This window comes from Rufibacter roseus (genome assembly GCF_001647285.1).
Lineage (GTDB): Bacteria > Bacteroidota > Bacteroidia > Cytophagales > Hymenobacteraceae > Nibribacter > Nibribacter roseus.
The window spans coordinates 1-115343 of the sequence record NZ_LRML01000010.1 but is presented as its reverse complement, the minus strand read 5'-3'; the positions used below and the strand labels follow the sequence as shown (position 1 = coordinate 115343).

94 protein-coding genes (1 of these 94 running past the window's edge) are annotated in these 115343 nt (G+C 47.6%); 56 read left to right on the top strand and 38 right to left on the bottom strand.

What is annotated here, in order from left to right; all coding sequences use genetic code 11:
• The 9 genes from A8O23_RS15385 to A8O23_RS15345 all read left to right on the top strand — a co-directional run.
• Positions 1-223 carry the 3' portion of a pirin family protein gene (locus A8O23_RS15385; RefSeq protein ID WP_066622910.1) on the top strand. 668 nt of this gene lie to the left of the window's left edge, so 223 of the gene's 891 nt are visible here — the last part of the coding sequence; its start codon lies off the left edge, out of view; the stop codon is at positions 221-223.
• 265 nt (positions 224-488) lie between these two features.
• Positions 489-1181 (top strand): helix-turn-helix transcriptional regulator, encoded by a 693-nt coding sequence (locus tag A8O23_RS15380; protein ID WP_066622907.1) that lies wholly within the window; start codon positions 489-491, stop codon positions 1179-1181.
• 78 nt (positions 1182-1259) lie between these two features.
• The gene (locus A8O23_RS15375) at positions 1260-1652 is read left to right on the top strand and encodes a RidA family protein (protein WP_066622897.1); all 393 of its coding nucleotides are present in this window, start codon (positions 1260-1262) and stop codon (positions 1650-1652) included.
• On the top strand, positions 1653-2228 hold the full coding sequence (locus A8O23_RS15370; RefSeq protein ID WP_066622894.1) for a YdeI/OmpD-associated family protein: 576 nt from the start codon (positions 1653-1655) through the stop codon (positions 2226-2228). It begins immediately after the preceding gene.
• Positions 2229-2367: 139 nt separating this feature from the next.
• The gene (locus A8O23_RS15365; RefSeq protein WP_066622891.1) at positions 2368-2604 is read left to right on the top strand and encodes a TM2 domain-containing protein; all 237 of its coding nucleotides are present in this window, start codon (positions 2368-2370) and stop codon (positions 2602-2604) included.
• An 846-nt stretch (positions 2605-3450) separates the two neighbouring features.
• Entirely contained in the window at positions 3451-5742 is a 2292-nt protein-coding gene (locus A8O23_RS15360; RefSeq protein ID WP_066622888.1) for a pectate lyase family protein, read from the top strand.
• Between the two features lie 265 nt (positions 5743-6007).
• Complete coding sequence (locus A8O23_RS15355; RefSeq protein WP_066622885.1) at positions 6008-6424, top strand: hypothetical protein; 417 nt, start codon at positions 6008-6010, stop codon at positions 6422-6424.
• Positions 6425-6580: 156 nt separating this feature from the next.
• Positions 6581-6904 (top strand): hypothetical protein, encoded by a 324-nt coding sequence (locus tag A8O23_RS15350; protein ID WP_066622882.1) that lies wholly within the window; start codon positions 6581-6583, stop codon positions 6902-6904.
• Between the two features lie 11 nt (positions 6905-6915).
• On the top strand, positions 6916-7296 hold the full coding sequence (locus A8O23_RS15345) for a hypothetical protein (RefSeq protein ID WP_153042231.1): 381 nt from the start codon (positions 6916-6918) through the stop codon (positions 7294-7296).
• A 111-nt stretch (positions 7297-7407) separates the two neighbouring features.
• Here A8O23_RS15345 and A8O23_RS15340 read toward each other — a convergent pair whose 3' ends face one another.
• Positions 7408-8211: an SDR family oxidoreductase gene (locus A8O23_RS15340; protein ID WP_066622876.1), complete on the bottom strand. Its 804-nt coding sequence runs from the start codon at positions 8209-8211 to the stop codon at positions 7408-7410.
• A 333-nt stretch (positions 8212-8544) separates the two neighbouring features.
• Between A8O23_RS15340 and A8O23_RS15335 the strand changes: the two genes are divergently transcribed.
• Complete coding sequence (locus A8O23_RS15335) at positions 8545-9234, top strand: energy transducer TonB (RefSeq protein WP_066622866.1); 690 nt, start codon at positions 8545-8547, stop codon at positions 9232-9234.
• A 341-nt stretch (positions 9235-9575) separates the two neighbouring features.
• Complete coding sequence (locus tag A8O23_RS15325) at positions 9576-10970, top strand: MATE family efflux transporter (RefSeq protein ID WP_066622862.1); 1395 nt, start codon at positions 9576-9578, stop codon at positions 10968-10970.
• Here A8O23_RS15325 and A8O23_RS15320 read toward each other — a convergent pair.
• Positions 10967-11887, bottom strand: coding sequence for a zinc-dependent peptidase (locus A8O23_RS15320; protein ID WP_066622860.1), 921 nt, complete (start codon positions 11885-11887; stop codon positions 10967-10969). The two genes, A8O23_RS15325 and A8O23_RS15320, sit on opposite strands and share 4 nt — an antisense overlap.
• 484 nt (positions 11888-12371) lie before the next feature.
• Here A8O23_RS15320 and A8O23_RS15315 point away from each other — a divergent pair, with 484 nt between their 5' ends.
• The 3 genes from A8O23_RS15315 to map all read left to right on the top strand — a co-directional run bounded on the left by A8O23_RS15315 (position 12372) and on the right by map (position 17553).
• Positions 12372-15785, top strand: a complete 3414-nt coding sequence (locus tag A8O23_RS15315; protein WP_066622858.1) for a DEAD/DEAH box helicase — start codon at positions 12372-12374, stop codon at positions 15783-15785.
• Between the two features lie 402 nt (positions 15786-16187).
• A complete protein-coding gene (locus A8O23_RS15310) occupies positions 16188-16721 on the top strand; it encodes a dihydrofolate reductase family protein (RefSeq protein WP_066622855.1) in 534 nt (177 codons plus the stop codon).
• Positions 16722-16788: 67 nt separating this feature from the next.
• Positions 16789-17553 (top strand): type I methionyl aminopeptidase, encoded by a 765-nt coding sequence (map, locus tag A8O23_RS15305; RefSeq protein WP_066622852.1) that lies wholly within the window; start codon positions 16789-16791, stop codon positions 17551-17553.
• 116 nt (positions 17554-17669) lie between these two features.
• On the opposite strand, the gene A8O23_RS15300 is transcribed toward map, so the two are convergent.
• From A8O23_RS15300 to A8O23_RS15290, 3 genes are all read right to left on the bottom strand, one after another.
• Positions 17670-18065: a hypothetical protein gene (locus A8O23_RS15300; RefSeq protein WP_066622849.1), complete on the bottom strand. Its 396-nt coding sequence runs from the start codon at positions 18063-18065 to the stop codon at positions 17670-17672.
• A gap of 1095 nt (positions 18066-19160) precedes the next feature.
• Positions 19161-21281, bottom strand: a complete 2121-nt coding sequence (locus tag A8O23_RS15295; protein ID WP_239693423.1) for an ATP-binding protein — start codon at positions 21279-21281, stop codon at positions 19161-19163.
• Positions 21282-21482: 201 nt separating this feature from the next.
• Positions 21483-24275 (bottom strand): outer membrane beta-barrel protein, encoded by a 2793-nt coding sequence (locus A8O23_RS15290; protein WP_066622843.1) that lies wholly within the window; start codon positions 24273-24275, stop codon positions 21483-21485.
• Positions 24276-24644: 369 nt separating this feature from the next.
• Here A8O23_RS15290 and A8O23_RS15285 point away from each other — a divergent pair, with 369 nt between their 5' ends.
• From A8O23_RS15285 to A8O23_RS15275, 3 genes are all read left to right on the top strand, one after another.
• Positions 24645-27647 carry a M16 family metallopeptidase gene (locus A8O23_RS15285; protein ID WP_082883097.1) on the top strand — a complete coding sequence of 1001 codons (3003 nt, stop codon included), beginning with the start codon at positions 24645-24647 and terminating at the stop codon, positions 27645-27647.
• Between the two features lie 309 nt (positions 27648-27956).
• Positions 27957-28715, top strand: coding sequence for a hypothetical protein (locus A8O23_RS15280; protein WP_161486750.1), 759 nt, complete (start codon positions 27957-27959; stop codon positions 28713-28715).
• A gap of 200 nt (positions 28716-28915) precedes the next feature.
• Positions 28916-29590: a YceI family protein gene (locus A8O23_RS15275; RefSeq protein ID WP_066622836.1), complete on the top strand. Its 675-nt coding sequence runs from the start codon at positions 28916-28918 to the stop codon at positions 29588-29590.
• A gap of 145 nt (positions 29591-29735) precedes the next feature.
• Here the strand turns inward: A8O23_RS15275 and A8O23_RS15270 are convergent, their stop codons facing one another.
• The 3 genes from A8O23_RS15270 to ettA form a co-directional block, all read right to left on the bottom strand.
• Positions 29736-30386, bottom strand: a complete 651-nt coding sequence (locus tag A8O23_RS15270; RefSeq protein WP_082883099.1) for a DUF4136 domain-containing protein — start codon at positions 30384-30386, stop codon at positions 29736-29738.
• 147 nt (positions 30387-30533) lie between these two features.
• Positions 30534-31427 (bottom strand): alpha/beta hydrolase family protein, encoded by an 894-nt coding sequence (locus tag A8O23_RS15265; protein WP_082883096.1) that lies wholly within the window; start codon positions 31425-31427, stop codon positions 30534-30536.
• A 258-nt stretch (positions 31428-31685) separates the two neighbouring features.
• On the bottom strand, positions 31686-33353 hold the full coding sequence (gene ettA, locus A8O23_RS15260; protein WP_066622834.1) for an energy-dependent translational throttle protein EttA: 1668 nt from the start codon (positions 33351-33353) through the stop codon (positions 31686-31688).
• A 260-nt stretch (positions 33354-33613) separates the two neighbouring features.
• Between ettA and A8O23_RS15255 the strand changes: the two genes are divergently transcribed.
• The 4 genes from A8O23_RS15255 (at position 33614) to A8O23_RS15240 (ending at position 37168) form a co-directional block, all read left to right on the top strand.
• A complete protein-coding gene (locus tag A8O23_RS15255) occupies positions 33614-34924 on the top strand; it encodes a DUF349 domain-containing protein (RefSeq protein WP_066622832.1) in 1311 nt (436 codons plus the stop codon).
• Positions 34925-35165: 241 nt separating this feature from the next.
• On the top strand, positions 35166-35963 hold the full coding sequence (locus tag A8O23_RS15250) for a porin family protein (RefSeq protein ID WP_074988405.1): 798 nt from the start codon (positions 35166-35168) through the stop codon (positions 35961-35963).
• Positions 35964-36145: 182 nt separating this feature from the next.
• Positions 36146-36367, top strand: coding sequence for a DUF2795 domain-containing protein (locus A8O23_RS15245; RefSeq protein ID WP_022821757.1), 222 nt, complete (start codon positions 36146-36148; stop codon positions 36365-36367).
• 78 nt (positions 36368-36445) lie between these two features.
• Positions 36446-37168 (top strand): ABC transporter ATP-binding protein, encoded by a 723-nt coding sequence (locus A8O23_RS15240; RefSeq protein WP_082883095.1) that lies wholly within the window; start codon positions 36446-36448, stop codon positions 37166-37168.
• 581 nt (positions 37169-37749) lie between these two features.
• Here A8O23_RS15240 and A8O23_RS15235 read toward each other — a convergent pair.
• The 4 genes from A8O23_RS15235 to queA all read right to left on the bottom strand — a co-directional run bounded on the left by A8O23_RS15235 (position 37750) and on the right by queA (position 43298).
• Positions 37750-38451: a 2-C-methyl-D-erythritol 4-phosphate cytidylyltransferase gene (locus tag A8O23_RS15235; RefSeq protein ID WP_066622826.1), complete on the bottom strand. Its 702-nt coding sequence runs from the start codon at positions 38449-38451 to the stop codon at positions 37750-37752.
• A 104-nt stretch (positions 38452-38555) separates the two neighbouring features.
• Complete coding sequence (locus tag A8O23_RS15230; RefSeq protein ID WP_066622823.1) at positions 38556-41204, bottom strand: PAS domain S-box protein; 2649 nt, start codon at positions 41202-41204, stop codon at positions 38556-38558.
• A gap of 210 nt (positions 41205-41414) precedes the next feature.
• Positions 41415-42065, bottom strand: coding sequence for a CatB-related O-acetyltransferase (locus tag A8O23_RS15225; protein WP_066622816.1), 651 nt, complete (start codon positions 42063-42065; stop codon positions 41415-41417).
• A 186-nt stretch (positions 42066-42251) separates the two neighbouring features.
• Positions 42252-43298 (bottom strand): tRNA preQ1(34) S-adenosylmethionine ribosyltransferase-isomerase QueA, encoded by a 1047-nt coding sequence (gene queA, locus A8O23_RS15220; protein ID WP_066622814.1) that lies wholly within the window; start codon positions 43296-43298, stop codon positions 42252-42254.
• Between the two features lie 236 nt (positions 43299-43534).
• On the opposite strand from queA, the gene A8O23_RS15215 reads away from it, so the two are divergent.
• From A8O23_RS15215 to uvrA, 11 genes are all read left to right on the top strand, one after another.
• Positions 43535-44791, top strand: a complete 1257-nt coding sequence (locus A8O23_RS15215) for an ABC transporter permease (protein ID WP_066622812.1) — start codon at positions 43535-43537, stop codon at positions 44789-44791.
• Between the two features lie 217 nt (positions 44792-45008).
• Entirely contained in the window at positions 45009-45872 is an 864-nt protein-coding gene (locus tag A8O23_RS15210; protein ID WP_082883094.1) for an LOG family protein, read from the top strand.
• A 184-nt stretch (positions 45873-46056) separates the two neighbouring features.
• Positions 46057-46683, top strand: coding sequence for a PepSY-associated TM helix domain-containing protein (locus A8O23_RS15205; protein WP_066622809.1), 627 nt, complete (start codon positions 46057-46059; stop codon positions 46681-46683).
• A gap of 51 nt (positions 46684-46734) precedes the next feature.
• A complete protein-coding gene (locus A8O23_RS15200; RefSeq protein WP_066622806.1) occupies positions 46735-47478 on the top strand; it encodes a hypothetical protein in 744 nt (247 codons plus the stop codon).
• Positions 47479-47615: 137 nt separating this feature from the next.
• Positions 47616-48497: an AraC family transcriptional regulator gene (locus tag A8O23_RS15195; RefSeq protein ID WP_066622804.1), complete on the top strand. Its 882-nt coding sequence runs from the start codon at positions 47616-47618 to the stop codon at positions 48495-48497.
• A 77-nt stretch (positions 48498-48574) separates the two neighbouring features.
• A complete protein-coding gene (locus A8O23_RS15190) occupies positions 48575-49717 on the top strand; it encodes a family 16 glycoside hydrolase (protein WP_066622802.1) in 1143 nt (380 codons plus the stop codon).
• 157 nt (positions 49718-49874) lie between these two features.
• A complete protein-coding gene (locus tag A8O23_RS15185; RefSeq protein WP_153042230.1) occupies positions 49875-52595 on the top strand; it encodes a T9SS type B sorting domain-containing protein in 2721 nt (906 codons plus the stop codon).
• A gap of 477 nt (positions 52596-53072) precedes the next feature.
• On the top strand, positions 53073-55763 hold the full coding sequence (locus A8O23_RS15180; RefSeq protein ID WP_066622792.1) for a PKD domain-containing protein: 2691 nt from the start codon (positions 53073-53075) through the stop codon (positions 55761-55763).
• A gap of 129 nt (positions 55764-55892) precedes the next feature.
• Positions 55893-56327 carry an energy transducer TonB gene (locus tag A8O23_RS15175; RefSeq protein WP_066622791.1) on the top strand — a complete coding sequence of 145 codons (435 nt, stop codon included), beginning with the start codon at positions 55893-55895 and terminating at the stop codon, positions 56325-56327.
• Between the two features lie 74 nt (positions 56328-56401).
• Positions 56402-56983, top strand: a complete 582-nt coding sequence (locus A8O23_RS15170; RefSeq protein WP_066622789.1) for a hypothetical protein — start codon at positions 56402-56404, stop codon at positions 56981-56983.
• 363 nt (positions 56984-57346) lie between these two features.
• The gene (uvrA, locus tag A8O23_RS15165; protein ID WP_082883093.1) at positions 57347-60364 is read left to right on the top strand and encodes an excinuclease ABC subunit UvrA; all 3018 of its coding nucleotides are present in this window, start codon (positions 57347-57349) and stop codon (positions 60362-60364) included.
• A 123-nt stretch (positions 60365-60487) separates the two neighbouring features.
• Here the strand turns inward: uvrA and A8O23_RS15160 are convergent, their stop codons facing one another.
• From A8O23_RS15160 to A8O23_RS15120, 9 genes are all read right to left on the bottom strand, one after another.
• Positions 60488-60784, bottom strand: a complete 297-nt coding sequence (locus tag A8O23_RS15160; protein ID WP_066622786.1) for a hypothetical protein — start codon at positions 60782-60784, stop codon at positions 60488-60490.
• A 189-nt stretch (positions 60785-60973) separates the two neighbouring features.
• Complete coding sequence (locus A8O23_RS15155; protein ID WP_161486749.1) at positions 60974-61633, bottom strand: DUF4142 domain-containing protein; 660 nt, start codon at positions 61631-61633, stop codon at positions 60974-60976.
• Between the two features lie 109 nt (positions 61634-61742).
• Positions 61743-62336 carry a DUF4142 domain-containing protein gene (locus A8O23_RS15150; RefSeq protein WP_066622781.1) on the bottom strand — a complete coding sequence of 198 codons (594 nt, stop codon included), beginning with the start codon at positions 62334-62336 and terminating at the stop codon, positions 61743-61745.
• A 73-nt stretch (positions 62337-62409) separates the two neighbouring features.
• The gene (locus A8O23_RS15145; RefSeq protein ID WP_082883091.1) at positions 62410-62976 is read right to left on the bottom strand and encodes a DUF4142 domain-containing protein; all 567 of its coding nucleotides are present in this window, start codon (positions 62974-62976) and stop codon (positions 62410-62412) included.
• 203 nt (positions 62977-63179) lie between these two features.
• Positions 63180-63647, bottom strand: coding sequence for a hypothetical protein (locus A8O23_RS15140; RefSeq protein WP_066622774.1), 468 nt, complete (start codon positions 63645-63647; stop codon positions 63180-63182).
• A 50-nt stretch (positions 63648-63697) separates the two neighbouring features.
• Entirely contained in the window at positions 63698-63883 is a 186-nt protein-coding gene (locus tag A8O23_RS15135; RefSeq protein WP_066622771.1) for a hypothetical protein, read from the bottom strand.
• 139 nt (positions 63884-64022) lie between these two features.
• A complete protein-coding gene (locus A8O23_RS15130; RefSeq protein WP_066622768.1) occupies positions 64023-65678 on the bottom strand; it encodes a beta-N-acetylhexosaminidase in 1656 nt (551 codons plus the stop codon).
• A 395-nt stretch (positions 65679-66073) separates the two neighbouring features.
• Positions 66074-67633 (bottom strand): M28 family metallopeptidase, encoded by a 1560-nt coding sequence (locus A8O23_RS15125; RefSeq protein ID WP_066622765.1) that lies wholly within the window; start codon positions 67631-67633, stop codon positions 66074-66076.
• 89 nt (positions 67634-67722) lie between these two features.
• Positions 67723-68328, bottom strand: coding sequence for a hypothetical protein (locus tag A8O23_RS15120; RefSeq protein ID WP_153042228.1), 606 nt, complete (start codon positions 68326-68328; stop codon positions 67723-67725).
• A gap of 159 nt (positions 68329-68487) precedes the next feature.
• On the opposite strand from A8O23_RS15120, the gene A8O23_RS15115 reads away from it, so the two are divergent.
• Complete coding sequence (locus A8O23_RS15115; protein ID WP_066622759.1) at positions 68488-69270, top strand: enoyl-CoA hydratase-related protein; 783 nt, start codon at positions 68488-68490, stop codon at positions 69268-69270.
• Between the two features lie 247 nt (positions 69271-69517).
• On the opposite strand, the gene A8O23_RS15110 is transcribed toward A8O23_RS15115, so the two are convergent.
• Both A8O23_RS15110 and rpoN read right to left on the bottom strand, forming a co-directional pair.
• Positions 69518-70138, bottom strand: a complete 621-nt coding sequence (locus tag A8O23_RS15110) for a hypothetical protein (protein WP_066622750.1) — start codon at positions 70136-70138, stop codon at positions 69518-69520.
• A 134-nt stretch (positions 70139-70272) separates the two neighbouring features.
• Positions 70273-71745: an RNA polymerase factor sigma-54 gene (gene rpoN, locus A8O23_RS15105; RefSeq protein WP_066622747.1), complete on the bottom strand. Its 1473-nt coding sequence runs from the start codon at positions 71743-71745 to the stop codon at positions 70273-70275.
• A gap of 390 nt (positions 71746-72135) precedes the next feature.
• Here rpoN and asnS point away from each other — a divergent pair, with 390 nt between their 5' ends.
• The 5 genes from asnS to A8O23_RS15080 all read left to right on the top strand — a co-directional run bounded on the left by asnS (position 72136) and on the right by A8O23_RS15080 (position 76591).
• The gene (asnS, locus tag A8O23_RS15100) at positions 72136-73524 is read left to right on the top strand and encodes an asparagine--tRNA ligase (protein ID WP_066623010.1); all 1389 of its coding nucleotides are present in this window, start codon (positions 72136-72138) and stop codon (positions 73522-73524) included.
• Positions 73525-73807: 283 nt separating this feature from the next.
• Positions 73808-74299, top strand: a complete 492-nt coding sequence (locus A8O23_RS15095) for a hypothetical protein (protein WP_066622741.1) — start codon at positions 73808-73810, stop codon at positions 74297-74299.
• Positions 74300-74464: 165 nt separating this feature from the next.
• The gene (locus A8O23_RS15090) at positions 74465-75364 is read left to right on the top strand and encodes a LysR substrate-binding domain-containing protein (RefSeq protein ID WP_066622733.1); all 900 of its coding nucleotides are present in this window, start codon (positions 74465-74467) and stop codon (positions 75362-75364) included.
• A gap of 100 nt (positions 75365-75464) precedes the next feature.
• Positions 75465-75926: a GNAT family N-acetyltransferase gene (locus A8O23_RS15085; RefSeq protein ID WP_066622732.1), complete on the top strand. Its 462-nt coding sequence runs from the start codon at positions 75465-75467 to the stop codon at positions 75924-75926.
• 203 nt (positions 75927-76129) lie between these two features.
• The gene (locus A8O23_RS15080; RefSeq protein ID WP_239693422.1) at positions 76130-76591 is read left to right on the top strand and encodes a DUF4252 domain-containing protein; all 462 of its coding nucleotides are present in this window, start codon (positions 76130-76132) and stop codon (positions 76589-76591) included.
• A gap of 184 nt (positions 76592-76775) precedes the next feature.
• On the opposite strand, the gene A8O23_RS15075 is transcribed toward A8O23_RS15080, so the two are convergent.
• Together A8O23_RS15075 and A8O23_RS15070 are read right to left on the bottom strand one after the other, a co-directional pair.
• Positions 76776-79643, bottom strand: coding sequence for a CHASE domain-containing protein (locus tag A8O23_RS15075; protein ID WP_066622728.1), 2868 nt, complete (start codon positions 79641-79643; stop codon positions 76776-76778).
• A 93-nt stretch (positions 79644-79736) separates the two neighbouring features.
• Positions 79737-81098: an FAD-dependent oxidoreductase gene (locus A8O23_RS15070; protein ID WP_066622726.1), complete on the bottom strand. Its 1362-nt coding sequence runs from the start codon at positions 81096-81098 to the stop codon at positions 79737-79739.
• A gap of 159 nt (positions 81099-81257) precedes the next feature.
• Between A8O23_RS15070 and A8O23_RS15065 the strand changes: the two genes are divergently transcribed.
• Positions 81258-81767: a methylated-DNA--[protein]-cysteine S-methyltransferase gene (locus tag A8O23_RS15065; RefSeq protein ID WP_066622719.1), complete on the top strand. Its 510-nt coding sequence runs from the start codon at positions 81258-81260 to the stop codon at positions 81765-81767.
• 318 nt (positions 81768-82085) lie between these two features.
• On the opposite strand, the gene A8O23_RS15060 is transcribed toward A8O23_RS15065, so the two are convergent.
• Positions 82086-82721, bottom strand: a complete 636-nt coding sequence (locus tag A8O23_RS15060) for an alpha-ketoglutarate-dependent dioxygenase AlkB family protein (protein WP_239693421.1) — start codon at positions 82719-82721, stop codon at positions 82086-82088.
• A gap of 9 nt (positions 82722-82730) precedes the next feature.
• Complete coding sequence (locus tag A8O23_RS15055; protein WP_066622717.1) at positions 82731-83972, bottom strand: cation:proton antiporter; 1242 nt, start codon at positions 83970-83972, stop codon at positions 82731-82733.
• Positions 83973-84201: 229 nt separating this feature from the next.
• Between A8O23_RS15055 and A8O23_RS15050 the strand changes: the two genes are divergently transcribed.
• From A8O23_RS15050 to A8O23_RS15035, 3 genes are all read left to right on the top strand, one after another.
• Positions 84202-84594, top strand: coding sequence for a hypothetical protein (locus A8O23_RS15050; protein WP_066622716.1), 393 nt, complete (start codon positions 84202-84204; stop codon positions 84592-84594).
• Positions 84595-85130: 536 nt separating this feature from the next.
• On the top strand, positions 85131-87377 hold the full coding sequence (locus tag A8O23_RS15040; RefSeq protein ID WP_066622712.1) for a cation:proton antiporter domain-containing protein: 2247 nt from the start codon (positions 85131-85133) through the stop codon (positions 87375-87377).
• Between the two features lie 236 nt (positions 87378-87613).
• Entirely contained in the window at positions 87614-88501 is an 888-nt protein-coding gene (locus tag A8O23_RS15035) for a mechanosensitive ion channel family protein (protein ID WP_239693420.1), read from the top strand.
• Between the two features lie 58 nt (positions 88502-88559).
• Here the strand turns inward: A8O23_RS15035 and kynU are convergent, their stop codons facing one another.
• Positions 88560-89831 (bottom strand): kynureninase, encoded by a 1272-nt coding sequence (kynU, locus tag A8O23_RS15030; RefSeq protein WP_066622708.1) that lies wholly within the window; start codon positions 89829-89831, stop codon positions 88560-88562.
• A gap of 48 nt (positions 89832-89879) precedes the next feature.
• On the bottom strand, positions 89880-90935 hold the full coding sequence (locus tag A8O23_RS15025) for an amidohydrolase family protein (RefSeq protein ID WP_066622707.1): 1056 nt from the start codon (positions 90933-90935) through the stop codon (positions 89880-89882).
• 264 nt (positions 90936-91199) lie between these two features.
• Between A8O23_RS15025 and A8O23_RS15020 the strand changes: the two genes are divergently transcribed.
• From A8O23_RS15020 to A8O23_RS15005, 4 genes are all read left to right on the top strand, one after another.
• On the top strand, positions 91200-91592 hold the full coding sequence (locus tag A8O23_RS15020; protein WP_066622706.1) for a RidA family protein: 393 nt from the start codon (positions 91200-91202) through the stop codon (positions 91590-91592).
• Between the two features lie 204 nt (positions 91593-91796).
• A complete protein-coding gene (locus A8O23_RS15015; protein ID WP_317039551.1) occupies positions 91797-93080 on the top strand; it encodes a dicarboxylate/amino acid:cation symporter in 1284 nt (427 codons plus the stop codon).
• Positions 93081-93384: 304 nt separating this feature from the next.
• Entirely contained in the window at positions 93385-94242 is an 858-nt protein-coding gene (locus A8O23_RS15010) for an SDR family oxidoreductase (protein WP_066622702.1), read from the top strand.
• 545 nt (positions 94243-94787) lie between these two features.
• On the top strand, positions 94788-95519 hold the full coding sequence (locus A8O23_RS15005; RefSeq protein ID WP_066622701.1) for a YebC/PmpR family DNA-binding transcriptional regulator: 732 nt from the start codon (positions 94788-94790) through the stop codon (positions 95517-95519).
• Positions 95520-95647: 128 nt separating this feature from the next.
• Here A8O23_RS15005 and A8O23_RS15000 read toward each other — a convergent pair whose 3' ends face one another.
• The 5 genes from A8O23_RS15000 to A8O23_RS14980 form a co-directional block, all read right to left on the bottom strand.
• Positions 95648-96043 carry an STAS/SEC14 domain-containing protein gene (locus A8O23_RS15000; RefSeq protein ID WP_066622699.1) on the bottom strand — a complete coding sequence of 132 codons (396 nt, stop codon included), beginning with the start codon at positions 96041-96043 and terminating at the stop codon, positions 95648-95650.
• 418 nt (positions 96044-96461) lie between these two features.
• Complete coding sequence (locus A8O23_RS14995; RefSeq protein WP_066622697.1) at positions 96462-96854, bottom strand: hypothetical protein; 393 nt, start codon at positions 96852-96854, stop codon at positions 96462-96464.
• A gap of 43 nt (positions 96855-96897) precedes the next feature.
• Positions 96898-97305 (bottom strand): aldo-keto reductase family protein, encoded by a 408-nt coding sequence (locus A8O23_RS14990; RefSeq protein ID WP_066622694.1) that lies wholly within the window; start codon positions 97303-97305, stop codon positions 96898-96900.
• Positions 97306-97376: 71 nt separating this feature from the next.
• Entirely contained in the window at positions 97377-97769 is a 393-nt protein-coding gene (locus tag A8O23_RS14985) for a hypothetical protein (RefSeq protein WP_066622692.1), read from the bottom strand.
• Between the two features lie 69 nt (positions 97770-97838).
• A complete protein-coding gene (locus A8O23_RS14980; RefSeq protein WP_066622690.1) occupies positions 97839-98366 on the bottom strand; it encodes a 3-hydroxyanthranilate 3,4-dioxygenase in 528 nt (175 codons plus the stop codon).
• A 293-nt stretch (positions 98367-98659) separates the two neighbouring features.
• Between A8O23_RS14980 and A8O23_RS14975 the strand changes: the two genes are divergently transcribed.
• From A8O23_RS14975 to A8O23_RS14960, 3 genes are all read left to right on the top strand, one after another.
• Positions 98660-99448 (top strand): SDR family oxidoreductase, encoded by a 789-nt coding sequence (locus tag A8O23_RS14975; RefSeq protein WP_066622688.1) that lies wholly within the window; start codon positions 98660-98662, stop codon positions 99446-99448.
• Between the two features lie 74 nt (positions 99449-99522).
• The gene (locus A8O23_RS14970; protein WP_066622686.1) at positions 99523-100965 is read left to right on the top strand and encodes an aldehyde dehydrogenase; all 1443 of its coding nucleotides are present in this window, start codon (positions 99523-99525) and stop codon (positions 100963-100965) included.
• Positions 100966-101545: 580 nt separating this feature from the next.
• Positions 101546-103744, top strand: coding sequence for a S9 family peptidase (locus A8O23_RS14960; protein WP_066622681.1), 2199 nt, complete (start codon positions 101546-101548; stop codon positions 103742-103744).
• A gap of 262 nt (positions 103745-104006) precedes the next feature.
• Here A8O23_RS14960 and A8O23_RS14955 read toward each other — a convergent pair whose 3' ends face one another.
• From A8O23_RS14955 to glmM, 4 genes are all read right to left on the bottom strand, one after another.
• A complete protein-coding gene (locus tag A8O23_RS14955; protein WP_066622678.1) occupies positions 104007-104975 on the bottom strand; it encodes an L-threonylcarbamoyladenylate synthase in 969 nt (322 codons plus the stop codon).
• 139 nt (positions 104976-105114) lie between these two features.
• The gene (locus A8O23_RS21765; RefSeq protein WP_066622676.1) at positions 105115-105582 is read right to left on the bottom strand and encodes a hypothetical protein; all 468 of its coding nucleotides are present in this window, start codon (positions 105580-105582) and stop codon (positions 105115-105117) included.
• 18 nt (positions 105583-105600) lie between these two features.
• Positions 105601-106743: a cysteine desulfurase family protein gene (locus A8O23_RS14945; protein WP_066622673.1), complete on the bottom strand. Its 1143-nt coding sequence runs from the start codon at positions 106741-106743 to the stop codon at positions 105601-105603.
• Positions 106744-106949: 206 nt separating this feature from the next.
• Positions 106950-108344 carry a phosphoglucosamine mutase gene (gene glmM / locus A8O23_RS14940; protein WP_066622671.1) on the bottom strand — a complete coding sequence of 465 codons (1395 nt, stop codon included), beginning with the start codon at positions 108342-108344 and terminating at the stop codon, positions 106950-106952.
• 202 nt (positions 108345-108546) lie between these two features.
• Between glmM and mazG the strand changes: the two genes are divergently transcribed.
• From mazG to A8O23_RS14905, 7 genes are all read left to right on the top strand, one after another.
• Complete coding sequence (mazG, locus tag A8O23_RS14935; RefSeq protein WP_066622669.1) at positions 108547-109356, top strand: nucleoside triphosphate pyrophosphohydrolase; 810 nt, start codon at positions 108547-108549, stop codon at positions 109354-109356.
• Between the two features lie 239 nt (positions 109357-109595).
• Positions 109596-110450 carry a MotA/TolQ/ExbB proton channel family protein gene (locus tag A8O23_RS14930; RefSeq protein ID WP_066622665.1) on the top strand — a complete coding sequence of 285 codons (855 nt, stop codon included), beginning with the start codon at positions 109596-109598 and terminating at the stop codon, positions 110448-110450.
• Between the two features lie 26 nt (positions 110451-110476).
• Positions 110477-111082 (top strand): ExbD/TolR family protein, encoded by a 606-nt coding sequence (locus tag A8O23_RS14925; RefSeq protein WP_066622663.1) that lies wholly within the window; start codon positions 110477-110479, stop codon positions 111080-111082.
• 15 nt (positions 111083-111097) lie between these two features.
• Positions 111098-111628 carry an ExbD/TolR family protein gene (locus A8O23_RS14920; RefSeq protein WP_066622661.1) on the top strand — a complete coding sequence of 177 codons (531 nt, stop codon included), beginning with the start codon at positions 111098-111100 and terminating at the stop codon, positions 111626-111628.
• A 3-nt stretch (positions 111629-111631) separates the two neighbouring features.
• Positions 111632-112459, top strand: coding sequence for an energy transducer TonB (locus A8O23_RS14915; RefSeq protein WP_066622659.1), 828 nt, complete (start codon positions 111632-111634; stop codon positions 112457-112459).
• A 373-nt stretch (positions 112460-112832) separates the two neighbouring features.
• A complete protein-coding gene (locus A8O23_RS14910; protein ID WP_066622657.1) occupies positions 112833-113783 on the top strand; it encodes a PstS family phosphate ABC transporter substrate-binding protein in 951 nt (316 codons plus the stop codon).
• Positions 113784-113822: 39 nt separating this feature from the next.
• Positions 113823-115313 carry a tetratricopeptide repeat protein gene (locus A8O23_RS14905; protein ID WP_066622655.1) on the top strand — a complete coding sequence of 497 codons (1491 nt, stop codon included), beginning with the start codon at positions 113823-113825 and terminating at the stop codon, positions 115311-115313.
• The last annotated feature ends 30 nt before the right edge of the window (positions 115314-115343 follow it).

Here is a 115343-nt window from a genome sequence, read left to right as displayed (position 1 = left end):
GTTTGTGGAGTTTGACCGCTCTGAGGGCTCCGTAGAAATCACAAATCCGCAGGAGACCGCCATTGATGTGATTCTCTTCGGGGGCGAACGTTACGCAGAACCAATTGTAGCCGAAGGTCCTTTTGTGATGAACAGCAAAGCTGAAATTGCTCTGGCCTACCGTGATTTCTTCAACGGCAAGTACGGGCAGATTGAGTACAATAAACCGGTTCTAGTGAAGTAAACTGTTTTTTCTAAAAGAATTCGTTTATAACAGCAGACACTACACTTCTTACCAAGGGATCAGGGAAGACTTACCTTCAGGTTGATAAATATAAACTATCCCAAATACGAGTTGTTTTTAGCCTGTTTTTCTTAAAACAGGCTAAAAACAACTTTTCGTTTCTAATGCTTTTCTATGGAGAAGAAATTAACCAAAGCACTAATCCCTTCTTTTCTACCAGACATTCAACCATCTTGCATTCCTGAAAAATAGGGCAGACAGACAAATGAACGACAAGGACACCACCCGGCTCTCTCGCCTGACGGCTATTCTGACGCAGCTGCAAACCAAGCGGCTCACCACGGCGCCTGATCTGGCAGAGAAGTTCAGGGTAAGCGTCAGAACCATTTACCGCGACATGCGGGCTTTGGAGCAGGCAGGTGTGCCAATTGTCACCGAAAACGGCAAAGGCTATACCTTGTTGGAAGGGTACAGAATTCCGCCGGTCATGTTTTCCGAAAGCCAGGCCAACGCCTTGATTTTGGCCGAGCAACTGGTGCTGAAGAATAAAGACTCCTCATTCATTAAAGATTACACTGAGGCCATTGACAAAATAAAAGCCGTGCTCCGGCCCGCCGAAAAAGACAAAGCTAACCTGCTAGCCGACCGGACTCGCTTTGAGCAGAACCTTACCCGAGACCGGAACAGCAACCACCTCTCGCAGCTGCAGAATGCCCTTACCAACTTTTACCTGGCACACATAGAGTACACCAACGAGCAAGGCACCGCCACCAGCCGCACCATAGAGCCCTTTGCTTTGGTGAGCACCACTGAGAATTGGCTGCTCATTGCCTGGTGCCGGTTACGCACCCAGTTCAGATATTTCCGGTTAGACAGAATCACGCTACTGAAGGTGCTTCCAGAGAAGTTCACTCCTCACCACATGACCCTGCAGGAATATTTTGATCAATACCATTAAGCGCTTATTGTACCCCTGACATACCGCTGTCACCAGGCCGCTCCACCTTTGCAGAGTAAACTTTAAAACCACAAAGAAATGGAAAAGCACACAGTAGACCCCTGGGCCTGGGGCAGGAACACCAACTCGGCACAAGCGGTGGAAGTAAAAAACGTAACCGGCACGCTGTACTGTTCGGGACAGGTAGCCCTGGACGCTAACGGCATCCCCAGCACCTCTGACATGCGGTCGCAGCTCCTGCAGACCATCGCCAACCTGGAGCTCCTGATCAGCGAATCGGGCTATGAATGCAAGAACATTGTACGGCTGAACGTGTACACCACCTCTACCCAGGAATTTTTCATGACCTGCATGGATGTGTACGTGCCGTTCCTGCAGAAGCACGGCATTCAGCAGGCCACTACCCTGCTGGAGATAAAAGGACTTTTCGCTACCTTGACCGTAGAACTGGAAGCCACCGTAGTCAAATAAATGCAGCAAAAAGAAGTAGAAATCTTTTATCCGGCAAACCGTGCCGCCTGGCGAAAGTGGTTAGAAACAAACCACCTTTCCAGCCAGGCGGTATGGCTTATTTTCTACACCAAAAAATCAGGCAAAAGCACCATCACCTGGGCCGAGGCCGTGGAGGAAGCCCTCTGCTATGGGTGGATAGACAGCAAGAAAGTAAAGATAGACGAAGAAAAAGCGCACCAATTTTTCAGCAAACGCAAACCTAAGAGCACCTGGTCCAAAATTAACAAAGCCAAGGTGCAACAGCTTATAGCAGACGGCCGCATGACCGCCGCCGGCCTACAAATCATAGAAACTGCCCAGCAAAACGGCTCCTGGAATCTCTTAGACAGCGTGGAAGAATTAGTCATTCCGGAAGATCTGGAGGCGGCCTTTGCCACGCACCCAACGGCGAAAGACTTTTTCCTGCGCCTAAGCAAATCCGCCAGAAAAGTTCTGTTGCAGGGGCTGGTGCTGGCCAAACGCCCCGAAACCCGGCAAAAACGAATTACGGAAATAGTGGATCTCGCTAATCAGAAACAAAAACCTCGGCCTTAAGAAACACACTTAACTTCTCCCCACTCACGCTCACCGTTTCAGAACATGAGTGAGTGTACTACACTAGCAGAAATCAGAGAAAAACGGATTGTAATGCTCCAATGTATTATCTGATAGACAATTACTACACCCAATCCATATGAAATCAAAACTGGCAGCGTATCTCTTGTGGTTCTTTCTGGGTTGGTTGTCTATGCACCGGTTCTACCTGGGCAAGATAGGCTCAGGTATACTGTACCTGCTCACAGGGCAGTTGCTGGGCGTTGGTTGGCTCGTAGACTTATTCCTGACCAGCAGCATGGTTGATAACTACAACAACAAGGTGGAAATCCAGAATTTGCGCCGCGAAGTTCACGGGCACCGGCCTCGGCAGTAATTAATAAATCATACTGCCTCTGCTTATTCCCTATTTTCGGCCTATTTTCCGAAAAGGAGCCTTAAAACAGTATTATATTTTACGCAAAGCTTCAAGCAAAAGCGCCCCGCTGGCTAAACCAATGGGGCGCTTTTTATTTCCCTTGAAAAACTGCCACCGCAATAACTATCAGTTACACTTTAAGCTGCGCAAACGATTGCCATATTTCTCTTTTAGGTCTTCTTTTCCCAAAAGTGCTAAAAACTATATTTTAGCACCATTAGGCGTAACATTCAAATTAAATTTACTTCCTGAGCGCCTAGCCTTCTATCTTGGTTTAACATCAGCAAACCCTCTATTCAAAGTGAACGCACAGGAGGATCACATCTATACTAAGTTGGCTCGCTATCGCTTGGTAAAATATTCATAGCAAACTCATTGCATCCTTAGGGCTACATCAAGAAAGGAACCATCGCGTCCTAAATAAGGCACAGGCCAGTAGTCAACATGCCTACTTTTAAAACGGCTCGCTCAAATGCTTGAACTGAAAAATTATCTGAGCCTCGAGCCCAAACTTAATTTCTAACCTGAGTAGGCCTTTTCCCTCATCCCTCTTTTCATCCTGCTCCTTCCCAAGCTTTGTTGATACCTCTCTAAGCAAAGAGCAAAGTCCCCTTTTTGGCATCTAACAGTAGAAATTTGATATTTTAGGTAAAGTGCTAGCAGATGACATTAAAATATTTTCATAAAAATGTGAGCTAAATTGGAAATAATAAAACTATATTTACTTGTACAATCGATTGCGCAAATGAATTAGCAAAGCAATTGACTGTACCCTCGCCTGCCATCCTAACTTACTTTATAAAAATGAAACACATCTTTACGCTTCTCTTACTACTGTCCCCCGTGTTTGTGTGGGCGCAGTCTCTTACCATTACAGAATCTGCCGGCTGGCTGGAGTCGGCGTACGTGAAGTGGGAACCCGCCGCCAATGCCGATAGCTACAACGTGTACTACAGCGGCGAGGGCATTACTGATAAGAAAATTGACAACCAGCTTATCCGGAACTATGGCTCGTATCTCCGGGCCGATGTGTTGGGTCTAAAAGCTGGCACCTACACCCTTTCCATCAAGCCTGTGATCTCAGGAACTGAGGGTGCCGCCACAGCCACAAATCCGCTTACCGTGTTGCCGCATGATCGCACAGGCTTTGCTTTCAGCAACGGACGGGTACCAGGCGCTTACAAAGCAGATGGCACCGTAAAAGACAATGCCGTTATCCTGTACATTACTGAAAATACCAAGAACACTATTTCTCTTGATGTTACCGGGGCAAACGCAAACCCTTGCGTGGGCCTGCAGACGATTCTGGATGGTTTCAAAAAGGGAAGAGATGCGCGCCCATTGATCATCCGTCTGGTTGGGCAGATCACTGACCTAGACGTGATGCACAACGGAGATATAGTGATTGAGAACAACAACTCTGCCGCTAGCTACATCACTCTGGAGGGCGTGGGAGACGATGCCGTAGCCGATGGCTGGGGAATCCGGATCAAGAATGCCTCTAACGTGGAGGTTCGCAACCTAGGCTCTATGAACTGTAACAGCTCAGAAGGAGATAACATAGGCCTGCAGCAAGACAATGAGTACATTTGGATACACCACATTGATTTCTTTTACGGTGATGCCGGAGGCGACGCAGACCAAGCCAAAGGAGACGGGGCTTTGGACGCTAAAAGGTCTACTTACATCACGTTCTCCTATAACCATTTCTGGGATGCCGGGAAAAGCAACTTGGTTGGTTTAAGCGAGAGTACCACCGATGGCTTGTTCATCACGTTCCACCATAACTGGTACGACCATTCAGATTCCCGCCACCCACGCGTCCGTTTCTACTCGGCGCACGTGTACAACAACTACTATGACGGCAATTCAAAGTATGGCGTAGGTTCAACCATGGGTTCGTCTGTGTTTGTAGAGGGCAACTACTTCCGGAACTGCAAATATCCTATGCTTACTTCCATGCAGGGGTCAGATGTGTACAGCGAGAGCAAAAAGACAAACGACTATAACAACATGGCCACCTTTTCCAAGGAAGACGGAGGCACCATCAAGGCGTTCAACAACTACATGACCGGGCAGCAGCGTTTTGTGCCTTATGGCGCAGAGGGTTTCCCCAACTCCACCATAGATTTTGATGCCTACGTAGCCGCCACGAGAGATGAAACCATCAGCAGCTCTATTGTATCGGCTTACGGAAGTAACACCTACAACAACTTTGACACCAATGCCAATGTCATGTATTCCTACACCCCAGACAGCCCTGAGGAAGCCAGAGACAAGGTTAAACAATATGCAGGACGCGTGAACGGCGGCGACTTTAAATGGACGTTTAACAATGCGGTAGATGATGCCTCCTCGGCGGTGAACCCAGGCTTGAAAGCGGCGCTGGTGAATTACAGAACCAGCCTAGTTTCTGTGCAAGGAGACACCGTCCCTTCTACTGGCGGTAACGGAGACGGAGAGGACAATGGTGACGGAAACGGCGACGGCAGTGGCGTTTCTGAAGGCGACATGGTGCATAATTTCACCTTGGCTGGTAAAACAAGTACGTTCTACACCATCAACGGCAACCTGTCAGACTCAAAAGGCACAGTCAATTACAACGGCTTAACCCTGACGCAGTGCCTGAAAATTGAATCTTCCACGTCTATTTCCTTTACCACCACAAAAGAGGCCACTCTCACGCTGGTATTTAACACCGGCTTTAGCGGAACCATAAAAGTGAATGGAACTGACCAGACCATAAGCGCAGGCAAACTGACAATGACGCTTCCGGCTGGCTCGCACCAGATTACCAAAGGCTCCACGACGAACCTCTATTTTATGAGTGTGGTCTACAATGGGGAAGGCCCTTTAGGGGTGAAGGACACGGATGAGCTGGCCGTTAAAGTTTATCCGAACCCTGCAGACCGGGAGGTGATGGTGACCTGGAAAAAGCAACAGGAGTTCTCTCTCTACAGTACCACAGGAGTTCTGCTGAAGAAAGGAACCACCAATCAGTCTTTAGATCTGAAAGGCATCAGGCCAGGCTTGTATTTCATCGTGATTCAAGGAGAAAACGGACTCAGACACACGACCCGCCTAATCAAAAAATAAGGTGGTATAGTGGTGTAGCACCATCCTCCCTAGAAACCAAGAGCCTGTCTACAGTTTTCTTTTCATAGAAAAGGTGTAGACAGGCTCTTTTCTTGTTTAAAATTCGACAACCCCCAAAGATGACAGAGGCCCCGAGGCTGTTTTACCCTTTATTTTCAGAAAACAGGTCAAAAACGGGAATCCTGCTATATTTGCCGGAGTTCCTCCAGAAGCCGCCCCCACTCCTGTATTTTCAGCAACTTGTACTGCCAACTCAGCTCTAACCATGAATTCTGCTAAAATCTCCGCTTATGGTATTGTCACCATTCTTTCGGCAATGGTTGTCTTTCACCTGCTCATTGTTACGGGTGTTATTCCGTTCAACATAGTGTGGGGAGGCCGGTTAGAAACCCACGAGCAAATGCTGGGTTTCGAGGCTTTTTCCATCAGCATAAACGTATTCATGATTTGGGCCGTGGGCACCTATGCCGGTCTTTTCAACTTCAACCCCAATCAGTTCTTTCTGAAAGGAGTGCTGTGGGCTATGGTGGCGCTGTTTCTACTAAACACGCTGGGCAACCTGGCCTCGGCGAATGCGTGGGAGAAACTGATTTTCACCCCGGTTACCCTTCTGCTGTCTTTGTTCAGTCTGCGGCTGGCGCTGCAAAGAAAGAGCTCAGCCAACGGGGTTAAGCCTCTATAGATGCTTCTTTCAGATTTTATGAAATACACCTCGACGCTCTTCTTGTGTTCTACGTTGTTTCTGTCTGCTTGCTCACAGAAAGCGAATGAATAAGGTAACACTCCTGCCTCTGTTGCAGAAACAGTTGCCACCCCACCAACTACGCCTGTTAGCCAGGTGCCGCAACTGTTAGCAGACACTTTAGTTGCGTCAGATGAAGAGGCCCCAGCCGCTCCGTCAGGCCCAGGTAAACTCTTAACGGAGGGTTTCTTCCACGAAGATGAAGTGTGGCCCAATGCCACTCAGGAAAAATGGTACGGGCTGTTTAAGGGCAGAAACGGCTACTATCTGCAGCAAACCACTATCAAAACCACTCGCTCTCATGACCCTTTGGTAGATGACAATGAGAGCATCAAATCTGGCTGGGAGGTTTCCTCCCCTAACCAAGACAGCTCTCTGGTTCTGATCACCGGTCTGCCTGCCATAAACAACCGCGCGTAGAAGCAGTGGCCTTGTCTAAAACAGAGATTCTACCTGGCGAAAAGGTGTCGTTCACCTTTAAGGGTACTTCTTACCTCCTCCACGCCACCGGCAAAAAAGAACGGGAAAGCCCTTCCAGCGACTGGTTTATTGTGTCTGATTATAAGCTGTACCTCACCGCCAACAAAAATGGCCAGAAGATAACGCAGCTGCTGGTAGACGAAAAGTACTTTGATGATGACATGATCAACATCTTATTTGTGGGTGATCTTGATGGCGATACCGTACCTGATTTTCTAATTGACACATCTAACCACTACAACGCCATTATTCCCACCCTCTTCCTTTCCACCTCGGCACCAAAGGGCCAACTGTTACAAGCAGTGGCCAGCCATACCAGCGTAGGGTGTTAATTCCACTGCCCCGCCCGTACATATTTTAACTTATTTCGTCAAAAGTTGATTTGGCCATGCCCCCGAAATGAGAAAAGCTAAATAAGAAAGTCTGTCCCCACATTGGCACTCTCACCCATTATCCACGAACCCCGGATAAAGGGTCATGCCGCCGTCTACGTAAATGGTGGTACCGGTAATATAGTCACTGTCTGGCGAGGCTAGCCACACCGCCACTTTGGCCACATCTTCGGGCTGGCCTATGCGCTGGTACGGGATGAGCTTCAGGAGCTCTTTGCGTTTGGCATCGTCTTTCCAGACCTCATCATTAATATCAGTGGCAATGGCACCGGGCGAAATTCCGTTTACTCTTATTTTCTTAGGAGCCACTTCCAGCGCCAATGACTTCATCAGCATTAAAATTCCGCCTTTAGACGAGGCATAGTTTACATGACCTGCCCAGGGAATAATGTCGTGCACCGAGCTTATGAAAATAAGGTTTCCTTTGGCTTTATCTTCTGGGCCGGCGGCGCTTTTTTTCTCAAAAATCTTGATGGCCTCACGGGCGCATAGGAAATGACCGGTGAGGTTAGTGCTCAACACCTTGTTCCACTGGTCTAAGGTCATTTCTGAAAAAGAGCTGTCTCTCTGTATGCCCGCGTTATTGATAACCACGTCTACCGTACCGTAAGCCTCTACCGCAGCCTCAAACAAACGTGCCACCTCTTCCTCTTTCCCAACATCAGCCTGACAGATAAATCCTTTGCCGCCGCCCTCTTCCACTTGGTTCAGGGTGTGCAAAGCCCCTTCTTCGTCGCTGTGGTAATTAATGATTACGTTGGCGCCCTGCTGCCCAAAAGCGATGGCAATGCCTTGCCCAATACCCGAGCTGGCGCCGGTTACCAGAACAGTTTGTTTTATGTTTTGTAAGTTCATAGTCTTTTTGTTTGTACTATAGCCTTCAGCTGGTATTTGAGCCCAAAATACTCTAGCCGTTTTCTGCTCGTTCTTCCCAACCTGATACTCACAAACTCAAGGAAGTGTTCCGGCTAAATCTAAATTCCACTGGAAAGGTTGTTGCGCCTGTTGCCAGGGCAAAAGGCTCCCTTCCTTTCCAAAGCTTATTTTAGGTCTGTTTTTACAAAAGCGGCTCTAAAACAGAAGCACTTGTCTTTCCCGCGTTTTTTGGTAATTTTAATAAACTACCACCTTCTGTGGTAGCGGTTCAGAAAAAGGAACGGTTTATAATATGCTTCTGGCACGGCACCCATGACAGACAAAAACCCTATCAAGAACGTGCACCTAGCCTTTGCCTGTGACAAAAGCTGGGACCACATGCAGCCGTGCCACAACGGCAAAAAGTGCTTGAGCTGCCACACCACTGTAATTGACTTTACCCAGAAATGCCAAGAAGATTTGCAGGCGGCGCTGGAATCTGGGGGTGAGATATGTGGTCGGTTCCGTCAGTCGCAGTTGGCCACAGCTCCACAGCCCGCTTCCTCTTCATTTAAACGAATGGCTGCCGGAATACTGCTCACCCTTGGCTTCACCTCTCTGGCGAATGAGCTGAAAGCACAAGTACCCCCACCACCCCCTGACTTACCTGAATCCCATACTGATGAGAAAATTTTCCTAGGAGTTGTGGAAAAGTTGCCTGAATACAAGCACGGTGGCATGGCTGGGTTGATAAAGTTCATAAAGGATAACATGACACAATCACCTCAAGCAGACCTAGAGGGCATGGTGGTGGCCACTTTCGTCATAGACACCACAGGCGCTGTCACAAACCCAAAGATTGTGAAAAGCTTATCAGAATGGGCAGATCAGGAGGTGCTACGGGTAGTGCAATTGTTAGAATTCACCCCAAGCATGCAGGGGAACCGCAAAGTAAATGTAACTTATACCATTCCTGTTAGGTTTACGCCAGCAGAAGAACAGAAGAAGCGAAGAAAGAAATAGCACCTTTATCCTTTCCCACTCCTTTTCTTGAAGCTGCTTTTCCACACTTTTGTGTGATAGAAATGCTTGCTACTTCCAAGCGAACGGTTCTGCATGCGCCGCTGTTTTGAGGCTACTTTTTCAAAAACAGGCCTAAAACAGACAAAACAACGCAGCCTGGGCGGAACAAGTAAATGCTGGCGCCAGAGGTTTGAAACGCTAAAACAGCTTTCTTGTAAAAGTTTGATTTTAATTCTGAATTCAGGAGCACCCATGCAACTGAACACGCTGTTACTGACTCTAGTAGATAAACCGCCGCTTTTTGTAGCTTAGCACACCCAATTCCATCTACTTCAAAAACTATGAGTTCGCGCACAGAACTTCTGCCTCTTATCTGGTCTGCCATTAAAGGGCAGGAGCAGGATTACACACGTCTCAGCCTCAAAAAATCAATTGTGCTGCTGGCTACGCCCATGATTCTGGAAATGCTCATGGAGTCTCTGTTTGCCATTGTAGATATATTCTTTGTAGGACGATTGGGTTCGGCGGCATTGGCAACCGTGGGCTTAACAGAGTCGGTTCTCATGATTATCTACTCGGTAGGCATGGGTATTAGTATGGCGGGCACGGCCATGGTGGCGCGCCGAATTGGCGAAAAGAAAGTCAAACAAGCCGGAAGTACCACGTTTCAGTTGTTGGCAACGGGGGCGGTGCTGGCCATTGCCATGGGAGCCGTAACGTTTATCTGGGCCGATGATATTCTGCGCCTGATGGGAGCTTCTGAAGAAGTCATATCCATTGGCCTTTCTTATGCGCGTATCATCTTCGCCGGAAACCTGGCCATTATTCTGCTGTTCCTGATTAACGGAGCTTTTAGGGGAGCTGGGCAACCACACCTGGCCATGCGTGCCCTCTGGATTTCCAACGGAATAAACATTGTCTTGGACCCGCTGCTTATTTTCGGGATTGGCTCTATTGAAGGTTTAGGACTGGCGGGAGCCGCCTGGGCTACTACCATTGGCCGTAGCATTGGCGTGGTGTACCAGCTCTACCATTTGTTTAACGGCAAGCACGTACTCAAAATCACCACAGAGAATCTGAAACTGAAGTGGAAGACGGTGATGAAGATTCTGCGGATATCAGCGGGGGGCATGGGACAGTTCATGATTGAAACCGCCAGCTGGATTTTCCTGACCCGCATAACCGCCGAGTTCGGGAGCAACGCGTTGGCAGGTTATACCATTGCTTTCCGGGTTATCATGTTCACCCTCTTACCCGCCTGGGGACTGTCTTCGGCGGCGGCTACGCTGGTGGGGCAGAATTTAGGAGCGAATAAACCGCGCCGCGCTGAGATCTCCGTCTGGCTCACAGCTCGCTACAACATGATATTCCTTGGGTTAGCCACTGCAGCTTTCTTCCTCTTCGGAAAACACTTGGCCAGCTTCTTCACCCCAGACCCTGAAGTAGTGGCCATTGCCTCTGAAGGCCTGAAGATTATTACGCTGGGCTATATCTTCTTCGGCTTAGGCATGGTGATGGTACAAGCGTTCAACGGTGCCGGCGACACCAAAACTCCGGCCTGGATCAACGTGTTCGTGCTCTGGCTTATTGAAATTCCGTTGGCTTACCTTTTGGCGCTGTACTGGAACCTGGGTATCACCGGTATCTTCATCACCATTGCGTTCTGCCACTCCTTCCACTCCGTTATCAGCTGGTGGCTGTTCAAGAAAGGCCGCTGGAAAACGGTGAAGATTTAAGCCGCCGTCTTCTTTTGCAGGCAGCAGTTCTTGTACTTCTGTCCGCTGCCGCAGGGGCAGGGCTCATTGCGGCCCAAGCGTTTGCCGTAGGGGTTTAGCAGTTCTCTGAAGTTAAGCCCGAAAGTTCTTTTAGGGTTCTGCTGAAACACCTGCGTGAGCATTTTGTACAAGCCTGGGTGCTTCTCTGCCAGCTGCTTCGGTTTTTCAAAGAAATACTCGGTGGCTACGGCGAAGAACTCGGCCTCATTGGTGGCCCCGTACGGATTGATGTCTGACTCGCCGCGCTTGATTTGTTTTATTTTGCGGTACATCATTTCCTGCCAAGGCTGGTATAGTTCTTCGGGCAGATAGGCTTTGGGCTGACCGTCAATCTCGCCGTCGGCCTGGTCTAGCATGTGCGCGAATTCATGAATACCCACGTTCTGCCGGTCGGCCATGTCATTGAAACCACGTTCAAGGGCAGGTTTGGAGAGGGTGACGTAATGGGCATTCTGGAACGGGTTTACCCGGCCTAATACTTCTGATACCGCCTCGCTGTCTTCGTGCTTGTAGCGTTCCAGGCTGCCAGGAAACACCAGCACCTCCCCTAAATGAGGATATTCCCAATCTTCAAACCCGAAAATAGGAATGATGGCACTGGCCGCCACCAACACTTTTATGGTATCATCTATCCTTACTTCAATGCCTGTAATCCGCTTCTCCGCTAAAAACAGCTGAATCATTTTCTCGAAGCGGCGCTTTTCTTCCTCGGTTTTGAGGGTGTGGTAAAAGCCGACTCTATCGGTTAAAACTTTTCGCCATTCCACCGGAAACTCCTGCGCCAGCACCTTTTTCCGGCGACGGGTTTTGCGGGTGGCCCAACGGTAAAAAATCAGCACGCCCACCGTTACAAACAAAATAAATGCTACAGTTCCCATAGGGCTCTCTTAACGTGCAATTGGCTGGAAAGATAACCGCTCTTTCGGATTTATCAATCCCGAACAGCAACAGTATAAGGTGACGGCAACCGAAGCGGACAGGTCGCGACCTGTCCCTACACAATCCCCCCGCTGTTTGGAGTCTTCCGAAGGGCGACTCCAAACGTATAATGAATCAGCAGGAACTCCGTTCCGAAAAAGTGGCAGATGAATTTCTATGAAACAACTGCTAAACTTTTCGTCTGCTTTTACTTTGTGGCAGGCAGGAAGTCAGAGACTTCCATTCTCATAATAATTTTGAAATCGCCCTTTAGAAGACTCCAAACAACATTGGTTTTGATAAAGAGAAAACTATTGTTGGGCTGTCTCTACACAACCTGTTTTCGACCTATTTTTCAGAAACTAGCTTAAAAACAGAAACGAAGATTTTGCCTCCCGTTAATTTCTTAATTTTACTTCACAAAGAGTTGAAGCTGAAAAGTACATGAGCAACGGGAATTGGTTTGAACGACAAGACAACAAAGGTGCAGCCAATCCTTTTCCGCACGACTACCTTTTCCCGAACCTCCAGCTGCCTGACCTAAGCTATTCACTGGTTCTTCGGCAAAGCCTGGAGCACGTAGAAACATCTGCCAATGGCTTCTCTGAGATTCAACCTGAGATTATTGACGTAGACTTTGCGGCTTTTGTGCTCTCCACACCACATGAGGCGGGCGCTGCGCACGTGCGGGTACAACAGCTGCCGACGGCATTGGTGGTCTCCTGCTCATGTGCAGTTCCTAAAACTAAGCTGTGTGTACATCAGGCCCAAGTGCTTCTGAACCTGCTCAACCGCCGCCACCTCCGCCTTTTCTTTGACGCTCCTCTTCGGCACGAAAAAATACGGGCAGTGGCCAAAGATTACGGTCTGCAGCACGAACCTAACTTAGATGCCCTGTTTCAGCTGAGCTATAAGGGAAGCTTTGTGGAGATTACGCCACGGGAGAAAGAGATTTTCCCCGTTACCCCAGCCATCACCGCCCAATTGCAGGAGCAGATTTTGCCTAAACCTGAACGCTACAGTTCGCTAACAACTGCAACGGACCAAGCCGCTTCTAAGCTGATGGTGGTGCTGGGCAAACACCGGTATTACGACCAGTTTACGGTAGAGCTGTTTCAGGCGCCTTTCACCAAGGAAGGCAAACCGAAGAACCCGTTCACTCCGGTAAAGCCTCTCGATTTGGTCTGGCTCCTGGAAAGCCCCGAGGAGCTGAAGTTCTTCTCTGGCATCGCCCGCTTTCAGAACAACTATGACGGCGGAAACCCCGAACAAGACTTTGCAGGCTTACAGGCACTGGTGCGCAATCCGCAGGGGCTGGACTTTTATATTCATAACACGCAGGCCTCGGAGAAAGTGAACGCCGCCTCAGTGGTGCCGGTGCAGGTGCAGCGGCTAAAGACAGACTTGCAGTTGACCGTGCACCGGCAGCAGAGTTTCTATGAAATTTCTGGGGAATTGGTGATTGACGGCAAGGCGCACGCCCTGCACCAGCTGTATCTCAAATACCAGTACTTCGTTCACGTGGGCAACACGCTGTACCTGCCCGACCAGCCCGATACGCTGCGCGTGATTGACTTCTTCCGGAAGAACAGCAACCGCCTGCTTATTCATACTTCTAAATACGCTGAGTTTCAGGAGAGCATTCTGGCTAACCTGGAGCAGAACATCCAGATAACATATTCTTACCTTAAGCCCGCCACCAAAAGCCAATTGGCCGAGCAGGGGTTTGACCAGCGCCGCGAGAAAATTCTCTACCTCTCCGAAACCGCCAGCTATGTGTACCTCTTGCCCGTGATGCGGTACGGCGGCGAGTTGGAGATTCCGGTGCTGTCTAAAAAGCAACTCTACGCCACCGACTCCAAAGGCAAGGCTTTCTCCATCTCCCGCGACAGTGAGCTGGAGCTCCAGCTGGTATCGGAAATTATGCGCCAGCACCCCGACTTTGAAGGCCAACTGCCCCGCCTCGATTTTTACCTCCACAAAGAACGGTTTCTGGACGAGAGCTGGTTTCTGGATGCTTTTGAAGAATGGCGCAAACAGGACATTACTATTCTGGGCTTTAACGACCTGAAAGGAAACCGGCGCAACTCACACAAAGCTACTGTTACCCTGAGCGTGCACAGCGGCATCAACTGGTTTGACACAAACTTGGATATCAGGTTTGGCAAGCAAAAAGCGAAGTTAAAGGAGCTGCATAAGGCGGTAAAAAACAAGACCCGCTACGTGGCTCTGGATGATGGCACGCAAGGTATTCTTCCGCAGGAATGGCTGGAGAAACTATCGCGCTATTTCCGCTATGGCGAGGCCGTGGAAGACAGCATTCGCACCCCTAAAACCAACTTCTCTGATGTAGAGGAGCTGTATGAAGAAGAGGTACTGACCCAGCCGGTGAAAGAGGAAATTGCCAAATTCAGAGCCAAGTTCTCCAAGTTTGAGGAAATCACGCCTGTTGAGGTGCCCTCCGGCTTGAACACTACGCTGCGGCCTTACCAGCACCAGGGACTGAACTGGCTGAACTTTCTGGATGAATTTAATTTCGGCGGCTGCTTGGCGGACGACATGGGCTTGGGAAAAACGGTGCAGGTAATTGCGCTTCTCCTGCTCCAGCGGCAGAAGCTGGGCCAGAACACCAATCTGGTGGTGGTGCCTACCTCGCTGCTATTCAACTGGCAGGCCGAAGTTCAGAAGTTTGCCCCGTCGCTGCGCATGTACACTTTACACGGCGCCCAACGCACCAAAGAAAAACCAGACTTCCACGACTATGATATTGTGTTGACCACCTATGGCACCTTGCTCACCGAGGCTCGTCGGCTAAAGGAGTTCCCGTTCAACTACATTGTGCTGGATGAGTCGCAGGCCATTAAAAATCCGGAAAGCCAGCGGTACAAAGCGGCGCGACTGCTGCAGAGCAGAAATAAGCTGGTACTCACGGGAACGCCGCTGGAGAACAATACCTATGATTTGTACGGGCAACTCTCGTTTGCCTGCCCCGGCCTGCTAGGCAGCAAACAGCACTTCAAGGACATCTACTCCATGCCGATTGACAAATTCGATGACTTCAGAAAAGCCCAGCAACTGCAGAAAAAGATTAGTCCGTTCATTTTGCGGCGCACGAAACAGCAGGTAGCTCCTGAGTTACCAGAAAAAACCGAGATGGTGATTTATTGCGAAATGCCCCCAGAGCAACGCGCCGTGTATGATGCCTATGAGAAAGAACTGCGCGATTACCTGGAGGGCAAAAGCGACGATGAGTTGGCCAAACAAGGCATGCACGTACTCACCGGCCTCACAAAACTTCGGCAGCTCTGCAACTCCCCCGCCCTGCTTCCCGATGCCGAAGGATTCGATCACCCCTCGGCCAAAATTGAGACGCTGCTGGAGCAGATTGAGAACAAATCTAGGCAGCACAAGATTCTGGTGTTCTCGCAGTTCGTGAGCATGCTGGATTTGATTAAACCCGAGCTACAGGCGCGGGGCATCTGCTTTGAGTACCTCACCGGCCAAACCAGAAACCGAGCCGCGCGGGTAGAGAATTTCCAAAATAACCCCAACGTGCGGGTGTTTTTGATTAGCTTGAAAGCAGGAGGCGTGGGCCTCAATTTAACCGCCGCCGACTATGTGTATCTGGTTGACCCGTGGTGGAACCCCGCCGCCGAAAATCAAGCCATAGACCGCAGTCACCGCATTGGTCAGCAGAAGCCCGTAGTCGCCGTCCGCCTCATTTGCCCCGACACCGTGGAAGAAAAGATTCTGCAGCTACAAGCCACCAAAAAAGAACTCGCCAGCGACTTGATTAAGACTGATTCTGCAATTTTGAAGTCGCTTTCTAAAAAGGATTTGCTGGGGCTATTCCGGTAGGTGGAGAAGAGTGTTTCAGGGCTGTTTTTGGATAATCAGGGCTAAAACGCGTCAAACAATAAAGCACGCCTTCCAGATACTCCCCTTTTTAACGGGGCGAAGGGGGATGTTTACAAAGGAGACTCCACGCATTGCTGATGGTACGGACAGGTCGTGACCTGTCCAAAGACGCTGGCCCGAGATAAAACCTTTGCAACGAAGCAATATGCCTGCCCTATTCAATATTCCCTATCAGCGCCGAGGAATTTAACGATGACAACAGTAGCAGAAGCTAAACCAGCAGCCACCGCATAGGACATGTCGCGACCAGTCCGTACAACAGAATATAATTTTATCTTTACCCACGCAACCTTTCTCTCAAAAGCAGAATCTGACTTCTATAAACTAAACAAATCTAAAGCTATGCCTAGAAAAGTAGTTCTGTACATTGCCATGAGCTTAGATGGCTACATTGCCAAAGAAGACGACAACATTGACTTCCTTTCAAAAGTAGAAGAGCCCGGCGAGGACTACGGCTATCATGCTTTTCAACATACCGTAGATACGCTTATCTGGGGCCGAAGAACGTATGACAAAGTACTGTCATTTGGCATGTCCGAGTTTCCGCACAAAGATAAAAAATGCTACGTGCTTTCTAAGAGCAAAACGGGCCAAGACGAGAACGTGGAATTTTACGGCGGAAGTCTGACAGAGCTTATCTCCAGCTTAAAACAACAGCAGGGCAAAAACATTTACTGCGATGGCGGCGGCGAGGTGGTCAGTGCGCTGCTAAAAGAAAACCTCATTGACCAACTGATCATCTCAATTATCCCACACCTGCTGGGCAGCGGCATCAGACTGTTCCAGGACGGCAGGCCAGAGCAGAACTTGACCCTCACCCACAGCAGCACGTTTAAATCAGGACTGGTGCAGTTGTGGTACAACCGGGCAGAATAATAGCTGCATACACTTTCCTTCATCAAAAAGGAAGGTACCTTTAAGTCTAAACAAATTCACCAGTGCTATGTCCATCTCCAAAGAATCAGAACTAGTAGGCATGCAGGCCGTAAGTGAGGCGGTGGCGCTTACCCTGAAAGAAATGCGCGCCTTTGCGCGCCCCGGCCTCTCCACCAAACAACTGGATGACTACGGCGGACAAATTCTGCGAAAGCTAGGCGCAAAATCGGCTCCGCGCACTGCCTATGGTTTCCCGGGCTGGACTTGCATTAGCGTGAACCAGGAAATAGCGCATGGTGTACCGTCAGCTAAGAAGATTCTACAGGAAGGTGATTTAGTGAATATTGATGTTTCAGCGGAGTTGAATGGTTTTTGGTCAGACAATGGCGGTTCTTTTGTGTTGGGGTCAGATGTGCACTCTTACCAGCCCTTGGTACAGGCATCTAAAGAAATTCTGTGTAAAGCCATTGGCCAGATTAAAGACGGGGTAAAGGTGGCTGAGATTGGCAGATTGATTGAGTCGGAAGCCCAGAAAGCGGGCTACAAAGTGATCAGGAATTTGGCAGGGCACGGTGTGGGCAGAAGCCTACATGAAGCCCCGGAAGAAATCTTGAATTGTTACAATAAGTTTAACCGCACCCGCTTCAAGAAAAACTCGGTGGTGGCCATTGAAACGTTCATCTCCACCCACTCTACTTTAGCCCATACTTTAAAAGACGGCTGGACTCTGGTAGGTAACAAAGGCGGCTTCGTAGCCCAACATGAACACACCATTATAGTAACCGACAAGGCTCCAATATTACTTACCGCTAAAAACGAGATCTGGGACTGAGAATTACTTTTCTGTACCGCACATACTCCTTCCGTGAACAGATTAAAAAAAAGCCGTTTTGCGGCATGGTTTCGTAAAACCAGCGCAAAACGGCTTTTCTCTGGGGGTATCTTTATTTAAAGGTCAGACATTTTGATTAAGTCTGCCTCTATGTTATAGTCTTTCAACAGAGAGGTGGCAAACTTATAGCTACCGTGTGGTACAAAAAGGTTCAGGCTACCGCCCTTCATTTTGGCAATAGACTCTAAAGCTTTCCACTTGCTCACGAGAGTACTGTTTTCTTTGTCATCGTTGGTTTTCACCACTAACTCAAAGTAATATTTGCTATCGCCTCTCTTGGCGGTGAAGTCTGGAGTAAGGGTAATACCTTGGCTTACCATAGTCAGCGCAGCAGGACTGTCATATCCAGAAAAATCAGCTTTCACATCTTCATAGCCAGATTTCTCCACATAGTTGATTACTTGTTTCGCCATTGAATTATATTCATCAGTTCTTTTCAGGGTATACAGCATAGTACGTGTTTATTGTTTGAAAATTAAGAGATTATTCAGGTGTTAAAGCAGAATTACAATTCCTGCTTTAGTCTTTAATTTATTGATAATTATATCTAGGAATATCAGTCAATTATGTCTATTTTATACTGAAAATTGCTAAAATTCACCTTATTTAAGTAAACCTACAGCTATTCATCAGATTAAAGCAGAATTAATTTGTTTAAATTTTTCAAAAATGACCTATATATGATATACGCTATTATATCAACAAAAGCTGCACCATATTAGTTTATTTAAATTTATACAATCTCAACATATCCTCACAATTAGACCCAAATAAGTATTTTAATCCATGATTACAACACACATATTTTCACCTCTAATTACACATTATCATAAGTAGTCAAACTAGGCAATCAAACACTTCACAGACTAATTAGTAGCATCTATCAAATAAGATGCGCGCAGCGCGAGTGACTTTTGGATAGAATAGCAGAAGCAGAAACCTAATGATAGCTGTTCAAAAGCATCACAAGTAGCAGAACTGGAACTGATACCAGCCGTGGGGATGAGCGCCTCGCTTTGAGCGGTGCCGTAAGGCAAGACCAAAGGTCAAGTGAAAAGGGCAGTGCGAATCCACAGGGCGGGGCCTCGCGGCCGTGAGCGCACGGAGCCAAAGAGACGGAGAGGGCTGAATGTGAGGCCTTGGATCAGCAGCGGCTATGAAATTCGGGAGCGGGAAAAAAGAGGAATGGGTTACTTAGCTTTGGTTGTCTGTGAGAATATACAACAACGGCAAGTGGTAAAGCGGAAGCAGGAGCAAAAGTCTTCGTTAGATCCTTCGGCTAGCGCTCAGGACGACCTTGAAAGAAGGATCTGGAATGCGTGGATCTGCTGGTGTAAACATCCCCCTTCGCCCCCTTCAAAGGGGGAGTATCAGGAATGTGTGACGAAGGGTAAATGCACCCCCTGCACTTTCTAATAAGCCTCATTGAGGCTTTGGCTATTCACAACAGTTAAAAATATCAATTGTTGAGAAGGAGCAGGATCAGTTTTGTATAGCTACTGGAGGTACACTCTGACTAATTGCAAGGACTGACTACCAAAGGTAGCTTAGCGCTTAAAATAAACCTTGAACGTAGTACCAACTCCTTCCTGGCTCTCTACTTCAATCTTGCCTCCGGCGTTTTCAATGATACGCTTTACAATATAAAGACCAATACCCGTGCCTTCTACGTGGTCATGCAGGCGCTTGAACATAGAAAAAATTTTGTGCTGTTCTTCTGGTCGTATGCCCAAGCCATTATCCGCTACGGTGAGTACCACATATTTTGGCTCGTGCTCTGTTGTGATCTCTATAGTAGGGGTACGGTCATTTGCCCGGTATTTGAGCGCGTTGCTAAATAGATTGTATACAATGCTACGCACATTTTTTGCTGAAAACTTAACAGTAGAGTCTGGGGCGAAAGTGGTGGTTATTTGGGCATTGGAAGCTTGAATCATATTTTTGAAATCAAGCTGCACGTCTTCTACTACTTCAGCTAAATCAATTGACGCTACGTCTTCCCCAGCTTCACGTTGTATTTTGGCTACCTCAGTAAGATCGGCAACGGCACGTTTAAAACGGCCCACGGAAGCGGTAATCATGCTCAATACCTCTTGCACCGCATCCTGCTGTTGTATCTCCTTGGGCAGGAACTCAACCAGCGTCTCCATTAAACCCTCAATGTTAGAGATTGGGGCTTTCAAGTCATGAGAGGCGGAATACACAAAATTATCTAAATCAGCATTTATAGCCCGTAATTCAGTATTCATGCTTTCAATTTCATGACGGGCTTCTACTTGCTCGTTCACGCCTACTGCTACAGCTATAATACCAGTAATGTTGCCCCAACGGTCGCGCATAGGCTGATACACGAAATTGAAATACACCGTCTCCATTTTGCCGTTACGCTCCAGTATCACGGGCAACTCATTATTCACGTAGGGCACACCAGTATAGAAAACACTGTCTAGCAGTTCTTTGATTCCTTGGTCTTTCACTTCCGGAAGAGCTTCCAGCACTGGTTTTCCCAGAACATCTTCCAAGGTTTTACCCCAAAGCTCACATATACCTGGGTTGGCTAGTTCTATCACATGGTTACTGCCTCTAAGAACACAAATGGCCACGGGTGCCTGCTGAAACAGATTAAGCAACTCTTGCTGCTGCCGCGCAGCCTGTTCTTTGCTTTCTATACTGGCAATGGTGGTGGCTACCTGGCCAACTATAAGTTCATGGAAGTTTTGGTAGCCAATGTCATAGGAGAGGAATTCACTGATGCCAGCCACAAAAAAGCCTAGTACCTGATCATGGCCTGGCCGAAGAATGGGTAAAATGACCGCCTGCTTAACCTGTGCTTGCTCAAGTTGCCCTTCCGATGGCGCAAAAGCCCCCTCTAGGTGCTTCACCACCTGCATCTGCTTTGAGTCATACACCCTTTTCAGTGGCCACTGCCCCACTGCCCCCTCACTGGTGAGGGGCACCACCGAAACTGCCTTCTCTGCCAGCACACCAGATGCCCCCAACAACCTAGCCTCCGTTCCGGAAGAATTGAGCAGGTAAATTTGGCTGAACGGCACATCGCTCTGGTTCTGGTTCAGTATAGCGCAAATGCTTTGGCAAGCCTCTTCCAGCACCTGCACCTGTGACATCATGTCTGATATCTCTCTAAGGGTTGTAAGCCTTCGCTGACCTAAAATGGTGCTGGTTACTTCGTGGCATGCACAGAACACTCCGTCTACTTCACCGGCATCGTTAAAAGCGGGGCTGTAAGAAAAGGTCCAGTAAGTTTCCTCCGCAAAGCCTTGCCTTCTCAGAAATAGCTTCAGCCCTTCAGCATAAAAAGGCTCGCCCCCGTTCATGATGCTATGTGCAATATTCCCTATCTCCTCCCAGATTTCGGCCCATACTTCTCTGGCAGGCGTGCCCAGCGCCGACGGGTGCTTGGTTCCCAAAGCTGGCAGATAGGCGTCATTGTGAAAAGAATATAATTCTTTTGACCACCAGATAAACATGGGGAAACCCGAGTTCAGCAGCAGGCGCACATTTGATTTCAAGCTATGAGGCCAACCAGAAGGATTACCCAGTGGGTGTGATTCCCAGTCATAAGACCGCATGAGGGCCCCCATCTCTCCTCCTCCCTGAAAAATATTTAATGAGTCTGAGCTGGAATTAGCAGATGGGGTGTTAGACATAGCAATAGGGGAATATTCAATTACAATCTGACAGATACGCAAGAACCATACTTGAGTTGATGTACAATAACAGGAATTAGTCAGCTTAAAACAAGAGAAACTGTTGGCTCCTTACTCAGCCTCAGAAACTAAAAGAGCCTGAAATTTTCATTTTCAGGCTCTTTTTTAAAAAACAGGTCAAAAACAGCAAACTATAACTGGCTAGAATCTGAAGAATGAGTTGTTACTGGTGCTGCCCACCTTGCCCCCGAAGTTGCGGATATTATAGGTAAAGGAAAGCATGGCGTAGCGGGTGAGCACCGTAGTCTGGAAGTCCTCGATCATGTTCTCGCGGATAGAGCGGTAGGCGCTCAGGTTTTGGTCAAGGGCGTCATACACAAACAGCTTCAGTTGGCCACGGTCATCTTTCAAGAAAACATAGGTCACTCCCAAATTCAAGCGGCTATAGCTCTTGCGCAAGCCAGGTGCGGTATTGGAGTTATAGTTGTAGGATAGGTTGGCCTCCCACACCAGTTTTTTTGGCAACCGCACTACTACGCCAGACTCTGAACTGCGGGTGTGGTAGTTTAGGTCTCTGAAAGACTCATCTTCATACGCGCTCTGTCTAATACCCAATGAAAGCGACTGGCTAAGCTCAAACTTGTCGTTCAGGTTCATGCGGCTTTCCAGACGCGGAGTTATGCTAAACGTTTGGCCATAGCTTCTTATGTTGTTCAGCAGAATAAGTGTCTTGGTATAGTTCATGAAGCCCGACAGGCCTAATGAAAACTGTCGGTTGCCGTCATACTTGTAGTCTTTGTTGACAGAACCATTTCCGTAGAAGCTCCAGTTACCGTCGGTGTTAACGGGTCTGAAGGTTTGCACGCCGTTGCCATCAAAGGTTCGGGCTCTGGTAATGGCGTTGTTGTTGATGCTACCGCTTACGTACGCCCAGTAGTTCATAGAGCGTTTTGAATCAAACTTCCGGTAGTTCATGCTAATGGAGTGAGACTCTGCGGGCACCAAATTTGGGTTACCGTACTGTACAATCAACGGGTTGGTATTGTCTTGCACTGCCTGCAAATCAGTGGCATCGGGCTCGCGCAGGTGCACGTTGTACGACAGGTTCAGCCCTTTCCAGTTTACTACCATAGAAGGGAACACGAAGAATAGATTTTGCGGAATAGTCGGTAAATCTTTGTATTGGTTTTTAATGTCTAGCTTGGTAAACTGAATACCTGGCTGCACGGTCAGGTCTTTCAGCTTCCATTTCAGCCCCACATTCAGGTAATTGCGCCAGCCCGTACGGTCCAGTTGATTAGACAATTCCGGCACCAGCTGGTCATAAGGCTCTCCTTCTTCTGCTCGGTCATAGGTGTTCAGCCGGTCTTCATCGTCAAACCTTCTGGAGTTTAGCCGCACCACGCCACTCAGCGTTTTACTGAAGGGCTCATTATAAGACAAGGTGCTGGCCATGTTAAAGCTTTGGCGGTCGTTATCTCGCAACTGGTTTAAGAGCGTGGTTCTGGGGGTAGGCTCAAAGAACTGGTTCAGAGCATTGGTAACCTGGTCTTGCCCAAAGGTAGAATATTCAAAATCACCGTAGTAAGACAGACTTCGCCCCTTCTTCCGGAAACTTCGGTTAAATGAGATAGTGCTTGAATAAGATAAATTGTTGCTGGCCACATGCTGGTTCATGTCGCTCTCGTTGATCAGGTTTTCGTAGTTACGAAGGGTGCTTTGTTCATTGAATTGTCTGGAACCTTTGCGCCCGAAGTTGATCCCAGGCCTGATGCTTAAATCTGTTAAAGAATCTAACTTCCAGTCTAGCCTGCCGCCAATGCGGTGTCCACGGTCAAAGTTATCTTGTATGTTCACCCGGCGCGAGGCGAGTATGTCTTCAGAGCCCACTGTTTGTGCCGTATTCACCACCTGCCGCAAATCAGAATCAACGCCCCCATAAAAGTACTGCAGGTTCAATTTTAAGCCGTTTTTGAACAAGGTGTTGAAATTACCGCCCCCTCCGGTAGAGGTCTGTATGCCGCTGCCTAGTCCCCCAAAGGAAATGCCGTTGATGGCAAACCCGCCGTCATACATCATCATCATGGAGTTAATGCCACTACGGTCAAAGCCGCCAATGCGCCTGATGTCATCCATGCCAAAGCCAGAGCGGTTTAGGTTATTGGCGTAGCCTAGCACACTCAACTGCGTGGTGTCTCTGAAGATGTTCAAAATTCCTCCGGCTTCAAACCTATCATTTGTTCCGCCACCGGCGTACATTTTACCGAAGGCACCTTGCTTTATTCCTTTCTTCAGCTTCAGGTTAATGACCTGTGGTATTTCAGACACTGGCATGTCTGGATCGCGTCGCAGAGCATCGGGGTCATTGACTACCTGCACTTTGTCTATCACGTTGGCCGGCAGGTTCTGGCTTGCAATTTTTGGATCACTGCCGAAGAATTCTTTTCCGTCTACTAATATGCGGTTTACTGGCTTACCCTGCACCGTAATGTTACCAGAGGCGTCTACATTTACCCCAGGCAGTTTCTTCAAGAGATCTTCTACCAGTGCGGTTGGCAGCGTTTTAAAAGAATTAGCGTTGAACTCCAGCGTGTCTTGCCGCACAATGATGGGCGGAATCTCAGCAGTAATGAGCACCTCTTGCAACAAATGGTCGGCCTGCTCCATATTTATCTGCCCCAGATCCAGCGCCGGCTGCTCTGCGGTTAGGGTAAACTCCTTCCGGAACACTTGAAAACCGGTCATGGTAATCACTAACCGCAGTTGCCGGTCCAGAGCTAGATTGGGCACCTTGAATCCTCCTTTTTCATCGCTCACCCTGAAAGTTACCAACGTGGTGTCTTGGGCGGTATATACCGCAATAGTGGCGTAGCCTAAGGGCTCTTTATGAGCCGCATCCATTAACACACCTTTCACCTCACCTTTTTGGGCAAACGCATTATGGAACATTAAAAAGAAGGCAGCCAAAAAGGCAAAGCGGAAAAACTGTTTCATGTAGAGGTGATAGATGAAGAGCTTTATTTATGAAATTTAAGGTAGGAAAGATTATCAATATTATTCTATTTAATTGAACCTTAAATCAAACTTTAACAAACATTAACATTTCTATTAGAGCAGCTAGAATGTAACTTTTGTTTTATTTGAATGAATTTGTGTTTCAGGCTAGTTTTTCAAGAAACAGCCTAAAAACGCACCCGGTAAGTTAGCTGCACCAAATTATTTTAGTACAATGCTTTTAGGAGCAAAAGGCATGATATTCAAAAATTACTTTATTTTTAAATAAATTATTTCCTGTGCTTTTGTAATAAACAGGCACAGAGGCATACTAATGCCACACACCCTTTACACCTTAACTAACCCTTTATGGCAAAAAAGAGCACAATGGCCTTCTTGCTGGCTGCCGCTCTGTTGGCGCAGGCAGAAGTGCAGGCCCAGAAAAAGGCTACTCCAGCAAAGAAAACTACCACTACCGCCACTTCTAAAGCGAAGCCGGGGCAAACTCAGCTGGTAGAGAAAGTGACCCGCAAGGGATCAGAGTTGATGATCCCGTACGAGAAATACGTGCTGCCCAACGGGCTTACCGTGGTGGTGCACGAAGACCATTCTGACCCTATTGTGCATGTTGACGTGACCTACCACGTGGGCTCCGCCCGCGAGGAAATTGGCAAATCTGGCTTCGCCCACTTCTTTGAGCACATGATGTTCCAGGGCTCAGACAACGTGGCCGACGAGGAGCACTTCAAGATTGTGTCTGAGTCAGGCGGAACGCTGAACGGAACCACCAACCGCGACCGCACCAACTATTTTGAGACTGTGCCTAGAAACCAGCTGGAGACCGCGCTGTGGCTGGAGGCTGACCGCATGGGCTTCCTGCTGGACGCCGTTACCCAGAAGAAATTTGAGGTGCAGCGCGAAACCGTGAAAAACGAGCGCGGACAGAGCGTAGACAATCAGCCTTACGGCCAAGCCCGTGAAACCATTTACCGTACGCTGTACCCTTATGGCCACCCCTATTCATGGGATGTGATTGGTTACATTGAAGACCTGAACCGCGTAGACGTAAACGATCTGAAGAACTTCTTCCTGCGTTGGTACGGACCAAACAACGCCACCTTAACCGTGGGCGGTGACGTAACTCCTGAGCAAGTAGTGAAGCTGGCCGAGAAATACTTCGGATCTATTCCGCGCGGGCCTGAGGTGAAAAACATGAAGCTGCCGGCACCGGTGCTAACCCAAGACCGCTATGTGTCTTATGAAGACAATATCCGCTTCCCGCTTATTCAGATGGTATTTCCTACCGTGCCTAACTATCACCCAGATGAGGTTCCGTTAGATGTACTGGCTGAGATTATCGGCGGTGGCAAAACTTCTATTCTTTACCAAAACCTGACCAAAGCACAAAAAGCAGTTCAGGCTAACGCCGGGCACCCTTGCTCAGAATTAGCTGGTGAATTTACGTTAACCGCACTTCCACTGCCGGGCCACACCTTGGCTGACATGGAAAAAGAGCTACGCAACGCACTGGTAGAATTTGAGAAAAGAGGCGTCACCGATGATGACCTGGAGCGTTTCAAAGCGTCTTACGAAGCTGGCATTATCAACAGCCTTTCCAGCGTGAGCGGCAAAACCTCTACCCTTGCCTCTTACCAAACGTTCACCGGCAACCCTAACTTCCTAACCAAGCAGTTACAGGCTCACCGCGCTGTCACCAAAGACGATGTTATGCGGGTGTACAGAAAGTATATTCAGGGCAAGAAAGCGGTTATCTTAAGCGTGGTACCAAAAGGAAAACCTGAAATGGTGGCCGCCAAAGACAACTACACCATTGACAAAGCTGGCTACAAAGCCCCAGCCGATCAGTACGCCGGCCTGAAATACAACAAGGCAAAAGATACCTTTGACCGCAGCAAGCGTCCGGCCCCAGGTGCCAACCCTACTATCAATGTGCCTCCGTTCTGGAAGCAGAACCTGGCCAACGGCATCAAAGTAATTGGTACTAAAAACGATGAAATCCCTACAGTTACCTTGTTCTTCTCGCTACAAGGCGGGCATAAGTTAGAGGCGCATGATCCTTCAAAAGCGGGTATCGCGTCCCTTATGGCTTCTATGCTGAACGAGGATTCGGAGAAATTCACAGCCGAGGAAATCAGCACCAAACTTGAGAAATTAGGTTCTTCTATTTCATTTGGAAGCGGCTCAGAGAGCATGACCGTGTCGGTTCAGTCTCAGATCAAAAACTTAGACGCCACATTGGCCTTGTTGGAGGAGCGTATGTTCCACCCACGCTTCTCTCAGGAAGATTTTGACCGCCTGAAAAAGCAGCGTTTGGAGGCCATCAAAAACCAGAGCACCCAGCCTACAGTTATTGCCAACAACGTGTACAACAAAGTGCTTTACGGCGAAGGCCATATTCAGGCCATACCGGTAGTGGGCACTATACAAACCGTTGAAAGCATCACGCTGGACGACGTGAAGAAGTTCTACAAGACTTACTTCTCGCCAAGCGTGACTAACCTGGTAATTGTGGGCGACGTGGAGCAGAACCAGATTATGCCTAAGCTGGCATTTTTGAACAATTGGTCTCCTAAGCAAGTCACCATGCCTGCCGAGGCTAAATTGGCTGCCATAGACAAAACTAAACTGTTTATTGTAGACAAAGAGAAAGCGGCTCAGTCTGAAATCAGAATCGGTTACATGGCCATGCCGTATGACGCCACTGGCGAGTACTACAAAGCTGGTTTAATGAACTATGTGTTGGGTGGCGCTTTCAATAGCCGTATCAACCTGAACCTGCGCGAAGACAAAGGCTACACCTACGGAGCCGGTTCATACTTCTCCGGCACTGAGTCTGCCGGTCCTTACACGGCTTATGCCGGTGTGCGTTCTAACGTGTCTGACAGCGCCGTGGTAGAGTTCATGAAGGAGATCAAGCGGTTCAGAGAAGAAGGAATCACTGACGAGGAATTGGCCTTTATGAAGAGCGCCATTGGGCAGTCAGATGCCCGCCGTTACGAGACTTCGTTCCAGAAGGCTTCGTTCCTGAACAACATGCTGCGCTACAACCTGGAGCCTGATTATGTGGCCAAGCAAAATGAGATCCTGCAGAACATCACCAAAGAGGAGATCAACGCACTAGCGAAGAAACACCTTCAGGTAGAGAAAATGAGCATCATGCTGGTAGGAGACAAAGCCACTATCAAACCTGGCCTTGAGAAATTAGGCTATGAAGTGGTGGAGCTTGACCCAGACGGTGCTCCAATTGTAGCCAAGGTAGAAACTCCGGCTGCTCCGGTAGAAGCAGATTCTAAAACTAAATCTAAAAACAACCGCAAGGCTAAGAAGGTGAACGGCCGCGTATTTAATTAATTCTGTCCGATCTGCTGGCCCTATTTCAGCCGATCTGTTTTGTAGGCGTTTTCGGGAAAACACCCCGAAAACGCCTTTTCCTTTTTGGTAATTTCATCATTGAATCTTGGGTTCTGTAATAGCGCTTGTCTTGGCATTACTTCCAATAATGCTGTAGCTCTCACAAAAGATTTCATCTTAACCGTTAAGCATCAAGCAATCTGAAATACCCAATTTTGCTTCATGTAAAGATATTATAGACCATATATAGTATTTCTTCGTTAACCTAGTGATTGGTGGCACTTAAGCAGCATCTTAACTACTATTCCTATGGGTTATTTTTCCTCCTCTCCCTCCGCGCCTAGCTACGTTGGCAACTTATTTAAAACAAAAAGCTTTTCTCTTCTTTCATTGCCCGAAAAACTCTCTCTGCTACTCATGTTTAGCTTGGTGAGCATAGGCGTGATTTCAGCTTACGCAGATAAAGAGTGGTTTGAAGATGTGTACACCGTAGAAGACGGGCTAATTGAATGGCTTACGGTATTACCCTTGGCGGTGGTTTCCATAGCCTGCCTTGTAAGAATAATTTATAGGAGGGGCTCCCTCAGCGGCAAAATGATAGCCAGCACTGTATTTATTGCCCTGTTCAGTTTATTTGCCTTAGGCGAAGAAATTAGCTGGGGACAACGCATCTTCAACATCCAGAGCTCCTCTTTTTTCAAAACCTATAATGCTCAGCAAGAAATGAACCTGCACAACATGGTGGTAGATGGCGTGAAGGTGAATAAACTTATTTTCTCACAGCTTTTAACCGTAGCAATAGCCTTTTACTTGTTAGTGTTCCCGTGGCTTTACCGCAAAAAACAATGGGTTAGATCATTGGCAAACAGTTGGGCAGTGCCAGTCCCCCGAGTTTACCAAATTATTTCTTTCCTTCTGCTGTTTGTGTTAATTGGCTTATGTCCGTCGGGCAAAAATGCGGAGTTGCTGGAGTTGGGCGCTACTACCCTTTTCTGTCTGATCATACTGTACCCATTTAACCCAATAGGCTCAGTTTCTCCCGAGCCTGAACAGGTTTCGGCTGAATAAACTTTTCAAAATTGTGAGGCAGCACATGCCTGAACTTTTAATGCATGCGAAGGTTTTAGCCATGTTTTTTCAATACAGGAGGCAATTTTGATCAAGCTGTCAAACATTAAATTCAACTAATATTGCTGGCTATCGTTGTAAACTATATTTCATTTCACTTAATTCGTGTAGATACATTATTTAACAAACCTTAACACGCTATGAAATTCACCTTTTTAAAAACCACCTGCTTCGCGTTTGCTACCGCTCTGGCTGTTGCTTCTTGTAACGAAGCGCCTAAAGGCGATAGTGCCACTATTACCGATGCCCAACAAGCCGCCGACGCAGCAGGCCAGACCTTTACGGTAGACACTGCCAACTCTAAAATACGTTTTACTGGGCATGGTGTGGGCAAGAACCACCCAGGCACGTTTAAACTTGCTTCTGGCACTGTATCAGTAGAAGGCAACCAAATTACCGGAGGCAACTTTGTGATTGACATCACCTCTATGGATATGGAAGAAGAAGGTGAAATGATTGACACTAAATTACGTCCGCACTTAATGAGCGGCGACTTCTTTGATGCCGATAACTTTGGCACCGCCAAATTTGAAATCACCAACGTTGCCCCTTATAAACCATCTGAAGGCGATACCTCTCTTGTAGAAGGCGCTAACTTTAACGTGAGCGGTAACTTTACCCTGAAGGGCGAGACAAAGAACATCACTTTCCCGGCTCGCGTTGAGCAGGATGAAAACTCCCTTAAGGCTAAAGCCAACTTTGACATTGACCGCCGCGAGTGGAAAATGAACTACGGCAACGACAAAACCTTAGGCGATAAGTTTATCTCTGAAACCGTTAACATTGAAATGGACCTGCAAGCTAAAAAGCAGTAAAATTTTAGATACAAGACATTAGACGTAAGACACAAGACTTTTCTTGTGTCTTACGTCTAATGTAAACCAAAAGAGCCCGGAAACATAAGTTTCCGGGCTCTTTTGGTAAAAACAGGTTCTAAACTTTTTTTTACTTTTTGCAAAATTACCTGATCAGTTTATCTCTTCGCATTTGCCTTACGGTTTCTTCCGCAAATGTTTCCGCCAGCCGTTCCAGCCCGAGCGGATTGGTAGACTGCGATTGCGCTGACCACAGCAGCTTCTCTGAATCAGCATCATATAAATTCGATTCTAGAAAATAAGTTTTGTCTTCACGGTAATAACCCGGGTTATATACAGTTGGCGACATATGCCCATAATACCCTCTAAAACTGTCGTACCACCTGAACCGCGCCATTGGCGAATAAGGGCTGGGGCTAGGCAAATAGTGCTGCTCCACTTCGGTGTCTACCACGGCCACCGTAAGTATGGCATCGTGCCGGTTACTTTTTATTCTCTCCAGCAAAGCGTCTGGGTTGGTTCCGGCATTTCGCATTACATCCGGCGAAAACATATCAATGCTTTTAGTGGCTGTAATACCCCGCTGTTGCAATTGCTTCTGCAAGCTGCTTTCTATGGTCTGCTGGGCTACTGCGTTTTCAGTGAGTGCTGCCACAATTACCTGACCATAGGTCTTTCCTGCTGTTTCGGGGCTAACCCAAGTACCTGTCACTTGGGTAGTAGGCGCGCAACCTACTATTGTGGCTATGGATAAAATAAACAGGCATACATTCACTTTCAAACTTCTTCTAATCATTTTCAACATCTCTATTTCTTTTGATTTTCTGTTCCTTTCTCCTATTAAGAAACGGAATCAACCCAAAATTGGATGTTAAAAATGAAGAGCCGCCTAGGTTGGCTGCCCTATAATCAACGCAGAGTTGGTGTTATTTTACTCCTGAGACTAATATAACACTTCTCTAACTGCACCTTTCACCGCTAACCAGGCAGGTGAGGTAGGTGCCACCAAATCAAAATGTCCGGCATTAGGCAGCAGAACCAATTTCACTAAATACTTTCTATTAGAAGAATAATTAGCAAGAGTTTCGGCCTGACTTACCGGCACAATTGGGTCTAGTTCGCCTTGCACCAACTTTACCGGCATATTCATGGGGATATTTCCCTTAGGAGAGCCTTCCGCATATCTGTCTGGCACATCTGCCGGCAAACCGCCCATAAGAGACTTCACTGCTGAATTGCAACTGCCTTTTTCCTGGCTGTACGTGTACAGGTCTGTAATGCCCGCCAACGACACTACTCCTTTTATCTTCATCGGATTTTTAATGTACAGCGGGTTAGTGCGGGGCAACTTCTGACGGGTTGCCGCCCACAAAGCCAAATGCCCTCCGGCTGAATGCCCCACTACCGCTACCTTCTTCTTGTCCAAGTCAAACTGCTTTGCCAATTCCCGCACATGATCTATGCTTTTTGCCACATCTAAAAAAGTGCTCGGCCAGCCTCCGCCCTCGTCTCCCACACGTCTGAATTCTATGTTCCAGGTAGCGTACCCCGCTTTAGTCAACGCCGCGCTCATGTGGTTCATGTACTGATAATTGAACTGATTTAACCAGCAGCCGCCGTGTATCACTACCACCACCGGAAACGGCCCTTTCCCCTCTGGCAACCGCAGTTCCCCAAACTGCAATGAGTCTGAGCCATAGAATATCTTTTTACCCGAAGTGGGAGCTGGCAAGTTGCTGATGTCTTGCCAGGTAGTAAGCTTTGGAGCTGGTGTTTGAGCCTGCAATTGCCCCACAAAACTGAGGCAGAGAAGCAGAATGGCTAAGAGGTATTTCATTTCAAGGTTTCAAAAATCATTTTTATGGTGATAAAACTACTGCTTTCTTCTTGGGAAAAGGTTGACTTGGTTTAGGAAGCTTTTGCCATAGATGGCTTTGGTAGAGAAGTGTTCCCTTTTACTCTCTCTTCTCTCTACGCACTCTGCCCTTGTTGGTGTTATCACCAACAAGCACAACAGCCTCACCATCTCCAATAAAAAGAGCCCGGAAACTTACGTTTCCGGGCTCTTTTTCTAAAAACTGGTCAAAAGCAGGCGCTAGTCCATCAGCTTTTTATAACGGATACGCTTCGGCTCCACATCACCCAGGCGTTTCTTTTTGGCTTCTTCGTAGTCAGAGAAGTTTCCTTCAAACCAAACCACCTGGCTATCGCCCTCAAAGGCTAAGATGTGCGTGGCAATTCTATCTAAGAACCAGCGGTCGTGGCTGATGACTACGGCGCAACCGGCGAAGTTTTCCAGCGCGTCTTCCAGTGCACGGATGGCGTTTACGTCCAAGTCGTTTGTAGGCTCATCCAATAACAACAGGTTGGCACCTTGCTTTAAAGTCATGGCCAGGTGCACGCGGTTGCGCTCACCGCCAGACAGCACACCCACTTTCTTCTCCTGGTCGCCGCCGCTGAAGTTGAACTTGCTTACGTAGGCACGAGCATTCACCTGACGGCCGGCCAACATCATGGTTTCAGTGCCACCAGAGATGGTTTCAAACACGCTCTTGTTCGGGTCTAAGCTTTCGTGCTGCTGATCAACGTACGCTACTTCCACAGTTGGGCCTACATTGATGGTACCGGCATCTGCCTTTTCGCGACCCGTGATAAGGCGGAACAAGGTAGATTTACCAGCACCGTTTGGCCCAATAATACCCACAATACCCGCCGGCGGCAGATTGAATGTCAAGTCTTCAAACAGCAGTTTATCACCAAATGCTTTGCTCAGGCCTTCTGCCTCAATCACTACGTTACCTAATCGTGGCCCGTCCGGAATGAAGAGCTCCAGTTTCTGCTCTTTCTCTTTGGCTTCCTCAGAGGCCATTTTCTCATAATTGCCTAAACGTGCTTTCGACTTTGCCTGACGGGCTTTCGGGCTCATGCGGGCCCACTCCAACTCGCGCTGTAAGGTCTTTTGGCGCTTGCTTTCGGTTTTCTCCTCTTTGGCTAAACGCTCGGCTTTCTGCTCTAACCAGCTTGAGTAATTTCCTTTCCACGGAATGCCTTCGCCACGGTCCAGTTCTAGAATCCAGCCAGCTACGTTGTCAAGGAAGTAACGGTCGTGGGTAACGGCAATCACGGTGCCTTTGTACTGCTGAAGGTGCTGCTCCAGCCACAGCACAGACTCAGCGTCTAAGTGGTTGGTAGGCTCATCTAGTAGCAACACATCCGGCTCTTGCAACAGCAGGCGGCACAGGGCCACGCGGCGCTTCTCACCACCCGACAGGTTGCCAACTATGGCTTCGCCCGGCGGGGTGCGCAGAGCATCCATGGCACGCTCCAGCTTGCTGTCCAGATCCCATGCACCCAGGTGGTCCAGCTTTTCCTGTACTTCGCCCTGGCGGGCAAGTAACTTGTCAAAATCGGCGTCTGGGTCAGCAAAGGCTTCGTTTATTTCTTCAAATTCCTTTAGAAGCGCTACCGTTTCGGCCGCGCCTTCCTGCACAATTTCCATCACGGTTTTGGTAGGATCCAGCTGCGGCTCCTGCTCCAGATACCCCACGCTATAGCCTGGCGAGAATGCTACATCGCCTTGGTACTGTTTGTCAACGCCGGCAATTACCTTCAGCAAAGAAGATTTACCAGAGCCGTTGAGGCCCAGCACGCCTATTTTGGCGCCGTAGAAAAAAGAGAGATAAATGTTTTTTAGTACTTGTTTCTGCGGTGGGTAAATCTTGCTTACCCCAGCCATAGAAAAGATGATAGTTTCGTTGCTCATAGTGCAGTGTTACAGTTGTCTTAGGTTCAGAGCGTGTTGGCAGTAAAGCGTTTATGGCCTCTTTTCTGAAAAACAGTCCAAAAACGCTATATAACCCTTGCCTCCTCAAATCAGTATGAAAGCAGAAGTCAGTTTTACAGGCATAGCCGCCAAAGTGTGCAAATATCGTAAATTTGGCGGTGCGGGGTTATGAAAATTGGCTTTAATTCATAAACTTGTGAAAAAATAGACTTTACATTTTTCAGTTAATTATCCAGTAGATGGAAACCAAAGATTTGTCTGAGGAGGCGCACAAGTACGGCTACGTAGAAGGAAACCAGGTTTGGTTAAAGCCTTTTATGCACTACCCTGCCCGCCAAGTAGGTGAAGTGAAAGAAGTGCCCGAAGAGTCGTTGCTGTACTTCGCGAACCGTTTTGAAAACTTCCGCCAAAAAGTAGACGCCTTACTGGAGAAAATTGAAACGTCTGAAAACAAGGGCTCTTTTCTGATGAAGGTACTGCACCTGAAAGAGCAGATTGAGAAATATGACGCCATTGGCGATTTTGAGGCCCTGCACACCCGCCTTACCGCCGCCGAGGAAGAAATCAAAGAGGCCATTGCCCGTAACCGTAATAAAAACCTCTCCACTAAAATTACCTTAATTCAGCAGGCCGAAGCCCTGCAAGACAGCATTGACTGGCCAGAGACAACTGAAAAACTAAAGGAGCTTCGCCAGACTTGGATTAAAACCGGCCCTGTAGACAAAAATTTGACGGAAGAACTGGAAGAGCGTTTTAAAGCGGCCGTGGAGGTTTTCTTTACCCGTAAAAAAGAATTCTTCCAAGACAAGAAGGACATGCTGTCCCGGACTGTTGACAAATACAGAGCCTTGATCTCCCAATCAGAAGCCCTCAAGAATTCTGAGGAGTGGGAAGAAACGAGCAAAAAGCTGAAGGACCTGCAAAACCAGTGGAAAGAAATTGGCGGCACCCTACCTCGCAAATTGTCCAACGATTTATGGAACAGCTTCAGGGCAGCCAACAACCACTTTTTTGAGCGCTTGAAAAAACATATTAACAGCCAGAAAACTGAATCAAAGGAAAAGTACCTGGAGGAAAACCTGGAGAAGAAAAAGTCTCTGGTAGCCCAAGCCGATGATTTGCTGAACGAGCCGGTTCAGGTGGCTGTTTCTAAGGCCAAAGAACTTCAAGCCGCCTGGAAGAAAGTGGGGCCCGTAAAGCAAGAGGAGTCTGACGCTGTGTGGGAAAGCTTTCTGGTTGCCTGCGATAAAATATTTGAATTAAGCAGTCTGGAACACTATATGCGCAAGCGTCCGTTGCCCGAAGGCAAAGACGGCCCTAATGACCAGCTGCACGCCCGCATCAACGCCTTGCGCGACTTCATAAAGCATGACAAGCAAGAGCTGGAAGTGCTGGAAACTAATTTGGGCCGCCTGAACCCTAACCCCAGCAATGAGACGTTCCGTACCATGCTGGAAGGCAAAATCAAAAACTTCAACCGCAAAATCAGAACCAAAACTGAACTGATTGAACTGCTCAAAGCAAAGCACGGAGTGCAGAAAGACGCCTAAACCAATGCAATAGGTGCCCTGTTTTGCGGCAAAACCTACAATGGCTTTAGCCTTCTTTACAAGAGGCTAAAGCCATTTTTGTTATTAAACCTCTCTGCACTCTTCACCTGGCCCTCTACTACCCATTAAATTACTGGCGGCATCACCTTACCTACCTATAACCGACGCAACCAGAGCATAACCCCTCAAAAAAACATGCGTAAGCCGATAGTATTACTAAACGGTCATTAAAGCTTACGCTATGAAAAAATACTTTTTACCCCTGCTTCTTCTGCTTCCTCTCGCTATGCAGGCTCAAAGCATTAAAGGGCCGTACATTGGCGTGACCACCCAATACCAAAATACCTGGATCATCAATGATGAACAGTATGAGGATGTAAACTACCGGCACAAGTTTACTACCAAGTGGGCTCCGTTCGGAGTTGTAGCCGGTTATAAGTTCAATGAGAACCACAACTTTCAGGTAGAGTTGATTCGCTCTAAGCAAGGCGAGAATTTTGACTTTGTAGATGACAACGGAGACAAGACAGGCGAAAAGGAAATTGACTTGGTGTACTGGAATATTCCGGTGCTCTTCAAGTACACCACCACGGGTAGGCTTCGCTTTAACTTCCATGTAGGGCCGCAGCTGAGCATCCTGCAAAAAGGCCGCGAAGAAAACCGTTTTTCCCGCGATGCCACTTATGACCGTAACGGCTCTCCAATTCCTATAAATGCAGGCACATATGTGCTAGCTACCACTGATGAAGCTGAGCGCAACAGAAACAACAGCGGTACACCTATTGGCGGCTTTAATAAATATGACTTAGGTATAGCCCTGGGCACAGGGGTGGAATATTCCCTTAACTCAGCCACGTACCTAACGGCCAATATCCGCTACCACTACAACTTTGTGAACATAAGAGATTCAGAGTCACAGAGAAGCCCTGTAGACCCTGATTATTATGTGCTGCGCCAGAACATGGTGGTAGGCTTGCAGTTAGGAATTCACTTTTTGTTTAACACCGGAGACGGAGAAACACCAGCCCGTCACAAATAAAAAAATATACACTTCACGCAAACAATTTCAGCCCTTACGCGTTGTGTTGTTGCATTAGCAGGGGCCTAAAACATTAAAAATTTAGTGTTTGAATTCTCACACAAAATTTTATTTTTGCAGGCCGTTGCACCGATTTGCAAACTATTAGCAACAGATATACTTAACTAAGGAGATTTACTACTATGTATTGGACACTAGAACTTGCCTCTTACCTGGAAGATGCGCCATGGCCAGCTACCAAAGATGAATTGATTGACTACTCTATCCGCTCTGGCGCCCCTATGGAGGTAGTAGAGAACCTACAGGCTCTGGAGGATGACGGACAGCCGTATGAGAGCATTGAAGAAGTTTGGCCAGACTATCCTACCAAAGAAGACTTCATGTTTAACGAGGACGAATATTAATGATTAATGAGCAATGAGTAATGATTAAACAAAAATGCATAATTGCTTTATTGATCATTGTTCATTAATCATTACTCATTGAAAGATTCCGTTTTAGAAATAAAAGAACTGGTTGCGGGGTACGCAGAGCGCGTGTTAATCCGCAACCTTTCTTTTTTAGTTCCCGAGCCTTCATTTGTAGCCATTATTGGGCACAACGGCAGCGGCAAATCTACCTTTTTGAAAGCCCTGACTGGTCAGATCCCATACCAGGGGCAGGTTCTAGTACAGGGGCAGCGCTTGCCGCAGCGCACGGGGGCCATTGCCAAAACTCTTTCCTACCTTCCGCAGAAAAACAATGTAGCTTTTCCGGTGCTAGTGCGTGAGTTGGTGGTGATGGGACTTTTCCGGCATAAGAAACTGCTAGACCATTACACCTCTGCAGATTATGCTCAGGCAGATTCCGTGCTGCACCATCTTCAGATATCTCACCTGAGCAACCGCACCTTCACTGATTTGTCTGGCGGAGAGCAGCAGCTTGTTTGGCTGGCCCAGCTCATGCTCCAGAACACACCCTTGGTGCTACTTGACGAACCCACGCAACAGTTAGATGTGTACCACAAGAAGCGCGTATTCGATTTAATGGCCAGTTGGGTAAAAAAACAGCAACAAACGGTTCTCTGCATTACACATGACCTGCTCAACTTGCTTCCTCTTCAAGGCTACCTGCTCAACCTTTCTCACCCCCAGCCTACTCTGGAACCCTTGTCGCTAGAAACTGTTTTGGCACATCAACAGCTTTTAGAGAATCCATTGCCTTAAGTTTTTTAAGCAATCACTCAATAAGCATCATTCCAGCAAGTATCTAAAAAGTGATGCGCGCAGCGCGAGTGACACTACCCAGGGACTGCATTAATAGAAAACTATCAGCCATAGTTCAAGAGCAACACATGGGGCAGAATTGGAACTGATACCAGCCGTGGGGATGAGCACCTCGCTTTGAGCGGTGCCGCGCTAGCGGCAAGACCGAAGGTCTAGTGAAAAGGGCAGTGCGAATCCACCCGGCGGGGCCTCGCGGCCGTGAGCGCACGGAGCCAAAGAGACGGAGAGGGCTGTCTTGTGAGACCATGGATATGCGGGGGCTATGAAAATCGGGAGCAGGAACAAAGTTTAGTTGTAGTTGTTGATGATAACTCGCAACAACGGCAAGTGGTAAAGCTGAAACTAGAGAAAGAGTCTTCGTTAGATCCTTCGACAGGCTCAGGATGACCGTTAAGAGAAAGACTAGGAATGCGTGAGTTGGCAGGAGTAAACTTCACCTGCCCTTTCAAAGGGAGTATCAGGAAATTGTGGTTCTGGAATTCAGGATCAGATATGTATGCAAATGCTTCCCCACCAATAACTTATTTCAGCTTTCTCAAAAATGCCTCAGCCAATACAAGATCTTCCGGGGTGGTGAGTTTGATGTTGCGGTAATTGCCCTCTACCAGATGTATACGATGCCCGAACCGTTCTACTACAGAGGCATCATCGGTGAACAAAGGAATTTCCTCTTGCTCGTACGCGCGGCGCAACAAAGGCAGCCGGAAGCACTGTGGAGTTTGCACTAATCGGAATGCTGATCGGTCAACAGCTTTAGACTTGCCACCTTTGCCCCCAGTCACTTTCCTTAGTGAGTCTTTTAGCGAGACAGCTACCACTGCGCTACCTTCTGCATGAGCCATTTGATAAGCACTGTCCAGAATAGCAGCATCTACAAACGGCCTGACACCGTCATGCACGGCCACTACACCTTCATCAGCATGAAAAAGAGCAGCCAGCCCATTCTGCACCGACTGAAACCGGGTATCGCCGCCGGCTACAATCTGATGGGGTAATACAAAGCCATGTTCAGCACAAAGCCCTTGCCAGGCTTCTATTTCGTGAGCGGGCAAAACCACCACAACATCAATGGCCGCATCATAGTCAGCAAATTTACGGATGGTGTGCATAAGCACCGGTTCTCCGGCAATTGGCAGATACTGCTTGGGCATAGCTGCCTGCATGCGGCTACCTGAACCACCGGCTACTATAATGGCGTATTTTTTAAAATCTGTTACTGACATTCCGTTGCAAGTTACAGTTAGCTCTGCCTGCAGGCAACCCTGTTTTACCCCTACTTTTCAAAAACCAAGGCGAAAACGTATCACAAGAATTACCTTGGCACCAACTAAAACAACAGGGTAAAAGTAGTACCCACGTTCACTTCACTGTCTACCAGCAGCAGTCCGCCCATGGCTTTCGCCTGAGACTGCGCAATGTACAGCCCCATGCCTTTGCTGTCTTTGTGTTTGTGGAAACGCTGGTATAATCCGAAAATACGTTCTCTGAAACGACTAAGGTCAACACCAAGGCCATTATCAGAAAACTGCAGCGCGGGTCGTCCCTGCAAATCCACTGCTTTCACTACTATTTGCAACTTCCGGTCTGGCGAGCGGTACTTGATAGCGTTTGTGAGCAGGTTCAGCAAGATACTGTGCATGTACCCTGGGTTGTATTCTACTTCCGGCACCGCAGAAAAATCGGTCTCTAGGGTGGCACCTGTTTCTTTCAATAGCTCCTCTACTGAAGCCTTTACTTTTTCAAAGGCATCTTGCAGGTGTACCCGCTCTTTCTTTACTTCCACCCCATTCCGGATCACCAGCACGTCCAACAAATCATCAATTACAGTGCTGAGCTGCAAAGTAGATTCTTTGAATTTCTCTATCAGCAACTTGTTTTGACCATCGGGCATTTTGTCCATGTCAATCAAGTTGACAATTCCTTTGAGGTTAGAGAGGGGCGCCCTCAGATTATGCGAGGCAATAAATGAATACTGCTTTAGATCTGCGTTGTTCTGTGAAAGCTCAGAGATGAGAAGCTCCCGCTCCCGTTCATATACTTTGCGCGCGGAAATATCGCGCATCATGGTAAGCCAGTGGGTGATTTGGTTCTGCTTGTTGAATATGGGAATCAGTGAAACATGTGCCCAGAATTTCTCTCCAGATTTCTTGTACCCCAGCAGTTCTGTTTCATGTGCTCGGGTATCTTGTATGGCTTGCTCCAGTACTTGCAGGGCAGCCATATCTGTTTCTGGCCCGCTAAGCAGCAAGGGCTGTTTGGCTATCACTTCCTCTGCTAAATAGCCTGTCAGATCAAGGTAGGCCTTGTTGCAGAATATAGTTCTGGGCCTAAGCTTCGACTTTGGGAACACCTTGCTTACCGCAATAGCCTCATGAGCGTTTTTAATGACAGACTCCAGCAGTTTTAGCTGTTGCTCCTCTTTCTTTTCCTGCGTTATATCAGTGAGCAGGGCAAAGAAATTTTTTACCTGCCCTTGGTCATCAAAGAGGGGCTGCACCTGTAATCTGATCCAGCACTTTCGGCCGGACTTGGCATATTGCAACAGCTCACACTCAAACGGATGCTTTCTTTCCAGTTGCTGCCTAATGTACTGCATGACGGCTCGGTCAGTTTCCTCGCCATTCAGAAATTGACCAGGAGGTGAGCCTTGCACTTCATCTAGCGTATAACCTGTGATTTTAGTAAATGAATGGTTTACCCACTGCACTTTAAAATCGGGCTCCAGTATAATTACACCGTTAATGGTTTCTTTGGCAATAACAGAAAGTTTACGGAGCTCTTCTTCTGCTAACTTTTGCTCTGTTACATCCTGCAAAGCCCCTACCATTCTTATAGCTTTACGGTTCTCGTTTCGTACTATAAATCCACGCTCAGAAACATGTTTGCAATTGCCATCGGCTTTGATGATGCGGTATTCCATGCCCCAATGGTCTTTGTCAGGATCTTCTAAAGTGGCTGCTAATGAGGCTACTACTTTTTCACGGTCTTCTGGGTGCAATCTTTTCTTCCAGGCCTCCAAAGATGAGTTTTCTTTGGTACGCCCCAACCCGAACATTCTTTCAAAGCCTTCACCCCAGCGCATTTCATCAGAAGGAATGGCCCAGTCATAGATGGCATCATTAGTGGCGGCGGCGGCCAGATTGAACCGCTCGTTGCTTTCACGCAATGCTTGGTCAGCTAATTTATTTTCCAAAATAAGCTGCAGCAGGCTACTCACACTTTCTAAAGAGGCTTCTTCTTCTGGAGTTGGTGCTTTGGGCTGGTTGTAATAGACTGAAAGGGTACCCAGTACTGATTTGTTGGCGCGCATGATGGGAAACGCCCAGCTAGCTTTCAACCCACAAGAAAGGGCAAGCTCTTTTACATGCTGCCACCTCTCATCTTGCGCAATATCAGTGGCAATTACTTTTTCGCCAAAATAAGCCGCTGTACCGCAAGAACCTGCTGCCCTGCCTATGGTAGCTCCATTTACTGCCGAGGCAAAAGGAGCAGGCAAACTAGGTGCGGCAATCATGAACAGTTGACTTCCCTCAAGGCGCATGCAAGAGCATATCATGCCTTCATGGATCTTCTCAATACCTGCTAAGTAAAAGGAAATGATTTCTTCTAAAGTACTGCCTGGCGTAGTGGTTTTTTCCAGTACTTCTTTGCCTAAGCGTTCCAGCTCTTGCACACGCCTAAACTCGGTAAGCTCTTCTGTACTAGCAAAGGCAGATCCGCCAACAGAAAAAAGATTAATCTGCCTGCGGGCTTCTTCCAACTCCTGCCGCACCGTTGCCAACTCCTGACGCATGCTTTGCAAAGCCTGGCGAGCCTGCTCTAGTTCCTGATCAGGGGTAGACACAGCATTATCAGCTGAAGAAGAAAATGTAGTAGCGGGAGTACCCACAGAAGGTAAATGACCTTCGGTACTGTGCTGCCTCCATTGTTCTTCACTCCGCTGCTGCGTAGGGCTGTTTTCGTTATTCGCTCCCATTCAACACATTATCTAAGCCATCAGATTCACATAAAATGCTTGTAAGTTCCTCAGGCATGGTACTCCCTTTTTTACGGCGCGGCCAGCTCTACAAACAAGTTTATTTTATAAAGTTAGGATTATTTCAATAAAATCAGTTTTGGGCTACAAATAATTTTTTGAAAGAAAACAAGTATAAACCATTGGTTTTCAAACAATCCTAACCGCCTGCTACAGCATTTGCGCCACCTCTGCCAACCCCTCCACATCTGAGGAATTTATTAATTGCAGGTGCTCGGTTATCTTCTCAACAGGCCAATGCCACCATGCCACGTTCAACAGCGTCTGAACCTGCTCTGGGCTGAAGCGCATCTTTACCACCTGTGCCGGATTACCGGCCACCACGGCATAGTCGGGTACGTCTTTGGTCACTACAGACTTTGTCGCGATGACGGCTCCATTACCAACTTTCACGCCCGGCATGATCACCGCCTCTAACCCAATCCAGACGTCATGCCCTACTACTGTGTCTCCTTTAGAAGGATATTTCTCGTGTAGCTCAACACCTTCCATCACTTTCTCCCAGCCATTTCCGAATATACCGAAAGGATAGGTAGACACAGGCTTTGTTTCGTGGTTGCCGCCGTTCATGATAAACCGCACCCCAGAGGCCAGAGCACAAAACTTTCCTATAATGAGTTTGTCTCCTAAAAAATCGAAATGGTAAAGAACATTCTTCTCAAAGTTCAGAGGGTCTTCCAGATCATCATAATAAGTAAAGTCTCCAATCTCAATTAGCGGATTTTTAATGATGTTTTTCAGGAACACCAACTTGTGATGATGAGGCAGCGGATAAACCGTGTTTAGATTTGGGCCTTGCATGGCGTATGCGTTTATGAGCTGTTTTTACAAAATGCGCCCCAAACTACTGAAAAATTTAAACCGTTGGTTCTGATCAGGTTGCAATAATCAAGTTATTGTTTTAGGCTTCTTTTTCAGAAAACAGGCCTAAAACAAAAAGCCCCGCCAGTTTTTCCGGCGGGGCTTTTTGTTTTAGGAAGATGCAACTTACAGAATCAGCATAACATCACCGTAGCTAAAGAAGCGGTATTTCTCTTTGATAGCGGTTTGGTACGCTTCCATAATCAGGTCATATCCACCAAAGGCAGCTGCCATCATGAGCAGGGTAGATTCCGGCATGTGGAAGTTCGTGATCAGGCTGTTGGCAATTTTAAAGTCATACGGAGGGAAGATGAACCGATCAGTCCAGCCTTCGTTAGGCTTCAAGCGGCTGTTGGCCGACACAGATGACTCCAACGCACGCATAGTAGTGGTTCCGATGGCGCAAACGCGTCTTTTAGCGTCAAGCGCACGGTTTACTATTTTACTCGTTTCTTCCGGCACAAAGAACTGCTCAGAATCCATTTTGTGCTTGGTCAGGTCTTCTACGTCTACCTGGCGGAAAGTACCTAACCCTACGTGCAGGGTAATAGGAGAAACGTCTACTCCTTTCAGTTCAAGACGCTTTAATACCTCTTTGGTGAAGTGCAGACCTGCGGTTGGCGCCGCCACGGCACCAGTTACCTCTGCGTAAACTGTTTGGTAACGCTCCTGATCTTCTGGCTCCGGCTCGCGCTTAATGTACTTAGGCAGCGGCGTTTCGCCCAGATCATGTATGGTTTTGTAAAAGTCCTCGTCAGAACCGTCAAATAAAAATTTGATGGTACGGCCTCTGGAAGTAGTGTTGTCAATCACTTCTGCTACCAGATCGCTCTCGCCGAAGTAAAGTTTGTTACCTACTCTTATTTTACGGGCAGGGTCTACCAATACATCCCACAGGTGAATGCGTTGGTCTAGCTCGCGCAGCAAGAACACCTCAATTTTAGCACCGGTTTTCTCTTTGTTGCCGTACAGGCGGGCAGGGAACACCTTTGTGTTGTTAGACACCATTACATCACCTTCATCAAAGTAATGAATGACATCTTTGAAGATTTTGTGCTCAATTTTACCGCTGTCGCGGTGCACTACCATCATGCGTGCTTCATCACGGTTTTGGGCCGGATGGCTAGCCATTAACTCAATTGGCAGGTCAAACTTGAACTCGGATAATTTCATATTTAATATTACGGTATTAAAATATTTCCAGAAATAGAGGGCAAAGGTAGGCAGTTTAGGTGAATTTATCTTACTTTCAGCCCAAATATGTGTAGGTATAGCTATTTTCTATAGTCTGCCCAGGTCTTGATGTAATAAATCCCGTCTTTGAACGACTGATAAAGAACCAGTTGCACCTGGTGTGTTTAGCAGCAACCAAACCCATACTCCTCCCTAATATATTTCGCTCATTCTCTATGGTTTATTTACGCCTGATATACGAGAGCTTTGTCTTTGCCATGCAGGCGCTTAAATCAAACCTGTTGCGCACTATTCTTTCGTTGTTGGGCGTAACCGTGGGTATTTTTGCCATTATCTCGGTATTTACCATTGTAGATTCTCTGGAGCGTAGCATACGCCAGAGCATGAGCTTTGTGGGGGAGCGCATTATGTACGTGGAACGGTACCCCTGGATTTTCAGCGACGGCAGCAACATACCATGGTGGAAGTTTGCCCAGCGCCCACCCGCAACGGTGCGTGAGTACAAATACCTGTACGAAAACTTAGAAAATGCCGAGGGTGTGGCCATTGTAGCCCGCCGCGGGGGCAATACCTTTAAGCACCAAAACAACAGCATGAGTGGCATTATGCTACAGGGTGTGTCAATGGACTTCAACAAAGTGGCCGAAGTACCCATTGAAGAAGGTCGTTATTTCACCCAACAGGAGGTAGATGGCTCACGCAACGTCATTATTATTGGGGCCGAGGTGGCTGAAAACTTGTTTCCCCATAGCAACCCATTAGGGGGCGATATCCGGATCAGGGGCCAGAAATTCACCGTGATTGGCATTATGGAGAAGCAGGGCGCTGGCTTATTTGAGGGTATGCCTACTAATGACAAAAACGCCTATGTGCCGTATGGCGCCTTCGGGAAGATGTTTGCCAGCGGCCCGCGGGGAATACAGCCTGTGCTCATGATTAAAGGCAAAGCCGAAGATGCCGGGCTGCAAAACCTGGAGTACGAGGTAAAAGGCAAGATGCGCACCATCAGGGGTCTGAAGCCTTATGAAGAAGACAACTTTGCCGTAAACCGCTCTGAAATGATGGCCGACGCCATTAGCGATATGTTTGGCATTATTGGTTTTGCCGGCGCCATTATTGGGGGCTTCTCTATTTTGATTGGGGGTTTTGGCATTGCCAACATCATGTTTGTGTCAGTGAAAGAGCGCACCAACATCATTGGCATTCAAAAATCATTAGGCGCAAAAAACTTTTTCATTCTGTTCCAGTTCCTGTTTGAGAGCGTTTTCCTGAGCCTCATTGGCGGGGGCGTGGGCATTTTGCTCGTTTCATTGATAACCTTTATTCCCATGGGCTCGTTGGAGATTATCCTTACGCCGGGCAACATTCTGCTGGGGCTTGGCGTATCGGTGGTGATTGGGGTGCTGTCGGGTATTATACCCGCTGTTATTGCCGCCCACTTAGATCCTGTAATTGCTATCAGGTCAAAATAGACGTTTGTAGTCAGACATTACTAGCAAGATTTTATCAATGTTCTACTTATAGGACTAACATATCTAACGGAGCTAAAAGATAACGTTTATCGGCAAACCCTATTCCCTTATTATAAAATCCAGTATCTAATATCTAGATACTAAAATCTATTCCTATATTGACGCCCCTGTTTTCCAAAACACGTATGGTAAAATAGGCTAATTTCAAAGATGAGATATGACGAAGCTGAGAAAAGACAGTAAAACAAAGCTACAAGACGAGGTATCTAATGCTGGCAGCGGCAGAACCATTGTTCAACCCAATGCCAACGACAATAAAGCAGAATCTTTAGCCGAGGCAAAGAAAAAAGCCCAGGAAGAAGCGCCTCTGCTCACTGAAGATGACAAACGCATACGCGAGGCTTTCACGAACAAAAACTGGAACGAAATTAAGATCGCCGACTCATGGCAGATCTTCAAAGTGATGTCTGAGTTTGTGGAAGGTTTTGAGAAAATGGCCAAAATTGGTCCGTGCGTAAGCATTTTTGGCTCGGCCAGAACCAAAGCAGAGAACCCTTACTACAAAATGGCCGAAGAAATTGCCGCCAAACTGGTGCGCCACGGCTACGGTGTTATTACTGGGGGCGGACCTGGTATCATGGAGGCGGGTAACAAGGGGGCTCATTCTGAGGGCGGCCGCTCTGTGGGTCTGAACATCCATTTGCCGTTTGAGCAGTTCAACAACATTTACATTGACTCTGACAAACTCATTAACTTTGACTACTTCTTTGTTCGCAAGGTAATGTTTGTGAAGTACGCCCAGGGCTTTATTGTTATGCCGGGCGGCTTTGGCACCTTAGACGAATTATTTGAAGCCATTACGCTGATCCAGACCAAAAAAATTGGGCAATTCCCAATTATTCTGGTAGGCAAGTCTTACTGGGGCGGCCTGTTTGACTGGATCAAAGATGTAATGCTGACACAGGAAAGCAACATCAGCCCAGAAGATCTGGACCTGGTACACATTGTAGACAACGCCACCGATGCCGTGAAAGTCATTGATGATTTCTACAGCAAATACCTGCTTTCTCCAAACTTCTAAGCAAGAGAAGAAAGGCTGTTTATGGCCTGTTTTCAGAAAAAGAGCCCGGAAACATTTCTGGGCTCTTTTGTTTTTACAGCTCAGTCAGGCACAGTAAAAAAGTGCTGCTACAGACAAAGAAACTTCTAGAAGACACTAACTTGGCAAAAACAGAGTTTATTCTAATACATCCATTTCATTTTTCGTGACCGACACCACCAAAAGACAGCGGCAGGCGCGTGTGCTTCGCGATTTCCGAAAAGTACACCGTATTACTGGGGTACTGCTGTTTGTCTTCTTTTTCTTTATTTCTGTTACAGGGCTGCTGCTGGGCTGGAAGAAACATTCTGGCGGTATTATTCTAGCTAAAACGCACTCCGGCACCTCCACCAACCTACAAGACTGGCTACCGGCAGACAGCCTCACCACCCTTGCCTTCCAAGCCGTTCAAGACTCTCTGGGGCCGCAAGAACAGTTAACCTTAGACCGCATTGACATGCGCCCTGACAAGGGATCTGTAAAATTTCTCTTCAAGGAAAAATACCTAGGCGTGCAGCTAGACGGCGCCACCGGCCAACTACTGCACATAGAAACCCGCCGCTCCGACTTTATAGAAAACCTGCACGACGGCTCCATTCTGGATAAAATTTTCGACTTAGACGGCGGTTTTCTGAAGTTGACCTACAGCACCGTAATGGGCATAGCCTTACTTATTTTCACCATCACTGGTTTTTGGCTCTGGTATGGCCCCAAGCGCATGAAGCAGGGAAAACTTTCTACCATAGGCAATTCATCTGGAAAGCTTTCAGAAAAACGCCCTTCCCACTCCTAAATATTAAGAAGAAAATGGTAGCTTGAGAAAGCAAAGAACTCAAAGGATATAATGAAAAACATTCTTCTCCTGCTACTGTTTCTTTTGACATTAGTTGGTTGCCAACCAACCCAACAAGAACCGTTGGAGGTAAGAAAAGAGTGTGTCTACCAAACCGATAATCCCACGCTCAGAATTTATAATGATGCTCTCATTGAACTGGTGGAGACTAGTTTCTACAATTATTATTTGGGCGATCATTTAAAGGATGTTCCTTTTGACACCACCTTTAATGAAAACACTGCAGATTCTGCCAGTTTGAAAAAAGAAATAGCCAGAATCAATTCAGAACTTGCCAAAGCTCAACATAAAACTTTCAATAATCCTGCACAATGGTGCACTGTGTATTTAGATACTGCATGGAGGGGTTCTCATGTATTTAAAAGCATGGCAACTAAACGACCTAATGACAACCTGAACCATAGACTACAACAATCTTTAGAGTTTAATATATCTGAATGGAATTTAAGCCATTTAGACAGTTTCAAGACGATGCAGACTGATTTCACAGCTAAAGATTTTCAATCCTGCACATTTAAAGTAGCACCCATAGATTCATTAGGCCAAAACAGTTCAACCTGCGAAACAATAAGGGTGCAATTTTCAAAAGCTGCCTTCAACTACAATAAAACGAAAGCATGGTTATACTATGAATTTATGTGCGGCAGCAGATGTGGCGTTGGCGAAGTACTGCACCTTGAAAAGTCTGGAGAAAAATGGGAAATCAGGAAGTCCGTTATGCTCTGGATTTCATAAAAAGCCTAAGCACATATCCGAAGCCCGCGTTTTCAGCCTCCTTTTTGAAAAATAGCCCTAAAACGTAATCTCGCAGTGGCAAAACCTTATTATTTTGCCGGTACTACTTATCTTGCTGTATATTTTCAACGGCGAACATGCCTCAGCCTCAAGACATACAGCACTTTCAATTTCTCCGGAACAAATACGGACCGGAGCTGCTGCTAGACGTGGGACGGGTAGAAAGCCTGCAGAACTTTGTACTTGACCAAACACCGCATACGCTAGCTTTCTATGACATTCTTTTTGTTACACATGGAAGCGGCACGTTTAGTTTAGATCAGGTACAACACGACTTACAACCGGGCAAAATTATTTTCACCACCCCTGGCCAAGTACGTCGCTGGCAAACCATCAGCCCCGTGCAAGGCTACACTCTTTTCTTTGAAGAAGGCTTCACCACGGCTTTTTTCAATGATCCGCTGTTTTTGCACCGCTTCGAGTTCTTCCATAATCAAGCCAGACCCAATGCGCTGTGCACCTCGGCAGCAGAATTTCAGCAGCTAACCCAGCACCTTGAGGCGATTGAGCAGGAGTTCCGGCATTTGCAAAACGACAGTCCGCACATGATCAGGGCCTTGTTTTACCAGATGCTGGTTTGGCTGAACCGCCTGTACGCCCAGCAGCACCGAACTGTTGCCGACACCGAGGGCAACCACCTCATTTACTCTTTCCGGAAGTTGCTGGAAGCCCACTTCCGGCAGCACCACCAGGTACAGGAGTACGCTGATCTGCTGCACATTACCCCCGTGCAGCTAAATGAAATGACACGCCGCTATTTCGGCACCACGGCCTCTTCACTCATCAAAGGCCGGTTGCTACTGGAGGCTAAGCGTGAGCTTTTGTATACTTCCAAAACAGTGGCTGAAATTGCCTTTTCCCTGCACTTTTCAGACACCGCCAACTTTAACCGTTTCTTCCGGTCAGGCACCGGCCTTACTCCTAAAAGCTATCGAGAGCAGTCAGCTGCCCATGCGTAGCAAAATGACCATATTCTCTTTAAAAACGACCTGTTTCCAGTTCTCCACTTCTTCCACCTTTGCATTGTCTGTTTCACATGAAGAGCAAGCAAGAGATGAAAGTAAAAGTAGGGGCAGTGGTTTTAATGGTTTGGGCAATAGTAAGCACAGCCGCCGCCAACCACATAAGAGATTTTATACCTTCTGGCTGGCAGCTACCGGCAGGCAACGCGGGCATGGTGCATTTTAAAGGGGAAGAATGCCTTTTTCTTGAAAAGGGAGTGGCCCTGCTGGGTAGTGAAAAGCTACAGAACGGCATTTTAGAAGTAGACATAGCCGATGACAACGGCAACGGATTCGCTGGTTTGGTTTTCCGGCACAACGGCCAGGGCACCTATGAAGAAGTGTACCTTCGGCTGCATAAATCGGGGCAACCCGATGCACTGCAGTACTCGCCCGTACACCAAAACAGCACCTCGTGGGTTCTGTACCCCGAATTTCAGGCTACTTCCACTTTTGATTTAAGTTCTTGGACTCATCTGAAAGTGGTGGTACAAGGAGATTCAGCCACGGTGTACGTTAATGATGCTACGCAGCCCACTCTGGTTATCCCTGATCTGAAACTCAATGGTCAGTCTTCGGGGCAATTTGGAGTAAAAGCCATTGGAGGGGCTTATTTCAACAACTTCCAATTCACTCCGCTGCCTGAAACAGCCTTGGCTTCTGCTGTTGCAACGGTTACCGCCCCAGCTAATACCATTATGCGCTGGCAGGTTTCGCCGGCACAAACAGTTCCAGATCCAAACGCTCCTGCTTTTCCCCAGCCATTGTTATCTAAGGTTTCTTGGAAAGAGCTCACACCAGAACCGTCGGGCTTATTGAATCTAGACGCCCACTTTCTGAGAAAGGCAGAACCCAATCACCAGAACGCCACAGAAGAATTTGTGTGGCTAAAGGTGGAGGTGTTTTCTGACCATGATCAAACCAAACAGCTGTTCTTTGACTATTCCAACAAGATCCAAATCTTCCTGAATGAGGCGCCTCTCTTCTCCGGCGATAATAGCTTCAGGGCGAAAGGGCGAACCTTTAGAGGAGACATAGACAAGCAGCTTCAAACTACTGCCGTTTTTTTACCCTTAAAGAAAGGAAAGAACACAATGCTGCTGGCTTTGGCATCTACCGCAAACGGCTGGGGAATATTAGCCCGCTGGGCAGATCAAAACGGAATAAAGCAACTATAGGCTCTTTTTCTGTTTTTACCCTCCTTTTCAGAAAACAGGGCAAAAACAGCATTCAAAAACGTATTTGTAATAAATTGAAAACCACCAATCTATTGCTAATCTGAAGTCCAATTCAGTAAATTTGTGTTCCCCATCCATCACAATTTACTAGGTTCTCTTGCGAGCTTCTCTTTTTCCATCTTGGCGGCTTCGTCTGTTAGGTGGGTTTGCATTCTTATGGCTTTTTGCTTTTCAGGCATTGGCCCAGAAACAAAGTGCTATTTGGTACTTCGGTAATCACGCAGGCCTTGACTTCTCCTCGGGCAGCCCCGTTCCTTTGCAAAACAGCGCCATGAACACCTCTGAAGGCTGTGCCACTATTTCAGATAATGATGGTAATCTGCTTTTTTATACCGATGGCCTCACCGTCTGGAACCGCCAGCACGAGGTCATGGCAAACGGAACCGGCCTGATGGGCAACGGGTCTACCGCGCAGGCGGCAGTAGCCATACCGGCACCTGGTAATAGCCAGCGCTACTATATTTTCACGAACGATAACAACGCCCGAGCCAATGGACTTAGGTACTCTGTCGTTGACATGACACTGCAGGCGGGCATGGGTCAGGTAACAGAGAAAAACATATTTCTTTCAGAACCAGTCTCTGAGATGCTAACCGCAGTGCGGCATGCCAACGGCACCGACATTTGGGTAATAGCCCATGATTACGGCAACAATTCCTTCAGGGCTTTCTTAATCTCGGCACAGGGTATTTCAGCACAGCCTGTCATTAGCCAAACCGGACAAATTCATACAGCAGACAACAGTGGCTCAAACGCCATTGGCTGCATGAAAGTAGCAACGGACGGAAGAAGACTGGCCGTCGCTTCGTTTGCTATTGGGGCCGAGGTATATGATTTTGACCCTGCCACCGGTCAAGTGTCTAACCCCATTAAGGTAACTCAAATAGTAAGAGGGTACGGAGTAGAGTTTTCACCAGATGGCTCTAAATTATACATTACCACCAGTGGCAACACTGAACTGTTTCAGGTAGATCTAAAAGCAGGCTCTCCGGCACAAGTTGCCGCATCGGCCACATTAATCTCACGCATTGGGCAAGATGGCGCCACCCGGTACGTGGGCGGTAGCTTACAGGTAGGTCCCGACCTGAAGATATACGTAGCCCGACCTACCAGCCAGCATTTAGGAGTAATTGAAAACCCCAATGCCTTAGGCATAGCCTGCCGCTACACCGACCGCGGCCTGTTCTTAGGAGACGGATTGAGCATGTGCGGCCTTCCGGTGTTTGTGCAGAGCTTCTTCAACTATGATTATTCTCTACAGTTCTCAAACCTCTGCTTTGGTGAAAACACGCGCTTCTCGTTAAACGCACCTCCCTTAACAGTACCAGTTTCTGTGGTGTGGGACTTTGGTGATCCTGCCTCAGGGCCTGACAACACGTCTACTCTACTGGCCCCTTCGCACAAATTCTCCGCACCCGGTACCTACACCGTAAAGCTTACACGCACGGTTGAAACTACCCTGGAAGAGTACAGTTCTACAATAGTTATCAAACCTTTGCCTGCGGTAGATTTAGGAGCCGACAGAGCTATTTGCCCTGGCAGTAGCACCATTTTAGATGCCACCCTTCCTAACGCCACCGCCTACAGATGGAGCAACGGCAGCACTCAGGCCACGCTACAGGTAAGCCAACCCGGCACCTACTGGGTTGAAGTCACTGCCGGTGGCTGTACCGCCCGTGATGAAGTTGTTGTCACGCTTTTACCCGTACCTCAGGTAGAATTAGGACCAGATCGCCAGCTTTGCGCAGGAGAAACGTTGGTTTTAGACGCCACTACTACAGGAGTAAGTTACCTTTGGCAAGATGGCAGCACAAGCCCCACCTATACCGTCACAACCGCTGGTCGGTATCAAGTGACCGTCACCAACGCCGACGGCTGCTCTTCAACCGATGCCTTGGAGGTGTCCTATAAGCCCTTGCCCGCGGTCAACCTTGGCTCAGACCGTGTGCTGTGCTCCGGTGAGCCTTTAGTGTTGGGTAGTGCGCAGCCTAACGCCACCTATCTCTGGCAAGACGGCTCTACCAACGCCACCTTCTCCCCCACCGCCAGCGGCACCTATTGGCAGGAGGTGACCATAAACGGCTGCTCCGCCCGAGACGAGGTCAACGTGACATTTAACCCGCTGCCCTTGGTGAACCTTGGCCGCGACACCACCCTCTGCGAAGGTCAGACCCTGTTGCTGGATGTCTCCCGCCCCAACGCCACCTACAGATGGCCAGACGGCAGTACGGAACCAAACTTCACAGTGAGCAGTGCCGGCACCTACTGGGTGGAGGTCACCAACGAGTTCAACTGCACCACCCGAGACGAGGTAAAAGTGCATTACCTCACCCCGCCCACCATAGAACTAGGCAATGACACCACCCTCTGCTACGGCGACAGCTTAGTGGTGGGGCAGGTATTGCCCGGCGTCACCTACCTCTGGCAAGACGGCTCCACCCAGTCCACTATCACCATAAAGAAACCCGGTACCTACCGTCTCACCGCCTCACTGCAGCACTGTAGCCAGACCGATGCCATCACCGTTAAGTTCAAGGTCTGTGTGGGCGGGCTGTTCATCCCTAACATCATTACTCCCAACGGCGACGGTCTCAATGATGCGTTCTTTATCATGGGACTCATTTCTACAACCCTTGAGGAAAGAGGCGAAAGGTGGGAACTCACCATTTTTGACCGCTGGGGCAAGCGACTCTATGAAAACAAAAACTACCTGAACGACTGGGATGCTCAGGGAATAAGTGAGGGAGTGTATTTCTACCATCTGCGCCATAACAAAGACGGCAGGGAGTTCAAAGGTTGGGTAGAAGTGGGGCGGTAACTGTAGCTTAAAATCTAATTTATTTGTGCTGCTAGAGGCGTAGTCTCTAATTAAAGCACTTTTCGTTAAAGCTGTTTAACCCGCCCTTAAAGGTGGGGGAATATCTGAACGAGACAAGAATTCAATATTTTATAAATGCGATTTAGCGCGCCCCTCACTGGAATGGAGGGTACTTGCCACATTCGTGCACAATTTCACTTTCTTTTTTTGCGGTTTAGATTGTATCCTCAAGTTACACCACCCCCAACTGATTACTTAAACTGTTTTCAGCCTTCTTTTAAAAAAACAGATCAAAAACAGGAATTCAGGCTCAGCTCCTGTTGTGCATCAGTACCACGGCAGACATATTTTCAAGACTTTTCTTTATCATCACCCGAAGAATATGACCTGAAGATCCTTACCCTAATCTGTTCATTTTCTATTGCTTAAATTATTTTAATATCGTTATTTTAGCTGTCACCCTGGCGGTTCTAACTTATGACTTCTCGTCTGAACCTTCTTTCTTTTTGGTTTTTGGCCTTTGTCGCCATGCAACTTTCTTTCTATGGTGCGCAGGCGCAGCGATACAACAACAACTGGTACTTTGGCAGAAACGCTGGTCTTAATTTCAACACATCGCCACCCACTCCATTAACTGACGGGAAATTATCAACAGACGAAGGAAGCGCTTCCATTTCTGATGCCAACGGTAACTTGCTTTTCTATTCAGACGGCCTTACCATCTGGAACAAGAATCACCAGGTCATGGAGAACGGCACTGGACTTTTTGGGCATCCCTCCACCACCCAAGCAGTTATCATTGCCCCCACCCCGGGCAAGACGCATTCATACCACGTTTTTACCCAAGATTATCAAGGACGGCCCAACGGCTTGCGGTATTCTGTGGTAGATTTAAGCAGGCAAAATGGTTTGGGCGAAGTGGTCACTAAAAACGAGTTGCTGCAAGCGCCCACAACGGAGATGATGGCGGCCACCTTACATGCCAACGGACGTGACATCTGGGTTCTAGCCCATGAATTGGGCACGAATCACTTTATAGCCTTTTTGCTTACATCTGCCGGGCCAATTGCTACGCCGGTTATCAGCAGCATCGGGCCAGTTTACAACCCAGGGAACAATGGTGAAAATGCGGCTGGGCACATTAGGTTTTCTTTAGACGGCAAAAAAGTGGCTGTTTCTTCCACGGTTTCGGTAGACCTTTATGATTTCGACCCAGCCACGGGCCAACTCTCCAACAGGCGCAACATTTCCTCGGTGCCCAAGGGCTATGGGGCCGAGTTTTCTCCTGACGGCACTAAACTTTATGTATCTGAACGCAGCAACTTTGATATTATACAACTAGATATAACCGCCGGCACTGCCGAGGCCATTTCCGCAACGGCTACTTCCCTAAGAGCGAATGCCATATACGCACTTCAGCTTGGTCCGGACCATAAAATTTATGCGGCCGGTCCCACTGGGTTAGGAGTTATTGAAAAACCTAACGAAAAAGGGACTGCAAGTATTTACTTGGCAAGAAATGTCAATTTGGCCGGGGGCATTTCTACTTTGGGGCTTCCTTCCTATGTCCAGAGTTTTTTTTCTAGCCCTGCTAATGGCATTACCTTCTCTAACACCTGCTTCGGGGACGAGACTCAATTTACCTTCCATGAAACATCCGCTAGCCAAAGCCCTCTTTCTGTCCGCTGGGATTTTGGTGACCCGACCTCTGGTTCAGCTAATTCTTCTACTTCCCTTTCAACCACACATGTTTTTACCGCACCGGGTACTTACACGGTAAAACTCACCCGCACATTTGCTGACAAGGTGGAGGAACATTCCATAGCCGTGACCATTCTGCCGGTGCCCGTTGTCAACCTTGGCCCAGACAAATTTATTTGCCCCGGTAGTAGAACAGTGTTAGATGCCACCACGCCAGGTGCTACGTACCGCTGGAGCAACGGCAGCACTTCACCCACTATTACCGTGGGGGTGGCAGGCACTTACTGGGTGGATGTTTTCAATGCCAACGGCTGTACTTCCAGAGATGAAGTTGTGGTCTCCTTACTGCCCGTTCCTGCTCTTGAGCTAGGTCCAAATCGAGAGCTTTGCCAGGGTCAAACTTTGTTGCTGGATGTAACGCTCCCCAATGTAACATACATCTGGCAAGACGGCTCTACCAACCCTACTTTTACCGTGACCGAGCCCGGCACCTATGAGGTCACCGTTACTAACCAGTCAGGCTGCTCCAGTACAGACGCCATAACCATAGGGTTCATTCCTCTGCCAGACATAGATCTGGGCCCTGACCGTCAGCTGTGCGAAGGAGAAGTGTTATTTCTGGGTAGCCATACTCTGCCAGGCGCTACCTACCGCTGGCAAGACGGCTCTACCAATGCCGGCTTTTTCCCGAAGCAGAGTGGTACGTATTGGCAGGAAATAACCATTAATGGCTGCACTTCCCGAGACGAGGTGAACGTCATTTTTACTCCACCGCCTACTGTTAACTTAGGCAACGACACCACGCTCTGCCTAGGACAGACACTGGCTTTAAATGCTTTCCAATCTGATGCTACTTACAAATGGCAGGACGGCTCTACCCAACCCATCTTCATGGTTTCTGAACCTGGTACCTATTGGGTTGAAGTCACTAATGCTTTGGGCTGCACCGGTAGAGACGAGATTCTAGTTTACTATTTAACGCCACCTTCCATTGAGCTGGGCTCTGATACCACACTCTGTTCAGGAGATGTTTTAACCGTGGGCCAAGCTCTGCCCAATGTCACCTACCTCTGGCAAGACGGCTCTACCGGTCCTACCTACGCTATCAAGGAACCTGGCACATACCGTGTCACGGCTTCTTTGCAGCACTGCAGCCAGACCGATGCCATTACGGTCAACTTCAAAAATTGCGTGGCGGGTTTATTCGTTCCCAACATTATTACGCCGAACGGCGATGGCGTCAATGATACCTTCTTCATCCACGGGCTCCTTAAACCTAACGCTGGAACCACTGGCGAAAAATGGCAACTGACCCTTTATGACCGGTGGGGCAAAGTTCAATACCAAACAGACCATTATCAGAATAATTGGGCCGCGGAGGGTTTTAGCGAGGGCACGTACCTTTATTATTTGCAGCACAACCAAGAAGGGCGCACCCTAAAAGGCTGGGTAGAGGTAGTGCGGTAACTACCGTATCTATGGGTTTATCATGCTGTTAGCCGCTATGTCCGCTTCCTATTTTTTAGCTTATTTTTTGAAAAGCAGGCCGAAAACAGGAAGTTAGTAAAGCTAAGGAGTTTTAGCTATCTTGAACCTATGCGCCTTTCTTCCCTCCTGTTCTGGACTTGCATTTCCTTCTACCTTTTGAGCTTGGGTTCAGAAGTGTTTGGACAAACCGCTCCGGCAAAATGTACCTCCACCCTGGACTCCCTTACCAACCGGCAGGTATACACACAAGTGGATAGCATGCCCAGCTTTCCGGGCGGGCTTTCTGAAATGTTTAAATTTATTTCTAAAAATATAAGATATCCCTCTAACACAAGAGGCTGCTATGAAGGATTTGTAGTGACATCTTTTGTAGTAGAACCTGATGGAAAATTAACCAATGCCAAAATTCTGAAAAGCCTCTTTGAACCAGCCAATCTGGAAGTACTACGAGTTCTAAGCCTCATGCCGCTCTGGATTCCGGGAAAGTGCCAAGGGAAAGCCGTTCCTACAATGTATGTGATTCCGGTGAGGTTTGCTTTATAGTAATTGTTATGGCTATCCGTTTAATAAAAATCTGGTTAGTGATTTCATGGTGTAGCAGCTTTTACAGTTGTGGCATGAAGGGCAATACAGAGCATACGGTAGAAAAAAGCATTACTTTGATTACTCTTGGCTACACTGACTCTGCCAATGAACAAAACAAAGGTCATGGCATCGCTAAGTACCTTTTTATTGATTTAGAAAATGATAGTATTGTAATTTATGAAAGAGTCACGCATTACGACACAGCTATTTACACGACAAGATCACAGTTATCTGGCCGGGTTTATGGACTAAGCAAGAATCCTAAAATTTTAAGCTGGTTTCAAGGTTTCATGATTTTCCCGTCCGGCAATCATATTCCTCCTTATGAAGAAGGAACCTTATATTGTGGAAATTCCTATTTAGTTTTCCTCCAATCAGACACTCTTACCAAAGCCTTGGCTTTTCACCATCAGCAGGCTTTTCAGGATTTAAATATGGTGGTAAAAGCCATTGTTGATTCCAGTGCAAAAACTCATGCCTTTCAAACTCAAGTCAATTTAAAAGAAGACAGTATTCTAGGGCGAATTCTTTCTAATCTTGATTTTGATGATTTCATGGCCGTGCCACCTCCGCCGCCAGATGCACCTCCTCCTCCACCACCTATTAATAGATAATAGCCACCACTTCCCTAGTACGCCCACAAGATCCTTTCAGGATGACAAAAGAGGAGAGAGAGGGAGAAGAGGGAATGAAAAAAGTATGAGACCTGCTTATCTGAGCTCCAAAGAAATAGCCGTATCTCAAAAGACCTCGTAGCGTCCGGAGGACCTGCGAGCGTCTGTGCCAAAAGCGTTTCCGGCCTCCTTTTCCAAAAACAGCCTCAAAACACCCACAACAAACCACCACCAAACATCTAAAAACATTCTCCCTCTACCCAAACTATTCTGCCCTGAAATCGGTTAAGAAGAGATGGGTTTGCCGCTGCTTTTCTAGCGAGCAAATACCTACCTTTGCTGTTTAAATTGAACTGATTACGGATGTCTGTAAAAGATACTGACGCTACGCCTGTAGCTAATAATAACCTAACCGCGGATGTACCCTTTATTGAAGTGTACGGAGCCCGCGAGCACAACCTCAAAAACATCAGCATTAAAATTCCGCGCAACGAGCTGGTAGTCTTTACCGGTATTTCGGGTAGCGGAAAATCTTCACTGGCTTTTGATACCATTTACGCCGAGGGCCAGCGCCGGTACATGGAGACATTCTCGGCCTACGCCCGCTCTTTTTTGGGCGGCCTGGAACGGCCCGAGGTAGACAAGATTGAGGGCCTGTCGCCGGTTATTTCCATTGAGCAGAAAACCACCTCGCGCAACCCCCGCTCCACCGTGGGCACCATCACCGAGATTTACGATTTCCTGCGCCTGCTCTACGCCCGTACCGCCGAAGCATTCAGCTACGTGACGGGTGAGAAGATGATGAAGCAGTCTGATGACCAGATTGTGAGCCATATACTGGAGCATTTCAGCGGCAAGCGCACCATGATTCTGGCGCCCGTAGTAAAGGGTCGGAAAGGCCATTACCGCGAGCTGTTTGAGCAGATCCGGAAGATGGGCTTCATCAGGGCCCGTATTGACGGGGAACTGGTAGAGCTCACGCCCAAGATGCAGGTAGACCGCTACAAAATCCACGACATTGAAATTGTGATAGACAAGCTGGTACCGAGCATAGAAGACCGTTACCGTTTGTCAACCTCTATCCAGAACGCATTGCAGCATGGCAAAGGCACCGCCCTGGCCCTGGATGTAGATACCAACATAACCCAGTTCTACTCTCGCCATTTAATGGATCCGGCCACGGGTATCGCTTATGACGATCCGGCTCCAAATACCTTCTCATTCAACTCCCCTTACGGAGCCTGTCCGGTGTGTAACGGTTTGGGCGAGATTGAGGAACTGACCGAGGAATCTATTGTGCCGGACCGCAGCGTGAGCATCAGCCGGGGTGGTATTGCGCCGCTGGGCGAGTACCGTGACATCTGGATCTTCTCCCAGATTACGGCCTTGCTCAAGCGACATAAAACCAGCTTAACCGCTCCTATTTCTGACATTCCGCAAGAAGCCTGGAACCAGTTGCTCTACGGCTTTGAAGAGGAAGACCCCAAGGGCAAGCGTGAGCCGTTCATCTTTGAGGGCGTCATGAGCTTTTTGAAGAAGCAACTGGAGTCTGACTCTGAGAACGTTCGGAACTGGATTCAGGAATACACCACCCAGAGCACCTGCCCCGAGTGTGAAGGCTATCGCCTGAAAAAAGAATCGCTGCACTTTAAACTGGACAACAAGCACATCGGTCAGCTGGCCGAAATGGACATTGCTGAGCTGGCCGGTTGGATGGCTAATCTGGAAGAACGCCTGAGCGAACGTCAAAACCTCATCGCCCGCGAGCTGCTCAAGGAAATCCGGAAGCGGATTGGTTTCTTAGTAGACGTGGGGCTGGAGTACCTGCACCTGCACCGCTCGGTACGCACCCTTTCCGGGGGCGAGAGCCAACGCATCAGGCTGGCCACGCAGATTGGTACGCAGCTGGTAGGCGTGTTGTACATCATGGATGAACCAAGCATTGGTCTGCACCAACGCGACAACGAGAAGCTCATCAAGGCCCTGCAAGACCTGCGTGACCTGGGCAACAGTGTAGTGGTGGTGGAGCACGACAAAGACATGATCCTGAACGCCGACTACGTGGTGGACATAGGTCCGGGTGCGGGTGTGCATGGTGGTCAGGTAGTAACGGCCGGTACACCAAAAGAAATGATGGAAAGCGGCACCACCACCGCCGATTTCCTGAGTAACCGCCGGGGCATTCCGGTGCGCAAACAGAAGCGACCAGGCAACGGAAAGAGTTTGATTTTACGCGGAGCCACCGGTCATAACCTGAAAAACGTGACGCTGGAGCTGCCGTTGGGCAAACTCCTGTGCGTGACGGGTGTGTCGGGCAGCGGTAAATCGTCACTCATTCATGACACGCTGTACCCTATCCTGAACAAGCACTTCTTCAATGCCAAGCGGGAGCCACTTCCGTTCAAAGCCATAGAGGGTCTGGAGCACATTGATAAGGTGATTGAGGTGGATCAAAGCCCCATTGGCCGTACGCCCCGCTCTAACCCCGCTACGTATACCGGTGTGTTCACTGAAATCAGAGCTTTGTTTGCGTCTATGCCAGAGGCGAAAATTAGAGGCTACGCGGCAGGCAGGTTCTCATTTAACGTGAAAGGAGGCCGCTGTGAGACTTGTGAGGGAGCCGGCATCAGAACCATTGAGATGAACTTTATGCCAGACGTGTACGTGCCCTGCGAAACCTGCAAAGGCAAACGCTACAACCGTGAAACGCTGGAAGTTCGCTTTAAAGGCAAGTCTATTACTGATGTGCTGGACATGACTGTGGAGCATGCCGTGGAGTTCTTTGAGTACCAACCCCGCATCTTGCGCAAAATCAAAACGCTGAATGATGTTGGTTTGGGTTACATCACTTTGGGTCAGCAGGCCACTACCCTTTCTGGTGGCGAGGCGCAGCGCGTGAAGCTGGCCACGGAGCTATCTAAGAAAGATACCGGCCGCACGCTTTACATTATGGATGAGCCCACCACCGGTCTGCACTTCCAGGACATTGAGCACCTGAACGATGTGTTAAACCGCCTGGTAGACAAGGGCAATAGCGTATTGGTGATTGAGCACAACATGGACCTGATCAAGATTGCTGACCATATCATTGACATTGGGCCAGAGGGTGGTGCCGGAGGTGGCACTATAGTAGCGCAAGGCACCCCAGAGGAAGTGGCAGAATCTACAATAGGCTACACCGCCCGGTTCCTGAAAGAGGAGTTAAGCACCAGCCACTATGTAGATGCTCCGGCCCCAGCCGTGGAAGAACCGGCAGAAGAGGAAGAGGCTCCAGAGGTGGCACCAAAGAAGCGCGGGCGTAAAAAGAAAGAAGACACACCAGCCGCTGATTCTGCCCCTAAAGAAAAGAAACAAGCCGGAAGAAAGAAGAAAGCAGAGTAGCGTTTCTGCCCTGTTTTCAGGAATTCAGCCCTAAATCAGAACCGCCCTTGCAGCCAAAGCAGCAAGGGCGGTTCTGTTAAAATAGCTCTGTTCTTCTCAGCTCAATAAAGTAGCCGAATAAGCTTATTCTTCCACTCCTTGTGGAGTCTGTGATCCTTTTGTTTTGGTTTTATTGTCTGCCTCTGGCTGCGGCGTATTTACAGTTGTGTCTCTGCCCGCTACCGTACTAGCATTCTCAAAGGTGGCGTTGTTGTTCGCCTCCGCAACCGGGCGGCTAGAAGTGTGCCCGGTGGCTTTTTGGTCTCCAGTCAATCCCCAGCCACTGCCGTGATCATCTGGATCAGTAGTAGAAGTATAGGTATTACAGGCAGCTCCTAAGAAAAGGGCACTGGCTGCAAAGAAAGGCATCAGTTTTTTCATGGCTATGTATTTAAAATCTTAGTCGGTTGTAGTTAGAGCTGCAAATATAGAAGCTATTCTCCGCACTAAAAAAAGGCATTTGTTTAGGCGCTTCTTCCGCTCATAATGTTCAGAACTTCTCTACTAAAAGCAGAGCCAATTATGCTATACGCACAATTGGCTCCCTCAGTAAAAAATATTTCCAGTGTTTTAGTCCACCGTGCCTTCCAGGCGGTCTGCAGCCTCTAGGTGAGCGCGCAAAGTAGGTAACGTTTTAGTAGCGAAGGCTTTTACTGCTTGGTTTTCAGCATTATTAGACTTTGCCTCAAACATAGCAATGGTCATTTTATGACTGGCCTCCATCATGTCCATGTAATCTTCATCAAATGCGGTTCCTGTTTTACCTTTCACCTTATCAAGCATTGCTTGGTGAGGCGCCAGCAACACGTTTGGTATTTCAGTATTCAGCTGACGCGCCACGGTCATCAACTCTTTGCTGGCGGCAGTATGGTGATCAATCATCATCTGCCCATAGCGTTTCACCTCTGCGTTAGCGGCATTTTGCACTGCCAGTCTGCCTGCCTCAATTTCAAGCATGTTGGCACTAGCCGCAGTAACTAAAAATGTTGGGTCATTTAAGTTTGTCACAGACGTTACATCATCCGCCCCTCCTACTGTACCCGTGCCAGTGGCTGTTGCGTTAGGATTTGAAGATCCGGCAACAGCGGCCCCAGGGCTTGTAGCACTGCCAGCTGTGGCATCAGTTGTCGTTTCAGCAGTTGTGGTGGTAGTACCTTCTGTGGTAGTACCAGTACATGCAGCGCCAAAGATCAAAGCGCCAGCCATCATTACTAAAGTTGTTTTTTTCATTGTTATTTTATTCATAGTTCCTGCTATGATATACGAGGGCGTTTCGGGCTTGTTCTATATTTGTTTATAGTAAGCACCATTAGATATCTTCTTCTGATGCAATAGGCGGTTAGTCAACTATATCTTCTACGCGGTCTGCTTCAAACAAATGAGTACGCAGCAGGGGTAGCATTCTGATGGCGTAGGCCTTTACCCGAACAGTTTGAGCACTGTTGCTCATCACTTCATACGTGGCTACCTGCTGCTCATGAATCGCTTCCATTTCTTCCATGTACTCTTCTTCAAACTTCTTTCCGTGCAATTCTGAAAGTTTATCTACCACGCGTTGGTGCTGGGGCAGCAACGTCAGAGTTAGGTTAGTTCCTATTTCAGAGGCGATGGCTTTAAGTTCTGAGTCTTCTTTAGAATGATGGTCTATCATCATTTGAGCGAATTTCTTTACTTCAGCATTAGTTGCTTTTTCAAGCGCCGTTCGGCCTAAGGAAATTTGTAGTAGGCTGTTGCTGGCAGCCTCCATTATAAACACCGGGTCAGTAAGCGCTCTGCCGTTTACCACACCTGTACTGGTGGGTAATTGTTGCTCTCTTTCAGGCGTAACAGAGGCATTGGCCGCAGTGTCTACCGAGGGTGTGAAAGTACTGGCTCTTTGGCAACTCATGCTGCTTATTCCCAAAGCCAGGCCTATTATCAAAATATATTTCATGGTGTAGAGAAGTTTTAACGTTCTAATTCAGTCTTTTCAGATCAGCTTTACTTAAGCGTAATGAGGGTTAAGGTTATGGCTGAGCATCTTTCAACGCCTGCGCCCTTTTCTGGTGTGCCTGAAGAGTTGGCAGCGCCTGCGAGGCGAAGTTTTTATATTCTGCATCAGCCCCATCTTCTGTGAACTCTTGAAATTTCTCTATCAGGTCTTCATGCTCTTTCTCCACTTTCTCTATGAACGCTTTGTCAAATTCCTGACCCGTTTGCTCTAGTGTCTGGTTGAATGCTTTCTGATGATTGTTGCCCATGCTGCTAGGAGTCATGAGATTCTTGAGATCTGATATTTGCTTTAACTGGTTATTTAGTTGCTCATGGTGGCTTAGCAACACCTGGCCAAATTCTTTGATTTGCGGATCAGTAGCCTTACTGCTGGCCAGGCGGCCCATTTCCTGCAGGTATAAATTGCTACTGGCGGTCTCGGCAACAAACCAACCTGCCTTCTCTGACTTACCGGTGCTTTCCAGCAGGTTCTCGTTGTGTTTACCTGCGGCATCAACAGAAGTAGAATCAGAAGAACCGCCACAGCTGGTCATAAAAAGAAGAGCAGCAGAGCAGCATAAAGTGGATAGATAGTTTTTCATAGTTAGATTTTGTACTGATGGCGTACTAGTGTAGTTCTCTTTTTTACGGCTCAACGGAGGCAGGGTTCATAACAGCCGTTTTGCAGCACCTCAGCAGCTTGACAGCCAGCAACAGAAACTGATGAGGTATAAAACAGAAAGCGGTGGCTCTGGAGCCACCGCTTTCTGTTTTATACCTGTTTTCCGGAAATCAAATCAAAAACTCACAGGCTTACGCCTTTCTTGCGGCCAGCCTCCCGAATGGCGTTGCGTACCGCGTCCTCGAATTCTTCGGGTATGGTATCAAAAGTTATTTCACCGGTTTGGCCGGAGGACAGACGGTAAATAAGCCGGTCATGCTGCACGCGCAGCAGGCTAATGGTGTCCCAAAGCAGCGTGAGCGGAGCTTGGTTGGGCATCAGTTTCAGTTCTAAACGTTCCTCAGTTACCTGCACATACCTGGTTCCGCCAGCCTTCCTTCTCTTTATAGAAATAAACAGGTAGGCTATGGCAATAGCCATTTGCAGCAAGGGCAGAATGTACTGCACTAAGTCTCTTTCTCCGGCAGTGTATTCTTTAAACACTCCGTACCCGCCCAAGCAAAAGAACACCACCGCCATGGCCAAATACATACGGGCCACTGCTGGTTGATTTGAGGTAGAAGGCGACAGGTTTAAAAAGAAAGATTCCATCTATCGGCAATTAGAATGAAAAAATAGAACATGCTCCTTGTCAGTAGAGGCTATTTAGGCGGATCCCCTTTTTTTTGACGGAGTGTTATCAAAATCTTCAGGATTACAAACATCATAAAGCCCAGGAATGACAACAGGGTCACCAGTATGTTAGAGTCTTCCAGACGCCACATCATAATCAGGAACGAGATCACCAACATGAAGTTCAGCAGCATGTTAGAGGAACGGGTAGTCATACGTTAAAAATAAGGATGTTAGTAAAGATACAGAATAGAGTTGTAGCCCCAAGGCCTTAAAACGTTTTGGGCCTGTTTTTATGAAAACAGACCCAAAACGGAAAACAGTTAAGAAACTATAAAGCAAAGCTTGCGCTATTTACTGCTTATCAATAGTCCACTGCTCGAAGTTCTTGAAATAGCCTGCGCCCCAGTACTGGTAACGCGGGATAATGTACTGCTTCAGCCTCCGCTTGAAGTCTGCGTAATCTTTCTTTTCCAGCGGTGTCCAGAGGGTTTCGCTCAGGGCCGTCATGCGCGGGAACACCATGTACTCTACTTTGCTGGGGTATTCCATGTACTCTGTCCAGACGTTACCCTGCCCACCCCAAATGTATTTCTCCAGGTTCAACGTTTTCAGCTCAGCAGGCACTGGGTTGTAATTATACACGGCATCTAGCGGGTTGTAGCCGTGTATGGCCAAACTGTCTTTAGGGTCTTTTGACTGGTAGGCATCAAAGTAGAAAGGTTTGCCTGGGGTCATGATGATGCGGTGTTGTTTCTTGGCTGCCTCTACGGCTTGCTTTTCGCCGGCCCACACCATCACCACGGCTGTGGTGTCCAGTTTCCCTTCCATAATCTCGTGCCAGCCAATAATCTTCTTGCCCTTTTTCTCTAGTTTATTAGCTACGAACTTAATAAAGTAGGTCTGCAGCTCCTTCTCATCTTTCAGGCCATTTGCTTTCATAAAAGCTTGGGCGCTGGGGCTGGCTTTCCACCACATTTTACTTGTTTCGTCGCCGCCAATATGTATGTATTCTGAAGGGAACAGATCTGCCACTTCATTAAAAATAGTTTCAAGAAACTTAAATGTAGCCGGATTAGGAGCCAGTACGTTGTTTTGGCGGTTGTACATGCCCCAAGTATTGGCTACTTGCCAGGTAGTATCTGGACGGGTGCTGAACTCAGGGTAAGCGGCAATTATAGCTCGGCTATGGCCTGGTATGTCAATTTCTGGAATGATGGTAATGCCACGAACAGCAGCGTACTTAATAATGTCTTTTACCTCGGCCTGCGTGTATACACCGCCGTAACGGGTAGAGTCGTAGCGGGCAGGCGTGTCTTTGAAGTGGCCTATCAAGGTTAAATTTCGGTAAGCGGCCACCGTGTTCAGTTTAGGGTAGCTTTTTACTTCCAGTCGCCAGCCTTGGTCATCGGTGAGGTGCCAGTGAAAAGTGTTGAACTTATGGAACGCCAAATAGTCAATATATTTCTTGATGAACTCCACCGGAAAAATATGGCGGCTCACGTCTAAATGCATACCTCTATAGCCGAAGCGTGGGTAATCTTTTATTTGCACCGCCGCTACCTGCGCAGCACCTTTCTGCTTCTGCAGCGGCAACAACTGCAGTAAGGTTTGGATGCCATGCACCACGCCTGGCACATCTTTTGCTTTTATGCTTAACTTCTTGCCAGCCGCTTCCAACACATACATTTCTGCGGTGGGCGCTGCTGCCGGGTCTTGCTGAAGAAGAATTTGAGTAGCGTTTCCTGCTTGTTTTGGGCTGTTCACTACTTTTAAAGTATAGCCTAGCTGCTTTTGCAATAGCTCTTGCAAGTACACCGCCTGTTGTTGAAAAGCACCATCTGCCACAATTACTGTTTGCGTTGAAATGGCTACTGGCGCTTTACCAGTGGCAATGGCAGAAACTGGTTTAGGAACAATAGCATTTACTCCAATAGTCTGCTGCGCCATACAGCTGCCCACGAAAAACCAAAGCACTACCGCTGCGAGGGAAAAGATTCTGTTATTCATATTTTTTTGTTTTGTGTGGAAAGGACAGCGTTTCTTAACGAACTAGCCCCCTAAGATTAAAAGCTATTCTGCCCCTGTGCATAATATTATGTGACTGCGAGAAGCTGGATGACACACTCTAACCCTCCCTCCCGAGCTCTCTTTTCAGTTAGCGATGAAAGTCCCTTTCTATGTTCGTAAGTCACGGAAATAACTTCCGCGCCATAGCGAACATAGCGTGGGTTTCTGTTTTAGACCTGTTTTACTTAAAATGAGCCGAAAACACCTGCCCATTTTTCTATCGTTACTTGAGCTAAGAAGATTGGGCTGCGTACAAAATTAAATTATTTTAAAAAGAAAACGGCCCTCGCCCGGAATAATTGGGGCGAAGGCCGTTTTCTTTTCTCTAGAATAGCTTACGAACGGGCTGCTCTTGGCTTTGGTAACTCTTTGCGAGGTAATTTATCTTTGCGGTTGGCGCTCTGGTACACAAAGTTGGCCACAATCACTGCCGCTTGTTTCAGGTCGTCTGCCTGCAGGCGGTCGTAGGTGTCCATGTTGGTGTGGTGGGTACGGGTGTCATAGTCAATTTCATCTTGAATGAACTGGAAACCAGGTATGCCCACGGCATCAAATGACTGGTGGTCGGTGCCGCCGGTATTGCGAGTGGTCACGGTAGTGGCGCCTAAATCATGGAAAGGCTTCAGCCACTCCTGAAATAACGGGGCAACGGCCTCATTGCCTTGGGTGTAGATACCTCTGATTTTACCAGTACCGTTGTCTAAGTTATAATAGGCTGATACTTTACCATGCTCTGGTAACAGCTTCATGTCCTGCGGGTCAGCAAAAGTTTTTTTCACATAACCGCGAGACCCGAACAAACCTTGCTCCTCGCCACCCCACAAGGCAATCCGGATGGTACGCTTCGGTTTCAGGTTTAGGGCTTTAATGATACGAACGGCTTCCATCATTACGGCTACACCAGCGGCGTTGTCGGTAGCGCCAGTGGCGGCGTGCCAAGAGTCAATGTGTCCGCCCAGCATCACTACTTCCGCCTTCAATTTCTTGTCAGTGCCCGGAATTTCAGCAATCACATTGTAGCCTTGCGGATCTTCGGTTAGGAAGCGGGTTTTACTTTCCATTTCCACCTGCACGGGTATGCCAGCTTTCAACAGACGGCTCATGCGGGCTAAGTCTTCCATGGCTACTTCAAATTCCGGCAGCACCGGCTGCGCATCAGAGGCGTAAGAGGCGCCGTTGCTGGTGAAGAAGGTGCCGTGAGAACCGCCTCTTCCGCTAAATACAGCGGCTGCGCCTTCATTTTTGAACATCTCTGTCATTTTCTGAGCCAAAGCGCGGCGGGCGCGGTAAGCGGCCATCTGCTCTTCAGAAATGGGGCCACGGGTAGAAGGCTGTACGGGGGCGGCCAACTTCTGCAGTTGCTCATCTGTGTAACGGTTAGCGTCTGCCTCAAATTTAGTTTTGATGGGGTTGGTTACTTCCATCATCACAATTTTGCCTTTCAGCTTACCTGCATATTGGGCAAGGTCTTCTTCAGTGGAAGCTTTTACTAAAACCACATCGCCTTTTACCAAGCCATTGGTGCCCGGAGTCCAGGCTTTGGGCGAGGCAATCATGGGCTGGTAGTAAGGTTTGGTGAGCGCCAGGTAAGATTTCTCTACTTCCCAGCCTTTACCAAACGTACCCCAAGGGTCTATTTTAGCGTTGGTCAATCCCCAGGAAACCAGTTTGTCTTTGGTCCACTGGTTGGCTTTGGCCAGTCCGGTAGAACCAGACAGGCGCGGACCGTTAACATCGGTCAGGTAGAAGGCAAGTTCCATTACCTGCGAGTTTTCCAGCCCTTCTTTGCGGATTTTCTCCACAATGGCCGCGTCTAACGGCTCGGCCTGCTGCTGGGCAAATGCGGGCATCGCCAAAAAGGCGGCACCTAGCAAAAGAGTAAAAGCTTTGTTCATTGATTAGGGTAGTAGTATGTGTTGTATAAGGTAGTAAAGGTAAGAAGCTGACCGGAAATTACTAGACCCCTACGGTACAAGATGCGGCGCTAAATATCAGTGCGCAAATACGTGTTGGCCAATTTGTACTGACCGGGCTTGACTATACGGTACACTTCCACAGCTGACCACCGGCTGCCCCGCTTTTCTGAATGGTAATACCGTTTCACCAACACCAGCTTTTTGTTTGGGAACACCAGAGGCATGGAGTACGCATAGTAAGACGCGGTTCCCAATCCTTTGTCTGGAAGCACAATAACTGAATCCTGAAAATCTTCTTGGCTCCACTCCTGCTTTTCCTGCTTTGCAAGCTGAGTTTTTATGTAGTTAAATTCTTGAGCGGTAAAACCATGGTCATATTTAAGCAAAGGACCGGCGCCATAAAATCCGGTTCGCGCCAATACTCGGTTATTGTCTGTTAGATTCACAATAGACCACAGCGAGTCGTTTAGGTAAATTTCACTTCGCTTCCAGGGCAGCACCACTTTGTCTACCCTGTTAACTCTGCCATTTTGGGTAGCTAGAAACTTAATAAAGTCCTGTGAAATAGTTTCTACTGATTCTTTATTCTGAGCCACCCCATTTTGGGGCAGTACTAGAAAGCAAGTCATCCAGACCACCCAAAGCAAACCCGCACTTTTATATGTACCTCTCATGTATGACGCTTAAAACTACAATATCGGGAAAACTGGCTTTTCTGCCAACGCAAGAGACAACAATCACGCCAGCCTTGTCACTACGGTTGCAAATCTTTACTTTTGGAAGAAACCTAACGGGCGTTTTGACCCTGTTTTTCAAAAATTAACTTTAAAACGATGTCTGAACAAAGCCTACTATATAGCGTGGCCAACGGCGTAGCCACCATCACCCTCAACCGTCCCGATGTTTTCAATGCGTTCAACGACCAGCAAAGCTACGAACTGCAAGACGCCCTGAAACAGGTAACACGTGATGCTGCTGTGCGGGTGGTTATTTTAACCGGAGCCGGACACGCCTTCTGCTCCGGTCAAGATTTGAAAGCCATAGCAGGTGCCGAAAAAAGATCTCTTGCGGACAGTCTGCACAAGCGTTATAACCCTATCATCAAAGCCATGCGGGAGCTACCTAAACCTATCATCTGCCGCCTGAATGGTGTAGCTGCTGGTGCCGGTTGCTCTCTTGCCCTCGCCTGCGACTATATTGTAGCCAGTTCTGAAGCCAGTCTGATTGAGGTTTTCGTGAATGTGGGTCTGGTGTTGGATTCCGGCTCGTCTTTCTTTCTGCCCCGCTTGGTAGGTATGCGCAAAGCCTTTGAGTTAAGCACGCTGGGCAGCAAAGTAAAAGCCGATGAAGCTTTGCAACTGGGCCTGGTGAACCAAGTGGTAGCCCCTGAGGAACTTAATACCGCCGTACAGCAAATAGCCGAACGCTACGCCAATGCCCCCACCAAAGCCATTGGCCTCATGAAGAAGATGCTGAATAAATCTTTTGAATCCAGCCTTGATGAAATGCTGGAGTACGAAGCCTACTGCCAGGAAATTGCCGGCTCCTCTGCTGACTACCGTGAGGGTGTGGCTGCGTTTAACGAGAAGCGAAAGCCAGTGTTTAAGGGGGAGTAAGGTTTCGTTATTGGTTATTGGTTATTCGTTGGTCGTTATTCGAAATAAGAATTACCGTTAGCTCAAAAGACCTGGCAGTGTTTTTCAAACCTGCCAGTGTCTGTGCCGGTAGCGGTAGCCATTACTGTTTACTTCTGCTTCTCCAGCGGTTCTACTATTTAAACTTCCTTTCCCCTCATCCTAACCTTCTCCCTCAGGGAGAAGGGACAAGCTAATGCGTTTTCGCCCTCTTTTCTCAAAAACAAGCCTAAAACGCAAATCCCCACAGGCTGATGCCTATCATGAATCCCAGGAAATAACCTATATACACTTGATTTTCTGTGTGTGCGCCTAAAGCTAACCTTGCTGACAACACGGCTCCACTCACGACTAGGCAAGCAACAATTGGGTACACAAGTACGGGCTCGGGCAGCCAGCCATGCAACAGCAGCAGTATCCCCAGCCCACCGCCCAAGCCTATGGAGTGGGCACTTATTTTCCAGAATTGGTTTATTACCAGCGCCAGATAAACAGTAGCTGTAATCAACCCCATCACCACGAAGAAAATCCGGTCGAGGTAGGGTTGCTTGAAGAAAAGGAATGTTGTAACCGTGTAGCAAGCAGCCGCCAACAGAAAAGGCCAACGCCGGTCCTCGCGCTCTTCCATGGTCATAGATTTCACCACCTTGGCCTGACGCATGAGCAGCGTGCCTAAAGTCGGCAACAGAAACGTAGTCAAAAACACCATCAGCAACACGTACCAACGGGCTTCCAACGGCAAAGAAACTGCCTCTGGCGGTAAGTAATACAGTATTAGCAGAAAGAGATACGAGGGCAACAGCAGCGGATGAAAGACCACTGATAAAGCCGACGCGAGGCGGAGATTCACGTTTTTTTAATGATTAATGATTAATGAACAATGATCAAAGGGGAATATATCCACTGCTCACATTACTTAAAAAAAAGGCCTTTCTAATTCAAACAATCGCTATTAATCATTACTCATTGTTCATTAATCATTAACTAAAGTTCTTTGCGCAGGCGGGCTACGGGTATGTTCAGCTGCTCACGGTATTTGGCTACAGTGCGGCGGGCAATGTTGTAGCCTTTCTCGTTGAGCATCTTTTCTATTTTATCGTCAGAGAGCGGCTTACGCTTATTCTCCTTGTCAATGATGTCTTTCAAGATGGCTTTTACCTCGCGGCTGCTGGCGTCTTCGCCGGCGTCGGTGGCAATGCCTTCTGAGAAGAAGAACTTGAGCGGGATAATACCAAACTCTGTTTGAACGCTTTTGCTGTTGGCGACGCGGCTCACGGTAGAAATGTCCATGCCAATGTCTTCGGCAATGTCTTTCAGAATCATGGGTCTGAGTTTACTCTCATCACCCTCCAGAAAATATTCGTACTGGCGGCGCATGATAGACTCCATGGTGCGCAGCAGCGTATTTTGCCGCTGTTTTATGGCATCTATAAACCATTTGGCGGCGTCTAGCTTCTGCTTCACGAAGGTCACCGTTTCCTTCAGCTTTTTGTCATTCTTGGCGCTCTTGTCATAGGCATCGAACATCTCGGAATATGAGCGGCTAATGCGTAGGTCTGGCGCGTTACGGGCGTTCAAAGAGAGCTGCAGCTGACCGTCTTCGTTCGTGATAATGAAGTCTGGAATCACGTACTGCACCCGGTTGGCTCCGCCGGTTCCGCCGGGCTTGGGGTTCAGCTTCAGAATAAGGTCAATGGCCGCTTTGAGCTCATGGTCTTCCAGCTCCAGCTTCTGCTGAATGCGGGCGTAATGCTTCTTGGTGAATTCGTCAAACGTGTCTTGGATGATTTGTTCGGCTACTTCAATCACTTCGTCTGGGTCGCGGCGTTCCAATTGCAGCAAAAGGCACTCCTGCAGGTCACGGGCGGCAATGCCTGGTGGGTCAAAGGCCTGTATGCGGCGCAGCACGTCTTCAACCTCTTCAATGCTGGCGTCTATGTTCTGCGAGAAAGCCAAGTCATTTGAAATAGCCTGCAGCTCCCGCCTTATGTAACCGTCTTGGTCTATGGAACCGATCAGCTGTTCGCCAATAGCCATCTGTTTCTCGTCCAGGTTCAGGAAACCCAGCTGGTCCATGAGCGAATCTGTGAGGGAGCCGGTGTAGGCAATGGGCATTTCGCGTTCTTCCTCTTCTCCCGGGCCGTCGCCCTGCATTTTGTAGCCGGCTATCTCGTCGTCGTTAATATAGTCTTCAATGTTTACCTCATCGTCGTCGCGGCGTATTTCTTCGTCACCGTAATCGTCTTCGGTATTATCAAAGTCGTCGTCAGACTCCGGAGTATCATCCTGTACAGGTTCATCGGCGGCATCGCCTTCTTCCAGGGCAGGGTTTATCTCCAGTTCTTCTTTGATGCGGGCTTCCAACTCAGCGGTAGGAACCTGCAACAGCTTGATGAACTGAATCTGCTGGGGCGAAAGCTTCTGCGAAAGCAGCTGTTTTAAGTCGAGTCTCTGCATAGGGTAAAACCAGTCCTAAAAGCGCGGACAGGCCAAAGTTATGGTTTTTTACTACTGCTTTACAAAAAAGGTTAATCGCGCGCGGCGCGAGGTAGCAAGTATTTGGTATCAAGTAGCAAGACGCTTTACAATTAGAAAATTATTGAAGTTAGCTTCCCTTCTGGCGCAAGCGTCCGCTTGTGTCCCACGTTTTAGGGCTACTTTTCCAAAAACAGCTCTAAATCAGGAATGCGTGCGGACACAAGCGGACGCTTACGCCAGATATTAGCTTATCAGCCAACTCAAAATAAGTCTCTTCTTTTAAATTAATTTTTTTGCTACTTGCTCCTTACTTTTGCAAAGGTAAAAGTACGTGCTACTCGATACTTGCTACTCGATACGAGAATGAACATGAAACGAACGAAAGTAAAAGCATTGCTCCAGACGCCTGCCGAAAGCCAGGAAGTGTTGGTAAAAGGTTGGGTGCGCACCAAGCGCGGCAACAAATATGTGACGTTTATTGCCGTGAATGACGGCTCCACTATAAATAATATTCAGGTAGTAGCCGATATGACGGCTTTCACCGAAGAGGCTTTGAAAGACGTAGCCACCGGAGCCAGCGTTTCAGTGGTGGGTACTTTGGTGGAAAGCCAAGGCAAAGGACAGACGGTAGAAATTCAGGCCAAAACCATTGAGGTACTTGGTGTGGCTGACCCAGAAACGTATCCGCTACAGAAAAAAGGACACTCGCTGGAGTTCCTGCGTGAGATTGCGCACCTGCGTCCGCGCACCAACACCTTTGGCGCCGTGTTCAGATTAAGACATGCCATGGCATTTGCCGTGCACCAGTTCTTCAATGACAAAGGCTTCTTTTATGTACACACGCCGGTAATTACCGCCTCAGACGCTGAGGGTGCCGGTGAAATGTTCAGAGTAACCACATTGGATCCTGAGAACCCACCTAAGACGGAGAACGGTGAGGTAGATTTCTCTGAAGACTTCTTCGGGCGTTCTTCTAACCTGACCGTGTCTGGTCAGCTAGAGGGTGAGGTGTTGGCCATGGCTTTGTCTGAGATTTACACGTTTGGACCAACTTTCCGCGCCGAGAACTCTAACACTAGCCGACACTTAGCCGAATTCTGGATGATTGAGCCAGAGATGGCTTTCTATGAGCTGGAAGACAACATGGACTTGGCCGAGGAATTCCTGAAATACCTGGTACAGTACGCTCTGGACAACTGCGCCGAAGACCTGCAGTTCCTGAACGACATGTACGACAAAGAACTGCTCAACCGCCTGCAGTTTGTGGTAAGCAATGATTTTCAGCGCCTGACTTATACCGAGGCCGTGGAGATTTTGCAAGGCGCCAAGCAGAAGTTTGAGTATAAAGTAGATTGGGGCACTGACTTGCAAAGCGAGCACGAGCGTTATCTGGTAGAGAAGCACTTCAAGAAGCCAGTTATTCTGACCAATTACCCTAAAGAAATAAAGTCTTTCTACATGAAGTTGAACGACGACGGCAAAACCGTTCGCGCCATGGACGTGCTGTTCCCGGGCATTGGTGAGATCATTGGCGGCTCACAGCGTGAGGAAAGCTATGACAAGTTAGTGACCCGCATGCGTGAAATGGGTGTTCCGGAGAAAGAGATGTGGTGGTTCTTAGACACCCGCCGTTTCGGTACCGTGCCTCACAGCGGTTTCGGGTTAGGTTTTGAACGTTTGCTGCTGTTCGTGACGGGCATGGGCAACATCAGAGACGTAATTCCTTTCCCACGTTTCCCGAAGAGCGCAGAATTTTAATTTAATGCGTGAATGTGTGAGGGAGTGAATGAGTGATTTTTTTTCTTCCTTCTAATTAATTCGGCCTTCGCCGATATAATTTACGAGCCGCCCTGTTACCATTTGGTAGCGGGGCGGTTCTGTTTTAAGGCTATTTTTCAGAAAACAGGCCTAAATCAACCATCTTTTTGAATTATAAGTCTTTAACAAAGACTCGTAAAAAATATTTATTAGAATATAGGATTTTTATTCTTTAAATACTCCTACTTTTATTACCATAACAGGTCAACAAACTTCAAAGATTATGCAGAAAATTTTTACCACACTATTAGTAGTGCTGGCGCTTGCGGTAGGTACCGCCCAAGCCCAATCATCAAAGGAAAAAGAACAGGAGCGCAAGGAGCTAGCCAAGCAGAAAGCGGCTGACAAGAAGGCTGCTGACAAAGCCAAAGCAGACGCAGCCAAAGAGAAGGCTGCCGCCCAAAAATTAGCCGCCAAAGAAAAAGAAGCGGCTAAAAAGTTAGCCACTAAAGAAAAAGCCGCCCTCGCTAAAGAAAAAGAGAAAGAGAAAAAAGAAGCCGCTAAAGCCAAGGCATTAGCAGCCAAAGAAAAGCAGAAAGCCAAAGATGCGGCTCAAGACGAAAGAGACGAAGCCCGTGAGGCCGCTGCCAGAGAAAAGGCCCGTTTAGCCAAAGAGAAAGCTGCCGCCCAAAAATTAGCCGCCAAAGAAAAAGCGGAGGCCGCCAAGGCGAAAGCCAAAGAGAAGAAAGAAGCCGCTAAAGCCAAGAATTCTTAGTTTTTGACAGTATAATTAAACAGAAAGAGCCAGCGTTTGCTGGCTCTTTCTGTTTAGTATCTTCCACCATACCCGAAGACAAAACTCTTCATTGGGCAAGTTTGCCTTAAACAAAAAATTGTGTCTTGTGTCTGAAATCTTACATCTTGCGGCTTTCTTTGCCCTATGCTCGATTTCAGATGGATTGTCTTTAGAAGCGTTGCCAAACACCTTAGTTTTACCAAGGCGGCAGGCGAGCTGTTTATTACCCAACCCGCTGCCACCAAGCGTATTCAGGAATTAGAGGCTGAAGTGGGTCAGCGGCTCTTTCTGCGCAAGGGGAACAGTATTCAGCTAACATCGGCGGGTGAGACCTTGCTTACATTTGTAGACCGCGCCCACGCCCTGCAACAGGAAATGCAGTTTGCCCTGGGTCGTTTGAAAGACGAGGTGGGCGGAAACCTGCGGCTGGGCGCCAGTACTACCATTGCCCAATATGTCATTGCCCCCTTGCTTTCGGCTTTTTACCAGCGGTACCCACACGTGAGGCTCTCGTTGCTGAACGGAAACACTGAAACCATTGAGCAGGCTCTCCTGCACCAGGATATTGATTTGGGCATTGTAGAAGGCTCCAGCCAGCGGCGCGAGTTGCAGTACACTCCTTTCATTCCAGATGAACTGCTGCCCGTGGTACGTTCTGGCCACACGCTCACTCTGCAAGGCAGTATCACCTTTAAAGAGCTGGTGAAACAGCCCTTGGTTCTTCGTGAAAGAGGATCCGGCACCTTAGAAGTAATTGAGGAAGCCATGCACGCGCACCACCTGCGCCTGCCCGACCTGAATGTAGTTCTGTATTTAGGCTCCTCAGAAACCATTAAATCATTTCTGTTGCATTCAGATTGTGTGGCGCTTCTTTCGGCGCACTCTATCAAACAGGAAGTAGCTGCGGGCACCCTGGTGGCATTGCAGCCTGAAGATTTTCACCTGACCCGCACGTTTTGGTTTGCTCAACTTGTAGGCCAACCCGATGGCTTAGCGCGTCTTTTCCAAAGATTTGCTCAGCGCCAGTATAACCTGACAGTATAAATTATCTCTGTTCCTCTGCACCAGCAAAAAGGCATTATAATTTTTCGGCACGTTTTCCGCCTGTTTTTCAGAAATTAGAGCCAAAACACAGTCCTAGCCTATGCTCCCTCATCCTCCCCCAGAAACTAATGCTCAAGGCTATCTCCTTAGCTTCGACAAAGACTTGCTGCAGTTAGAGAACATTCATGGTTTTCTGACGGAGTCGTACTGGTCTAAGGCGATACCCAAAAGTATTGTAGCGCAAGCCATAGAACATTCTATGTGTGTAGGAATTTACCATGAAGGGCAGCAGATTGCTTTTGCGCGCCTCATTACCGACTACACCACTTTTGCTTATGTATGCGATGTTTTTGTACTGGAACAGCACCGCGGGCAAGGACTTTCGAAATGGATGATGAAGTCTATTATGGCACACCCAGCGCTGCTACGCCTGCGCCGCTGGATGCTGGCCACCGCCGATGCGCATGAACTCTATTCACAATTTGGCTTCACGCCGCTTACAAAACCAGAAATGTTTATGCAGGTACACAGGCCCGAGGTGTATAAAGACCTTCCGCAGTAACTAAGCAATAGCTGAATTACTAGTAAGAAAGGCGGGTGTAGCGTTTTAGACCTGTTTTGCGTAAACAAGGCCTAAAACACAATAATATTATGCAGATGCAACACACCTTCACTCATACTAGACCTCAAAGCAACAGGCCTTTTATTTATTTTTTGGCACTGATTTCTTTTATAGTCATACAGGCCTGTAGCAGCACCCGCAATTTGCCTCCTGCGCAAACCACTACAGAATTTTATCAGAAATACCGCAATGAAGCAGGCTTTAAAGGCACTAGCCTTCCCGTAGGTTTAGTTACCCGCTTCCTCTCAAAAGACGCTGATACTACTCTGCAGGCGGCGCTGGCGAATGTTACTTCCATAAGAGTGTTAACCTTTGCGCCTACTAATCGAAGGTCGGCACGCTTACTGGAAAATGGTTTGACACAGGAACTAGACCAGATCTTGCAGAAGAGCAACTACGCCGCGGTACCCGTTCTGCAAAACTCCCAGGAATCGCTTCAGTTCAGAATGCGGCAAGAGAATGGTATGGTGCAGGAAATTGTAGGGCACCGCAACATAGGGAGTTCTTTTATGATGCTGCAGGTAAACGGCAGATTTACGCCTCAGCAGGTACAGCAGATGATGCAGAAAATAGACCCGGAGGCGCTGGTTCCTTTGATTCAATAATTGAGGCTAAATGAAGTGACTTACCGCTCAAATTCCGTTTAGTTTTTCTAATCAATCTCTGATATAACAGTCTGTTTTAGGCCTGTTTTACTGAAACCAAGTCTAAAACAACAGAGTCTTCTGCCTACTATACATTAGGAGCAGAAGACTCTGTTGTTATCTTAAATGCAAGGCTTTTAATAGGCTATTCTTCTTTAAAGTACACCGTAAAGGTACTTCCTCGCCCGGTTTCGCTTTGCACCTCAATGCGGCCACCGTTGTTCTCAATGATGCGCTTCACTATGTAAAGCCCAATACCAGTACCCTCTACGTGTGAGTGGAAGCGACGGAACATGGTAAACAACTTCTGCTGCTGGTCTTCTCTTATACCCAAACCGTTGTCTTGCACCGTGAGCACAATACAGCCGTTTTGCCGTTGAGTACTGACATTAATCTGTAACCGCCGCTCAGGGTCACGGTACTTCACTGCGTTTGACACCAGGTTGTACAAGATGCTGCGTAAGTTTCTGCGGGCATATTTCAGCTTAGGCACCTCAAAAGAAGTAATTAATTCTGCTTCTGATTCTTGGAGCATACCACTAATATCATCTTTTACGCTCTCCAACACCTGTTCAAAGCTCAGCTCCTCGGCCTGTGTCTCCAGGTCTTTCTGCACCTTGGTAATTTCTGTCAGGTCATGAATTGTGCCTTTCAGTTTTGTTATGGAAGCCGCTACCATGTTCAGCAGTTCCTGGTCTTCTTCGTCGCCAGCTTTTTCTTCGGCATTTTCCAGCAGGGCGGTGGTAAGTCCCTCTAGGTTGGCCAGTGGTGAGCGCAGGTCATGTGAGGCCGTGTACACGAAGCTGTCCAGATCATTATTAATGCGTAGGAGCTCCTTGTTCTTGCGGTTCAGCTCTTCGTTAATATGCGAGAGTTTCTCTCGGCTTTGCACCTGCTCCGTTACTTCTACCGCAAAGGTGAGAACTGATTCAACTTCTCCCCGGTCGTCTATAATAGGTTCGTATACAATGTTGAAGTACCTTACTTTTTCACGCTCACCTTCAGATTCATCAAAATACACAGGTACCTCTTTGCCTATGAATGGCTCGCGAGTTTCCTTTATCTGCTGAATAACGGCCGCATACTGTTCTCTCTGTGACTCAGGGAATGAATCAGTAGCTTTTTCGCCTACTTTTGCGTTTCCGTTATACAGGCTGCTCAGGTAGGAGTTTACCAACGTGTACACCAAATCTTTAGTCCGCACCAAGCCCACAATGGCAGGTACCTGCATAAAGATCTTCTGCAGGGTAGCTGCGCTTTGCTTCAGCTTTTGCTCCATTTCAATGCGGTCACTAATGTCAATGACGGAGCCTATGTAGCCTAAAAACTCTCCCTCAGGGTTGAACCTTGGAATTCCGGTGGTCACCATGCCCCTGTATTCTTTGTTTTCACGGCAAAGGCGGTATTCTACTTTGAACTCTTCTTTGTTTTTAGATGCTTGGTTGTACACATCAGTGGCCAATTTCTGATCATCAGGATGTATAAATTTAAACCAGCCTTTGCCCAGATTTTCTTCTAGAGTGGCCCCTGTAAACTTAATCCACTGCCGGTTGACATAGGTACAGTTGCTGTTTTTATCGGTGATCCAGATCATTACCGGGGCGCTGTCAGCCATGTTCCGGAAGCGTGCCTCACTTTCCAGCAGGGCCTGCTGGGCTTTCTTCTCTTCCACTACATTTCTAACCTCCAGAATCTGGCCCACTACTTCACCCCCCTGCTTCACCTGCCTGATGGCACACGCCACCGGTATAGTGTTGCCATCGCGGCAAATAAAGTTGTCTTCAAACTTGTATGATTGTGATGATGCCAGGCTAGGGGTTAGTTCTCCTGCCTCCTTTCGCCTATGCACCAGCTCATGCAGCGGCCTTTGCCGGAGATCATCAGTTGTGTAGCCTAACATACGCTCTGCGGCTGGGTTCTGGAACGTACAATATCCCCTGCCATCTAACATGAACAAACCAGCGGTGGTGTTCTTGGTGATAAGATCAGTGAGCTGCGTAGACTGCAGGTAACGCTGCAATGACCACACCACAAAGAAGATGAGCAAGCTGATTACCCCACCGGCTAACAAAATAAGGTTATGTTCATCTAACCCGTTCTGATTTGAGAACGCGCGGTGCGGCCTAAACTCAAGCGTCCAGGTGCGGCCTGCAATTCGTACTACATCTTTTTCAAAGAGATCTTTTCCGCTGGAATCTAGGTTTTGGGAAGTAGTATCTGACGTATAGAGTAAGTTCTCTGGTTTTGCTTCTTTGCCATCATAAATAGTAATGCCAATATCACTGTAGTCGCTACCTATGGTGCTGGTCATTAGATCTACGGCCCTGAAGGGAGCGTAGACAAAGCCTTTGAGTAAGCGGCGGCGCTCACCTACATCTTTAGGGTCATCGCCGCCATAATACACAGGCATATAAATCAAAAGCCCAGCCTGCACATTCTTTCCGCTTTCCTGCACCAGCTGCAGTTTCGCGGTCATGGCTGGCTCATTAAAATCACGGGCGGCCTCCATGGCTTGCCTGCGGGTTGGTTCATTGAACATGTCAAAGCCATGTGCCCTCTTGTTGAGCACATCCATGGGTTCCAGAAAAATGATAGACGAAAACTCAGGCCGCATACCGGCTGGCCTTACTGAGAAATTCGGGAATCCGTCATTTTTTAATCTTTCCTCCAGAGCAGGCACTTCCTCTGGGGTTAGCATGATGGCAAAGCCAATGCCCTGTATACCCGGGTAATTCTTTTCAATGGCCAAGGCTTCTAAATACCTTCTGAAATCTTGCCGGGTAACAGTGTCTGAAGCGGCAAAAAGTCCTTTTACTCCTCGCAGAATCTGCAGGTAGTGCCCCATACGGCGCTCCAGCGCAGATTTCATTTGCACCGTCCGGATCTCAAACGTTTTGGTATCCTGTATCTTGTCGCTTTCTTTGGATACGTAGTAGGCATAAACAGTTATACTGAGCACCAAAATAAAGGAGCCCAGCGCCAGGTAGTAATCTTTAAGTCTGGTGAAAATCATTTATGCTTTTCAAATAGAACAACCAACTGAATAGAATGCTAAGCCAGTCATTGGGGTAGAAGACAATTACACCGCCTGTATTTGCCACCAGGATTAAATAGAACCCTTGCCCAGGTGGCGCTGCAGATACTCTTGCACCTCTGGTTTGTGGTAATCGGCTTCAGACTGAATGTACTGCATAAGCTCATTCATCATCTCCTCCTGCCGCTTTCCGTTGGCCAATGCCTGCGCATACGGTAAATCCGGAGAAAAGGTGACCATAGAATACAAAGGAAGCCAGGCATCAGGGAATTGTGCGGTAATTTGAGCCTCTATTTTCTTCTGAAGCAGGAACCTGGGATCAGCCACTTTGTCGCGCATCTCAATAAAGTTGTACACGGCCAGGTCGGCGATGGCATCGGTATTGGGTTTGCGCAGGTCTTGGAAAGTTTTGAAGATGGTATCCCAATCATGCTCGTGCTCTTGCAGTAAGCCCCGCAGCACGGTGCAGTCTTCAAAACCTGCGTTCATGCCCTGCCCGTAAAAAGGCACTATGGCATGAGCGGCATCTCCTACCAATAAAATCTTGCCCTTGTGGCGCCAGGGCAAGCACTTAACCGTTACCAGCGAGCCTGTGGGGTTCTCGAAAAATTCCTGCTCCAAATCTGGCATTAGCGGCACCGCGTCTGGAAACACCTCCTGAAAAAACTCCCTCAATTGCTCAGGCGCCTTAAGTGAGGCAAATGACAGATCTCCCTCAAACGGGAAAAAAAGTGTGCAGGTAAAAGAGCCATCTATATTGGGCAGGGCAATCATCATGTACTGCCCGCGGGGCCATATGTGCAGTGCATTTTTCTCCAGCTGCCAGCTACCGTCAGCGTTGGGAGGAATAGTTAGCTCTTTATAGCCGTAGTCAAGGTAACTTTGCTCATAGTTGAACCGGTCTGTTTTCTGCAAAGAAAGACGCACCATAGAGTAAGCGCCGTCCGCGGCAAAAATAACATCTGGCTGCACTTGGTACTCTTTGTTAGCAGCTACATCTAGCATTGAAACTTTGTTGCTGCTCACCTCTACTTCCAGCAGCTGCTGTTCAAAATTCAAGGATATGCTGGGCTCGGCCTCGGCTAAATCTAACAAGGCGCGGTTCAGCCCGCCGCGGGAGACAGAATATATGGCCTGCCCTTCCTGACCATAAGGCTGAAAAGAAAGATGCCCCTGTGTGTCATGCATCACTCGCCGGTACATAGGTATGGCTACCTTTTTAATGTCTTCGGAAATACCAATAGTTTCCAGTGCCCGCCAGCCCCTATCGCTTAGTGCCAAGTTAATGGAACGCCCACCGGCTAAATCAGCTCGGCGCAAGTCTGGCCTGCGTTCATACACAGCAACCGGATAGCCTTGCTTAGCCAAGTATAAAGACAGCAGGCAGCCTACTAAGCCACCGCCCATGACACTAAGTTGGGTTTTGTTTTCCATGGTAGGAGGTTACGCCATTTCACAGCATTGGGGTTACGACCTCCTATATGCTGCGCCGCCTACATACGAGCGGCTACTTTAGCTGAAATCTGCCGAAAATTACAGGCTTCTGCGGCAAGTTGGCTAAATCTTGGTTAAATTTCCTGAAAAACACTCACCATGTCTGCTCAAGAGGCTCTTTTTGTGTTGCACATGCCTACGCCAATAGGCACCATGCGGCTCACTTCTTCACAGGAGTTTTTGTTTTCAGCCTCTTTTCCGGAAAACGGGCCAGAAACAGACAGTTCTTCCCCGCCTGCCTGTTTACAGCAGGCAGCACGGCAAGTGCAGGAATATTTTGATGGGGAGCGGCTTATGTTTGACTTGCCCTTGCAGCCCTTAGGCACACCTTTTCAGCAGCAGGTATGGCAGGCACTGCAACAGATACCAGTAGGCCGCACCGACCACTATTTGGGTTTAGCCAAACGGCTGGGAAACGCCGGAGCCATGCGAGCGGTGGGAGCCGCCAACGGGGCAAACCCTTGGCTGGTACTGGTTCCGTGCCACCGCATTATTGGTGCTCAAGGCCAAATGGTTGGTTACGCTGGCGGCCTTTGGCGAAAGAAGTGGCTCTTAGTACACGAGGCTAAGCTCACCGGAAATTACCAGACAGCTTTGTTTGATTGTTAGAACTGTAAGTAATGTGTAGCTAATTAAAACAGGTAATTGGTTTTTGGAATAAGATAACGGCAGTTGATCACAAGATAAAGGCGAGAAAGAGCAGATAAAACCCTATAAACAGGACTCCATAGAATAAAATCATCTCATCCAGGGAGTGCTCCTGTTCGGTACCCTTGGCAGAGCACATCAGACGATTTAAATATTTCCGTATCATTTTATTAAGCTTGTCCCCTTTTATACGAGGTCATTTTCAAGAGGATTGAGGTGACACTGAAATTTTTACAGCCTTGATCATGGCTTACGTGGCACCGCTATTTCCAAACACTATCAGTAGATAAACCTGAAAGTAAGGTTAATCCTAGGCTCCATAAGTTTAGCAGACTTGGGGAGCTGGTGCTTCCAGAAGTGCTGCGTGCTGCCGGCCATCAACAACAAGCTACCAGACTCCAGAGACAAACGCAGTTTTAACTCAGGTTGCTGATTATGCTTGAAGGCGAAAACCCGCGGTTGGCCCAAGCTGATGGAGGCAATGATAGGATTCTGCCCCAGCTCCGGTTCATTATCGGCGTGCCAGCCCATGCTGTCTTGCCCGTGCCGGTACAGGTTCAGCAACACACTGTTAAATTGTGCACCCGTTGTTTTCTCTAGTTTCTGCCTGAGCTGACTTAGCGCCGGCAGCCAAGGCTGCGGTTCCCAGGTGAGGCCGGAGTAGGTGTAGGCTTTGCCGGCATCGGCGTACCAAGCTGTCAGGCGAGGCTGCTCCACTTCTTTCCCGAACATCTTTAACTTTTCCTGCCGCCACCCTGCCTGGTTTAACAAATTCTGTTTTAAAAGCTCAGCCTCTGCGCCAGACAAAAAATTTTCGACTAAGTATACCTCTGCCTGCGGCATGTGTAGCAGATGACGCTGGTGTTGCAGACGGAAATGCGGAGAAAGATTCACTGTAGAAAATATCAGTATCAAATAAGCACCTTATGCCTGTTTATTGGTATTGAGGCGCCTATCCATATATTCCATGGCCGGAGTGGCTAGCACACCATGCATCACAATAGACAGCAGAATAATGAACCCCGCTACCGCCCAAATCTCGTCTGGCTCAGCAAAATGAGCTTGCTCCAGGCCAAACGATAAATAAAAGATGGAGCCAATTCCCCTAATCCCGAAAAAGCTGATCACCCATTTCTCTGTGAAAGAAATTTTGGTGCCCCACAAGGCTACCATGCCTGCCAATGGCCTTACTACCAACAGCAAGCCTATGCCCACCGCTGCTCCTTGCCAGGTAAGAGAATCTAGCAGACCTCTGGCCAAGCTGCCTCCGAACAAGATCAGAATCACTACCACCACCATCCGTTCAATCTGATCGGTAAAATCGTGCAGCTCTCGGTGGTAATCGTAGTTTTTTTCATAGTTCTTAATGGTAAGGCCCGTGAAAAACACCGCCATGAAGCCGTAGCCGTGCACCATTTCTGTTAAGCCGTACACTAAAAGAGTGGCAGAAATGGCCACAAATCCATCATGTGTTTCGGGGAAGTGGCTTTTCTTGGGCAGCCGGAACACCAAATACGCTAATAAGCGCCCCATCAGGTATCCTACTCCCACTCCTACTACAATTCGGTACAGCAGATCATACCAAAGCCATTCACCAAGCCAGTTACTGGGATCTGTGCCTTGCAGCGCCACCGCAACGGCCAACCAAGTGAACGGGAAAGCCATTCCATCATTCAGTCCGGCTTCAGCGGTGAGGGAGAAGCGGGCGTGGTCTTCCACCTCATCGCTGGGCGGACCTACCTGCACATCGGCGGCCAAAACCGGATCTGTAGGCGCCATGGCAGCCCCCAGCAGCAGTGCCGAAGCCAATGACAAACCTAATACCCACCAGCCCATCATCACCATAGCTCCTATACAAATGAGCATGGTCCAGCTCACCAGCCTGAAGGGCACTGACCAGTTCTTGAGCGAAAAACGCCGGTTAATCTTGATTCCTGTGCCCATGAGGGTCACTATCACGCAGAATTCTGAAAGCCGCACTACAATCTCGTTTTCGCGCAGCGGGTCTGGTTCCGGCAAATTAATTGGCAGCAGGTATAGCAGCAAACCTACCACTACAAACAAAATGCTGTAAGAAAAGGAAAACCTCTCTAGCCAGGTCGGAAGCCAAGCCATTGCCAAAGCGGCCGCTCCAATGATTATAAAAATTATCAGGTATAAATCCATAGCAGGATGAATGCCCAACCTAAGGGCAGTGAGACACTAGTAATTTTACCAGCCTACATACGGAAAACCGCAACTTACGGCTTAAAGCAAAGCTAAAGCACTATTTACTAGCGCACCTGTTACCGTAGCTTAGCGTCTGTAACTCCGCCACTATACTGCTGGCCCAAAGCTTGGGCATAGCGTGTTGGTTTGCCTTTTAAAACTAAAGGTGTTTCTTTTGTAAATAGTGATGTCCGCTGCCAGAAATATTGTAGGTACCTGTTGTAAAGCCACCTTAATGTGGGTGATGCTGCTGTGGGCTCTGACCTTGCCTGGTCAGGAGGTGGAGGTATATCACTTCCTGCTGCATTCTGCTACCGACAACACAACTCCTCAGGCTCAAGCATCTGCCAGTGCCCATTCTTATACTTTTAAGAAACCGGCTGTACATGCCTTTGTTGATGCCAAACCTTCCTCCTCACTGGTTACTGTTTCGCAGCAAACCTTAGGGCAGCAGCTTATTGCCTATCTGTTGTTTGCCAAACCAGCTGACGAGAAGCTTCCGGAAGAAGTGCTTTATTTCGCGGAGGTTGGAATTCTGGCTCAGATTTTCGCTGTTATTCTACAGCCTAACGCTCCCTAGGGATTCGTCACCAATCAGTCTCTCTTATCTTTAGCTTCTTTGCAAGTAGGCACATCTGCCCATTACGGGAATACCATAAGTTCCTCTGAGGCTACTTTTTCATTTTTACTCCTGAACATATCAGAGGGATTTTCTCACTGATATAAGCTATACGTGACCGGACGCCACTGACAAATGGTGCCTTTTAGGCTAAGTTCAGGTTTTATCTTATAAGTTTTTCCTGATGAAATCTATTGCTATAACATTTTCGTGGATCGCTATTTTTGGCATATTGCTCGGGCTTTTCTTCCCGAGAAAGGCGTTGTTTTGGTATTACGGCAAGAAAAGCCGAGTCTTTGCTTTATTAATTTACAGCACAATGCTACTCTTATCTTTCCTGCTGTTTGTGATTGCGGAGGAATTTCTATGGTAATTGCCTTTGCTTGTGCCGTTCAAAGCAGGCTTGAAATTTATCTTTCATGCTGCAATTAGCCACAGCAGAAATCTGCCTTCACACTTTTGTCTCCTTCGTACCTAAAGAGAACTTCATTTTATAAATGACACACTTACCACATTTAATCATTGACCTAGGGCTCATTCTGGCGGCGGCGGGGTTGATCACACTTATTTTCAAAAGGCTGAAACAGCCGCTGGTGCTGGGGTATATTATTGCAGGTCTGCTGGTAGGACCTCATTTTGATCTACTGCCTACTGTCATAGAAACCGAAAACATAACCATTTGGGCTGAGATTGGGGTTATCTTCCTGCTGTTCAGCCTGGGTCTTGAATTCTCGTTCAAAAAGCTGGTGAAGGTGGGCGGCGCCTCCTCTATCATGGCTCTGTTTGAAGTGGTCATCATGCTGGTGCTGGGTTACTTGACAGGCAAATTATTGGGCTGGTCTACCATGGACAGCATATTTTTGGGCGGAATATTGTCTATCTCCTCTACCACCATCATCATCAGGGCGTTTGACGAGCTGGGGGTAAAAACGCAGCGTTTTGCGGGCTTGGTCTTTGGTATTCTGATTGTGGAAGACCTGGTGGCTATTTTGCTCTTGGTCTTACTTTCTACTTTGGCCGTAAGCCAGCAGTTTGCGGGCACTGAAATGCTGCAGGCAGTCCTGAAACTGGCGTTTTTTCTGGTAGTCTGGTTTTTGGGCGGCATCTTCCTCATCCCCACTTTTCTTAGAAAAGCCAGTAAGCTGATGAACGACGAAACGCTGCTGATTGTGTCTCTGGCGCTTTGTCTGCTCATGGTGATTCTGGCCGCACAGGTAGGTTTTTCGCCGGCGTTGGGAGCCTTCATTATGGGTTCTATACTGGCGGAAACTACTAAAGCCGAGAAGATAGAACATTTGGTGGCCTCCGTGAAAGATTTGTTTGGAGCCATCTTCTTTGTGTCAGTAGGCATGCTCATCAATCCGTCTATCATTCTCACTTATGCCGGCCCAATTGTCATTATCACCCTAGTGACCATCATAGGCAAGGTGGTAAGTATCACGGGCGGGGGGTTAGTGGCCGGGCAAGGCGTGAAAACTTCAGTCAAGTCTGGCATGAGCGTATCCCAGATTGGGGAATTCTCGTTTATCATTGCTACGTTGGGGCTCACACTGAACGTTACCTCTGAGTTTTTATACCCAGTGGCGGTGGCGGTGTCGGCTATTACTACGTTCACAACACCCTACATGATCAAACTGTCTGATCCGCTCAGCAACACCATTGAAAAGATTCTACCCTCCCGCTGGAGAGCCTCCTTAAATGAATATAGCTCCGGCGCACAAACCATTGCCACTACCTCAGATTGGCAGCTGGTACTAAAAGGGTACGTGATCAACCTGGTGGTGTACTCGGTGCTCATCATTGCCATGGTATTGCTATCGGCACAATTTCTAGATCCGTTCATGACCAACTTGATTGGCCATGACCAATTAGCCGACGTGGCCACCGCCACTGTTACTTTGCTGGGCATGGCTCCGTTTCTGTGGGCCTTGGCCTTGCATCACCCGCAAAAAGAGGCGCAGGGCCGCATTTGGGCTAACAGGAATTACCGAAGTCTCATCTTGGTCATGGAATTTTCTAAGATTGCCATCTCCATTATGTTTATCACCTTCTTGCTAGACAGGTTCTTCTCAATACAGGTGGCCATTGTGGCGGGCTTGGTCATTATTGCCGCCATGATCATCTTCTCCCGCCGAATTCAGCAGTTCTACACCCGCATTGAGAACCGGTTCATGTCTAACTTAAACGCACGCGAGATCAATGAGGCGGAAAAAAGACACCACACCCTTACTCCCTGGAACGTACATCTTACCAGCTTTGAGGTACAGCCAGAATCTGCAGTGGTTGGCAGAACCTTAGCGGAACTGCAGATACGGGAAAAGTTTGGTATTAACGTGGCTGTGATTGAACGAGGTAAACGCACCATCATGCCACCCACCCGGCAAGAGCACATATTTCCAGGGGATAAGCTGTATGTCTTCGGTTTTGAAGAGCAGGTGGAGGCCTTCAGAGTATTTATTGAAAGCCCAAGCCCTGATTCTGCACCTGACGAGGCGAAAGAGGAAATTAAACTTCAGAAGATGGTGGTTTCTAAGGGCTCACCGCTATTACATAAAACCATTCTGGAATCTGGCGTGCGCGAGAAAACCAAAGGGCTGATTGTAGGTATAGAGAAAAACGGCAAAAGAATTCTGAACCCTGACTCAGGGCTTTCATTTGAAAACGGCGACATTGTCTGGATTGTGGGCAGCCCCTGGCGGATTAAACAATTGGAGGCCACCCGAGATGGAGAGATTGCGAGTTAACCTTCTGCACTTGGCTAGCGGCTCTCTCTCTTCTAAATAGAGCTCTGTTTTGAGGCTGTTTTTCAAAAAGCACGCCTAAAACACTCATAAAATCATTCAGCTGTGCCAGTCGTTCTGATAATTACTACATTAGGTAAAAGCTTTAACAGGTTCAGGTTCTTACATAGCTACCTATAAGTTACTTTATGCTTAAGATACAACGTTGGGTTGAACATAACTTAGGGTTTTCTACAACAATGCAGGAAAACCTTATTTCCTCTGTAGTGGTGCTGGCTTGCCTGTGGGGCATTAGCCGGTTCTTGCTCCGCATTGTATTCAAATGGCAGCCAGATTCGCGTAAGCTTTACCAATGGAAAAAGTCTACGAACTACGTTATTACCGGCTTGGGCATCATTTTACTGACGAACATCTGGTTTGGCGGCATCTTTTCCATTGCCACGTACTTGGGGCTACTTTCAGTGGGTTTGGTGGTTGCACTAAGAGAACCAATCCTAAACATGTTCGGCTGGATTTACCTGCTCTGGAAGCGTCCGTTCCGAATTGGTGACAGAATAAAAATCAGCGACCACACCGGAGATGTGATTGACATCACCCTTTTCCAATTTACCTTGAATGAACTGGGTACTGGCGTTGACTCTGAACAGCCCACGGGTCACGTAGTGCATATACCGAATAGCCATGTTTTCACCAGAACACAGGTAAACTACAACTACGGTTTCCCTTTTCTCTGGCACGAGCTGCAGGTGCACGTCACGTTAGAAAGCAATTGGCGCAAAGCCAAAGAAATTCTTACCGCGATAGGGCAAAAGCATGCCGAACAGCTTAACGAAGACACCAAACGCATGGTGCTCCGGGAATCGCAGGAGCATCTTATTTTCTACAAGGATTTCAACACCAAGGTGTATACCAAGGTAGCAGAACGGGGCGTGCAATTTACCGTGCGGTACCTCTGCGCCCTTACCCGCCGCCGCGAAAGCGAGAACCTGATCTGGGAAGATACGCTTACCCAGTTTTTGGCAGCCCCTGACATTAAGTTCGCCTACCCTACCACCCGCTTTTACCAAGACAGCGGAGAACCTTATCAAGAACCGCCGGCCATTCAACTTCCAAACGAATCAAAATAAGAACTAAGGGCACTGTTTTAGGCCTGTTTTTCAGAAAACAAGCCTAAAACAAGATCTTTTATCTTCTAAAATGCGCTTCTAAAAATTGCCCGAAGCGGTATACATCTTCAAAAGTGTTGTAGAGCGGCGTTGGCGCTACTCTAATGACATTGGGCTCGCGCCAATCTAAAATAAAGCCGTTAGCCATAAGGGTTTCAAACAGCTGCCTCCCGTTACGGTTCACCAGCAAGGACAACTGACAGCCACGTGCCGAAGGTTCAGATGGAGTAATTATCTCCAGATCTTCTTTGGGCTGATTCAAGCTATTAATCAGGAACTCCAGATAACCTGTTAAGCCCTCGCTCTTGGCGCGTAACGCCTCCATGCCCGCTTCATCGAACATCTGCAAAGAGGCGCGGTGTACGGCCATGGGCAGTATTTGGGAGTTGGATAGTTGCCAGCCATCAGCCCCAGCCATGGGAATAAAGCCTTTCTTCATCTGGAAGCGCTCTTCCTGGTCATACCCCCACCAACCAGCGAAGCGTGGCAGGTCAGGTTTGTTGGAATGACGCTCGTGCACGAATACCCCGGAGGTGCCACCAGGGCCGGAATTTAGATATTTATAGGTACACCAAACGGCAAAATCCACATCCCAATCATGCAGGCGCAACACCACATTACCGGCGGCATGCGCTAAATCAAACCCGCAGACAGCCCCTACCTCATGCGCAGCCTGGGTGATGGCGGCCATGTCAAATACTTGCCCAGTATAGTAATGCACGCCGCTCATGAGCACCAGCGCAATTTCATCGCCGTTGTCCCTGATGGTTTGCAGAATATCTTCAGTGCGCCAAGTCTGCTCACCAGCACGCGGAGTTACTTCAATAATGGCGTCTTCGGGAGTGTAGCCATGGAATTTCACCTGCGTTTCCAGGGCATATTGGTCTGAGGGAAAAGCACCGGCCTCGGTTAAGATTTTATAGCGCCTGCCCTGCGGCCTGTAAAAAGAAACAAGCATGAGGTGCAGGTTCACGGTGAGTTGGTTCATAACTACCACTTCACTGGGTTTGGCTCCTACCAGCTTGGCGGTAGGTTCTGCCAGTGTTTTATGGAAGGTAAACCAAGGATCATCGCCTTTAAAATGACCTTCCACGCCTAGTTCAGCCCATTTCTCCATTTCTTCCTCTATTGCCGCTCTTGCGGCTTTGGGCTGCAGACCTAAAGAATTTCCGCAGAGGTACACGGTGTCTTTGCCTTGGTGCTTAGGTATGTGAAAATGTTCGCGGTAGTAGCGAAGGGCATCATCATGGTCTCTTTCTTGTGCGTAGGCAAGGGTATTTTGGAAAGACATTCTGTAGTAAGTTGCTTCTGCCACGGCAGAAAAATTATTTTTTAGTTGTTACTTTTTTTTTGACTCGTGAGCCGATAAATAATGGTGCATAAACCGCTCCTTCTCCATACCTAACCACCCCAGTGCCGAACCGCTCAGCAGCATTTCCTTCAATTCAGGCGAGTAATCCATTGATTCGATCAGTTTGCCTGGCTCAAGCTCTCCCAACGGGAACGGATAATCAGAACCCAGTGCCACCTTGTCGGCGCCAAACTGCTTCACCACAAAATCAAGGGTGTTGGGGCAGTGTACAAGGGAGTCAATCCAGAACTTGCCAATGTACTCTTCCGGGGCAACAGGATTGTCTACGGCGCACAAATCAGGACGTACATCAAAGCCATGCTGAATACGACCCAACGTAAACGGGAAGGAACCGCCCCCGTGAGCAAAGGCCAGGCGCAGGTTGGGCAGACGGCGCAGCACTCCGCCAAAAATTAGCGAACAGATGGCACGGGAGGTTTCAGCTGGCATACCAACAAGCCAAGGCAGCCAGAATTTCCGCATTTTCTTTTCGCCTATCATATCCCAGGGATGCACAAAAATGCTGGCTCCTAAATCTTGGGCCGCCTCAAAAATTGGAAACAACGAGGGGTCGTCTAGGTTGGTGTCATTGATGTTGGAGCCTATCTGTACGCCTGCCAGCCCCAGTTCTTTCATGCAGCGCTCCAGCTCCTTTATTGCCAGATCAGTGTCTTGCATAGGCAAAGTGCCCAACCCCACAAAGCGGTGCGGAAAATCAGCTACTACGCCAGCAATATGGTCGTTCAGAATTTTGGAGAGGTCCCAGGTGTGCTCGGGCTTGGCCCAGTAGCTGAACATGACCGGCACTGTACTCAGCACCTGTACCTGCACCCCATGTTGGTCGCAATCGTGCATGCGCACCTGCGGGTCCCAGCTGTTACTCTGAATCTCACGGAAAAAGCGGTCGTCTTTCATCATGCGGGCGCAGCAGGGCTTGTGGTGCTCCAGCCGTATAAAGCCGCCGTACCCGTATCGTTCCTGCAAGTCTGGCCATTTCTCAGGCAAGATGTGCGTGTGGATGTCTATCTTAAGCGGCAGATTCATGAGGACTATACGAACAAACAGTAGTAACCGAGGCTCAAAATAAGAAAATCTACCCACTTGTTACGGTTCTTTTTATGCAGCCGGCAGAAGTAATAATTAATTAACCGCTAGCCGCCTTTTCTGTTTTCGCCCTCTTTTTAAGAAAGTAAGCCTAAAACGGATTTCTATCAGCTCATACAGTTTTGTGAAAAATTTTTATCAACAGGCGCAGGAAAGTTCTTCGCAGCTAAGTACTATTGCCGTACATTTTTTTTCACTCTTGCTATGTCTGCACCAAACCGTCAGCTTTTCTCGTCAGGCGCCCCTTGGGAGGGCACTGTAGGTTATTCCAGAGCCGTAAAAGTAGGGCCCATCATTGAAGTAGCCGGCACTACTGCCGTAGAAAATGGCCAAGTAGTTGGCGCTGGAGATGCCTATGCTCAAACCAAGTGTATTCTGCAGAAAATAGAGAAGGTACTGCAGGAAGCCGGAGCCAGTTTAGAGCATGTTACGCGCACCCGCATGTTTGTGACCGACATCAGCCAGTGGGAGGAAATTGGCCGCGCCCACGGCGAATTCTTCGGGCAGATAAGACCAGCCACCACCATGGTGGAAGTGAAAGCATTGATTGACCCAGCACTACTGGTGGAGATTGAAGTTAGCGCCTACTGCCCATAAATTCTGGCGCCTGTTTTCGGCCTAGTTTTTAAAAACTTGCCCAAAACAGAGAGTGGGGGCTCCCCTGCTTTTCACCGAATAAAGGAAAAAGCAGACAGCCCGCTCTTAGATTTCTAAAAGAGACTCAGGAGACGCACAGCAGGTTTTAGCAGCTATCTTACAAAGTTTGCGGCTATTTTCCATATATTTCGAACTATGAGGAAAATGGCATTACACTGGAAGATTCTAATTGGCATGGCTTTGGGCGTGATTTGGGGCTTACTGGCAAGCGTCTTAGGCCTAAATGATTTCACCTTAGACTGGATAAAGCCCTTTGGCACCATCTTCCTTAATTTACTTAAACTCATAGCCGTACCGCTGGTATTGGTTTCTTTGATTCAGGGTGTCTCTAGCCTGAGCGATGTTTCTAAACTCTCGCGCATTGGCACTAAAGCGGTGGCCATTTATCTTACCACTACAGTTATTGCTGTTTCCATTGGGTTAGTGTTCGTGAATGTTTTTAAACCTGGCCACTCTTTCTCTGAGGAAAAACGAAACGAGTTTAAAGAGCAGTTTGCCTCTACTGCGAATGAACGTGCCCAAACCGCCCAGCAAGTGCAGGAAGCGGGGCCATTGCGGTTTCTGGAAGACATGGTGCCTACCAATATTTTCGGCTCCTTGACTAACAACACCCAAATGCTGCAAATCATCTTTTTTGCCTTGCTGTTCGGGATTGCCTTGGTCATGATTCCGCCCGACCGAGCCGCGCCGGTTTTTGCCTTTTTTGATGGCACCAATGAAGTGATCCTGAAAATGGTGGATCTGATTATGCGCTTTTCGCCTATTGGTGTGTTTGCCTTGCTGGCTGGTTTGGTGGTAGACTTTGCCGGAGATAGCCCGGGTCAGGCAGTAGAATTACTGGCAGTGCTTGGATATTATTCGGTTGTGGTGATAGCAGGTTTAGCCGCCATGATGTTTATTGTGTATCCGCTAGCAGTTTCTCTGTTTACCAAACAATCTTACGGTACTTTTTTGCGAGGTATGTTTCCGGCGCACATGCTGGCATTCTCCACCAGTTCCAGCGCCGCTACCCTACCGGTCACCATGGAGTGCGCAGAGAAAAATTTGGGCGTTTCTAAAGAGGTGGCCAGTTTTGTGTTGCCTTTGGGCGCCACCGTGAACATGGACGGCACCAGCCTTTATCAGGCAGTAGCGGCGGTATTCATTGCCCAGGCCTTTGGTATGCAGTTAGATTTGGCGGCACAGTTAGGTATTGTGCTTACCGCCACGCTGGCCTCTATAGGTACTGCCGCCGTTCCCGGAGCCGGAACAGTTATGCTGGTAATAGTGCTGCAACAAGCCAACATTCCTATTGAGGGAATTGCACTTATTTTTGCCGTTGACCGCCTCTTAGATATGTGTCGCACCATTATCAACGTAACCGGTGATGCCGCCGTCGCCACCATTGTTGCCAATGGCGAAGGGCAGCTATTGCCACCCGAAAATTAGATTACACCTTCTGCAAAGCTGTTTTGAGCCTATTTTATGAAAAATAAGCCCAAAACAGCTTTTTAGTTCCTGATTTTTTGCACCTGTTCATACAGTACTTTTTTAAAGCCGGAAGCTCTGCACTTTCTCCCCCAGAAGCAATAAAAATTATTATCCCACAGCAGCTATTGTATTAACTAATATGCAAGCATAACTTCTATTCAATAAGTTTTTTCTAATTCATTCTTGAATAGTTTGATAAAAAGCTAAAAAGCAGTAGATTAGGTTTGCAGAATTCTGTTCCCCCGCATTATTCTATAATCTTATGGAAACTGTACTTGTATTAGGCGGCACCGGCTGCCTGGGCTCCTGTATTCTGGAGGTGCTTAGGCAACAGAAATACCATGTACGTGCCACGGCCCGTACGGCCTTGAAAGCCGAGCAGCTCAAGCCGTCGGTGGATGAGGTGGTGATTTGTGACCCTACCAACGCCGCCACCCTCAGCCCTTCCTTGCTTGAGGGAGTTTCCTATATTATCTCGGCATTGGGTAAAAGCCTGAGCCTTTCTGACCGTAGCAAAACCACTTTTCATGAGGTTGACTTCAAGGGCAACCTGAACATTCTGCACCTGGCTCAGGCCTACGGGAAAGTGAAGAAATTTGTATATGTAGCTGCTTTCAGTGGGGAAAAGCACCTAAACGTAGCCTATTTTAAGGCACATGAAGACTTTGCTCAAGCACTGCAACAAAGTGACATTCCGGCCACTATTGTAAAACCACCGGCTCTCTTTTCTGCCTTTCTTAATTTGCTACCCATGGCCCGCAAAGGCAAGTTAGCTTCTGTAGGCCCCGGCGACTGCCTCACTAACCCAATTCATGAGCATGAGGTAGCAGAAGCATGCGTTGCCTCCCTCACCCAACCCGAAACAATTATTGAACTAGGAGGACCAGTTTCTTACTCACGATTGGAATTGGTGAAGCTGGTTGGCAAAAGTGTAAAACGCTGGGGAAAAGTAAAGATAATTCCGTATTGGGTGGCAGCATCGGTGTTACCCTTGGTGTGGCTGGTCAACAGATCTCTCTACGAAAAAGCCTCGTTTTTTGTAAATGTAACCCAATCTGACTGCGTAGCTCCAGTGAAAGGAAAGCTACGGCTAGAGGATTATCTGGCTGAACACGTTTGAGAAATTAGAAATGAGAGGAGCCGCATTTCTTCCTTTTATCTTCACGCCTGATTTCTATTGGCCACACCCATTTTGATTACTGGCGCAAGCGTCCGCTTGTGTCTGAACGCGTATCTGATTAGAGGCAATCCATATGGCTCCACCCCTTTTCTGCCCTTGTTAGTATTATTACAAATAAGCGAAAAAACAGCCCAAATGGTAATAATGCTACTTTATCAGCACTACTAGGCAGTTGAAAGAAAAGACAATGTTACAGCTTGATTCGCAGTTTTACTTGTTGGTGATAACACCAACAAGGGCAGCGGAACGACGGCGGATAAAGCAAAAACAGATGGCACAATGCGTGCAGACACATGCAGATGCTTGCGCCAGTAGCTTGTAGAATCCAGGATAATTGTAACTGGTCTTGGGCTGTCTTCCGAAATTTCCACACCTTCTTTTTCTGCTCTGTTCCAAGGAATAAAATTCTGCAGAAGGAATCAAACCCTGTTGGGGCATCCGCCGTTTTTCCCGATATTTGCGTTAATCGTTTTAGATAAAACCGCATGGGAAGAGCATTTGAGTTCCGGAAAGCCCGGAAAATGAAACGCTGGGACATGATGTCCAAGCAGTTCACCCGCATAGGGAAAGAGATTGTGATGGCCGTTAAATCCGGAGGCCCAGACCCCGACTCTAACGCCCGTCTGCGCGTGTGCATCCAGAACGCCAAAGGGGTTAACATGCCCAAAGACCGCGTAGAGGCCGCCATAAAACGTGCTCAAGGCAAAGAGGAAGCCGATTATTCTGAAGTAGTATATGAAGGTTACGGCCCCCATGGCGTAGCGGTATTGGTAGAAACCGCCACCGATAACGTGAACCGTACCGTGGCCAACGTGCGCATGCACTTTAACCGCACCGGCGGCGAGTTAGGCCGCACCGGCCAGTTTGACTTTATCTTTGAGCGCAAAGGCGTTTTCCACTTAGATGCCGAAGGTCTGGACATGGAAGAACTGGAGCTGGACCTGATTGATTTTGGCCTGGAGAGCATTGACAAAGACGAAGAAGAAAACGAAATCATTATTCAGACCTCTTTCACTGACTTCGGTGCTATGCAGAAAGCATTAGAAGAGCGTGGACTCAACGTAAAAAGCTCTGAGCTACAACGCTACCCAACTGTCTTAAAAGAACTGACACCAGAGCAGCAGGAAGACATGATGAAACTGCTTGACCGCTTAGAGGAAGATGATGACGTACAAGCTGTCTTTCACAATATGAAAGAAGACCAAGAAGCGGAATAAAGCGTTTTTAGCCTGATTTTTAGAAACAAGCCTAAAAACACCCACAATATAAAAGCGAGGCCCACCTTTATTAAGGTGGCTCGCTTTTATATTGTGGGCTATAAATAACCCAAAGCATTTCTTTGTGTCTATTCGAAGTCAAACCAAGCCATGGCTTCCTCTTGAGAAGCAAAGCTTTGTATCTCAAACGAGAAGTTGGCTTGCTTTCCAAAGTTCTGCACCTGCTTTTCCCGCACAGTGCTGTCTGTCACTATTCTTGCCAGCTTCTTAAGCCTTGTGGAGACTAATGCTTTGGCAAACTGGCCAGAGATTTCCTCATACTGCTGGGTATTTATGGCCACTACTGTGTTACGGGCATCTACCAGCAGGTTTGAGATATCGTAATTCCGGATGGTTTCTACTAAACTGTCTAAAATGTAGTGCAGCTCAGGCAGAGCATACTGGTTAAAGTTAGGCCACTCTACAAACAGTATATCCCGGGTAGGATCGTACTCTAGATGCAATATTTTATGTGAGATGATCATAGATTGCTTTCGGTTCTTTCGTCTAGAATACCTCTTCTTTTAAAGGAAAAGGCCTTTTAGAAGAATGTAGCCGAGCAAATTTTGCTGAAGCTCTGGTATGGTAACGCCTTATTAGTGGGTTAAGTGCCTCAATTGCCAGTGTTTCTTTGATCATCTTTGAACAACTTATTCAAAGCACCTTAGCCGCCGCACTTTTTCATTTGATGTTAACAAACCCTGCCCCGCAGAATTATCTCTAGACAATAGCGATTGGGGAGGGCAAAAATGTCAACAGCAGGCTATTTCTTTGGCAACATCGGCGTGGTAAAAACAGGTTCCACCGCTGATATTGGGCATGAGCATGATTTATGTGGTTCCGCTTTGTTGGTACAGAGGCAGAAAATTGCTCGGAAAGGTAGATATCAGTTAAAAGCCTGGCTCATGATTTAAACCAGGCCAAGGCTTCTTCTTTTTTCACGAAATAGTGGCTTTCAAAAGTAGACTTTTCCTTACCCCGCACCATGATGGTGGTTATGGCTAAATGGCTGTCTAAGTCTTCGGGTATAACCAAGGCAACTTTCCTAACGCCTAACTCAGATAGCCGGGGAAGCAACGTTTCACTTGTCCATTTTTGGTCGGCAGGCTGAATTTCACCTATAAGACTGGAGTTAGCCAGCCAATATTTGAGTTTTTTTTCGGCTACCACATCCATGCAATAGGTCACCGCCTCCCTGAACTGGGCAGACGTAAACGAGCCTGACCAATCCATGGTGATCACAGACGTTTTTTCGTTTACATCAATGCGCAGGAATGGAAATTCTTTCACTATCATTATCTGAAATTACAAGCAACAGCAATAACGGTTGCAGAGTTTTTTATGAGATGACTTCCCTATCTCTAATCCAGGCCAATGCCTCTTCTTTGGTACTAAACGACTCTAACTCAAAACTAAAGTTAGACTTCTTCTTGAAATTTTCCACATGTCTTTCCCTTACGGAGCTATCACTCACAAGTCGTGCCAGTTTTTGCAAACGGGTGGTGAGCAGGTTCTGGGCAAACTTACCTGATATCTCCTCATAGTCTCCTTGGTCTATGGCCACCACAGTTTTTGTTGCATCAACTAATAAGTTCTTTATATCATAACTTCGTATTGTCTCCACTAATGATTCTAAAGTATAGTGTAGTTCAGCAAGGGAGTAGTTGTTGAAGTCTGGCCATTCTACAAACAGAACGTCAATAGAAGGGTCATAGTCGAGGTGCAATAATTTATTAGATATAATCATTCGTTAAAGCAAGGTAAGAACCTCTGATGTTTTAGTTTCTATCAGAAAAACTATGATTTACTCTACAGGCTTCATTTCAGCCAGGCCAACGCTTCTTCTACTTTCACAAAGTAATGGGTGTCAAATTGAATATTATCTTTTGCCTCTACAATAATGGTAGAAATGGCCAAATGGCTATAAAGATCTTCCGGAATCACTAAAGCCATTTTTTTCAACCCCACCTCTGAAAGTTTAGGCAACAGAAACCCGCTTGTCCACTTTTGATTTTCAGTTTCAAGCCTTGCAATGTTAGAAGAGTCTGCTAGCCAAAACTTGATCTTTAAAGCAGTTACTCTTTCCAAACACCACAAACATGCCTGCCTAAACTCCTCAACAGTGAATTTATTTGACCAATGTAGTATGATAACTGATGATTTTTCGTCTATCTCCACCTTTAGCCCAGGCAGCTCCTCTCTAACTATCATAAAAATTTTTAATTGACCTTACCTTGGCAAGGTACTACTTTATAAAGAACTATCATGGTGGTGTTGCATCTACTGTGCCACCACCGGCTTCTCCAAAACTTCGCCGCAGGTATTGCAGGTACGCAGCTCTTCTGAAGCCCAGAACTTATTCATTACTACGGGTAACTGCCCTACAATGTCTGACACCGGAATATGCTCTTCGTATAATTTATTGTTGCAGTTTTCGCAGTACCACTGAAAACCGTCTAACTCGGTCTCATCGCGGTAGCGCTCCATCACCAGCCCTACGGTGTTGGGGCCACGGCGCGGGGAGTGGGGCACGTTGGGCGGCAGCAGGAAAATACTTCCTTCTTTGATTTCAATGTCTTTAAACTCGCCCTCGTCAATTACCTTCAGCACTATGTCGCCTTCTAGCTGGTAAAAGAACTCCTCGCCGTTGTTCACGTGGTAATCTTTACGCGAATTAGGGCCACCTACCACCATCACTATAAAATCTTTATTGTCTTTATACACCTGCTGGTTACCTACTGGTGGCTTAAGCAGGTGGCGGTGTTCCTCTATCCATTGTTTAAAGTTAAAAGCGGGTTGTAAGGCCATGACGGTAAAATTGAATAGTCTTGTATTTCCTGATTTAGGCACAGGGACGTCCCAAGGTACGAAACCTTCTGCGAAAAGGTAATTTCTGTTTTCAGCCTAATTTCTGAAAAACAGATTAAAAACACCTTTATAATTGCTGATTGTTGATAGTTGATTGTTTTTGTCAGTACTCATTTATCATAATTGTCTCAAGTCCGGTTTAAAGTGACCAGCTCGAAAAGCAGGATATCAACGCACAATTCCCTATTTTAACCACTCAGAATTCAGAACTCAAGACTCAGAACATTTCTATAATGGATTTAAACTTACAGCACAAGCACGCCATTGTGTGCGGCAGCTCCCAAGGCATTGGACAAGCCGTTGCCTTAGAACTAGCTCAATTAGGTGCCACCGTTACTTTAGTTGCCCGCAGTGAAGAACGCCTCCAGAAAAGCCTGCTTCAGCTAGATGTTTCCAGCGGACAGTTACACAAGTACCTGGTGGCAGACTTTACCCGTCCGCAGGAGGTGCAGGAACAGGTGGAAAAACATTTACAAGAGGTTGGGCAGGTGCATATTCTGGTTAACAACACTGGCGGACCGGCAGGCGGGCCAGCCATAGACGCCGCCGTTGATGAGTTTGAGAAAGCTTTCGCCGCCCACCTCATCTGTAACCATATTCTGGCGCAGGCGGTGGTGCCATATATGAAAAAAGCAGAATACGGGCGCATCATCAACATTATTTCTACTTCGGTGAAGCAGCCCATTAAAGGTTTGGGCGTGTCTAACACCATAAGAGGCGCCGTAGCCAACTGGGCGAAAACTTTGTCTTTTGAGCTTGCTCCCTTTGGCATTACAGTGAACAACGTTTTGCCTGGCGCCACGGTCACGGCACGGCACCATGCCCTGATTGAAAGCAAAATGCAGAAGACCGGACTCTCTAGAGAGGAAGTAGAGCAGGAAATATTGGCGGGCATTCCGGCCAACCGTTTCGCGGAGCCTCACGAGGTAGCGGCCGCGGCGGCTTTTCTGGCTTCCCCGGCGGCAGGCTACATCAACGGCGTCAACATACCCGTAGACGGCGGCCGGACCGGAAACCTTTAGAAGAGTCTTGAGTTCTGAGTAGCGAGTCCTGAGTCTTGTGTCTTACATCCAGCGTCTAACTTTTAGCATCCTTTATGCTGCACCTCCAGAACTACATCAACGGCACCTTCTCCCCGCCTGCCTCTGGTACATATTTGCCAAACATAAATCCAGCCACGGGCGGGGTTTTCTCTCAGATACCTGATTCTGATGAGCGGGATGTGCAGGCGGCGGTGGAAGCGGCACAGGCGGCATTCCCGTCTTGGTCTGTGCTGCCGGCGGAAAAGCGGGGTCGTCACCTGATGCGGCTCTCGGAGCTGATTGACCAGAATCTAGATCGTTTGGCTGAAGCCGAGACCACTGACAATGGCAAGCCCCTGCAACTCGCCAAGACAATAGACATTCCCCGCGCCAGCAGTAACCTGCATTTTTTCGGAACGGGCATTCAGCATTTCGCGTCTGAGTCGCACTTTATGGAGGGGGTGGCGGTGAACTACACCGTGCGCAGACCGTTGGGCGTGGTGGCGTGCATTTCCCCGTGGAACCTCCCGCTTTATTTATTTACCTGGAAGATTGCGCCGGCCCTGGCCGCCGGAAATTGCGTGGTGGCCAAGCCCTCTGAAATAACTCCGTACACGGCCCATCTGCTGGCGGAACTTTGCGTGGAAGCTAGTCTTCCGGCGGGGGTACTGAACATTGTGCACGGCACCGGCCCCAAAGTGGGCGCAGCTATGGTGGCACACCCAGAAGTCAAAGCCATCTCCTTTACCGGCGGCACCCAAACCGGTAAAGCCATTGCGCAGGTAGCTGCTCCTATGTTCAAGAAACTGTCACTTGAGTTAGGAGGCAAAAACGCCACCATCATATTTGCCGACTGCGACTTTGAAAAAACAGTAGACACCGCTGTTCGGGCTGCTTTCGCAAACCAAGGGCAAATCTGCCTGTGTGGCTCCCGCATTCTGGTAGAACGCCCACTATATGAGAAATTTAAAACTGCTTTTCTGGAGAAAGTAAGGAACTTGCAAGTGGGTGACCCTTTAGCAGTTGACACTAAACTAGGCGCTTTGGTCTCAGAACAACACCTGCAGAAAGTAATGAACTACATTGCATTGGCCAAAGAAGAAGGTGGCACCTTGCTCACCGGTGGCGAACGCGTGCGGATGGAAGGCCGCTGCGCTAACGGGTATTTTCTGCAGCCAACTGTATTCGAAAGTCTCTCCCACTCCTGCCGCACCAACACTGAAGAAATCTTTGGACCAGTGGTCACGCTAAGACCTTTTGATTCTGAGGAAGAAGCCGTTCACTTCGCCAATTACACTGACTATGGCCTTGCCGCCTCCGTCTGGACCCAAGACCTTACCCGCGCCCACCGCGTAGCACATTCTTTGCAATCGGGCATTGTGTGGGTGAACACATGGCTCCTCCGCGATTTGCGCACTCCCTTCGGTGGCATGAAACAAAGTGGCGTGGGCCGTGAAGGTGGTTGGGAAGTACTGCGGTTTTTCACCGAGCCGCAGAACGTGTGCGTAAAACTTTGATTATTAGTTGTTGTTTTGATTGTTGGTTGCTGATTGTTGATTGTTATCTAAGAACCTGTTTAAAGCATTCATTTCAGGTTTATTTTATTGCGTTTACATGGCGCAAGCGTCCGCTTGTGCGACGTTTTTGGGCTACTTTTATAAAAACAGTCCAGAAACAGAAGCTCTTTTTAAGGCACAAGCGGACGCTTGCGCCAGTCCTTTATAAGAAAATTCTAAACGGCTTCTAAGAATAGAAAACAATTTGATATTCGTATAAATGCGTTTTAAGCCTCTTTTCCAGAAAATAGCTCAAAAACACCTGCTCAAAAGGCCTAGCAGTGTCTTTCAGACCTGCTAGTGTCTATGCCAACAGCAGTTTCTATAGGTGTCCATCCTTGCCACGTAATTCGTCCAACGCCAATCTGGAGATTGGCTGTCCTCTTGAGCGTAGAGCGCTGGCGCTAACTCTAAGCACAACCTCCCTCTTCCCTAAACAATCAACAACAAACAACCGACAATCAAAAACGAACGCTTGTTCCCTTCTGCCATTCTTAAATAATTTGCCTATTTTTAAGGCTACGAACTTCTTAACAAACAAATGAAACATACATTTAACCGTCTGCTGTGGGCGGTATTCTGCCTTGCTTTGGCAGGAGGCGCACAAGCCCAGCAAAAACAGGAATTCACCTTAGACGATATCTTTAGAAAGGGCACGTTTCAGGCGCGCTCGGTGTACGGCGTCAACTGGATGCGAGACGGCCAATTCTACTCCTCTCAAGTGGCTGACCAAGCCACCAAAGCCGTGGACATTGTGCAGGTAGACGTACGCAGCGGGCAAACACACAGCATCATTTTAAAAGGCGATGCCCTAAAAATCAACGACAAGATTTTGGATTATGATGACTTCGGCTTCAGCGGAGACGAAACCAAAATCTTATTTGAAACCGAGCATGAGCCTATCTACCGCCGCAGCAGCAAAGGCCATTTCTACGTGTACGACCGTGAAAACCAAAAACTGCAGAAGCTGAGCCAAGGCGGTAAACAGAGCTACGCTACCTTCTCGCCTGATAACAAGTTTGTGGCATTTGTGCGTGACAACAACCTGTTCTATGTAGACATGGCCACCATGCAGGAGCGCCAGATTACTACTGACGGCAAGTGGAACTTCATCATCAACGGCTCCACCGATTGGGTGTATGAAGAGGAATTCGGGTTCGCGCAGGCGTTCTTTTGGTCGCCGGACGGTACGCAAATTGCCTACTACACCTTTGACGAGAGCCAAGTACCCGAATATAACATGCAAGTGTGGGGTCCGCTTTATCCGCAGGACTACAAATTCAAATACCCGAAAGCCGGTGAAAAAAATGCCATTGTCTCTATTTCCGTTTTCGACCTAAAAACTGGAAAATCAACCAAAATGGACGTTGGGCCGGAGAACGACCAGTACATTCCGCGCATCAACTGGACCAACACACCTAACCTACTGTCTATCCGCCGCATGAACCGCCTGCAGAACACGCTGGAGATTCTGCACGCCGATTCTAAAACCGGACAAAGCAAAGTGGTTCTAACGGATAAAGACAAAGCCTATGTAGACATTAATGATGACCTTACTTACCTGAAAAACGGCAAACAGTTTGTGTTCAGCTCAGAGAGAGACGGCTTTAAGCACCTGTACCTGTATGATTTGAACGGCAAACTGGTGCGCCAAATCACCAAGGGCAACTGGGAGGTTGACAACTTCTATGGCGTAGACGAGAAAAATGGCTTGGTGTACTACTCCTCCACTGAGGTATCACCGCTGGAGCGACACCTGTACAGCATCAAGCTGAACGGTAAAGGGAAGAAAAATCTTACCCCAGCCAAAGGCTCGCACTCTATCAACATGAGCCGCGACTACAGCTATTTCATAGATTACCACAGCACCATCAACACCCCGGTAACAGTAAGTTTATATACCGCTGCCGGCAAGCAGGTGAAAGTGCTGGAGCAAAATGAGCGGCTTAAAACCACATTGACGAACTACAGCATTCCGAAGGCTGAATTCTTCCAGTTTAAGACCAAAGACGATGTGACCCTGAACGGCTACACCATTAAACCCGTTGATTTTGACCCGAACAAGAAGTACCCGGTTTTGATGTTCCTGTACGGCGGCCCGGGCAGCCAGCAGGTGGTAGACAGCTGGGGTGGCCGCAACTACTTATGGCACAGCTACCTCACGCAGCAAGGCTACATTATTGCCGTTATTGACAACCGTGGCACCGGTGGCCGTGGCTCAGACTTCAAAAAATTAACCTACGGCAACTTGGGGCATTATGAAACCATAGACCAGATTGAAGGCGCCAAACATTTAGGTGGTTTACCGTTTGTAGACAAAGACCGTATTGGTATCTGGGGCTGGAGCTTCGGGGGCTACATGAGTTCACTGGCCATTACCAAAGGAGCCGATGTGTTCAAAGCCGCTATTGCGGTGGCTCCGGTGACCAACTGGCGCTTCTATGACACCATTTACACCGAGCGTTTCCTGAAAACGCCACAGGAAAACCCTGATGGGTATGACCAGAATTCACCGGTATTCTTTGCCGACAGGCTGCGTGGCAAGTACCTGCTCATTCACGGCACCGGTGATGATAATGTGCACTTCCAAAATTCCATTGAAATGGTAAATGCCTTGGTAAAAGCGAATAAACCTTTTGACAGTGCCTACTACCCTAACCGGCATCATGGCATTAGCGGCGGCAACACCAGTATCCACCTGTTCACTAAAATGACTGACTTCGTGCTGAAGAACCTATAAGCTGAAGTTTATATAATGATAAAGCGCAGCTCTATAAAGAGCTGGCGCTTTCGTTTTTGGCCTACTTTTTCAAAAAGAGCGCAAAAAAGCTTTGGGCACAGACACTAGCAGGTCTGGAAGACACTGCTAGGTCTTTTGAGCAGGCGCTTTTAGCTTCTTTTCTGAAAAACTGCCCCTCATCCTAACCTTCTCCCTGAGGGAGAAGGAACTGCGACGATGTATCTGGGGCTGAAGTTTTCAACATAGGTTTAGACCAGAAGCTTTATTCTTCTGCCTGAAAACTTGCCCGTTGCAGCCGGTCGTTGATGGCGCGGCCCAGGCCTTGTTTGGGCATAGGTTCCGCAAGAATGAAGTCTATGTTTTGACTATCTAAGTAGCGGAGGGCGGAGAAGAGGTTTTTGGCAGCTTCGTTTACATTACCGGTGGCGGAAAGTTGGATTTGATGTTCCAGCGGCACTGATGGGAACAGCTTCTGCAAGGAAATAATACCTACGCGTGCGGCATCAAAATTAGGCAAGTCGGTTTCAATGCTCCCGAGCAGCACTCTTCTACGGGGGGCGTAGTGGCTGCTGAGCATGCCGGGGGCAGTCGGGTTTGAAGATGACGTCCTGATTTTTGCTTCAGATACCTGTATCACCTCGGCCAATTCCTCCAGCGCCAAACCGCCTAAGCGCAACACTTCCACCTCATCTCCATTTAACCGCAGAATGGTAGATTCCAGCCCTATCTGGCACTCACCGCCGTCTAAAATATAAGGTAGCCGCCCTCCTAACTGGTCTTGCACATGCTGCGCAGAAGTAGGGCTTACGTACCCGAAAGGATTGGCACTGGGGGCCGCCAGCGGGAAAGGCAATTGACGCAGCAGCTCCAGCGTGAGCGGGTGCCGAGGTATGCGTACGCCCACACTGTTGTGGCCGGAGGTAACGAGCAACGGAATGCGTTCGGCTTTGGGCAAAATGAGCGTGAGGGGCCCAGGCATAAACTTTTCAGCTAGCTGGTAGGCTACATCAGGTACTTCGCGCGCAATGTTAGTGACTTCCTCTATGGAATGTGTGTGCACAATGAGCGGGTCAAACGCCGGGCGCTGCTTCGCCTCAAATATCTTGACCACGGCAGCCTCATCAAAGGCGTTGGCTGCTAAACCATACACGGTTTCAGTGGGTATGGCGACTAAATCGCCTTGGGTTAAATATGCGGCTGCCCGTTGTAGGTTTTTGCCAATGTCTGCCATTTCTAAACTAACTATTTTGCAAAGCTACTACGAGACTCCTTGATATTCAGCTACACCGGCAACTAAAAAGCCTGTTTTGGGGCTGTTTTTCTAAAAACAGCAAAACAGGCTTTCTTTACTAATCATCAACAGTAGTAGATTAAATGACGCGGCCTTCTTTTTCGGCTTTGCTGTCTAGGTAGCTACCTATAAACAACCCCAAACAAAGCCCAATGGGAATACCCATAGCAATGTTTTTGAATGCTGCTCCCCAGGGCAATCCAATGGCAATACCAAGCGGAAGCCAGATAGTTTTATAATGTCCCTTCCTTACCAATTTGAAGCGCTCCTTCAGTTTGCTTTTCAGAGAATCTACTTTACTCAGGTACACTCGGTATTCCTTGCTTTTCACATCGTACGTGGGCGGTATCAAACTTACCAATTCCTCAATTTTCTGCTGCAGGCTGACAAGCTCCTGGTCAGAGGCGGGTAGTGAGGGAAGCTTAGTCAGCAGATTCCGGAGGAAAGGCACGAAATAGTTTTTAAGCTCCTGCTCTTTGTATAACTGAGAACGGTTTTCCAGCTCCAGCGCCGTTTGCTGAAGCCATGGTTCAAGGGGAATTGTCACTATAATTCTGATAAAATATTAGGCCGTTTCTTTCTGGTAAAGTTTAGCCAAAGCAGCCACGGTATAATCAATTTCTTCAGGGGTGTTGTACTTGCTGAACGAGAAGCGCACATTGCCGCGGTTCATGTCTGAGCCCACAGCACGCAGCACGTGAGACCCTAAGTCTACGCCGCTGGTGCAGGCGCTCCCGCCCGAGGCAGAGATTTTCTGAATGTCTAGGTTAAAGAGGAGCATTTCGTTTATCTCTGAGGCCGGCAAACACACGTTTAGCACGGTGTAAAGACTCTTATCGGCTTCGGCGGAAAGGCCATTGAACTGCACATCTTCAATTTGCTCGCGCAGCTGATGAAGCATGCGGTCTTTCAAACTTTGGATGTGCTGTTGGTGCTCATCCATGTCGCGATAGGCTATCTCCAGGGCTTTGGCCAAGCCAATGATACCGTACACGTTCTCGGTGCCGCCCCTCATGTTACGCTCCTGAGAACCACCCTGAATTAACGGATGAATTTTATTTGAGGAATCTACATAGATAAAACCAACGCCTTTGGGCCCATGGAATTTATGCGCCGAGCCTACCAAGAAGTTCAAACCTAGTTGCTGCACATCGTGGCGGTAGTGGCCCATGGTCTGCACCGTGTCTGAGTGGAAAACCGCATTATGTTTCTTGCAGATATCGGCTATGGTTTGGATGTCATTGAGGTTACCAATTTCATTGTTGGCGTGCATGATAGAGACAAACGTACGCGGCTGATTAGCCAGCGTCTCTTCCAGATGCTCTAAATCAAGTACGCCTTTGCTATCTACCTTGAGTAGGGCCAGCTCAATTTCACCGTTTTTCTCCAGCACTTCCAAAGAATGCAGCACCGCGTGGTGCTCCAAAGGCGAAGTGATGGCGTGCTTCAAACCAAGGCTCCGGATGGTGCTGATAATAGCCAGGTTATCGGCCTCGGTACCGCCAGAGGTAAAGAAAATTTCAGAGGGCGAGGCATTCACCAGGCCTGCCACTGTTTTTCGGGCGCCTTCTATGGCCGCTCGTACCTGCCTGCCGTGTGCGTGTATGGAAGAGGGGTTTCCGTAGTGCTCCAGCATAAAGGGAGCCATAACCTCAAAAACTTCTTTGTCTAGCGGGGTGGTGGCCGCATTGTCTAAATATACACGCATGGAAATCTTAGTTTTTACAACAACAACAGGTGAAACAGATACGGTTCATAGCTTTCAGATTTATCTGAGCAGATTCGGGTTCAAAATTAAGTTATTTTCCGTCAACCGCTTTAGTATGGCGTGGCTTTAAAAAGAAATTCTGTTTTAGGGCTACTTTTATAAAAGTAGCCCTAAAACAGAATTCTTAAGTGATCAGGAAGAATCAACTATTCTGATTTATCGGAAATTATTTCCTTGATGTCTCCAATGATTTTATTAGCCAAATGGTCAGCGGTAGAGAGGCTGTCTGACTCAGCATAAATACGGATGATTGGCTCTGTGTTAGATTTGCGCAGGTGCACCCACTCTTTGTCAAACTCAATCTTAACCCCGTCAATGGTATTGATAGGCTGCTTGGCATACTGCTTCTGCACCTTCTCCAGAATGGCGTCTACATCAATGCCCTGCGTTAATTCAATTTTATTTTTTGAGATGTAGTAGCTAGGGTATTTAGAACGCAAGGTAGACATGCGCAGGCCAGATTTAGCCAAATGCGACAGGAACAGGGCAATGCCCACCAAGGCATCACGTCCGTAGTGCAGCTCTGGGTAAATAATACCTCCGTTGCCCTCGCCGCCAATGACTGCGTTCTGGGCTTTCATCATGTTTACCACGTTCACCTCTCCTACCGCCGAGGCATAGTAGGTGCCGCCGGCTTTCTCTGTCACATCGCGCAGCGCACGAGTAGAAGAAAGGTTAGACACGGTATTGCCAGGATTGTTTTTCAACACATAGTCGGCTACAGCAACCAAGGTGTACTCTTCACCAAACATGCTGCCATCTTCGTTCACCAAGGCAAGGCGGTCTACGTCTGGGTCAACCACAATACCTAAATCGAAGCTGCCTTTCTCCATTACGCGGGCAATCTCGCCTAAATTTTCAGGCAGTGGCTCAGGGTTATGGGCAAAATTACCGTCGGGCTCGCAGTATAATTTCTCTATTTGGCTCACGCCCAATTCTTCCAGAAGCATAGGTACCGCAAAACCTCCGCTGGAGTTCACGGCGTCTACCACTACTTTAAAATTGGCGGCTTTTATGGCCTCCACATCTACCAAAGGCAAATCAAGAATGGCTTTTATATGCTTCTTCAGAAACTTGTCTGACTGTCTGTATTTGCCTAGTTTATTCACCTCGGCAAACTGAAAAGACTCCTGCTCAGCAATCTCCAGTACCAGTTTACCCTCGGCATCATTGATAAATTCACCGTGTTGGTTCAGGAGCTTTAAAGCATTCCACTGCTTTGGGTTATGGCTGGCCGTGAGAATAATACCACCGCCTGCTTTTTTTGCAGGTACCGCCATCTCTACCGTTGGGGTGGTAGACAAACCAAGGTCAATCACATCAATGCCAAGGCCCTGCAGGGTGGCCGCCACCAAACGGCTTACCATCTCGCCAGAAAGGCGGGCATCACGACCAATTACTATAGTATTGATGTTGGTGGTTTGCTGCACCCAAGAGCCAAAAGCGGCTGTAAATTTTACTACATCTACAGGGGTAAGCCCTTGACCAGCTTCACCTCCAATAGTACCTCTAATTCCGGAAATAGACTTTATTAATGCCACGCTTCTTCTCTTTAATCACACAAAACTAGTAAAAACAGGATGATATATTGCAACAAAGGGTGGTTTGCCACTCTTCCACCACTACGTAAAAAGAATCTTAGTGAATAGAATTAGAGGTAAAAACACCAAGACTGTTGTTACCAATTTATTAAGAAAAGAAACTATGCAATCGATTTACTAACATTCCCTTTATCTTTGCATAATGGAAAACCAATCAGCAGCCCCCCAGCCCCGGAAAGCACAACTGGAAGCTTTTAACCGGCTGCTGGACATTCTGGACGAGTTGCGCGAAAAGTGCCCTTGGGACCGAAAGCAAACCATGGCCAGCCTGCGTCACCTCACCATTGAGGAAACCTATGAGCTTTCTGACGCTATTTTAAAGGAAGATTTACCCGAGATAAAGAAAGAACTGGGCGATGTCATGCTGCACCTTACTTTCTACGCCAAGATAGCGGCAGAACAAGGTGCTTTTGACTTAGCAGATGTATTGAATGCGCAGTGCGACAAACTGATTTTCCGGCACCCGCATATATACGGAGAAGCCAAAGCTGACACGGAGGAAGAAGTTAAAAAAAATTGGGAAAGCCTGAAGTTAAGAGAAGGCAATAAATCTGTACTGGCAGGCGTTCCTGCTTCACTCCCCTCTTTAGTGAAAGCCATGCGCATTCAGGAAAAGGCCCGCGGTGTTGGATTTGATTGGGAGAACCAATCACAGGTATGGGAAAAGGTAGAAGAAGAGCTAAGTGAATTTAAAGCAGAATTCAATAAGTCTGAATTGACAGCAGAAGACAAAGCAAAAGCCACCGATGAACTAGGCGATGTACTCTTCTGTTTGATCAATTTTGCCCGCTTTCTGGATTTAAACCCAGAAGAGGCGCTTGAAAAAACAAACTTGAAATTCATAAAAAGATTTCAATATTTGGAGCAGGCTTCCAGCAGAGACGGCAAGAATTTACAGGAGATGACATTGGCAGAAATGGATGCCTACTGGAATGAAGCCAAAAAACTATGAATTAGTAAATTTTAAACTATATCAATATCTAATTAAAGTTTTCTAATGAATTTTAAGATGAAATTTGATTTTATGCGTTTAAATCCCTAGGCTTGTATTTACGTTGCTCATAAAGTGTAAAAATAAAATCAGGTGGCTAGTCCCAAAATGGAATTATCTTTACAAAATGAGCATTTAAGTTTTTAACCATTTATTTTTTTACAACAAACACAACAACTAAACCTAAATTTTTAGAACCGATGGAAAAAAAGAGTGCACCTGCATCTGCAACACCAGTAAAGAAAGAAGGCAAAGCAGGCTCAATGTTTGCAAGCATCGTAATTCCGGTGGCCCTTATAGCCGCTGTTTTGATTTATATGTTTATTTTGGGTAACCCCGCCAACTTTGAAGGCAATGACAACGCTAACCACCCACTACCAGGCAACTATTTGGGTCAGGTTTACAAAGGTGGATTTATTGTACCTATTCTTATTGCTATTAACATTTTGGTTATCACGTTCTCTATTGAGCGTTATTTAACTATCAGCAAAGCAAAAGGAAGCAAAGGCTTAGAGGCGTTTGTACGCAGCGTACGCCAGAAAATGAACGTGGGTGATGTAAACGGCGCTATTGCTATCTGTGATCAGCAAAAAGGATCAGTAGGCAATGTGGTAAAAGCTGGTTTGCTGAAGTACCAGGAAATGCACAACGAGCATGGCATGACTAAGGATCAGCGTATATTGGCTATTCAGAAAGAAATTGAAGAAGCTACCGCCCTTGAATTGCCAATTCTTGAGAAAAACCTGGTAATCATATCTACTATTGCCTCAGTTTCTACTCTGGTAGGTCTTATTGGTACAGTATTGGGTATGGTTAAGGCATTCGCGGCCCTTGCAACTGCAACTGGTGCTCCAGATGCAACTCAGCTGGCAAACGGTATCTCTGAGGCCTTGATCAACACGGCTCTTGGTGTAACTGGATCTGCTATCGCTATTATTGCTTATAACTTCTTTACAAGCAAAATAGACGCGTTGACTTACAGCATTGATGAGGCTTCTTACAGCATCATCCAAACATATGCTGCTCAGCACACTGACAACAACAGAACTGTTTAATTGAACCTTGTTAGAAGGAAATTAAAATGCCTAAAGTAAAAATACATAGAACCTCTCCATCCCTGGACATGACTCCTATGGTGGATTTGGCATTCCTTCTGGTAACGTTCTTCATGCTTATTTCGAAGTTCGCACCAGAGGAAGTGCTGGTGGTGGATACGCCGTCTTCGGTCTCTGAAATCAAAATGCCAGACGCTAACGTTATTACTATTAGTATTGGTAACGATGAGCGGGTATTCTTTGGAGTAGACGACAAAAAAACTAAACTGAGACTGATAGACAATATCAGTTCTAAGTATGGAGTGGGTTTCACAGAAGAAGAAAGACAAGTTTTTGCTACGCTTGGCTCCTTTGGAGTTCCTATTTCGCAGCTTAAATCGTTTTTGAACCTGAGCGCCGAAGAACAGAAAAGATTCCAGCAGCCGGGTATTCCTATTGATTCTGCCAGAAATGAATTAGGTGATTGGGTATTGCAAGCCCGTTATGCTAATCCACAGTCTGTAGTAGCCATCAAAGGAGACGGAAGTGCAGGTTATCCAGTTGCTGGTCGTGTAATTGACATCTTACAAGATAAAAACATCAACCGTTTTAATCTTGTAACAGACATGGAAGCGAAACCTCGTAACCTATAACGAAAGGATAAGAAAATGGCAGAAATACAACCGCAAGGCGGCGACGAAGGAGGTAAAAAACGGGCCAAAAAAGCCTCTACCAAAGTGGACATGACCCCACTGGTAGACTTAGGCTTTCTACTGCTTACCTTCTTCGTTATGACCACTACACTGGCCAAACCGCAGGTTATGGAAATCAACATGCCGGTGAAGCCAAAGACAGAAGACCAGCAAAATGAATTGAAAGCATCAAATGCTTTTACTGTTTTGCTTGGAGGAGACAACCGTATTTTCTATTACCGTGGCTTGCACCAGCCTAATGTTGGCGCTATTCCTGAAGTAGAAGAAAGTGATTGGTCAGCCAACGGCATCAGAAAGACGTTAGTAGAATCTACCCGTGCCAACCCTAACCTGGTTGTGCTTATAAAAGCGGATGAAACCTCTACATACAAAAATCTTGTTGATATTCTTGACGAGATGAGCATTACCGGTACACAGAAATATGCTGTGGTGAAACTTGACAACGCAGACGCTGGTTTACTTAGAAAAGCAGAAGGAGGAGAATAGCAAATGGATAGTAAATATTTAGCCACCGCCTCTTTGGATGATATGGTCTTTGAAGGCCGTAACAAAGAGTATGGTGCTTACATGCTCCGCAAGCTTTATAATAAGCACGTAACGCGAGCAACCATTGCAGCCATTGTACTTTTTGTTTTAGGCTTGAGCATTCCTTTAATTCAAAGCTTGTTCAAAGACGAAGAAAAAGTTATAAAAGCTCCAGTGGTAAAGGTGGTAGACTTAGCAGCGCCGCCTTCCGTAGAGAAAATTGTTCCACCGCCACCACCACCACCAGACGCACCACCACCACCACCGCCCGTACGGTCAACTGTAAAGTTTACCCCGCCGGTAGTGAAGAAGGACGAAGAAGTGGTGAAGGAAGAGATTCCGGATGTAAAAGAGCTTCAGAAAACTGATGCTGGAACAGAAACTGTAAAAGGTGACCCAACTGCACCACCTACCCTAGAAGGTATTGAAGGTGGTAAAGGTCCGGTTGGTCCAGTACAGGAAGTTTTTGAAGAGCCAAAAGTTTACATTGCGGTAGAGAAAATGCCTGAGTTCCCTGGTGGACAAGCAGCCATGTTCAAATACCTCAGCGATAAATTCCGGATTCCGTCTGCTGCGCAGCGTGCCGGTGCTGAAGGAACAGTAGTACTTTCTTTCGTAGTTGGTCCTACTGGTGAAATCAGCAACATTGAGGTGCTTAAGAAACTTGGTTATGGCTTAGATGAAGAAGCTATCCGGGTTATCAAGAGCATGCCAAAATGGAATCCTGGTGAGCAGAATGGTCGTAAAGTATCTGTAAAATACACAGTACCTTACCGTATCGTGATCAAGTAAGCTCATTGACTTTATTTAAAACTCCGGAGATAGACGTTCAAAGAAGGTCCGTCTCCGGAGTTTTTTTCTTATCTGCTCCTGCTCTGTCTACTGAATAGGAGCAATTGATTACCCCAAGCCACATATATCATGAGTTACTCTAGAAGACCCGAACCACGCCGCCCCAAAGAACAGCAAAATAGCGTCATGAAGTATATCTCTCTGTTTATAGTGCTTATATACTTTTGCTTTGGTTTGTACGTATTATTAGCAGGCGAAAACCAGTTGACGTTGCCAAAGCAGTATAAAATTATAATAGGCGGAATGCTCCTTTTCTATGGTTTTATTAGATTTGTAAGAACTTATCAACAATATTTTAAAAAAAATAGGCGAAATGATTAAAGTTCCTACACTATATAGCTGCCTTTTAGCAGCCTGCACCATACTAATATTCTCTGCCTGCAACCAATCTGGCAGAGTAGTAGACACACCAACTGCAGGGCATATTAGAATTAGCGTTGATGAAACGTTTGCCCCTATTTTTGAGTCTCAGGTGCATACGTTTGAGAATATCTATAAGAACGCGAGCATTGAGGCAGGCTATAAGCCAGAAGGACAGGTTGTGCAGGATTTATTGAATGACACTATTCGATTTGCCGTTTTAACCCGTCAGCTCACCCAACAGGAAACAGAGGAACTGGCAAAACAGAAGCTTACTCCCAGAGCCACCAAAATAGCCGTAGACGGAGTAGCGTTGATTGTTCACAAGGAAAATAGAGACACCACCCTCACAGTACAGCAGCTGCAGGAGATTTTCACCGGTAAGGTGACAAAATGGAATCAATTAGATCCGAAATCTCCTGATGCACCCATCACCATTGTGTTTGATAACAGCAACTCTAGCACCTCCAGATACATTGTTGACTCTATCAACCATAACCAACCTCTGCCAGCAAACGTTTATGCCTCAAAATCTAACAGCAGCCTGGTAGACTATGTGGCTCAGAACCGCAATGCTATAGGAGTGATTGGAGTAAACTGGATTAGTGACCGTGATGACAGTACTGCAACTAATTTTCTAAAAAAGATAAATGTGGTTGGAGTAAGTGCTAAAAGCAACCCCACTTCACCAGATGATTTTGTTCAGCCATACCAAGCCTATCTCTTTCAAGGAACTTATCCATTGCGAAGAGAGGTTTTTATAATAAGCAAAGAAGCACGTGCAGGACTTGGCACAGGTTTTGCATCTTTTGTAACTGGCGATAAAGGCCAAAGAATTATTTTAAAGTCTGGTTTAGTGCCGGCATCTATGCCTGTTAGGCTGATAGGGCTAAGACCAGAATAAGATTTTAACAAGTTTTACTACCATTAACAACCATAACCAATGATTAAGAACTGGAAAACGTATGGAGTTTTAGCAGCCGCCTTCTTTTCGACTGCTGGAATCTCAGCACACGCAACAGGTGGGCTGCGTTCTAGTGAAGTAGAATTTCTAGTAGCTGCAAAATCTCCCCTAGTATATTCAGCCCTGGCAGACCAAAAAAGTGACGCGGAAGCGTTGGTAAGCCAAGGCATAGCCGCCTTAAAACAGAACAAGCTTTCTGAAGCTCAGCAGCTTTTTGATCAGGCTATTAAAAAGTCAAAAGGCAAAGACGCTGATTTAATGGTGAAGATTGGTGAAGCCTATCTAAATCAGGAAATCAAAGACCTAACTTATGCTATCAAAGTATTGGAAGATGCGGTAGCCAAAGATTCTAAAAACGCTAAAGCTTACTTATTGTTAGGTGACGCCTATCTGAACAATAAGAATGTAGACGGCGGCAAGGCCATGGCTAACTATGACAAAGCCATTAACCTAGATAGCAAAAATGCCGAAGCTTATTACAAAAAGGGTCGTTTGTACGTGCAGTCACGTAACTTTAAAGCTGCTAATGAAAATTTAGAAGCTGCTATAGCTGCCAATCCTAACTTTGCACCTACTTACTTAGAACTTGCTGAACTGTATTACAGAGCTGAGCAATTCCCTAAGAGTGCTGAGTATATCAAAAAATATGTGTCTTTGGCTGAAAATACGCCAGCTACTCGCGCTAAATACGCCTCAATCCTTTACCTGACAAAGGAGTATGACAAGGCAATGAGCGAGATTCAAAGTGTGTTGAAAGCTGACCCAGACAACATAGCCATGAACCGTTTGCTTGCTTACACATATTTTGATACAAAGCAGAATGAAAAAGCATTGCAGGCAATGACTAAATACTTTGAGAAGTATGATGAGTCAAAAAGAATACCTTCTGACTACGAGTACTACGCAAACATATTAGTAGAAAACAAAAAGCCGCAAGAAGCTATTGCTGTCATCACAAAGGCCAAAGCTCTTGACCCTAAGAACACGTTGTACGATGACCTTTTAACCAAACAGTATTTAGCGGTAAAAGACTATCCTAAAGCCATAGAAGCGTACAAAGCTAAGTTTGCCACTACGCCTCCAACAAATACTGATTTGTTCTACTACGGCTTTGCCCACGAGTTAAATGATGACTATCAAACAGCTGATAGCATTTATGCTCTAATCACTACCAGCAATCCTACCTATGCCTACGGCCATTTATGGAGAGCAAGAGTGAATTCTAACCTAGACCCTGATACTAAAGAAGGTTTAGCTAAACCTCACTATGAGAAATTCATAGAAGTGGCTTCAGCTGATCAAGAGAAGTATAAGAAGGAACTGATTGTTGCTAACAACTATTTAGCCTACTACTATTTCTTGAAGAAAGACAAAGCCAATGCAACCAAGCACTGGGAAGCAGTAAAAGCTTTAGACCCAGCCAACGTATCGGCGATTGATGGTTTGAAAGAGTTAAAAGCCATGAAATAAGCTTAGGTGAACCACCTATAAAAAGAGAGG

Excerpts from the sequence above, each read along its gene's own strand:
- A8O23_RS15335 (WP_066622866.1), top strand. The coding sequence starts at position 8,545 with ATGACAGACAAAAACCCTATCAAGAACGTGCACCTAGCCTTTGCCTGT.
- A8O23_RS15155 (WP_161486749.1), bottom strand. The coding sequence starts at position 61,633 with ATGAAAAAAACAACTTTAGTAATGATGGCTGGCGCTTTGATCTTTGGC.
- A8O23_RS15025 (WP_066622707.1), bottom strand. The coding sequence starts at position 90,935 with ATGAATCTGCCGCTTAAGATAGACATCCACACGCACATCTTGCCTGAG.
- A8O23_RS15005 (WP_066622701.1), top strand. The coding sequence starts at position 94,788 with ATGGGAAGAGCATTTGAGTTCCGGAAAGCCCGGAAAATGAAACGCTGG.
- A8O23_RS15035 (WP_239693420.1), top strand. The coding sequence starts at position 87,614 with ATGCAGGAAAACCTTATTTCCTCTGTAGTGGTGCTGGCTTGCCTGTGG.
- A8O23_RS15195 (WP_066622804.1), top strand. The coding sequence starts at position 47,616 with ATGCCTCAGCCTCAAGACATACAGCACTTTCAATTTCTCCGGAACAAA.
- rpoN (WP_066622747.1), bottom strand. The coding sequence starts at position 71,745 with ATGCAGAGACTCGACTTAAAACAGCTGCTTTCGCAGAAGCTTTCGCCC.
- A8O23_RS15000 (WP_066622699.1), bottom strand. The coding sequence starts at position 96,043 with ATGATCATCTCACATAAAATATTGCATCTAGAGTACGATCCTACCCGG.
- A8O23_RS15075 (WP_066622728.1), bottom strand. The coding sequence starts at position 79,643 with ATGATTTTCACCAGACTTAAAGATTACTACCTGGCGCTGGGCTCCTTT.
- A8O23_RS15375 (WP_066622897.1), top strand. The coding sequence starts at position 1,260 with ATGGAAAAGCACACAGTAGACCCCTGGGCCTGGGGCAGGAACACCAAC.
- A8O23_RS15250 (WP_074988405.1), top strand. The coding sequence starts at position 35,166 with ATGAAAAAATACTTTTTACCCCTGCTTCTTCTGCTTCCTCTCGCTATG.
- A8O23_RS15325 (WP_066622862.1), top strand. The coding sequence starts at position 9,576 with ATGAGTTCGCGCACAGAACTTCTGCCTCTTATCTGGTCTGCCATTAAA.
- A8O23_RS14960 (WP_066622681.1), top strand. The coding sequence starts at position 101,546 with ATGAAACATACATTTAACCGTCTGCTGTGGGCGGTATTCTGCCTTGCT.
- A8O23_RS15355 (WP_066622885.1), top strand. The coding sequence starts at position 6,008 with ATGAATTCTGCTAAAATCTCCGCTTATGGTATTGTCACCATTCTTTCG.
- A8O23_RS15295 (WP_239693423.1), bottom strand. The coding sequence starts at position 21,281 with ATGTCTAACACCCCATCTGCTAATTCCAGCTCAGACTCATTAAATATT.
- A8O23_RS15070 (WP_066622726.1), bottom strand. The coding sequence starts at position 81,098 with ATGGAAAACAAAACCCAACTTAGTGTCATGGGCGGTGGCTTAGTAGGC.
- A8O23_RS14970 (WP_066622686.1), top strand. The coding sequence starts at position 99,523 with ATGCTGCACCTCCAGAACTACATCAACGGCACCTTCTCCCCGCCTGCC.
- A8O23_RS15265 (WP_082883096.1), bottom strand. The coding sequence starts at position 31,427 with ATGAAATACCTCTTAGCCATTCTGCTTCTCTGCCTCAGTTTTGTGGGG.
- A8O23_RS15245 (WP_022821757.1), top strand. The coding sequence starts at position 36,146 with ATGTATTGGACACTAGAACTTGCCTCTTACCTGGAAGATGCGCCATGG.
- A8O23_RS15270 (WP_082883099.1), bottom strand. The coding sequence starts at position 30,386 with ATGATTAGAAGAAGTTTGAAAGTGAATGTATGCCTGTTTATTTTATCC.
- A8O23_RS15315 (WP_066622858.1), top strand. The coding sequence starts at position 12,372 with ATGAGCAACGGGAATTGGTTTGAACGACAAGACAACAAAGGTGCAGCC.
- A8O23_RS15145 (WP_082883091.1), bottom strand. The coding sequence starts at position 62,976 with ATGAAAAACTATCTATCCACTTTATGCTGCTCTGCTGCTCTTCTTTTT.
- A8O23_RS15130 (WP_066622768.1), bottom strand. The coding sequence starts at position 65,678 with ATGAATAACAGAATCTTTTCCCTCGCAGCGGTAGTGCTTTGGTTTTTC.
- A8O23_RS14910 (WP_066622657.1), top strand. The coding sequence starts at position 112,833 with ATGATTAAAGTTCCTACACTATATAGCTGCCTTTTAGCAGCCTGCACC.
- A8O23_RS15290 (WP_066622843.1), bottom strand. The coding sequence starts at position 24,275 with ATGAAACAGTTTTTCCGCTTTGCCTTTTTGGCTGCCTTCTTTTTAATG.
- A8O23_RS14985 (WP_066622692.1), bottom strand. The coding sequence starts at position 97,769 with ATGATAGTTAGAGAGGAGCTGCCTGGGCTAAAGGTGGAGATAGACGAA.
- mazG (WP_066622669.1), top strand. The coding sequence starts at position 108,547 with ATGGAAAACCAATCAGCAGCCCCCCAGCCCCGGAAAGCACAACTGGAA.
- A8O23_RS15285 (WP_082883097.1), top strand. The coding sequence starts at position 24,645 with ATGGCAAAAAAGAGCACAATGGCCTTCTTGCTGGCTGCCGCTCTGTTG.
- A8O23_RS14920 (WP_066622661.1), top strand. The coding sequence starts at position 111,098 with ATGGCAGAAATACAACCGCAAGGCGGCGACGAAGGAGGTAAAAAACGG.
- ettA (WP_066622834.1), bottom strand. The coding sequence starts at position 33,353 with ATGAGCAACGAAACTATCATCTTTTCTATGGCTGGGGTAAGCAAGATT.
- A8O23_RS15320 (WP_066622860.1), bottom strand. The coding sequence starts at position 11,887 with ATGGGAACTGTAGCATTTATTTTGTTTGTAACGGTGGGCGTGCTGATT.
- A8O23_RS15050 (WP_066622716.1), top strand. The coding sequence starts at position 84,202 with ATGTCCGCTGCCAGAAATATTGTAGGTACCTGTTGTAAAGCCACCTTA.
- A8O23_RS15015 (WP_317039551.1), top strand. The coding sequence starts at position 91,797 with ATGGCATTACACTGGAAGATTCTAATTGGCATGGCTTTGGGCGTGATT.
- A8O23_RS15280 (WP_161486750.1), top strand. The coding sequence starts at position 27,957 with ATGGGTTATTTTTCCTCCTCTCCCTCCGCGCCTAGCTACGTTGGCAAC.
- A8O23_RS15360 (WP_066622888.1), top strand. The coding sequence starts at position 3,451 with ATGAAACACATCTTTACGCTTCTCTTACTACTGTCCCCCGTGTTTGTG.
- A8O23_RS14905 (WP_066622655.1), top strand. The coding sequence starts at position 113,823 with ATGATTAAGAACTGGAAAACGTATGGAGTTTTAGCAGCCGCCTTCTTT.
- asnS (WP_066623010.1), top strand. The coding sequence starts at position 72,136 with ATGAAACGAACGAAAGTAAAAGCATTGCTCCAGACGCCTGCCGAAAGC.
- A8O23_RS15380 (WP_066622907.1), top strand. The coding sequence starts at position 489 with ATGAACGACAAGGACACCACCCGGCTCTCTCGCCTGACGGCTATTCTG.
- A8O23_RS14915 (WP_066622659.1), top strand. The coding sequence starts at position 111,632 with ATGGATAGTAAATATTTAGCCACCGCCTCTTTGGATGATATGGTCTTT.
- A8O23_RS15115 (WP_066622759.1), top strand. The coding sequence starts at position 68,488 with ATGTCTGAACAAAGCCTACTATATAGCGTGGCCAACGGCGTAGCCACC.
- A8O23_RS15160 (WP_066622786.1), bottom strand. The coding sequence starts at position 60,784 with ATGAAAAAACTGATGCCTTTCTTTGCAGCCAGTGCCCTTTTCTTAGGA.
- A8O23_RS15275 (WP_066622836.1), top strand. The coding sequence starts at position 28,916 with ATGAAATTCACCTTTTTAAAAACCACCTGCTTCGCGTTTGCTACCGCT.
- A8O23_RS14990 (WP_066622694.1), bottom strand. The coding sequence starts at position 97,305 with ATGATTATATCTAATAAATTATTGCACCTCGACTATGACCCTTCTATT.
- A8O23_RS15235 (WP_066622826.1), bottom strand. The coding sequence starts at position 38,451 with ATGTCAGTAACAGATTTTAAAAAATACGCCATTATAGTAGCCGGTGGT.
- A8O23_RS15230 (WP_066622823.1), bottom strand. The coding sequence starts at position 41,204 with ATGGGAGCGAATAACGAAAACAGCCCTACGCAGCAGCGGAGTGAAGAA.
- A8O23_RS15310 (WP_066622855.1), top strand. The coding sequence starts at position 16,188 with ATGCCTAGAAAAGTAGTTCTGTACATTGCCATGAGCTTAGATGGCTAC.
- A8O23_RS15370 (WP_066622894.1), top strand. The coding sequence starts at position 1,653 with ATGCAGCAAAAAGAAGTAGAAATCTTTTATCCGGCAAACCGTGCCGCC.
- A8O23_RS15190 (WP_066622802.1), top strand. The coding sequence starts at position 48,575 with ATGAAGAGCAAGCAAGAGATGAAAGTAAAAGTAGGGGCAGTGGTTTTA.
- A8O23_RS14925 (WP_066622663.1), top strand. The coding sequence starts at position 110,477 with ATGCCTAAAGTAAAAATACATAGAACCTCTCCATCCCTGGACATGACT.
- A8O23_RS15120 (WP_153042228.1), bottom strand. The coding sequence starts at position 68,328 with ATGAGAGGTACATATAAAAGTGCGGGTTTGCTTTGGGTGGTCTGGATG.
- A8O23_RS15180 (WP_066622792.1), top strand. The coding sequence starts at position 53,073 with ATGACTTCTCGTCTGAACCTTCTTTCTTTTTGGTTTTTGGCCTTTGTC.
- A8O23_RS15210 (WP_082883094.1), top strand. The coding sequence starts at position 45,009 with ATGACGAAGCTGAGAAAAGACAGTAAAACAAAGCTACAAGACGAGGTA.
- A8O23_RS15020 (WP_066622706.1), top strand. The coding sequence starts at position 91,200 with ATGTCTGCACCAAACCGTCAGCTTTTCTCGTCAGGCGCCCCTTGGGAG.
- A8O23_RS15125 (WP_066622765.1), bottom strand. The coding sequence starts at position 67,633 with ATGAACAAAGCTTTTACTCTTTTGCTAGGTGCCGCCTTTTTGGCGATG.
- A8O23_RS14930 (WP_066622665.1), top strand. The coding sequence starts at position 109,596 with ATGGAAAAAAAGAGTGCACCTGCATCTGCAACACCAGTAAAGAAAGAA.
- A8O23_RS15170 (WP_066622789.1), top strand. The coding sequence starts at position 56,402 with ATGAAGGGCAATACAGAGCATACGGTAGAAAAAAGCATTACTTTGATT.
- A8O23_RS15090 (WP_066622733.1), top strand. The coding sequence starts at position 74,465 with ATGCTCGATTTCAGATGGATTGTCTTTAGAAGCGTTGCCAAACACCTT.
- A8O23_RS14975 (WP_066622688.1), top strand. The coding sequence starts at position 98,660 with ATGGATTTAAACTTACAGCACAAGCACGCCATTGTGTGCGGCAGCTCC.
- A8O23_RS14995 (WP_066622697.1), bottom strand. The coding sequence starts at position 96,854 with ATGATAGTGAAAGAATTTCCATTCCTGCGCATTGATGTAAACGAAAAA.
- A8O23_RS15055 (WP_066622717.1), bottom strand. The coding sequence starts at position 83,972 with ATGGATTTATACCTGATAATTTTTATAATCATTGGAGCGGCCGCTTTG.
- uvrA (WP_082883093.1), top strand. The coding sequence starts at position 57,347 with ATGTCTGTAAAAGATACTGACGCTACGCCTGTAGCTAATAATAACCTA.
- A8O23_RS15340 (WP_066622876.1), bottom strand. The coding sequence starts at position 8,211 with ATGAACTTACAAAACATAAAACAAACTGTTCTGGTAACCGGCGCCAGC.
- A8O23_RS15215 (WP_066622812.1), top strand. The coding sequence starts at position 43,535 with ATGGTTTATTTACGCCTGATATACGAGAGCTTTGTCTTTGCCATGCAG.
- A8O23_RS15150 (WP_066622781.1), bottom strand. The coding sequence starts at position 62,336 with ATGAAATATATTTTGATAATAGGCCTGGCTTTGGGAATAAGCAGCATG.
- A8O23_RS15255 (WP_066622832.1), top strand. The coding sequence starts at position 33,614 with ATGGAAACCAAAGATTTGTCTGAGGAGGCGCACAAGTACGGCTACGTA.
- A8O23_RS15225 (WP_066622816.1), bottom strand. The coding sequence starts at position 42,065 with ATGCAAGGCCCAAATCTAAACACGGTTTATCCGCTGCCTCATCATCAC.
- kynU (WP_066622708.1), bottom strand. The coding sequence starts at position 89,831 with ATGTCTTTCCAAAATACCCTTGCCTACGCACAAGAAAGAGACCATGAT.
- A8O23_RS15135 (WP_066622771.1), bottom strand. The coding sequence starts at position 63,883 with ATGACTACCCGTTCCTCTAACATGCTGCTGAACTTCATGTTGGTGATC.
- A8O23_RS15175 (WP_066622791.1), top strand. The coding sequence starts at position 55,893 with ATGCGCCTTTCTTCCCTCCTGTTCTGGACTTGCATTTCCTTCTACCTT.
- map (WP_066622852.1), top strand. The coding sequence starts at position 16,789 with ATGTCCATCTCCAAAGAATCAGAACTAGTAGGCATGCAGGCCGTAAGT.
- queA (WP_066622814.1), bottom strand. The coding sequence starts at position 43,298 with ATGAAATTATCCGAGTTCAAGTTTGACCTGCCAATTGAGTTAATGGCT.
- A8O23_RS15365 (WP_066622891.1), top strand. The coding sequence starts at position 2,368 with ATGAAATCAAAACTGGCAGCGTATCTCTTGTGGTTCTTTCTGGGTTGG.
- A8O23_RS14980 (WP_066622690.1), bottom strand. The coding sequence starts at position 98,366 with ATGGCCTTACAACCCGCTTTTAACTTTAAACAATGGATAGAGGAACAC.
- A8O23_RS15065 (WP_066622719.1), top strand. The coding sequence starts at position 81,258 with ATGTCTGCTCAAGAGGCTCTTTTTGTGTTGCACATGCCTACGCCAATA.
- A8O23_RS15010 (WP_066622702.1), top strand. The coding sequence starts at position 93,385 with ATGGAAACTGTACTTGTATTAGGCGGCACCGGCTGCCTGGGCTCCTGT.
- A8O23_RS14945 (WP_066622673.1), bottom strand. The coding sequence starts at position 106,743 with ATGCGTGTATATTTAGACAATGCGGCCACCACCCCGCTAGACAAAGAA.
- A8O23_RS15200 (WP_066622806.1), top strand. The coding sequence starts at position 46,735 with ATGAAAAACATTCTTCTCCTGCTACTGTTTCTTTTGACATTAGTTGGT.
- A8O23_RS14955 (WP_066622678.1), bottom strand. The coding sequence starts at position 104,975 with ATGGCAGACATTGGCAAAAACCTACAACGGGCAGCCGCATATTTAACC.
- A8O23_RS15300 (WP_066622849.1), bottom strand. The coding sequence starts at position 18,065 with ATGCTGTATACCCTGAAAAGAACTGATGAATATAATTCAATGGCGAAA.
- A8O23_RS15095 (WP_066622741.1), top strand. The coding sequence starts at position 73,808 with ATGCAGAAAATTTTTACCACACTATTAGTAGTGCTGGCGCTTGCGGTA.
- A8O23_RS15140 (WP_066622774.1), bottom strand. The coding sequence starts at position 63,647 with ATGGAATCTTTCTTTTTAAACCTGTCGCCTTCTACCTCAAATCAACCA.
- A8O23_RS15040 (WP_066622712.1), top strand. The coding sequence starts at position 85,131 with ATGACACACTTACCACATTTAATCATTGACCTAGGGCTCATTCTGGCG.
- A8O23_RS15085 (WP_066622732.1), top strand. The coding sequence starts at position 75,465 with ATGCTCCCTCATCCTCCCCCAGAAACTAATGCTCAAGGCTATCTCCTT.